We start from the raw sequence: 84080 nt of genomic DNA, 5'->3' as shown, positions 1-84080 counted from the left end.
TGTCTTTGAGTGCCCATCAAGACCGGAAGGCTCGAAGGGGTTTGTAGTAGAAGCCAAGCGGTGGGTAGTCGAAAGAAGCTTCGCCTGGATGAATTTCTATCGCAGAATCACCAAGGACCTGGAACGAACGATAGAAAATTCGGCTTCATTCATTTTGATGGCCAACATTCAGATGGTTCTATCGTCAATACAGAGAAATCTTGACTCGAATTTTTAGACACGCTCTTAACGAATACTTGCGTTCATAGACGAATAACATCTCCGTCTCCCTACCTTTTAAGGCCGGAGGAGCCACCCCAAAACCCTCTTTGCACCTGCGTCCCCGCCCCTGAAAGTCGGGCCGGTAAATAGTCGAAAAATTACGCAGCTGCCTTTTCCGTTTTAACACCCCATCATTAGACTGCCTGACTACTTGCGGGTTTACCTATATTTGCCCCTCGCAATCCAAGCCATATGACCGCAAAATCTGAACCAATCACCCAACGCTGGACCCTCGACGCTCTCCGTGAGCTGCACGCCAGCCCATTGATGGACCTCGTCTTCCGTGCCGCAGGCGTACACCGCCAGCACCACGACCCTAATGAAGTACAGATGGCCAGCCTGCTGAGCATCAAAACCGGTGGATGCCCCGAAGACTGTGGCTACTGCCCCCAGGCTGCACGTTACCATACTGACATCGAGGAAAATGCCCTCATGACTGTAGAGCAAGTAAAAACCGCCGCCACCCGTGCCAAAGGCCTTGGCTCCAGCCGTCTTTGTATGGGCGCTGCATGGCGCAATGTGAAAGACGACGCCGAATTTGAACAGGTGCTCGACCTTGTACGTACGGTCAACGGCCTCGACATGGAAGTCTGTGCCACCCTGGGTATGCTGACCCCCAATCAAGCCGAACGCCTGGCCGCTGCCGGTCTTTACGCCTACAACCATAACCTGGACAGTTCCGAAGAATACTACAAGGAAGTGATTTCCACCCGTGGCTACGAAGACCGCATCGAAACGATCGGCAACGCGCGGAAGGCCGGCCTCACGGTTTGCTCCGGGGGCATCATCGGCATGGGAGAAAGTATCGACGATCGCCTGAAGATGCTCATGACCCTCGCCAGCCTCTCGCCACAACCGGAATCTGTCCCGATCAACGCCCTCGTTGCAGTGGAGGGGACACCGCTGGAAGAGCAAAAACCAGTCGACATTTTCGAGATGGTCCGCATGATCGCCGTCACCCGCATCATGATGCCCACCACTACAGTTCGCCTGAGTGCGGGCCGCACCAGCATGACCCCCGAAGGACAAGCGCTTTGCTTCCTGGCCGGAGCAGGCTCTATCTTTGCCGGCGACAAACTGCTCACCACTCCTAACCCCGAAGCCTTCGAAGACCTCGAAATGTTCGACTCTCTGGGGCTGAAACCTGCAACTGCATACGCCAAAGGCTGCAAACCCGAAGTGAAAGCCGACCCGGGCGCTCCCGGAGAGAAAACCCGCATCAAGTGGAGCCGGCCCGGGCACAAGATTGAGCGTAACGAAGCCAAGAGAAAGTAGACTTTCATAATTCAGCAGGATTGATACCAGAGAAAAAGGAACTAATTCTTTACTTATCAGTTCTCTGGTTTTCAACAGACCCCAAAACAAATCCCCCCGGATTATTTAAACCCACAAATTTATGTCTACCCACTCCCGTACAATGGCCGCTGGCAATTGGAAAATGAATACTACCCCCTCCGAAGGCCAGGCACTGGCCGAAGGAATAATTACTGCTGCCGGCCCCCCGGCAACTAAGGTAGTATTCGGTGTACCCGCTATCCAGCTGATGCAGATCAAGGAAATTACAGCAAAGCACGAAGGTTACTACGTAGCGGCTCAGAATATGCACCACGAAGATAAAGGTGCTTACACCGGTGAACTCAGCGCAGCAATGCTCGCTGATGCCGGTATAGACTATGTGATTCTTGGCCACTCAGAACGCCGTGATTACTTCGGTGAAGACGATCACCTGATCAATACTAAAATCAATAAGGCCCTTGCAGCAGGTATACTTCCCATTTACTGCTGTGGTGAGAAGCTCGACATCCGGGAGGCCGGGAGCCACGAGATGATCGTTGGCAAGCAGATCGAGCAGGCACTTTTCAGCCTCGCACCGGAGCAGATGGAGCAGGTCGTTATCGCTTACGAACCCGTATGGGCCATCGGGACCGGTGTTACCGCAAGCCCCCAACAGGCGCAGGATATGCACCAATTCATCCGCACTCAGATTGCCAACCAATTCGGCCAGTCGGTCGCCGATGGTACCACCATTCTTTACGGCGGTTCCGTTAAACCCGCTAACGCGGAGGAGCTCTTCAGCATGCCGGACGTCGACGGCGGTCTCGTTGGTGGCGCCAGCCTCAGCGCTGAGAACTTCGTGCCTATCATTAAGGCGTTGTAAAATGACGGGATGGGCTCAGTTTCGAACAACTGAGCCCACCATTACGGTTTATCAGGAAAAATCTGATTCATGAAATCCAGCAACTTCCTGAAAGGTGCACTCTGCGGCTTCGCAGCCGGCGTGGCAGCTACCATCGCAAAAACAGTATGGGAAGAATATTTCCCCGTACGCGACGAAGAAACCTCAACTCCGCCGGTCAAACTCGCTGAGCGAATCAGTGGTAAAGACTTCTCAGGTAAAGATGCAGAAAGTACATCACTAGCTATTCACGGATCGTTTGGTGTTGGCACCGGCATCATTTACGGTGCGGCAGCAGAAGTAGCTCCGGTTGTAACCTCAGGCCTTGGACTTCCTTTTGGCCTTGCGTTCTACGGAGGTACGCATGGCTCGGTAGTCCCACTATTAGACCTGGAACCCTGGCCAACCCAGACAAAACGCGAGTACGCAGTAAACGAGTTTGTCGGACATCTTGTCTACGCCGCAACCCTCGAAATCGTCCGCCGCGGAATGCGGCAGTATGTATTGAACGATCATGATTTCATTGGTCATGAAATGACAGAGGATGATTTTTATGCTGTAGAATAGGGACCTGTTCCCGAAAATGCTCCGGAGCATTGAGAAAACAATAACTCAGGAGCGCACCAACCAAATTGTCGCTTATACCTGAAACGAAGTGGTTTAGGGCAAACAGCGCGAAGCTGCCAAGGAAAGTAAAACTTCCTGACCTTACGCCCTACCCTTCAATATGGAAACTGATGGTGAACGTCCGGCTAAGTACTTTCTCCAGTGCGGTACTTTCCGGCAGGTTCGGGTTGAATAGCAATGTATTACCTATGCCCTGGCTGACCTTGAATTCCGGAGAGAAAATGAAGTAGTCGAAGAAGAACTGAATTCCGGCTCCGTATTCTATATGAAAATCATGCGGACTGATCCTCAGCAGATTCCCGTCCGCCTGTTTGGCGCGGCTTTCGCTGGCAACATCAAAACTGTACTTCACCCCCCCAATGAGGAACAAGCGCTTATCCCTGTAGGGTGCAGATTTGTACCGGAACAGGAAAGGCATCTCGACGAATACCGACTGAACAGACTTTTCGATTTCGCGGATGGTGTTTGCGTTCTGGGTATAGTTCAACTTTCGCTCGGCGAAACTGAACCCGGGGGTAAACCGAAAATCGAAGTACTGACCGATTTTCAGGTTCGCGATCATGTTGAGGTTGAAGCCCGGTCCATTGAGGCTCTTCACCCCGATGATGGAATCTGAGTAGATGAACTCCTCGCTTCGGTAAGGCGTGTACCGGCTGGAGTTGAAACCAAGCGTCAGGCCGAAATAGAATGGCTTGTTCTGGAAGTCGTAAAAATTATAGTTGTTGCCGCCGGTGAACTGGGCCGAGGCTACCGCAGGTAAGAGAGAAAGACAAAGAAAGAGCCCCAGCACCCTTGCGGTGAAGGACAATCTCTTACTAATCTTACCAGGGTAAGTGAATTCCGGCCTACGATTTTTTACTTCACGGCGGTGTAGATGGAGGCTATTCCGAAAGTTAACGCTTTGCATTCAGTTTGTTTGTAGCCTACTTCATCGAGAATGCTCGTGAAGGTCTTACCGCTGGGAAAGGCCTGTACGCTCTCGAACAGGTAGGCATAAGCTCTGGGATCTTTGGACTGTAAACGACCAATCAGCGGCATAATTTTACCGAAGTAGAAATTAAACCCCCAACGAATCGGCGCAAAGGTAATCCGACTGAACTCCAGAATCACTAATTTCCCTCCCGGCCGGAGGACGCGGCGCATTTCTGACAAGCCTTTTTCGAGGTTTTCGAAGTTGCGCACGCCGAAGGAAACCGTTACGGCATCAAATGAATCGTCAGCATAGGGCAGGTTCTCACTGTCGCCCTGTACCAGGGTGATGCGTTCGTCCAGGCCGGCAGCAGTTACTTTTTTGCGGCCGTAGCTGAGCATCCCCTCGCTAAGGTCGAGGCCCGTCACGTGGTCTACGTTGGCCCGCTTAACGGTTTGGATGGCCACGTCTGCCGTCCCGGTAGCAACGTCAAGTATTTTCTTGTGTACCGAAGCATCAAGCTGGCGAATCATCTTTGCCCGCCAGAGCGTATCCACCCCGAGGGAGGTGCCGCGGTTCAGGAGATCATAAGTTGGGGCAATGCTGTCAAACATTTCGCCTACTTCGGCTTTCTTGGAACTGGCGTGGCCGTATGGCTTTACGGTATCGTGATCGTGCGTCATACCCTAAGGAACCAGCGGCACCACAGAAGGTTTCAGAAAAAAGTGAAAGCTTATCGACTAATTCTTCCCCTCCTGCGGAGAAGCACGCCAAAGAGCCTGAAATTAACGACTGATGAGTTCCATTCTTTCATCCCCGGAAATCCGATTTGCTGCTTTTCGGACATAGATTGTTTTAGCGGACACTTCCCTTGCCAGCGAGGAATTCTAAGAATTCCTCCTCTTCGTACCCTTCTATTACCTCCTCTACGATGCCGGACTCGTCCACAGTTATAAAGGTCGGATAGCTGTAAACGCCGAACTTTGCGGAAAAATCATAATCGGTGGCGGCTAATTTGAAGGGCCAGGGTTTGTTCAGGTGGTAGTTGGCAATCTGTTCAGCGGTATTCATTGGGTTCACGTACAGGGCAACATAGTCGTCTGAAAATTGAAAACCGGATTTCGCCAAATCCTTGCGCGCCAACTCACAGCCACCACAGCCGATGAAGGAGAAGACGAAAACCGCCTTTTTCCCCTCAAGTGTCTTTTCGGAGTAGGTATTGCCATCCACATCTGTGAGGTCAAACTCAGGTAGGTGATCGCCCACCTTTATCAATTCATTTTCTCTTTGTTGTTCCAGGTCGGCATAAGCGATGGTTTGGAAGCCTTCCGGATAGGCATAGGTAAGGTCATCAACCTCGTTGTATGCGAAGTTCGAGAAAATACGTTGAATGTGCTGTACCGGTTTCCCATCACGGGTGGACATCTGCTCACGCATTACGACTTGAGAAGAAAGCGAATCGATGTGCAGGCGGGCAAAAAAATAATGGTGCCCGTACTCATCTACGGTGTCTGTCATTACTTTATCATAGTACACGATATTCTCCTCGGCTCCGGCACGTGACCAGGCTGTGTCTTTCACCAGCATCATAGGCGTCAGCATGCTGTAATAGTTACCTTCATAAGCTAAGTCCTCGATGGCCTCTTCAGGAGAAAAGGTGATGATTCGGCCCTTTTGCAACTCGACTTTTCTCAGTTGTCCGTTGAGATTGACACTTGTAACATTCTCGCCCTCATAGATAAAATCGTAGGGAAAATCTGCCTGATCAGTGCGTAGAAAAATGCCCTTGCGGATGGGGTCCACAAGCGTGTCGTTCAGGTAGGTATTATTCCATACCTGGCTCATCTCAAAGGAGACCGATGTCGCCAGTTCCAGCTTTTGGCGGGCAGCTACCAGTGGGTCCATAGCAGGGTCCTGACCACAGGAAAACATGAAAAAAAGAAGACAGAAAAGAGGTAAAATGCGCTTCATGGTTGCGTTGAGTTTGTTAACAGGGTGAGGGTTGATAAAATCCAGGTTTCCGGAGGGGTTTTAGGGCCGTAAAAATAGGTAAACGGCGGGAAAATTTGTACCTTCGCGAACAGTCCTGAACGGACTTGCAGAGCGTGTTTTACGGGCGCTGACGCAGGTGCAAAAAAGGTTGAAGAGCATGGTAGTCTCCGCCAGTTTAACGCTGGCTCTTTCTACCCTGGCTTTCAACGATCCCTGTACCAGCGGCCGCGCCAAAATACTGCAAAAGATTTAGATACCAGATAAAAAAATATGCCAGATAAACAGCGAATCATCCCGGTCAACATTGAAGACCAGATGAAATCGGCTTACATCGACTATTCGATGTCGGTGATCGTGAGCCGGGCTCTGCCCGATGTACGCGACGGACTGAAACCAGTGCACCGCCGCGTACTTTTCGGTATGGAACAGCTCGGACTGAGCTTCCGCAACAGCCACAAAAAATCGGCCCGTATTGTTGGTGAGGTGCTTGGTAAATACCACCCTCACGGAGACACTTCTGTTTACGACACCATGGTGCGGATGGCCCAGGACTGGAGCCTCCGCTACCCTCTTGTAGACGGGCAGGGTAACTTCGGCTCCATGGATGGCGACTCTCCCGCTGCAATGCGATATACCGAGGCCCGGATGCGTCGCATCAGCGAAAGCATCCTTGGTGATCTCGATAAAGACACCGTAGACCATCAGCTCAACTTCGACGACACGCTGAAGGAACCTACTGTTCTACCTACAAAAATACCGAACCTCCTCGTGAACGGTGCCTCTGGTATCGCTGTAGGTATGGCAACCAACATGATGCCCCACAACCTCAATGAGGTGGTCGATGGAATCATTGCGACTGTTGACAATCCGGAAATCACCATCGACGAACTCATGGAGTTCGTTAAAGCCCCCGACTTTCCAACCGGTGGTATCATCTACGGTATCGAAGGAGTAAAAGAAGCTTTCCGTACCGGCCGTGGCCGCGTAGTACTGCGCGCACGTACCGAGATCGTTGTTGATTCCGATGACCGCGAGACGATCGTGATTACCGAGATCCCTTATCAGGTAAACAAATCTGTCCTCGTCCAGAAAATTGCCGAACTGGCGAACGAAGGCAAAGTAGAAGGAATCCGTAACGTAGCCGATCTTTCGGACCGTGACGGACTGCGGGTTGAGGTAGAAGTGAAGCGCGACGCGATGGCCTCTATCGTTCTCAGCTACCTCTTTAAGTACACGCCGCTCCAGAGCAGCTACGGTGTCAACAACGTCTGCCTCGTCAACGGTCGCCCGATGACACTGAACCTCAAAGAGCAGATGGAAGAGTTCATCCTCTTCCGCATCGAAGTCATCCAACGCCGGACCCAGTTCGAGCTCAACAAAGCCCTTGCCCGGGCCCACATCCTGATCGGTCTGCTGATCGCACTGGATTATCTGGACGAAGTGATCGCCCTGATCCGCGCCAGCGCCAACCCGGAAGAAGCGAAGCAGGGACTGATGAAAGGCGATTTCATCGACGACAAAAAAGCCTTCTGGGCCAAGTTCCGTGATCTCGTCGAAGAAGTTCAAACCGGAGAATTCATCGTTGAAGGAGACAATGTACTCTCGGAGTGGCAAGCTAAGGCCATCCTCGATATGCGCCTCCAGAAACTGACCGGTCTTGAAATCGATAAGATCCGCGAAGAATACGCTGAGATCAAAGGCATCATTGATGACCTTAAGGACATCCTGGCCAGCGAAGCACGCCAACGCACCATCGTAAAAGAAGAACTAACGGAAGTAAAAACCCGCTTCGGAGACGAGCGCCGTTCGGAAATCAGCTTCGACACTTCGGAGATTTCGATCACCGATATGATCCCCGATGAGGACGTTGTGGTCACCATCTCTAAACTCGGTTACATCAAGCGTACGCCCGTTGCCGAATACCGCTCGCAAAGCAGAGGTGGCCGCGGCAGCCGCGGCTCCAAAACACGGGACAAGGATTTCCTTGAGCACATGTTTATCGCCAGTAACCACAACTACCTGATGCTCTTCACCGAGCAGGGACGTTGCTTCTGGTTGCGCATCTACGAGATCCCCGAAGCCGGCAAACAATCTGCAGGTCGCGTCATCCAGAACATCCTCGCGATGCCGAAAGACGACAACGTGAAGGCTTACATCAGCGTTGCAGACCTCACGGACGAGGAGTTCCTGAACTCTCATTCCATCATTTTTGCCACCAAACGTGGCCAGGTCAAGAAAACCAGCCTGGAGGCGTACAGCCGTCCGCGGACCAATGGAATCAACGCCATCACCATCAACGAAGGTGATCAGTTGCTGGAAGTTAAGCTTACCAACGGCAGCAGTGCGGTCTTCCTGGCAACCAAGAAAGGCCAGGCGATCCACTTCGAGGAAGCTAAAGTCCGGAACATGGGCCGCAATGCGGCAGGTGTACGGGGTATCTCGCTCGACGGCCCCGACGACGAAGTCGTAGGCATGGTCACGCTGGATCACGAACAGGATGCGGACAAGACCATCCTCGTGGTGAGCTCCCAGGGAATGGGTAAGCGAACCGACTGGAAAGAATACCGCGTTACAAACCGGGGTGGTAAAGGTGTAAAAACCATGAACATCACCGATAAAACCGGTGAGCTGGTAACCATCAAGGGAGTCACAGAAGACAATGACCTGATGATCACCAACCGCTCGGGTATTCTCATCCGGACCAAAATGGCTGACCTGCGGGTAATGGGCCGTTCTACTCAGGGTGTTAAGCTCATCCGCCTCGAAAAAGGAGACTCTATTGCTGACGTCGCCGTGGTTCCTGCAGGGGAAGACGACGAGGAAGAATAGACCAGGCTCTCTTCAGCAGCGGTGACCCGCTGCCGACACAACGTAATGCCCGCCCAGCCGAACAAAATGGTGGGGCGGGCATTTTAAGTAGAGGAGGCTCAATTTGCACTGCCTCTCCGGAATCTTTCTTTTTTAAGCTTCCATTAACGACATTTGCGCCCGCGCTTAACGTTTTCATGTTGTTCCCTTTGGGATAGGAAACGTCATACAGGGCGTCAACAATTACGAAAAACCAACAAACAACCAACCATGCGTAAATTATTCTTCAGCATGCTCGTTCTCTTTTTGTCCGTTACATCAGTAATGGCTCAAACTGCAGAGGAGGCACTCAAAAGCGCTAAAAAAGCGTTCGATTCTTATACTCTCAACCAGGATGCCACTAAGCTCACCGAAGCTGTTGACATGATCAACAAAGTAATGGCAGACGGCTCTATGAAGTCCAACTCCAAGGCATTGGTTGAAGCCGGTGACATCTACTCCGGCGCGGTTAACTCTTACGTACTGGCCCGCTCTACCGGTCTCGGAGAAGTAACCAACCTTGTTGAAAGCCCCGCTGTAAAAGCAGCCGAAGCTTACATGATGGCGTTTAAAAACGCTGACCCGAAGAAAGGTAAGAAAGATAAAAAGGCAGCCCTCAAAGGACTCGCTGCACTTCAGGCTAACCTTTCCAACGAAGGCATCTACGCCATCAAAGACCAGGACTACAAAGCATCTCTGGACGCTTTCCAGACCAGCGTGATGGTTCACGAATTCCTCGGTGCAAACGGAGGAGAATCCAGCCTTGACGACACTAAAGTGATGGATGAGAAGTACTACGGTGGCCTTTCTGCCATCCTGATGGAAGACTTCGAGACTGCCGAGCCACTGTTCGTAAGCCTCTACGAAGCCAAGTACGACGACGCTTCTGTTTACGATGGCCTCTACAAGGTCTACGACGCCAAGGGTGACAAAGAGAACGCCTTCAAGGTTCTTCAGGAAGGCCGTGCTGCTTTCCCTGACGAAAGCTCGCTCCTCTTTACTGAGATCAACTACTACCTCGCTGAAAAGCAACTGGACGTGCTCACTGCTAAACTTGACGAAGCGATTGCAAGAGAACCTGACAACATCAGCCTCTACGCTACCCTCGGCCAGGTGTACGAGCAGCTCTACAACAGCAACAAAGAGGAAGGCAACACTGAAGCTGCCGATGAGTACTTCATGAAGGCTCAGAGCAAGTACGAAGAAGGTCTTACCAAAGACCCCGAAGCTGCCCGCCTGATCTACAGCCTCGGTGCTATGATCTACAACCGCGGTGCAAGCATGTCTCAGCAGCTCGTTGAGCTCGACAGCGACTTCAGCAAAGAAGGCCAGAAAAAGTACGCAGAACTGAAAGAAAAAGTAGACGCTGAGTTCAACAAAGCGCTTCCTTACTTCCAGAAAGCAGAAATGGCTGACCCAAGCGACTTGAACACCCTTATCGCCCTTAAGGAAATGTACGCCCGTAACAGCGAGTACGAAATTTCCGGCGAGTTCAAGACACGGATCGAGACCATCCAGGCCGGTGGAACAGTTGAGAAGTCTTACTTCAAGGAGAAAGGCATGTAAGAGATTCCCACCGGAACTCTTATTTCCAAAGCAGAATGGGCTGGTTGCTGTGCAACCAGCCCATTTTATTTAATGGCGGTCCGGCCGGCTTTTATGGCTTTACACCCACTCGACAATCTGGCTTGCGCCCGATGACAATATACCTTGTTGTTGAAACCGCAGCTAAAGAAAACGAAGACCTCACGGTCCTGCCTGGTCAAACTTTCCGGAGGCAATCACAGCCATTTCCTTTTGCTCAACTGACCTGATTTGTGGGCGCGGTCGCAGGTGCAAGGGCAGTTTTTTGAGCAAACAATGGCCCGTAGCTTCGCACAGTTACTGTGTTACGAAAAGAAGTTTACAGTCTGAAAGAAGACCTTATATTCACACCATGAAAAGTAGTATGAAAACCCTTTTACTCCTCGCGCTGGCGATTGGAGCGTTGAATTGTTTTGCCCAGGACCCTGCTGTTTACAACGATGACCCGATGCAGCAGCGGGCGCTTGGTCAGCCGGAGTCGGAATACTTCCTGCGTGAGCCAACCGGACTTGAAAATCCCGACAACACGGGTGTATTCCCGCCCAACTGGTGGACCAACATGGAGGAGCCCGCGCTCGAAATAATGGTTCACGAAAAAGATATAGCTGCGTATACCAGCGTTGCGGTACAGCAACCAGGTGTTTCGGTAGAGTATGTAAGCAGAGAGGCCAACCCGAACTATCTGTTCATAGGTCTTCGGATCAGTCCCGGCACAAAACCATGCTCCTTAAAACTGGAGCTTGCATCCCGCGGCCGCGCCCCAAAAACCATAACTTATGAGTTACTGCCCCACCCCCGTAAGGACTGGGTAGACCGGGATCAACTGGGGCCCCAGGACATGATTTACCTTGTCATGCCCGACCGGTTTGCCAACGGCGATCCTTCTAATGATGTCGTTGCCGGCACGCATGACACCTTGCTGAACCGTCAGAAATTTTTCTTCCGGCACGGTGGCGATCTGCAGGGGATCATCAATAAACTGGACTACCTGCATAAGCTCGGAGTCACGGCTCTCTGGCTCAATCCTGTCCTGGAAAACAACCAGGCCTACGCCAGTTATCACGGTTACGCCGTTACTGATCACTACAGCATCGATCCCCGCCTGGGCGACAACGAAAAGTACAAAGAGCTGGTCGCTAAAGCCCACGAAAAAGGCATCAAGGTAATTATGGATGTAATCTTCAACCACGTTGGTGACCAGCACTACCTCATGCGGGACCTCCCCGGAACAGATTGGATTCACCAGTGGCCGGAATATACCAAAACAACTTATCGGGCCCCTACACTCCTCGATCCCAACGCAAGCGAATACGACCGCAAGCTGATGACCGACGGCTGGTTCGACAAGCACATGCCGGACCTCAACCAGCAGAATAAACACGTGGCCAACTACCTTATTCAGAACAGCATCTGGTGGACCCTGTGGTCGAATCAGGACGCCTACCGGATCGATACCTACGCCTACGCAGACGGAGACTTCGCCGCAGAATGGAACCGTCGGTTACTTCAGGAAATTCCGCACCTGGGTATCTACGGAGAAACCTGGATGAACGGGATAGGAATTCAGGCCTGGTTTGCGGGCGGCCGGAAGCTGCACGAAGCATTCGACACCAACCTGCCGGGTGTCACAGATTTCCAGCTCTACCACGCAATCCACGAAGCACTGGGGCGCGACCCCGGCTGGGCAGAAGGCGTAAACAGGTTGTACTATACGCTCGCCCAGGATTACCTGTATGAAGACCCGTCCAGAAACGTAATCTTTCTCGATAACCACGACGTTGCCCGCGTTTTCACCTCGCTGGGCGAAGACGTAACCAAGATGAAAAGTGCCTTCGCGCTGCTGTTGACAATGCGCGGCATACCGATGCTCTACTACGGCGCGGAGGTGGGCCTTACCGGAGCCGGCGGATCATTCGGCGAAGGCGGCCGTGTCGATTTCCCCGGCGGATGGCCGGGGGACAAAACCGACCTTTTCACCTCCGACGGGCGTAATGCTACGCAGGCTGCTCTGCATGAATTCGTTTCGTCGCTGGCAACTTACCGTCGTGCCAGCAAAGCGCTTTCCACCGGAAAGCTCACCCAGTTCGTGCCCAGAGACGGAGTATACGTGTACTTCCGCCACCAGGGAGACGAAACGGTGATGGTGGTTTTTAACGGGAACAACGAAGCTGTTTCGCTCGACGATCTCTCCCCTTACCAAGAGATGGTTGGCGGCTACAAAACCGGCCTTGACCTCACCAGAGGCAAGGAATCGGTTTCACTGCAAAAGATAGGTCTGGCGGGCAAGGAAGCCCGCGTGCTGTTGTTGCAATAATTGGTTGAGAATCGTTACTGTACCTTGAAGGTATAAGTGATTCTTCCGCACTGCGAAGGTGGAGCGGTAGCATCGGAAGAGAACTTCCAGGTCTTAGCATTGTCGACGGCTGCCTTCACCAGTGTGGGGTCAGCGGTAGTACTGCCCGACTGGGTAAACTTGGCGGTAGTAACCTTTCCATCCGCTCCTACACATACCTCAACGATAACCGTACCCGACTTTTGGGAGCTTTCCCTCACGGCAGGGCTGGAAACCAGCCCACGACCACCAAGTCCACCGGAAACACGGCCGGAGCCGGCAACGATTCCGCTTCCGTCGTTCACACCGTCGGGGCGTCCCTGGGTACCGGGTTTACCGGTATCGCCCGAGCCGCTGCCGCTGCCGGAGAGCCCTCCGGAGAGTTGGTCTCGCAGTGCCTGCGCGCGCGCTTCGCGGGCCTGGCGCTCGGCCTCCGCCTTAGCATTGGCTTCGCGGATAGCCTGTTCCCGGGCTTCCTGTTCACGGCGCTCTTTGGCTGCCTGATCGCGGGCCGCCTGAGCTGCGGCCTCCTCACGGCGGCGAACTTCCTCTTCCTGGCGCTTACGGGCTTCTTCCTGAGCCTTCTGCTTACGAATAGCGATATCCTGAGCCGTTTCTTCCTGAATTACATCACGCTGCTCCACTACCGGCTTAGGCGTAGAAGATGGTTTAGGAGGTTCAGGCACAGGTTCAGGTTTGACCTCCGGCGCGGGCGGCGGCGGTTCTACGGGCTGAGGCTCGGTTACCGGCTCCGAAGGAGACGATGGCCCGGCGGGATTGTCTCCCGATCCCTGATCATCGAAAGCAAGCAACACCGCGATACCTGGCTGGCCCGGAGGTGGGTTGAGCTTAAAGAAAATGGGGATCAGCAGTACGATCACGAATAAGATAAAACCGATGCCTGCGGCTACCTTTCCGTTGCGGTCGCCGTTCTGTTCGGCTTCAGATTGAACTTGGATTTCCATAATACTTAATTTTCAGTTTCTGGTGTGTTGATGTAAAACTAACGGAGAATGCATAATAGTATGCTCAGCTAACATCACAGAGGGGCAATATATGGCGATTTTCACGGTATCTTAACGTTACTTCGCCGAAGCCTCCCACCAAAGCCACCAGATCAGTAAGAACTGCAGCAGCAAGCGAATAGTTGCCACCCAATGCGGCCCGATCGCTGGCCTGGGCTTCAGGAGGTCCCAGATGTGGAGTGGCAAAAAGACGACCATCAGCGCGCAGGCTGCGTAGAGCCCGTAGGTTTTCCAGGAAGGAACCAGCAGTGCAATACCGATGATTACCTCCGCGATGCCGCCAGCGACGTTGGCCAACTCCCGCGGAAACCACCTGGGCATCATCGGGTTGTAAAAAGCAGGGTTTACGAAGTGGTACACTCCCGCAGCTATAAGCAGCACTCCAAAGGCAATGACTAGAAACGGCATTAGTTCTTTTTTTTGTGAGCAGCGGAGTGTTGCAGCCGGCAGGTCACCCTTAGCTCGACGGTGAAGTTGTCGAAGCGGGTATCCAGGTTCTCGGTGATATCCAGCCCGGGGAAGTAAAGAGTATTGAGTGAGACCGCAGTTTTGTCTCCGTTCCAGCCGATAGCCAGATAGCCCCGCAAACGTGGACTTATCCTCAGGTTATCCGTTTTTCGTTTGCCGCTTACGTTATCGGTATTGATGAAGCGAAATTCCGGCCCGACGATCGCAAAGGGCGTTATGAACACCCGCTTGCCGAGGATGAAAGTGTGGGCGTAGCCCACCCCAAGCCCAATCTTGGTTTGGGCAAGACGCGTAAGCCATTCCTCTTCGCCGTTTTCAAGCGGGACCAACAATCCGTCCGAAGTCAGTAGCCGGCGATCGAAGAGCGCTCCGCCAAGAAATGAGCCGTAACTCTTTAGTTGGCGGTCTCTTTGCTTGAAGCTTGAGCGCAGGCTGAAGCGTTTGTGGTTGAAAACGTGAAAGCCATACAGCGTAGCCGAAAAGAGATCGACGTCTTCTCTGAAGGTTCGCTCTCCGTCCGGAGCAATCGAACTGAAGCCCTTCGTGCTTCTGAAGCTGCCGGAAAGCAGGTGCTGTCGCAGAAAGAGCGTCAGCCCCAGACCGAGGTTTTTGCCTTTTTCCTCGTTCGCGCCTGCCGACAGGTCGGCAACAGGAATCGAGAACGTGTAACTGGCAAACTTGTACCGTCCGCCGATCCTGAAGGCCAGCACCTCGTTCTCTAATTTTAGTTCCTCCCCCGAAGAAGTGACGAACTCCAGCGAACGATCCCGGTAACGAAACCCTGTGTTGATCCGGGCCTGGTTACTGAAGTGCTCGATGAAGCTGGAATCCCGCTGAGCGAAAAGCTGAGTGCTCCCGAAAAAGTAAACCAAAACAAAAATGAACAGAAAACGCATGCAAAAAATTCAAGATCCATGAATCAAAAAAAAGGGCCAGAAACCAGCATTTGCTGGTTTTATCGGTGTGTTCTGATCCCTTCCGGTCACCTTAACGTGCTTTACCCCCCAAATAGTCCAGCGCTACGTTAGTATAAATTTCCACGCCTAGTTTTAGTCCCCGGTCATCTACCCGGAAGTTCGGAGTATGATGCCCGGGGGCATCTGCCCGGTTCATTTCGGGATCCATACCACCGAGGAAGATAAAGAGGCTGGGCACCTTCTCGGCGTAGAAACTGAAGTCTTCCGCTCCGGTGATCGGCCGGATCAGGTGGACATTGTCTTCTCCCGCCGTAGCGACCACGGTCGGCATGAGGCGGCGGGTGATTTCGGGATCGTTGAAAGTGATGAGGGTTCCGTCCTGGATTTCTACTTCAGCGCTCGCTCCGCTCGCCTCGGCGATGCTGGTTGCCGTTTTGTGAATACGTTCGAACACATCTTTCTTCATTGCCCGGTCGAGGGTACGAATGGTACCGATGAGGGTTACCTCATCGGGGATGATATTATTCCGGACTCCACCTTCGATCTTACCTACCGAGATCACCACGGGCTCTTTGGTCAGGTCCATCTGGCGGGAAACGATGGTTTGCAGGCCGATGATGATCTGAGCGGCAGCTACAACGGGATCCACGCTGGCCCAGGGAGCCGAACCGTGCGCCTGCTTACCCTTCACCACTATTTTGAACGGGTTACTGGCCGCCATCGCGCCGCCGGGCTTGTAATTTACGTGCCCTACCGGAGTCTGGGAATTGATGTGGATACCAAAGGCGGTTTCTACGTTGTAGTCGGACAAAACACCTTCCTCCACCATCATTCTGGCTCCCCCTCCTTCTTCCTTCGGAGCGCCCTCTTCAGCTGGCTGAAAAATAAAGATGACGGTACCTTCAATCTCCGCTTTTCGTTTGCTGAGCAGTTCGGCGGCTCCCATCAGCATTGCTACGTGGGTATCGTGGCCACATGCGTGCATCACCCCTACGTCTTTACCCAGGTAGGTCGTCTTCACTTTACTGGCGTACGGCAGGTCAACGATTTCCGTTACCGGCAATGCGTCCATATCAGCACGCAACGCGATAACGCCGCCCGGCTTGTCTCCCTTCAGGATACCCACCACGCCGGTGTAAGCAATGCCGGTTTTCACCTCCAGGCCAAGGCCACGGAGATGTTTCTCGACGTACCTGGCGGTCTCGAACTCGCGGTTGCTCAGTTCGGGGTTCTCATGGAGGTGATGCCGCCACCCGATCACCTTAGACTCGATCTCGGCCGCGGCCCGTGCGGTTTTAGCGTCGGGCTGCGCCTGGGCAAACAAAGTGGCAGAAAGCAGACAGAATACAAGAAGAAGGTTACGCATAGTAGTTGATTTAGAACGAGCGAATATACGGATATTGAATTTATAGATTACCAAATACGTTGCACCGCATGAATAACAGAACAGAGCATCTGGGTTCGCACGCCGCTCCCCCCGGTACCTTTTGCCGAAAGAGAAGAGCAGACTCAGGAGAGCAAAAGGTTTTTGAAAGCTTCCCCGGCACCTGCGTCCGCGCATAAAAAAAGCGGGTCAGTACCATTTCTGGCACTGACCCGCTATTATCGGGTTCGGGAGGTTCTTACTTGAACATCATCAGGCTTTCGTCGCGCTTAGCAACTTTCTTTTTCTTACCCTTGGTACGCTCAGCGAGCTTAACGGCAGTATAAGCGTTGGCAAGACCACCGGTAGCAGACAGTTCAGCGAAGCTGACCTTTTCGTCGGAGCCAGGCTTAACGACGTCAAGGTTAACGGGCAGCGCAGACTCGAGAATGATCTCTTTTACCTGCTTGGCTTTCAGATCGGGGAAGTAGCTGCGCAGCATTGCGGCAATACCAGCCACCATGGGTGCGGCCATCGAAGTACCACTGATGGCGCTGTAGTTATCGTCCGGGAAAGTCGCGTAGATGCGGTGACCGGGAGCGAATACGTCTACCATTTTCTTGTTGTAGTTAGAGAAAGGAGCGGCCAGCGTTTCGCCGTAATCCGAGCTGGAGGCACCAACAGTGATCCAGGTTTTGCTTGTTTTCTTCTTACCCTCGTAAGTATCGTTAGGGAAGTTATTGGTCAGGGTAAGCATCTTACCGTCGTTACCTGCGGCGTGTACGAGGAGAACATCGTTTTTCTCGGCGTACTTCATCGCAGCATCCACCGCTTTCTTGTAAGGGCTTGCACCTTTACCGAAGCTCATATTGATCACAGATGCACCGTTGTCTACGGCATAACGGATCGCGTTTGCAACGTCTTTGTCACGTTCGTCTCCGTTAGGAACCGCACGCACAGACATGATGCGCACATTGGGGCCGGCTACACCGTCGACACCGATACCGTTGCCACGAACGGCAGCGATGATACCGGATACGTGAGTTCCGTGCATTGCATCAGGACCTTCTACGTCGTTGTTTCCGTAGTTCCGATCGTCGAGGTCTCCGGGGTTATCGCCTACGATATCGCGGGCGTCGAAATCAGGGTTGTAGTTGTAGTTGTAAGACTGATCGAGGTAGTCAGCGTAGCCCTTGATCTGTCCGTAGGTGTCAGAGAAGGTTGCTCCCTGAGCGGAAGCGCGCGCGGCCATGCCCTGAACGATACCGGTGAAGGCATCTTTCGTTTTGAGGGCTTCAACGTCTTCCCAGGTTACTTCCATGGGCTTTTTGCCGATATTCATTGCAACCTTATCCATTGCTTCCTTGATCGGCATGATTTGCATTACCGTTGGTTCGAGGTCAGCACGTTCGGCTTCGATCTTCTCCTTGTATTCGATGTACGTGTCGTACTCGACTTTCTCCTTTTTGCTCAGGCCCTCGCGGTTGCGGTTGTTGTACTTACTCTTCAGGGTGTTGTAAACCCGTACGATTTCCAGGTTCTCCTTGTCGATGTTACGTCCGTCTTTTCCGCCGATGAAGTTCCAGCCGTGGATGTCGTCCACGTAGCCATTGTTATCATCATCGATGCCGTTGCCGGCAATCTCACCTGGGTTGGTCCAGATGATGTCTTTGAGGTCTTCGTGCTCAATGTCGACTCCGGAGTCGATAACCGCCACTACGACGGTCTGTCCGGTTTTACCTTCGAGGTACTTGAGGGCCTTATTGGCACTCACACCTGGGTAAGAGTTGTCGGTACGGTCCAGGTCCCACCAATCATTGGGGGCATCCTGTGCAAAGGTGATGGCCGTGCTGAGCAGGAGGGCCAGGGTGAATAGTTTTTTCATATTTGGTTGCTAATTTGCTGCAAAGAAAGCAATGTTTTTTCTGAAAGGTCTACTAACACTGACTTTCTCGCATGATCTTGTCTAAGGAACGACCTAAAATCGTTTCTTTCTCGTTAACGATCTGTTCTTACCTGTGGTTCTTAATGTAGGCTTAAAGTTTGGGCGCGGCACGCAGGTGCCAGGAAGGTTGGATGAGCAAAGACGCTACGAGCACATAAAGCCAGACCCGGATGTCTTCCGGTAGAGTGATATTACTCTTAAAACGGTAAGCCGACCACGTCTACGTTTCCTCCGGTCAGGATGATGCCCACATTTTTGCCTGCAAACAACTCCGGATAACGCAGCACCGCAGCAAATGGCACCGCGCAGCTTGGTTCAACGATAATCTTCATTCGTTCCCAGATGAGGCGCATTGCGGCCACAATTTCGTCTTCATCGACGATCAGAATCCGGGGAACGCGCTTATAAATAATGTCAAAGGTCTTTTCACCCAGGTTAGTCCGCAGGCCATCGGCGACGGTCTCATTGGTTTCGTTTATCTGAACCGACCCCTGCACCAGCGATCGCGCCGCATCATCTACATTGTGTGGCTCTGCTCCCCAGGCCTCTGCCTGGACGCTGAAGTAGCGGGAGGCCAGCGCAGTTCCGGCCATCAGCCCACCGCCCCCAACGGGGGCGAGGATAAGGTCGAGCACGATCCCCGGTGTATCCTCGATCAGTTCCATCGCCGCCGTTGCCTGCCCGGCAATGACGCCGTAATCATCGAACGGATGAATAAACGCAGCCCCGGTTTTTTCAACCACTTTATCCAATGCCTCCTGACGGTCTTTGGGCGTGTTTACGCAGTAGCTGATCTGAGCACCGTAACCTTCCACCGCAGCGATCTTGACCTTCGGCGCATCGTGGGGCATCACGATGTAGGCCGGCACCCCAAGTTTTTTTGCCGCCATGGCTACTGCCTGTGCGTGGTTCCCACTGCTGTGCGTAGCTAAACCACGTTCCCGCTCGGCGGCAGAAAGCCGCAGCGCCGCAGAAGCAGCCCCTCTCATTTTGAAGGCTCCTATTTTCTGAAAATTCTCACACTTGAACAGCAGTTTGCACCCACTCATCCGGTCGAGGCTGGCGTTGGTCATCACCGGCGTCCGGTGTATGAACGGCTGAATTGCTTCGTGGGTAAGCAGCAGATCGGCCTGATTTGGTGGCTGACTTAATGGGTTGAGTTCTATCATGGAGCGTAAGTAAGTGTGATCGACGATCAGCCTGACGGGACTGATAGATTAAAGGTCGTAAAATTATAGCTTCCACCGGTAAGCTAGCGCACAAAGCCGTGGCCCCGCAACCAGTTCAACATTTCTTCAATCCATCCACGAACCGGCAGATCCGTTTGGAATGCACTCCCGAATCCGTGCCCGCCCTGCGCATAGATGTGCAATTCGGCGGGCACTCCGGCCCGCTGCAACGCCGAGTAATACCGCAGCGAATTTTCTACCGGGACCGCTTTATCGTCACCGGCGTGCACAAGAAAGGTAGGCGGAACCAGCGCGTGCACCTGCCCCGGCAGGTTGTAGTGCTCCAGCAGGTCGGGATCCCACGGTTTGGGGCCTAGCAGATTATTGATCGAGCCCCGGTGAGCTGCTTCAGAATCCTCCATGATCGTAACGGGATAAACGGGAATGCTCAGGTTGGGACGGCTCGAAAAAGCCCTGGCAGCAGGGTAAGCTATGCTGTCGGGCTCAAGTGTATGAATCGCCGCCGAAGCCGCAAGGTGACCTCCGGCAGAAAAACCCAAAACCGCTACCTTTTCCCGATCCACCCCCAAAGAGTCAGCCAGTAACCGGATGATTTGTATTCCCCGCTGTGCATCGTCGAGGGCAACGTGGCTCCGGCATTCAGGACGTTCATTTTTAGGAAGACGGTGCCTGAGTATAAACACGTGCAACCCCTCCACCGACAGGTGCCGGGCGATATCGTGCCCCTCGTGCCCCCAGGCCATGATGGAATATCCCCCGCCGGGTATGACCATAACTGCTCCTCCGGTAGCAATTTGAGGCACCGGTGAGTAGTGCTCCAGCAGCGGTGCGTGGACGCTGGTGATGAAGCGCCCCATGTGCTCTTCCATATGTTCCTCTTCGGTCAATTCGTTGGCACAGGGAATGCCTTCCGGATACAAAGGGATGATGGATTGCGCCCCAACAGCTACGCTGAGCCAAAGGAAGGTTACCAGTGCAAAGTATTTCATAGCGCTAAATATAGACCTAAGTCATCGTTCCGAACATTTTTCAAAAAAGCTAACTTTTAGAAGAAAAACCAAATAAAATGATCAGGAAAGGAACCGAAGTAAAATGGAAATGGGGCAACGGCCACGCAAGTGGCAAAGTAAACGAGACCTATACCGGGTCTGTCACCAAAACAATCAAAGGATCGGAAGTGACCCGCAACGGGTCAGACGAAGATAAAGCGCTCTACATCGAACAGGAAGACGGCGGTAAAGTCCTGAAGCTGGAAAGCGAGGTTGAACGGGCTGATGGATAAAAACTTACAGCCTCAACTAAAACAAAAAAAGCGTACAGCTCCCGGAAGAAATTCAACTCACCGTTAAATGGTTAAATGAATTTCTTCCGGATGCAGTACGCCAACATCAGGTAGCGATATTATCCGGTGCAAAACGCTCACGCAAAGAGCCCCGGATGCTTTGCTGATGATTAGTTAGGCACCTTAGTAAGTACTCCGTTGATGCTTTCCAGTACGAATGCACCGGTGTAACCCGCCGCCTGTGCGTTGGCTTGAACGTTACGCGCTTCGGTCAACGAGTTGAGATTGCCGATCATGAACAGCGTAAGGTTACCACGCATGGTGGTTTCGAGCGTACCGAGTTGCTGAGCTTTGCTGCGGACGAAGTTTTGCGGCTTGCCGTAGGCTCCCAACTGTACTTTGAAGCGGCCGAAGCTGCTCGGGTTCGATGGCTGAGTTGTAATTGTGGTCGGGTTGCTGGGCGGAACGTAAGTAGAACCACCAGATGAGAACGCAGCCGTACCACTGTCTGCCACTACAAATGCACCGGGGTAATCAGCTTTTGCCTCGGCAGCTGCACGAGCGGCTTCGGCGCGGGTTGCGAATACACCGATCCGGACTTTGTAAGAACTACCGTCGTTCACGTCGTACACCCGACCGAGATCGCTCACATTGTTGAATTTGTTCAGGTCCGGCGATTTGGCAAGGCTGGCAACCTGAACGGAATATCCTTGTACCTGGGTGTAAGACGTCGCTCCCGTGCTGCTGCCTCCGGAACTTCCTCCTCCGCTTGAAACAGAAGCGTCGGGAAGCATCGTCATATTACCGAGTACGTTGGGGTCGCTGCCATCATTGTTGGTTACCGGGAAACGAACCGTTTCATAGCCGTAAGCGGTAATCTGTACGTCGTAAGTGTTGTAGGGAGCGAGTTCCATCAGGTAAGTTCCGTCCGACCCGGTGTTGAGGTTAGCCGTCTGGCCGGTGGTACGTTGTACAATCTGGATGTTAGCTCCGGGAATACCGTAACCGGTCTGTGCGTCGGTAACGTAACCGCGGTAAGTTCCCGGAGGAGTTGGGCCACCACCAGGAGGGACAGTTCCGATGCTTCCGCCAACGGAAGAAGCAGGATTCAGTGACACACGCACGATGTTCTGCGCGTCGGGCTGGAGACTTTGCAGCGGTACCCGAACGGCCTGGAAGCCGTTTGCGCCAATCACGATATCACAGTTCAGCCCTTCAATTGGTTGCAGAACGTAACGACCACCAGCGTCTGTAGCGTAAACCTGACCTCCACAGCTACTGAAATCAACCGCTGCATTTGGAATAACCGAGCCATCCTGTGCAGACATCACCATCAGTACCTTGTTAACGTTGGCCCGTCCTACGCGGTAAATATCTTCTTGTCCGGAGCCGCCGATGCGGTTGGAAACAACGTAACCACTGCTGGTCACAGCATCGTAGGTGAACCCGATATCGTCCCGCTCCGAGTTAATTCCTTTACCCATGTGGTAAAGCGTGGATGGGCGGCCGTTCACGACCTCAGCGCGGAAAACATCGTAAGACCCCAGGCCGTGGTGCCAGTTCGAGGAGAAGAATAAGCTCTGACCATCAAAGAAAGGCGTGATTTCGTCTCCGACTGAGTTGACGACTGTTCCGAGGTTTTCCGGAACAGCTTCCCAGCTTTGTCCCTGACGATTGACGCGGTAGATATCGTAGCCACCGTATCCTTCGGGGCGGTTACTGGCAAAGTAGATCGTATTACCATCGGCCGAAAAAGTACCGTAACCGGAGCTGATGTCGGTGCCATTGAAGGGAAGCGGACGCGCATTTACCCATTGCTGTTCAGCGTTAATTTCAGCGATCATCAGGTTCATGCTGATGCCTGCTTCGGGAACCATTCTGGTGCCTGCGGTAAAGTTGTTCCGGGTGAAGATTACCTGGCGGCCGTCCGGGCTGTAACTCACCGGGCCAACGTTCCCGGCGGCATCGGTGTAGCCGGTGCGCAGTTCGAAAGCCTGCTGGAGCGTGCCGTCAGGGCCGATGGCCGCAACGAAAGGCTTGTTGCGTGCTTCGCCATCAAAGCTTCCGGCGGCAGTGCGGGAAGAGTTGAACACCAACTCTGTTGGTGTCACCATGCTGGGCCCAAAGTCGGATACCGGAGAGTTGGCACTGATGGCCTGTACGGTAAATCCACCATCGGCATTTGCCTGAGCAATGGCAAAATCGCAACTTTGAGCAAAGTGGTTACCCTCCACGCTATCGTGGTCACGAGCGTACAAAAGGTACCACTGCTTTGCTTCCTGGTAACGACCAAGGCTCTTGAGCACATGCGCGTGTTCCAGGATAGTGTGAGGCTCTACCCTCTTTTCCAAAACAGCCTGCTGGTAATAGCCATGGGCTGTCTGCATCTGGTTGAGCATCCGGTAAGAGTCGGCAATTCGGCTCAGAGCTTCCACGTCGGAAGGCCGGCGGGCGAGGGCACGTTTGTACGATTCAACCGCCAGGTTGTACGCTTTGAGTTCGTATTCTTTGTTAGCCGTCCGCATTTCGCTACGGAATTGGGCCTGAACGGGAAGAGCTACGGCTAACAGTAGCAGAACGAGGCATGATTGAAGAAGACTTTTCATCTTGAGTGTTTAGGTAATCAGTAGTGGTGAAAGCTCTTAAAGAGGGATGATTGCTTGTTTGATCCCGACGGTGCCAGGGGAACCATCCGGAAACGAAACATAACAAATTTAACTATGTTCGCGGTATTTTTGGTCTATTACCCCCTAATTAGTGCTAATTCGGGAGTTCACCGCCATTTTGCTTACCGAATTAAGACGTTAATAAGCGGCTCAAAGGTCACATTCGGTTTACCTTCGCGGGGCAAATATTTGCTTTTCTTTAGTCTATCAGCCCAAAAATGGGGGCAGGATGAAAATATAGGTTCATATTCTCCATCCCCTCTTCGGAAAACGCCCGAAACAATACCCGACATGCCCAAACTCATTCTCCTCTTCCTCCTTACGCTTGGCTGCAGCTGGGCGCACACGCAGGTGCAAAGCAAGGTTCCCGATACACAGCCCCTATCGGTAATGAGCTACAACATCCGTCTGAACGTTGCCAGCGACGGCGAAAATGCCTGGCCCGAACGACGAACGTTCCTTGCCAGCCAGATCAATTACCACCAACCGGACGTGATCGGTACTCAGGAAGGATTGCCAGAGCAGGTTAAGTGGCTCAACGAGCATCTATCCGCTTACAGCTTCGTCGGCCAGGGGCGCGACGGCGGTGACCGCGGCGAGTATTCCGCCGTATTCTACAACCGCCATAAATTCAGCGTAACCGATTCCGGAACTTTCTGGCTCAGCGAAACACCCGCTGAGATTTCTAAAGGATGGGACGCAGCCCTGAACCGGATATGTACCTGGGTACGGCTGCAACCCCGCAGCAACGGTGATGAGTTCATAGTCTTCAATACCCACTTCGACCACGTGGGCGAACTGGCCCGCTCCCAAAGCGCAGACCTGATTCTACGCATGGTCGACTCGCTGAACAAGGACCAGGTCCCCTACTTCGTAACCGGAGATTTTAACCTCGAGCCCGATTCCGAACCCATCCAAAAATTCCGGGCCAAAATGACGGATACCCACGACGCCGCTTCGGTCAGGCTCGGGCCATCGGGCACCTTCACCGGTTTCCGGTACGGTCAACCGGCGACCAGACGGATAGACTATGTTTTTGCCTCATCGACTCCCCGGACCGAAGTGCTTCGCTACGCGACCCTCACCGACGCAATCGACGGACGCTTCGCCAGCGACCACTTCCCCGTAATCGCCACTGTGCACCCGCGCCCGCGCCCGGTTATTGTTGCCCACCGGGGAGCCAGTGGTTACGCCCTCGAGAATTCCCTCGCGGCCTTCCGTAAAGCCGTCGAACTCGATGCCGACATGATCGAGCTCGACGTCTTCGCTCTGAAGGACGGCAATGTTGTCTGCTTTCATGACAGTGACCTGAAAAGGCTCACCGGTGTAAACGGCAAAATTGCGGACTACACCCTTTCCGAACTCAATCAGTTAACTTTAGCCGACGGATCCCGCATTCCACTGCTGAGTGATGCGATGAAGGTCATGGATAAGCAACTGCGCCTCAACATTGAACTCAAAGGACCAGGCACCGCGGAGCCAACCTACCGCATCATCCGGGATTTCATTGATAACCGCGGCTGGAAAATCGAGGACTTCCATATTTCAAGCTTTCGGCACGACCAGCTTAAAACGATGCGTCAGCTAAACGACCAGGTCGAAATAGGAATTCTCCCCCATGGTTCGCCCCTTGCTGCGCTTGAGCTGGCGAAGGAAATCAAGGCATTCTCCATCAATGCCTATAAGGGTAGTCTCAACCCAGAATCCGTCAAAACAATGCACGATGCCAACCTGAAAATCTACGCCTGGACGGTGAACACACACCAGGATATCCGCAACCTGCTCGACCTGGGAATCGACGGTTTCATCACCAACTACCCGGACCGGGTAAGCGAAATTGCGGCTGAATAAACCAATCAACGCAGTCGATAAAACATGAGACCCGGTATTTCCTTCGGAAATACCGGGTCTCAAATCTCGCAACCGGAGGCTCGCCCACGGAGTATGCCGCGACCAGATTAAAGGTCTACGATCGTAACCCCGTCTCCCCCGGCCTCCCGCGGCGGCGTGGTGAGCTTGAAGTTGTGGTTATACTCCGATAGTTTCTGGCGAACGGCCCGCTTCAATGTTCCGGTTCCTTTGCCGTGGACGATTCGCAACTGACTTGCGTTGGCGATCAGCGCGTTGTCCACGAAGAGTTCCATAGTGGCTAACACCTCTTCGTAGCGCATACCCCGCACGTCGAGCTTATTCGAGAAGGTCGCCGTGGCGGCAATGTTACTGCTCACACTCTTCTGGTTCCGGATAGTCAGCGGAGCATTGGCCTGTTCGAGGTCGCGGAGCTTGACTTCAAGACGAAGATCACCCACAATGATAGTAGCCCGTTTCTTATTGATGGATTCCACTTCGCCCGTCGCGCCTCCGGCGCGCAACCGAACGTGGTCTCCGACCTTGATGTCGTCGTCTCCACCCTTCACGGGAGCGTAGTAGATATCCTCTACCAAATCGGTTACCTGTTCAGCGATTTCGGTGCGCTTGCTGCGCAGTTCCTTCGCTTTCTCTTTTGCCTCTTCCAGTTTTTTTCCCTCCCGCAGATCGCGGATGAGGTTCTCCATTTCCTTATTGTACTTTGCGGTTTCCTGAAGAGAGGATTCCTTAGCTTCGAGCTTCAGGCGCTTACGGCGGACTTCCAGTTCCTTCCGGAGTTCCTCGTAGGTACGGGTCAGCGCATCGAGCGTTTTCTGCTTCTGGTCGAGTTCGCGGAGCTTATCGTCCGCCTCCGCTTTTTCGCGCTGCAAGTCGACGAGGAGCTGGTCTACAGCCCGTTCGTTTTTGCCCGCGCGACGCCGGGCGTATTCCATCACGCGGTTGGGCAGGCCGGTTTTGGTGGCGATCTCGAAGGCATAGCTTGAGCCGGGCTTACCTACCTTAAGCTCGTAGGTGGGGTCCAGGGTTTCGGTGTCGAAGTGCATCCCTCCGTTGATGATTCCCTTCGTTTTATAGGCGTAAATCTTCAGGTTGGAATAGTGGGTGGTAATGAGCCCGAAAACCTTCCGGTAGTTCAGTCCGTCAAGAATCCCTTCAGCAATTGCTCCTCCGGAAGCGGGGTCGGTGCCCGAGCCAAACTCATCGATCAGGACGAGCGTTGCGTCGTCGGCTGCTTTAAGGAATGCTTTCGCATTTTTGAGCCGCGAGCTGTAGGTCGAGAGGTCATCCTCAATGCTCTGCTGATCGCCGATGTCAGCGAAAAGCTGCTTGAATACGCCCATTTTAGATTCGGCTTCGACCGTCACCAGCATTCCGGATTGCAGCATCAGCTGCAACAGGCCGACGGTTTTCATGGTAATCGACTTACCACCGGCGTTAGGCCCTGAAAGCATCAGGATACGGTTTTTGCCCGTCAGGTTCAAGTCAAAAGGAACCGTCTTGCGGCCGTACGGCTTGTTCTTCAGGTAGAGTAAAGGATGGTAGCCCTGCAAAATACCGATGGTTGGGCGGTGATGTACTTTGGGTCGGGAGGCCTTCAACTGGCGCGCGAGGTTTGCCTTTGCCTGTACCACGTCGAGATAACCGATCAGATCGGCGTAGTCGCGCATGTGATCTACGTAAGGGCGTAGTTTATCCGACAGCTCCCGCAGGATACGGTAGATTTCGCGTTTTTCTTCCTGTTGAAAATCGAAGATATCATTGTTGATACTGATTACTGCATCGGGCTCGATGAAGGCCGTTTTTCCCGTGGCGGATTCGTCGTGGATGATACCACGAATCTTGCGCTTGTGCTCGCTGGGCACGGAGAGTACCCGGCGGCCGTTGCGCATACTTTCGACGGTATCGGACAGGAAGCCAGCGCGGCGGTACTTCTCGATCACCTGGCGGAAGACCTTCTCCACTTCGCGCTGTTTAGACCCGATGAGCCGGCGTATGCGGGAGAGTTCGTCTGAAGCATCTGAACGGATGACGCCCTCGGCGTCGATTACGCTTTCAATTTCAGCAGAGAGCTGGGGCTCGAAGTCGATCTTGCGGATAAGTCCGAAGAGTGCTTCGTACTTTTCTTTCCGCTCAGGTGAATTGAAAAAGGCAAAGATGCCTTTGGTTTGCAGCAACAGAACGTTGAGTTTGGCGAGGCCCGATTCTGAAAGGACGTACCCTTCGATCATGAGCATCTTCAATTCTTCCGAAATATCATCGTAAGCACCGATGGAAAAGAGCTGCTTTTCTTCGGTTCCCTGCTTGAATTCGGCGACCTCATCCAGCATCCGGTTGATGTGGGTAACTTTGACGGAAGGCTGGGTTTCTCGGATGAGCATCCGGCCCATTTCGCCGTTGCACTGTTCCTCCAAAATATGAAGAATCTTGTCGAATTCCAGTTTCTCGTAGGTGTCCCTTGGTTGTAAATTCATGGTATCTTCTCGTAAAGGGTACTAACGTACTTTCGGCCGTGATAGTTCCGGAATTTCGCTTTTTTTGGCGCAGTCGCAGGTGCAAAATCAGCGTTTCGAAGCAAAGACCGAAGCTAGCTGGCGGTCTTTTTTGCTGCAGATTCCAGACGATTTCATCCAACAAACCCTGCACCTGCGACCCCGCCAAAGTGAACCATTGACCCAAAAGATGCTTTAAACCACGGGCTTAAAGCCCAACTGACCAAAAAACTAGTATGTACGACGTAATAATTATCGGCTCCGGAGCGGGAGGCGGTACCATGGCTTACACCCTTGCCGACACCGGGAAAAAGATTCTTATTCTGGAACAGGGAACCTTCCTGCCCCGCGAGAAACGCAACTGGGATCCTCATTTCATCTTCGGAGAAGATGGTTACAAAGCTAAGGTGGAATGGATCGGCCCCGATGAAAAACAGCCCGTCGTAAAGCCCATCGTTTACCACCGCGTAGGCGGAAACACCAAAATGTACGGCGCGCTGCTGCACCGGCAGCGTCCCGAAGATTTTACCGAAGTGCAACATAAAGAAGGTATCAGCCCCGGATGGTGCGTCGGCTACGACGAATTCGAACCGTACTACATGATGGCTGAGCACGTTATGAAAATTCATGGCAACGCCGGCGAAGACAAAACCTCCGGGTTTCGTAGTGGTCCCTTCCCCTTCAAGGCTTTCCCGCACGAGGGAAGAATCGCTGAAGTCGCCCAGGACCTGAGCAACCTCGGCCTGAACATCCACCATTCTAACCTTGCGCTGAATCGTGACATCGATGAGCCGTGGCGGCGCCCCTGTATTGCCTGTAACACCTGCGACCCTTTCCCGTGTATGGTTCACGCAAAATCAGATGCTGAAACTTCACTGATCCGCCCCGCCCTGAAACACAAAAATGTATCTCTCTGGACCAATTCCAAAGTCAACCGGTTGGTAGAGGAAAACGGAAAGATCACCCGCATCGAACTGGAAAAAGATGGCGTCCCCATGGAATTGAGCGCTGACATCATCATCGTTTCCTGCGGAGCTATCAATTCTGCAGCACTGCTCCTGAAGAGTGGCGTAGCCAACTCATCCGATCAGGTAGGCCGCAATTTCACCAAACACAACCAGAGTGGCATATCCGCTATCAACCCGGACAAAGAGAATGACGTCATATTCCAGAAAACCTTGGGTTGCCATGATTTTTACCACGGCTCACCGGAGCACCCCTACCCGCTCGGGACGATTCAACTGACCGGTAAAGCTCACTATACCCGCATCCTTGGTGATTACAGCCATCTTGACCTCAGTATCGAGGACGCAAAACGAATGCAACGCCTGGCCGTAGATTTCTGGTTCACCTCCGAAGACCTGCCCGACCGCAAAAACCGGATCGAATGGACGGACAAAGGTATTAAGTTCAACTACCGGCCCAACAACCGCAAAAGTCATTTTGAGTTTCTGGACATGTTCCAGAATAAGTACCTCCGTAAGGCCGGTTTCAGTGAGTTCTACCGTTCTACGAAAGAGTTAGAATTCACTTGGCATCAGGCGGGAACTGCACAATTCGGCACCGATCCCAAAACATCCGTGCTCGACCCCAACTGTAAAGCCTGGGATCTCGACAATCTCTACGTGGTCGACGCAAGTTTCCAACCTTCGCAGGGCGCCACCAACCCGACGCTGACGATCATCGCCAACGCCATCCGGGTAGCCGAACACATTAAAACAGCCTGGTTCGCAGGCGATAAACTCACCACAAAGGACTTCCCGCTATCCGACGGATACATGGCGGATAACGCCACCGCCAATATCGAAGTAACCGCCCGGGTGGCCGGAGACGACGACTCCTGGGGGGCGTAATGAGTCGGGAGTTGGGAGTCTGGAGTCTGGAGTTGGGAGTCGGGAGTCTTGAGTCGGGAGTCGCTGCCGCAGGTGCTCTCGTTTCGCGGGAATGGGGCGGGAGTAATGAGTCGGGAGTAATGAGTTGGGAGTCTGGAGTCGCTGTCATACGCGCGACTCCCGACTCCAGACTCCAGACTCATTACTCCCGACTCTCAACTCACTATCTTCCTCCCTGGGCGGACCCGGATCGTCCGATTCGGTGCCAGTTGACGCCATTGGCGAGGCTGCCTTCTTTGATGGAGAACCATACAAAAAGAGGCTTACCGAGGATGTGGTCTTCAGGGACAAAGCCCCAGATCCGGCTGTCTTCCGAATTGTGGCGGTTGTCGCCCATCATCCAGTAGTAATCCTGCTGGAAGGTGTATTCGGTGATTTCCTTACCGTCGAGGTAAAATTTACCGCCTTTGGCTTCGTAACTCGGGTTTTCGTCGTACACCCGGATGGCACGCCAGTAGAGGCGGTGGGTGGCGTCGTCGAGCTTGATCGTCATTCCCTTGGCGGGGATGGTCACCGGCCCGTAGTTATCGACAGACCAGTTACCGTAGTACTTGGTATCATGGGGGTACATCCGGATTCCGCCTTCGGCGGATTTATCGGTATGGGTGATACTGATGGCCGGGTTTTCCGCTTTCATCTTGTCGATCTGATCCTGATTAAGGAAGAAAACCATATTCCCCTCCCGGTCCTGATAGTAGTCCTCGGCACTGATTCCCCAGTCAGACCATTCATCGGAGATGGCCGTTGGAGCAGGGCTGACAATGTAGCTGAACTGTACGTTTTCGGGATCGGGAACGGCTTCGCCGTTGATAATCACCTGACGGTCTCTGATTTCGAGACGTTCGCCTGGCAGGCCAACAGCCCGCTTAACGTAGTGATCACGCTTATCCCGCGGGCGGGTGGTCAGTTTGTAATAACCGTTAGCGATGGCCCGCTCCGTCTGTTGCGGGATCATGCCTCCGGCACGAAGTTCAAAGGGATAATGGTTACGACCAGGCGTAATGTAAACACTGTCTCCTGCCGGAACATTGAATACTACCGGATCGTAGCGGTCTATCGCTTCGAGCGCAGGAAGGCGGCGGTAAGGAAGCTCTGCACCTTCAATGTAGGATTCTCCCCCCGTGAACGGGGCCCGGTTGTGCGCCAAAGGAATCATCAGAATGGTTTCCGGGAGGCGAAGCCCGTAATGAATCTTGGAAACGAAGAGGAAGTCGCCCACGTTCAGGTTGCCCTCCATGGAGGGTGTGGGAATGATGTACGATTCGATGAGCAGCAAACGGATCATTGCCGCAGCGAAGATGGCGAAGATGGCTGCTTCGGCCCATTCACGGTAAAAGGGTTTCTCAAAGTCACGGTATCTGCCGTACACCCGATTTATCTCGCGCTTATCCCGCGTTTTTTCGGCAACGGCCAGTTCTTTGCGGAAGGCACGCTCCTTTACCAGAATCGGACCTTCGTACTTAACGTCATCTTGTTTACCCAACCAGCCAAAATAGCCCCAGGAGACAATGACCGATAAAACGTGCTCTCCGAAATTGAACCGACCGAAGGAACGACACAGGTCGACCATCAAACCCGCAAAGATGAACACGTTGAAATAGGGAATCAGCAGCAGTAAGGCGTGCCATGGCTTGCGCCCTACCAGTTCGGCCACCACCATCATATTCTTAACGGGGATGAGGGCCTGATTGGCAGGTTTTCCCGCTTTAGGGAAAAGTTTATAGAGCGCGGCGCTGAGGCCGATGTAGCCGAGTAGAAGTACCCAGGTAAGCCAAGTCATTGGTTAGTCTTTTAGACCTTTAGTCTGTTTGTCTTTTAGTAGCGACCGCGAAGGTAACAATTTGCCCCGCCTCGTGGCTCACCTTCGGATGATCCTTGGTCAATTCTCGACGAATCCCTCCAGCCACAGCTTATGCCCACCGCGGTGTCCGTAGAAGAAAACCTTGACGTACTTCCGGAAATAACCGGCGTTCATCGCGTCATACCTGACGTTGATCGATCCTACCTCGCCGGGCGCGACGGGAACATTGTTCCAGTCGGTAGCCGTGCACCCGCACCCTACCCGGACGTTCTCGACCAGAATAGGAGCGTCGGTCAGGTTCCTGAACTTAAAAATGTGGACGTGATCTTCACCCCGCAGGATGTCTCCCATATCAAAGGTTGTTTCGCCGAGCCATTCTACCGGTTCATCAGGCGGAGCAACGGTCATATTCAAACTCAACAGTAAGGAGATAAGATAAATCATCGGGGGAAAGAATAATTTTGGAAAGAGTTCAGGAAACAAGATAGCGTACTACTGCTCCTGCACGAAGTAAACGTTTTCAGTCTTGCTTAATTTCGTTAAGAAAATCCTATACTTGAAAGCCAGGTCAATCAAACGAACCCAAAAGCGGTTAACCATATAAACCAACAATACAATACCAATGAAAAAGCTACTTTTTGCCCTTCTGTTATTCGCGGGGGCTACCACTGCCGCTTCTGCCCAAGTCGTGGTAGACGGCGTCAACATCAACAACCTCGAGGAGGTTTCTATGATCCGGATGATTGCGCAGGAGCGTTTCCTCTCCAGCAAAGTGACCATCTTTATCGACTACGGCCAGAGCGTACAGGGCGGCAGCCGTCAACGAATGGAGGTGATCAACCCCAACGACGGTGACCGCATCAAATTCAACTCCGTAATGCACGCCGTAAACTACCTCATCAGCAACGGATGGGTATACCAGGAAGCTATGGTCCTGCCCAGCGAAGGCAATGCTTCCACCACCGGCGGAAGTACCCAGTACCTCTTCACCAGAGGCAGGTAAAGGAGTTACTCCATGTCCAATATCCGGGCATCACCTGCACTGGTATAAACTCTGTCCGTAGAACAGGGCAGTACAGCGTTCAGTATTCAGGTAGCCGAATGGCAACTGAATGCTGAACGCTTTTTTGTTTTCAGTATCCGGCGCGGACGCAGGATGCAGGGAAAGTTGACGGGCAGACTCCGCAAAACGCAAGCCGGCACAGCAGTCACCTGGCCGCATTTCTTGCTTCCGAAACCCTTACAATGCACCCCGCGCACCGCCGCCCCATTTGCTCTTCGTTGACTAGCACGATGCAGCTGGCGCTTACACCGAAAGGATGCCGGAAAACACCTTTCCTTTTCCTCCTGCGGGTAGTACATTGCACCCACAAATCGTTCGGTAAACGCTGACTGCAATGAATATACGCTTCGCAAAACCAGCTGATGCTCAAGCTATTGCTGATATTTTCAACCAATACCTCGGCATTGCAACCATGATGCTGGAGCCGCTCTCCGCTACGGATTACCAGCCCATTATCGAAGCCGTAAACTCACCGTGTGTCGTTATGTGCAACGATGCGGAAATTGTCATCGGTTTTGCCTACGTGAAACCCTACAGCAACCGTGGAGGATACATCCTTGCGGGAGAGATCACCATTTTTATGGCGCCTGAAACCGTCGGTAAGCGCCTGGGAGGACACCTTTACGATGAACTGCTACCGGAAGCTTACGCGCTTGGCTACCGCCACCTTACGGCTAAAATATGGGCCAATAATGGTAGCAGCATCCGTTTTCACGAAGGCTTCGGGTTTCGTATGGTAGGCACGCAGGTAGCCATAGGCCTTGTGGGAGGCAAGCGGATCGACACAGTAATAATGGAACGGGTCTGGTAGGGTAACAGGGGCGCAAACCAGCAAAAAGCCTGACCTGAATCAGCCGATTCTGGTTCCGTTCTCTACCGGTGTATCCGGGGCGAGAAGGGTGATAACTTTGCCTTCCATACCGCCCAGAACGAGGCATTCACTCATGATATTTGCAATCTGTTTGGGTGGGAAGTTGACCACCGCAACAACCTGCCGCCCCACCAGCCCTTCGGGCTGGTACAGGTCGGTAATCTGGGCCGAAGTCTTACGTTGGCCCAACGGGCCAAAATCGATTTCGAGGATATAGCTCGGGTTACGGGCCTCGGGGAAGTGGCGCGCAGCAATTACGGTTCCTACGCGCATTTCCACGCGGGTAAACTCAGACCAGGTGAGGGGAGTATCGTTATTCATGACGTAAATTTAACCAAGGAAGACTACTTTCTTGCGAAAAGCATCGGGAGGAGGTACAAGCCGAAACAGCCGACCAGTTCCACGAGCGTAACTCCCAGCAAGTCAGCGTATTTACCGGTAGAAACCGTCAGGTATTCCGGCCAGGAGCCAAAGATGAGCAGAAAACCACAGAGTAAGCCAAAACCGATAGAGAGCCAGAAGCTGAGCGGTGGTGCTTTAACCCACCACAAACAAAATACGGGAGCAAGGCCGGCCACCATTGCACCTGAAATCGTGGTCGCCGAGAGTATCGCCGGATTGAGGAACACGGGAATAGTACCGAAAACGGTGATGGTGACCATCGCCAGCCTCCCGGCAGTAACCGTTTTTTTGGACCCGCCACTAAAGTGCGGAGCGGATTTTTCGTCGGTGCCGTTCTCTTCCGAAACCGGGTGTTGCACCTGCGGCAGCGCCTCCGTTTTACCCACGCCAAGATCCATCACCGCAAGCTTGGAAAAACTGGTGAAGGTAGAATCGAGCGTACTGGCAGCTGAAGTGACCATAATGAAATTCATCACCAACAGAATAGGCCCGCCCAGTAGTTTAGCGACTTCTACCGGTGCCTGACCCTGCACGCCTTCAATTTGACCATAAATGCCAACGACGCTGAAAAGAATGATGCAAACAAAACCAATCGGCGCAGCCCATAAGAAGGCCTTGAGTGTTGTTTTGGGATCGCTCAGAAACCCCCGGTCAGTCATCACCGGATCGTGAAACGGATAGCTGAAACTCTGGAGGATAGCCACCAGTAAGAGGTTGCCTCCCGTCGCTAACGTCCACTCTCCCGAAGTCAGGATGGGAGCTACGTCATAATCCACCCGCGGCATGATGGCCAATAAGATAACCGTAATGAGAATACCGAAGAAGACCATCTGAATCACATCGGTGAGGATCGAAGAAGACATGCCTCCCTTCAGGCTGTAGGCCAACGTCAGCCCGGTAAACACCAGGATCGCGGCGTAGTAGGCCGTGTCCCCTACCCCGCCAAAATAACTACCGATCACCATCGTGTTCGACCAAATCTCGTTAAACAAACGAAAACAGATCAGCAGCGAGAAGACGACCATCGCCGATTTCCCGAAACGGGTCTCAAGAAAATGATGAATACTCCGGAAGCCGCCCTTGGTCCGCATTCTGTAAATCACCCAGCCCGCAACCGCAAAACCGAAATAGTAAGCAGCGTACGCTACACCACCAACCAGGCCGAAGGCCAGGCCAAGGTTTGCGCCGTTGGTGATCGACTTGGCAAACAACCAACTGATTACGAGGCTGCTGATAAGAGCAATGGTAGATGGTGCCCGGTCTTTTTTAGCGCCGCCGAAAAACTGAGCAGTGGTACGGGCAAAAGGTGCAACCACAAATAGTAAAAGGCTGGAAGCGATGACCAGCAGCCATTGAATGAATGTGATATTTTCGATGATAAAGAGGTTTAATTTTCAACAACAGTTTAAGACAAAATATCCAGTACCGTGGACAAAAGCAATAAAAAACGGGAGCTGATGCATACTGCTCAGCTCCCGTATCATTCCGCTAGTTTACGTCCCACCATACCGGGACGTTGATCGAATTATCCTGAGTTGCTGCGGCAGCAGACTGGTAGTTCTCGAAATTGAGGGCCTGCTCATCGCTGGGGTAAGGCATCCGAACGGGATAGAGACCATCGTTGAGGCTCGCCTCTACTGGCTTCAGTTCCGGGAAACCGGTCCGTCTCCATTCGGCCCAGCTTTCGTAGGCATTGCTGATGTTGGCAATCCACTTTTGGGTAATAATCTGCTCCAGCGCGCGGTCTTCATCGAAAGCCGTAGGCGCAACCGAGAGGTAAGACTCCGCAGGAAGGCGGTTGTAGTATTCGAAGGCCTGGTTGACACCCAGATCATAATAGGTCTTTGCGTCTCCTTCGAGGTATCCCTTTACCACCGCTTCCGCCAGCAGCAGGTTAGTCTCCCATGCGGTTAGGAAATTGAAGTCGAGATCACCGGTGTTTTCCCGGAAGATGGTTCCCGGGCGGGCATAGTTGTCGGGTACGATAGCGCTGCTGGCATCGATTCCGTTAATGATTCCGTTGAAATCATTGTTGGCGGTACTTGGCCGGTAAATGACATCGAGCCGGCGGTCATTCAAAGGTGCAAGGATTTCCTCGGCGGTTTCCGACATCAGGAAGACGTTGAAAATACCAACCCGTGCCGTAGCGAAGGGATAACTGTTTGGAGGTCCGGAAGCAAAATCGAAGGTAGCGTTCTGTGCGTTGGTTTGCAGGTAACGGCCCCCATCAACGATCTCTTGGATCTCATCTCCGGGGTCTTGCCGTGCTGAAATCCGGATGAGTGCCTTGATCCGAAGACTGTTCGCAAAACGAATCCAACCGTCCAGATCGCCGTCGAAAACGATGTCGCCGCTCAGCGGCACCGCTCCCTGGTAAGCATCCATTGCCTGAACTGCTTTTTCGAGGTTATCCAGGATTCCGTTTTCTGCATTGTAGATGTCTTCCTGCTTATCGTATTTCGGGGCAGTAACTCCCGTGGAGCGGCCCGCGAAAGCTTCGAAGTAAGGGACATCGCCGAACAGATCGGTCAGCGTCATTGCCAGGTAGGCTTTCATCACCAGAGCGGGGCCTTCGTACACCTGACGGGCCGGATTCTGACGGCTCAGTTCAAGGATCGTTTCGTTGTCGCGCAGGTTCGTATATAAAATTGGCCAGGGGTTGCCGCCCTCCTGCGGAGAGCTTAGCGCATGACGATCAAACAGGTTAAAATCGATCATGGAAAAGTGCTGACTCAGCAAGTTACCGGCTACGAAACCTTCGTAACTCATTGCATCACCGTATCCGTACAGAACCTGCCGCAGAAGCAGCTCCGGCTGGACCTCGCTCGGGGCGTTCTGGTTGGTATTTATTGCCTCGAAATCATCGGTACAGGCGAAAAAAAGAAGAAAAGGAGTTAAAAATATAAGGAGGGTTAGCTTTTTCATTTTAATTTTTTTTGGCGCGAACGCGGGTGCAGAGTAAGTTGCCGGTTCGGGTTGAGGTCACGGCCCGGAGCATGGCTCCGGGCCAACACAGTGCCCTCAGAGCACCGTAAACCGGCCGATGAAAGCCACGGACTAATACCTGTGGGCATTCAATCGTGGGCTTCTGGTCAGCCACTAGAACTCTACCCCGAGGTTGATACCGAAGGATCTCGCTGAAGGGTAAGAGATGTCTTCTACTCCACCGACAATGCTCTGCCCCTGAATGGCAAATTGCTCCGGATCAAAGTGAGGAATCTCCGTAAAAGCATAAAGGTTACGGCCGGTCAGGCTGATGCTCAGGCTGCCGAGTCCGTCCAGAAAGGTGTCATCGAGTTGCTGCTGCCCCAAACGATAGGTAAGGGAAACTTCACGAATTTTGAGGTAGCTCGCGTCGTAAACGTTGTTCTCTTCGTGATTCCGGTTGTAAAAGCTGCGGTAGAAGCTCTCGGCCGAGACCGCAGTTGTGTTCTGGGTGTAAACAGGATTGTCGCTTGTGCCCGTATTTTGGACGCCTTCGATTACAAAGCCATCATCCGGACGATTTTCCGTTTCTTCCAGTTGTCCCGCAACGCCGGCCAACGCCAGGGTACGTGAGACCAACTCTCCACCTTGACGCCAGTCCAGCAGCACGCCCAGGTCGAAATTGCCGAAGCGGACGTTGTTCTGGAAACCGAGGATGAAGTCGGGGTTCGAATTACCAAGCTTCTTCAGGTTATTGTCTTCGATGAAACCACCACTAGAGTTGAGGACCAGGTCGCCGTCATCGTTGCGGAGGTAACCCGTTCCCCAGATGTCGCCGATTTCACCGCCTTCTTCAACAATGAAGAACACCGTCTGATTGACCGAGTTATAAACCCGGCTGAAAGCCAGGGTGAAACGATCTGTCCCCTCCGGCAACTCATCTACCGTGGCTTTATTGGTGCTGAAGTTGAAGCGGCTCGTCCATTTGATCTTATTGTTCCAGACAGGACGCAGGCTCAGGACAGCCTCCAGGCCGTTGGCGCTCACTTTGCCGCCGTTCACGATTTGTTCGCTGTAACCGGAGGAAGAAGGAACGGGCAGGCTCAGGATCTGGTTCTCCGTAGTCTGGGTGTAGTACGTTACATCAAGGCCGATCCGGTCGTCGATGAAGCGGGCATCGAAGCCTGCTTCTGCACTTGTGGTTTTCTCCGGAACAAGACCGGGCGCCGCCAGTACAGCTTGTTCGGAGAACGTCGGTTCGCCGCCAAACGGTGTCTGAGCTACGAAAGTCGAACTTGTCCGGTAAGGGTCGGTGTCGTTGCCCACCTGAGCCCAGTTGGCCCGCAACTGAAGAAAGCTTACGTTATCCGGAAGGTCAAAGACGCGCTTGGGCAGGAAACTCAGACTTACGGAAGGATAAAAGAAACTCGTGTTGTCCGCATTGGTCGGCGTAGCGAGAGCCGAAGACCAGTCGTTACGCCCCGTCACGTCGAGAAAGAGAAAGTCTTTGTAGCCAAACTTCGCCAGCCCGTAAACGCTGTTGATTCGCTTGTCTGCTACCTGGTCGAAGATTTCTACGGGACTGGCAGCATTGCTGAGTCGGAAAATACCCGGCTGGGCCAGCGTGAGGGCCTGACTCTGGGTATTCTGAGCGGTTTGGTCGAAGCGGTTGCCACCCACAAGAAGGTTTACACTAATTTCACCTCCCACGTTGGGGCGGTAATCGAGCAAAAAGTCGGTATTGACTTCCCGGTAGAGTACGTCGTTTTCAGCGTAACCGCCCTGTGTAAAGCGGTTACTACTGAAGTTGCGGAGGAACTGGCGCTTCTCGTTGCTGTAGTCCATGCCCGTACGGATGGTAGCCTTTAGTGTAGAGGTGAATTCATAGCTCGCCGAAACATTCCCAAAGAGCCGGTCCCGGTTGAAGCTGTTGCGGTTTTCCTCGAGGATGAAGAAAGGATTGTCGAAGAAGGTATAGTTGAAACTGTACTGCTGTGTTCCTTCCAGACCGGGTTGCCAGTAATCACGCAGGCTCTCGGTATTCGTCTGGCGGCCGTACCAGGCCGTAAGACTGTAACCGATGTTTTCGGATCCGTAGCCCGCAGCCGGTCGGTTGTCGGAGTTGGTGTTTATATAGTTGATGTTGGCGTTCACCCGGAGTTTATCCGACGGGCGAAAGCTGAACTTTCCGGAGATATTTTTTCTTTTCAGATTTACCCCCGGGATGTAGCTGGTGGAACGAAGATCTGACGCGGAGAGTCTGAAATCGCCAAAATCACCACCACCACTGATGGCGAGGCTGTTGATGGCTGTGGTTCCCGTTTCGTAAAAATCTTTCAGGTTGTCGGGGTTGCTCACCCACGGGGTTGGGGTAATGGGCAAACCACCGTGGACGGCCACGTCGCCCCCCCGGACAACGCTGCCGTCGGGCAGCGTAACCGGGCTGTCGAACTGAGCGATGTTCAGGCCTGCGTCGAGCTCAGGGCCGTAGCTGTAGGTGATGTTATCGGAAATTCCGGCGCCGAGGCCGTCAACGAATTCGAACTGACCACCCTGCCCCTGGCCGTAGGTGTTCTGGAGTTGTGGCAACTGAAAAGGATTGTCGACCGTGAAACTGGAATTGAAGCTAACGCCCAACCCTTGTTTCCGTCCGCCGGATTTGGTCGTGATCTGAACAACTCCGTTGGCCGCTCTGGTGCCGTAAAGTGCCGCTGCCGAAGCTCCCTTCAGTACACTTACGGATTCGATGTCAGCGGGGTTAACGTCCATAGCACCGTTTCCGAAATCTACTTCCTGGAAGCCGGAAGCATCCTCGTTGGTCAGGTTGATGATAGTATTATTGTTGATGGGCGTACCGTCGACAACGAAAAGCGGATTGTTGTTGGTAAACGAAGTTTGCCCCCGGATGACGATCTGGCTGGTAGAACCAACCCCGGTCGCGCCGGAAGTAACCTGCAGCCCAGCCACCTGACCGGAGAGGTTATCGAGGAAGTTGACGGCCTGAACGTCGGTCAGTGCCTCACCGTCGATTTGCTGGACGGCGTAGCCGAGTTCGCGGTTGTCCCGCTCAAGGCCAAGGGCCGTAACCACCACTTCGCCGAGCGAAGTTCCCGGTTGGAGAGCGATCACCAAACCTTCCTTTGCACCTGCGGCCGCGCCCAGATTATACTTACGGCTCTTGTAACCGATATAACTGATCCGGAGATGGTTGGAGCCTTCCGGAATTTCAAGCGAGAAGTTACCGTCAATATCGGTAATGGATCCAACGTCGGCCCCTTCGGGCGCCAACACGGAAGCCCCAATTAGCGGTTCCTGAGTAATAGCATCAATGACGGTACCAGACACAGTGGTTTGCGCCGGTAAAACGACGGAAAAAAGCAGGCCAATAAAGGTGGCCAGCATACGAATGCGAAGCATATAACAGACTTGTAAAGTTGATGAACTAGGTTGGGATAAACTACGAACTACATATTAAATGGGAGGAGCACGCCCCAGACGCCGCATAACAGTAACTGGTTCAACAGTTTCAGGCACAACGCCAAATGCTGCATCGGCAAGTAACATCAGGTCAAACAATTCCGATAATTGCTTGCGCAACAGGAACCAATGCTGACTAAGGTCCTCAAAACAGTTCAGATCCCCCAGGCGAATTGCCTCGGAATGGCGAGGCAGTATCTGCACCAGCTCATTAAGCAAATTTTCGGTTTGCCAGCCGATACCGGCGAATAGCTCAGCGTCGAAATCGGAACGCTGCAGGCCAATGAGCCATACGCCACCACGCCGGTCGGGGCCGATTACGTTTTCGCCAGCGGCCAGCTTAAGGGCGGCGGAGCGCAGGTGCGATGTGGAGATTTGAGGGCAATCATTGCCTACCACTAAAAGGCGCTCAGCGCCTTTTTCAAAGACTTCTTTCATGGCGAGCGCCAGGCGCTCGCCGAAGGTTTCTCCCCGCTGGGATGCTTCGTCGGAGCGATAAACTCTCAGGCCAGTTCGCGCAATTGTTTCTTCGGTGCGTGAGATGAGAGCCTCGGTAATGCGCTTATCTGCTTTGCCCCCACCAAAACTTTTGTTCTCCGCCTCGGCTGAAGCCGAACGGGAAAAAAGAAGAATGGCAGTATGGAACTGGGGCATGCGGCAAAGGTGCTAAAAAAAACAGTTACGGCAAGCGGTGCGGCTTTGGTTTTGTCGGCAGGGGACGGATAGGAAGCAATTGGGTTTTGTAACCCATCATTTATAAAGTAATAAAAGCGTCTAACTCATTTGTGACAAATTTTGCTATTTTTGTCACTTATCAAGGTGAACTGACTTAATATTTTAGTTTGCCATAGTTACCACCTAAATCTTATAACTACAATCTCATCTATGTATTTACGTTATCTTCTTTTGCTGTCCGTAGTGACGGCCCTCACCGGTATGCTCTCAGGACAAGAGACCGTGACTAAAATCTCCGATTTCAACTACGGAGGTACCGGTGAAAACATCATCAGCTCTGTGCATTCCGTAAATGGTCAGCTCTACGCCAACCTGAGTCAAATTTTCGGCGACGACGCAGCCGGGCTTCTCTCCAGAATTGACGGTACAACCGGCACTCCTACTCCGCTACTGGACCCTAATCAAACGCATTGGTTCGGGGGAGGTTCTTTCATCGACGAACCCGCAGTGTTCGAAGCTGGCGGCATGTTGTTTGGTCTCCAGAGAGATCTTGCGTCCGGCAACAACCTTTATCGCCTGGATGGCTCCGAACCCGAGCTGCTACTTAGTTCCGGATCCCTGAGTTTCACGCAGCCCGTTGTTTTTGGCGATAGCTTATACTTTATCACCGGGATGCTGCCGATTCGACAAAACCCAGCCGGATTCGGCGACCTGCTTGCTGAACTATGGCGGACGGACGGCACTGCCGCTGGCACGCAACGGGTAAGTACACTGCTTTCGTTCTCCACCGCTGATTTTATCCGGATAGTACCGGGTACCGACAAGCTTTTGATTGGCATCGCCGATAACGGTTCACAAATATTCTACGTTTACGAACCAGAAGGAGCAGGATTATCGCTGGTCGGAGAAGGATTTGGTCAATTCATCATCCCCTCTCTTTCCCGCCCGGTCTATAACCCGATTGCCTATCACAATGAAGCTTTCTACTTATACGGAGTTTCTCGCTTTAGCATTGATCCCGCAACGGTTTACAGGTTGGATGAGGAGAACCTGAATATTCAGGAAGTTCCCCTTCCGGTTTTACCGAGTATGTTTGCGCTTCCAAATAATTACCGTCAGATAGAGTTCCAGGTTTTCAACGACAGTCTGTATCTCTTTGCCGGAAGGACAGATGGTGACAACGGCAACGACCTCTATCGCATTAGTGGACAGGATGGGCTCACCCTGACGCCTATACTTGCCGCCGCGAATTCGGCCATGCGCCTTTATGAGGACTATTCCAATGCCGCGATCGTAGCGGATACCATGTATTATCTATCCCGTAACCGGGAAGACAGCCTGTTTATATATGCTTATACAGCAGAAGCCGATGCTCCTGAGGAACTCGGCAGTTTTTTCGCCGACGACTTAGGTAGCTACTACCTTTCCGCAGACGATCGTTTTGTTTACGTTACGAACCTTTTCAATAGAATACTGATCCGGTACGACAAAAGAAATGGTAGCCTCATTCAACCCAGCGTCAATTTATACCGTTCTGGTATTTCTTCCTTGGCCAATGTCAACCCGCTGGCTGTCACTCCCAGAGGTGCTTATCTGATTGAGACCGGAGAACAAACCGGCTTAAAGTTTCTTGCTGCTGATGCGGATACCCTAATCACGATTGGGAATTACATCGACCCGTCGCAACGCAGAAACCCATTTATTTACGGCGTAGACCCTACAAAAAATGAAGTATTCCTGTTTAACGGAAGTCGGGTAATCTACAAAGGAGCAACCGATGAATTCAGCGAAGTAGTACATCCCCCCAATTACAACGACAACTTTTTTATCAGATTTTTCGGCAAAGTCGATGGAGAAACGTTCTATTACGTCAGGGACACTACAGGTTACGGAAGAGTACTGGAACTCAGCAACGGGGTATTGAGTGAACTCCCTCTGGCTGATGCCGGTGATTTTGACCCCAATATGTATTCTGTCTCTTTAGGAGAGGTTTTAAATGATAATACCCGACAGACTACTTTTTCTCCGGGTAACGGCTCACCCTCCCGCAGGTTACTGGCCCGTATTGACGGTGACTCCCTGCGGCTAATCCCTTTTATGCCCCCTGGTTTTGAAGATGAGCTCAGAACTGAGTTTTCGGACACTGAGTTTTTTGCCCTTGCCATTGCCGACGGTGAAGAAAAAGACGTGTCCGTGTTCAACTATAGTGGTGGAGGCCGTTATGACTTCACGGTATCTACTGGTGCAGTCATCAGGTCTATCACCAGCGCAGGTACTTTTGTTGAAACGGTCAACAGTTTTACCTTCGAACCAACGATGATCTTTTTCCCTTCCGATGCCAGTCCTGCCCGGGTTATGCTGTTTGACACCGTGGTAAATGCTTACGCTAACCGGTCTTTTTATCCCTTGAACGGTCGCCTTTTGTTCGTAGGAGATAGCCCGGATCTGGGCCGGGAATGGGTGGTTGCAGACCCCGCAACCGAAAGTATTAGCCTACTGAAAGACATCAACCCTGGCAGAGGATTCGGTACTCAATCAACGCAACAATTGTTTAGCACGTCTACCGGTTTTTTCTTCGCTGCCAACGACGGTACGAATGGTAATGAGCTATGGTTTACCGACGGTACCGAGGAAGGAACGTTTATGCTCCCCGAAATTAATCCGGGTGCCGGTTCCTCCAACCCTGGTAATTTCTCCCTGATCGACAGTACTCTGTTTTTCTCAGCTAACGGACCTTCCGGGTACGAACTCTACCGTCTGCACCTACGTGATAATGTTCCGGAACTTATCGTCGACCTGCACGCTGGGGCGGGTGACGCTCATCCGTTTAACATGGTAAGTGCTGGTGAAGATTTCTATTTCATTGGCCGCGAAGCGGTAGGCTCCACCGATGAGCTTTACCGTATTGCTTACGAGCTGGTCCCGACGGATGCCGAACCCACTCAATTAGCCGCCAAGGTGTTCCCAAACCCTGTAGGGGAGTTTCCCCTGACTATCCTTGCCCCAGAAGGGGAACAACTGGATCAGCTGCAACTCTTCAGCCAACAAGGTCAATTATTGCGTGAGGTAGCCGCGCGTGGTTCGTCTGGTAGTTTCGACCTCAGCGAATTGCCTGCGGGTACCTACTGGCTGCGATCCTGGTACGCTTCCGGTCGTTTCAGTATCAATGCTGTGCAGCACATTCGATAGTCACGGTAGATAGTAAATTTCAGCCATTAACGGGCGACGTTTCATCGAAAGCGTCGCCCGTTATTTTTTGCAGATATATACGCTTACTTATTCATTGAACCAATTATTCCTTTTTCGAGAAGCCTTTCGGAAGTGTTCAAAAAAAAGTTTACGCTACCTTCCCGAAATGAAAATCATTCTCTTCCTCCCCTTTATGTTTTTCCTTGTCGCCTGTGGAAGCTCCGAACCACCGGCTATCACCCCTCCCGAAGGCCCAACACCCCAAACAGGCTGGCACGAAATAATCGCCACTGACTCCTCGGCCCCCACCGCCCGCCACGAAGCCGCTTTCATCGGCATCGACGATAAATACTACCTCCTCGGCGGCCGGGGCATAAAGCCGGTAGATATTTTTGACAACAAGACACAGGTCTGGAGTTCGGGAGCTAAGCCTCCGGTCGAGATCCATCACTTTCAGCCGGTGGTATGGAATAAGGAAATTCTTCTCCTCGGGGCCATGACGGGCGGCTACCCCGGCGAAACACCGCTACCGGACATCCACGTCTACTCCCCCGCCACCGATTCATGGAGTACCGGCCCTGAAATCCCCGCAGACCGCCGTCGCGGCGGTGCCGGAGCGGTAATCCACAACAATAAGCTCTACCTTGTCTGCGGCATCACCGATGGGCACCGCGGCGGCCACGTTGCCTGGTTCGACGAGTACGACCTGAAGACCGGAGCGTGGAGAAAACTACCCGACGCACCGCGTGCCCGTGACCACTTTCAAGCCGTTGTACACGGCAGTAAGCTGTACGCCCTCGCCGGGCGAACCACCACCGCTGCGACTAACCCGTTTGCCAACACCATCGGTGAAGTTGATGTGTACGACTTCAAAACAGGAGCATGGTCTACCCTCTCCGACACCTTGCCGACCCACCGGGCTGGCAACGCCGCCATCGTCCTAAACGATAGTATTCTTGTCGTGGGCGGAGAATCAAAAGACCAGCTGCTGGCGCACAGTGAAGTGGAAGCTTTATCGGTCGCCACCGGCAAATGGCACACGCTCGATTCTTTGAGCCGGGGACGGCACGGCACGGGGATCATCCATCACGACGGCAAACTCATTATGGCCAGTGGCTGCGGCCATCATGGCGGAGAACCCGAGCTTGACGATATGATCGTATACGAACTGGAATAAAATGACATATTGCACCTCCAGGCCATAAAGCAAAACAGAGCTTGTTTCCGTTTATGATGCTGTGTATTACAGAGCCCAAAAGGACAAATTGCGGCGCGCTTACTCGTATATCCTCTCGATGACCAAGTCGTCAAGTACCAGAGCTGGCTGTGTGCTTCCTCCGTTCCAAAAGCGGACGATTAGCTGGTCTGCGCCTTCATCCGGCACTTTCGAATCGATCTGAACCTCACGGCGCCATTCGTGATTGAGGAGGCGGTGCATACGGATGATCCGCTTTTTCACCTCTACCCCATCGCGGCGGAAAGTAAGGATCATCTGGGTGTGGTTGTCTTTATTGCCCCGGGGAGCATTGATTTTGGCCTGTACCCGGGCCCGCAGCCAGGTACGGGGCGGCAGGTCGATTTCCAATCTGAACTCCGGGCTATTTTCGTTTTTCCCGATCAGGCACAGGGAGCCGTTGCCGTTAATGGGGTCCAAACCACAATCTGCGGTAGAACGGTCTTCGAAATCATCGCTGAGCAGGGTTTCCGTTTTGGCGGGAACTGCCGTGAAGAATTCACGGGTATCGAGCCGGAGCTTATCCTCCGGGTCTCTTTCGAACTTGTAGAGCGTGCGCCAGAAGTAAGCGTTGTTCATCTGTTCGGTAATGTACAATCCGCCGCGGTGTGCCTGGTGCGTGTAGTAGAGATTGTGCCAGGTAAAAAGAGCGATAACTGCCGCTACAGCATACTTCCACCATTGCCACCTAACCGGCTTTTGCACCTGCGGCCGCGCCCGGAAAACCCAACTCAAGAAAGCAGCCAGAGGAAAAGAAAGAACGGCATATTCCTGCACCATCGTCCGCTGTCCCAAACTACCACCGTACCACCACACAGACCAACTGAAGGCCACGTAAATGAAGAACAACGCATGGATAAAGAGTGCCGGGAAAAGAGCCGGTTTGCGCCTATATAAAGGGATGAACCCAAGCAGGCCGAAGATCATCATCGGGGTATAAATCAGCCAGCCGGCTTTATAGCTGAAGAACCCTTTGTTGAGGTGTGGACTAAACCAATCGAAGCCCTGATCCTGATAACTGTACACGAGCCAATCACCACTCACGTATTTCCAGTATATAACCTGAATGCTACCAATCGCCAGGGTGACGGCGGCAGCCGCAAGAAGTTTCCCCCAGTGTGAGCCGAAGAACTCTATTCGTTTGCTGATCGCGCCTTTCTGCGTCAGGTCAAGTCCCCACAACAGTGGAATGATGGCTACGATAATTTCGGTGGGCCGGGTCAGGGCCATCAGACCGGTGCACAACCCGATCAATAACGCACGTGATAAGGTGGCGCGGACGTAGAAGCGATGTGAGGTTAATAAGAGCAAGGCCCCAAGGCTAAAAACATTGTTGTGCGTCATCGCACCGTCGATGGCCGAGTAGTTGAGGTAATTGGTTCCGAAAACAATGAGTAGCAACGTAAGCCCTACCATTTCTTCCCTGAAATAATGCCGCAAGACGGTCATCAACCAGAACAAACCCAGTAAACTGACCACCAGACTCCCCAGGGAAATCATGAACTGGTACGGAAAACTGAAACCATCAGCGGGGTAAGCATCGCTTGATGACGCCCACGCGTGCGCCACGGCGAAGAAGGGCGAGTACATGATCGCCTGACCAATACTGTACTTCATCACCTTATTGCCCGACTCATGGGTAAAAACCTGGTAGGGATCGGCAGTTGGGCGGTATTCCGCAATTATATCATCGAGGAATTTAACCTCTTTGAGATCTTTGTAGATGAAAGCCGCAGGGAGATACATGTAGTAGCCACTTACATCGTAACTGATGGTTGCCTCGGCACCTTCCTGGTTCCATTTAGGATAATATGCGAAGTGTACTACCGCAATGAAGAAGTAGCAGATCAGAAGGGCGTATTTGGCAGAGTGCTTGATTGGTGGCGGGGTTCGTTGGTGGCAAAGCTAGCATTTTCTACAGGTCGAATGTACCTTGGAGCGAATTTCCGGACCGGAGATGCCCCGCCCGGGTAAACCCGCCGGACCAAAGTATGTCTCCTCTTTAGAATCTATCGATCATGCAAAGACTGTTTTACCTACTTATTTTGTCCGCAGGCCTGTCGTCCTGTACCCCGAAAGCCGCCGTGTTCGGTACCGAGACCGGTCGCTTTGGCGCAAGCTTCGACCATTACGCCATCAACGTTGATGACGTAGACGAAAGCGTTGCCTTCTACCAGAAAGTACTGGCCCTGGAAGAGATATACGACGGAACCGAAAAAGACAATATCCGCTGGCTGAGCCTTGGCAACGGGATGAGCTTGCACGTGATTGAATCCGACCGCAGCGAAATTCGCCTGCAAAAAGGAGTACACTTATCGATCTCGGTTAAAGAGTTTGACCGCTTCGTGGAACACCTGCGGTCCATCAACCTGCAATTTTTCAGCTGGCAGGGTGTGCCGATGCAGTCCAACGGGAGGCCCGACGGAGCCGAGCAGGTATATTTCAAGGACCTGGATGGCTACTGGATCGAGGTTAACGACGCACGGAAGCTGTTCGGAGCAACGGAATAAAATCTTTCGCCTGAAGGCGGAAACATAGCTAAGCCATGCGCACGACCCTGGGGTGGAACTCCCCCAGCACCTCCACCAAATCTGTTTGGCCAGCCATTACTTCCCGGATGTCTTTGTAAGCGCCCGGCGCTTCGTCCAATCCCCCGCCGATGAGGAGTACTTTCCGTTCTTTCAGCAATGATTTGAGCGACGACCCCGATATGCTGTTTTTAGCCTCAGACCGGGAGAGTTGGCGGCCAGCACCGTGGCTGGCTGAATTCAGCGAAGCAGGATTTCCCAGCCCCCGAACGATGAATCCAGGGTCAGCCATCGAGCCGGGGATGATGCCGAGCTCACCTTTTGCCGCCGGGGTAGCACCCTTACGGTGAACCACCACGTCCGTTCCGTCGGGGAGCTTGTCTTTCCAGGCGAAATTGTGGTGGTTCTCGATGCGGACGATGGATTTTTCGCCGAGGGACGCCCCGATGCGGGCGTGGATATCGTCGTGGCAGGCGGAGGCGTAGTCTCCGGCCAGCGTCATTGCGGCCCAGTATTCGGCTCCGGCATCCTTCCGAAGGTCAAGCCAGGCGAGACTTTTAAGTTGCTTCGGCAGGCGACATTCCTTCATGGCCAGATCGGTGTAGTGCATCGCCAGGGCAGCTCCCATTCCGCGGGAGCCGGAATGAGAGAGAACAGCGAGGTAGCTCCCTGCCGGACGCTCAAAAGCATTGTCCGCCGGTAGTTCAACGTTGCCAAACTCAACAAAATGGTTGCCTCCGCCGCTGGAGCCAAGTTGTTTAGCCGCTTTACCCAGCAGCTTTTTTGCAGCGGGCAGATACCTGAAGGTCTCGTCTGCCAACACAGCGTGGTCATTGACCCGGGCGTGGGCGTTGAGACCAAAAGCCGTTTCCTTACGAAGAATTGTTGCCAGCCGCGACTGATCGGTATCGGCCAGGTTGCCGGGCAGGTCATAAACGGAAAGGCACATCCGACAGCCGATATCAACCCCGACACCATAGGGAATTACCGCCCCTACCGTGGCGAGGACTCCACCAATCGGCAGGCCATACCCGTGGTGCGCGTCGGGCATTAGTGCTCCGGCAGCAGCAACTGGCAACCGCATAGCATCGTAGAGTTGTTGTACGGCATTGGGAGCGATGCCCGCCTTGCTTTTGAAAATATTGAAAGCCAAGGGAGATTTACGCGGTTCAGGACGGATGATGGCAGCGATGCCATCCTGTTTCCGGCCTCCGAGTTCCGCAGCAACGTGCCCCCAGATATCGTCGCCGACGAAGTTGTCCGGATGAGCAAGTACATTAGCCAAAGTGGCGTCTCGCCAGGCATCGGTCTCCCGTTTGAACGATTTGTTCATGATGGTAACGGCGAGTCCGGCGGGGCGTTTGGGCCAACCGCGTTTAATCAGGTCTTTTGCTCTAAGTTTAGGCATAGCGGCCAAAGAACGCTCTCCCCTGCTGCAAAAGTTGCGCTGCAAAAAGCGGGGCTTCAAGCTTGATCCATACCACCGGGCTACAGCGCGTCCACAGCTCCGCTTAGCCAAACAGGGCCAGCTGACCAGTATCGACGTGGCGGCCGTTGGCTGAGCGTTCGTGCAGTACGCGCCGACGAATGATAGCAGGATCGAAACCGAGTTGCCTGAAATCGTTGTCGGACGTGATGATAAAGTACTGCGCCCGTTTCCAGACGATACCGATTTGTTTCAGATGCTCCCGTCGGATGGCGCGGAAGCGCCTGGTATTAACGATTTTGCGGGCAGACTTTACGCCGATGCCCGGCACCCGCAGGATCATTTCCAAGGGTGCCTTATTGATGTCTACCGGAAAGAGATGCGGATTGCGGAGGGCGTAGGCGAGCTTAGGGTCTACATCAGGGTCGAGCATCGGGTTCGCGTCATCGACGATTTCCTTCGCGTCGAAGCCGTAGAACCGCATCAGCCAGTCTGCCTGGTAGAGGCGGTTTTCACGTCGGAGCGGTGGTGCGGAGAGGCTCGGCAGGCGGGCGTCGTCGCTGATGGGAACGTAACCGCTGTAGTAAACGCGCTTGAGGGACTGTTCATCGTACAGCGATGTGGCCAAAGAGAGAATATCCTGATCGGTTTCGGGGCTGGCACCGATGACCATCTGGGTTGACTGGCCAGCGGGAACATAGCTGGGCAGGTGATGGCTTTTCACCAGAGCGGTGCTCTGGCTGCGGTGGTCATCGATGCTGTCCTTGAGGTAATTCATGGGCTGGAAGGCGTCCTTGAAGCTTTTCTCCGGAGCTACTTTTTTGAGGCTCGCTTCGCTGGGCATCTCCAGGTTAACGCTCAGCCGGTCGGCGTAGAGACCGGCCTGGTGAATCAGTTCGTCGCTCGCGCCGGGGATGGCCTTGAGGTGGATGTAGCCATTGAATTTGTGCTCGGTCCGCAGTTTTTTGGCGATCCGGACGAGGCGTTCCATGGTATAATCCGCACTTTTAAAAATACCGGAACTGAGGAAAAGGCCCTCAATATAGTTGCGCTTGTAAAAACTGATCGTCAGGTCTACCACTTCGTCAACCGTAAAAGCAGCACGTTTGATGTCGTTGCTTTTGCGGCTGACACAGTAAGCGCAGTCAAAAATACAGTGATTGGTGAGCAAAATCTTGAGCAGGGAGACACAGCGTCCATCCTGGGTATAAGTATGACAAATTCCCGTACCGGTAGCGTTACCCAATCCGTCCGGAGTGTTTTTCCGTTTGGAGCCGCTGCTGCTGCAACTGACGTCGTATTTGGCCGCGTCGGCGAGGATTTTTAGCTTTTCTCCGGTTTTGTGGTTCATAGCACAAATATACAACTTTTCAAACTTTAAAACTAAACACATCTTTAATTAAAACCACCCTATATATTGTTTTAACATTTCATTTTACCGTTCCCCTGCACCTGCGTTTGCGCCTATAAAGGGTTAGTCGACAAGGTGAAATGATTGGTTTCAGATCGCTTTATGCAGGCAAAACCAGCATTCCGGAATACCGTTCAGTACCTTTTGGTTGCTTAAAATAATCCGTGGTTAAAATTTGAAGCTGGGTTTTTCATACCTTTGCGGGCCGCAAAAGGGGGGAGCAGGTCAACTTGTTCACTTCAGCGGTCGTTAGTAGCAAGAAAGAATGTAATTCGTTTATGAACAAGATCGAGCTCCGGGTGATGGCCATTAATCGCAGTGTAACGAACACAGCTAACTACGCCCTTATTCTCGGTGAGGTAAGAGGTATGCGCCGGCTTCCCGTCATCATTGGCAACGCTGAGGCCCAGGCTATTGCTGTTGCGCTGGAAGGGCTGGTCGCTTCACGCCCCCTGACCCACGACCTGTTCAAGAATACGCTCGAAACCCTACGAACCGAGCTGCGTGAGATCATCATTACGGATTTACGCGAAGGTATTTTCTTCGCTCGCCTGGTGTTGGATCGTGACGGGGAGATCATTGAGGTTGACAGCCGGACAAGCGACGCCCTCGCACTGGCAACCCGTTTCGAATGCCCTATTTATACCTACAACGACATTCTGGAATCTGCCGGAATTGTACTCGAGGGCGACGACGAAGCCGACCATCAGGAAGAGCACGCTATGGAATCCGTTAGCGACAGTTCCGATCAAGGGCCCAGTCTCAGCCGGATGAACATCAAGGACCTCAACCTTCACCTCGAACAAATGCTTCAGGATGAGAACTACGAAGAGGCCGCTCGTATCCGGGATGAATTACAGCGCAGAGAGGCTTCCTGATCTCCTAACCGACTGGATTACCACCATTCAAACTTTTGTCAGCCATCCTATTCACTTACGATGCTACTTTCGAGGGGTTGCTATCCGTCATCTTTGAGCGCTACCGGCTCAAAGCAAAAGCAGCAGATATAATAGCGGAAGATGTTTTCCAGCAGCAACTCTTCAGTGAAGCAACCCACGTAGAGACCGAACCAGCACACGCTAAAAGAGTGATTGCAGGCCTGCAGAAACGAGCGGGAAATGACGTTGCCAAGTGGCTGAAAAAAGTATTCCTTACCGAACAACCCGGCACTGAGCGTCTGATTTTGCATTACGTCGAGCGGCAGATGGAAAGCACCTCTGATGTACGGAAGGATGCAGGAGACCCGAAAATCCGTAAGCTACTGCAGCTGCACCAGCAAATGGGCCGCGAGGTTCACCGGATGCACGCTTTTGTCCGCTTTCAGGAAACGCCCGACGGTATGTTCGTAGCGCTGATTAACCCGGACTTCAATTGTCTGCCACTTCTGGGAGAGCATTTTGCGGCAAGGTACCCAGCCATGGAGTGGCTCATTTACGATACGAAAAGGCATTACGGGTTGCACTGGAATTCCGACCTGAAAAAGGCAGACTTCATTACGCTCGATACGAGTAACGATGGAAACCTGCGCCAGCTGTCCTCAGAGATGCTTACCAGTACGGAGTCTGACTATCAGGACCTTTGGAACGTTTACTTCAAAGCGGTTGACATTCCTGAACGACGAAACATGAAGCTTCACCTGCAGCACGTACCAAAGCGTTACTGGAAATACCTGACCGAGAAATAAACGCAACAGGTTACGAACGCATCGGCACATATTTTTGGCCGAAATCCTGGCCTACTCCAGCACTGCAACATCTCCCCCGTCTGAGAAAGAAACCAATACATTATCTCCGATGGTAGTGGAAAGATCCATGCCACGGTAAGTAACATAAACAGGCCACGTTTTGTGGCGGCGATCAACCAGTACGGCAACTTCGATCTTACCCGGGAGAATTTCGGTCAGAGGTTTCAGGGCGTAAAACAGCGTACGGCCGGTATTGGCTACATCATCCACCAGAAGGACGGCTTTGCCGGTCATTTCTTCGAGTTGACCTTCAAGTTCCGGGCCGGGAGCCAGCGGAGATGCAGGGTCGATGGTGAGTTCCCGCAAGTGGAAAGGCGCGCTGGAAATAGTCTTCAGATCGGCCAGCAGACGGCGGGCCAATTCCATCCCCCTTTTGTTTACCCCGATGATGTAGAGCTCAGATTCTGTAGTATTCCGTTCCAGGATTTCCATTGCCAGACGGGTTACTTTACTGGCTATCTGTTGGTGGTTTAAGAGAATCATGGCGCAAATATAGATTGGCAAACGGTATAGTTGTGCACATTCACGGAGCTTCTTCAGTGTCGTAAATCTGTACGTTGCCTCCGCAAGCCCGGCTTGCGGGTAAGGGCATATTTAAGCCTCCCTTTCCCGCATTATAACTTTGCGGCCTACTCCTGAATCAGTTCCCATAGCCTGCGTACCTGATCCACGATGTTCACCCTGCGTTTACCGAAGTCCGTCAGGTTAGACTTCTGGTTCTTGAGGCGGAAAAGGGAAAGAGAGCGCGGAGCCAGAATGATTTCAGTGTCGGCAGGTTGCTCAGAACCTACAGGAATTGTTCCGGTATTGGTATCGATCAACTGTTCCCAATGAGTGAAGTCCCGTACGCCCGGGAGGGTGAAATTGACGCCTTCTTTCCAGGCATTCATCACGAGCAGGAAAATATCATCTTTGATTTGCCGGCCCCGTTCATCGAATTCGACCATGGCTTCGCCGTTCAGGATCATCCCCAGGCTGCGGGTAAGGGGGTCACTCCAGTCGCTGTTGGTCATTTCGTGGCCGCTGGCGTTGACCCAAAGGATATCTCCCAGGGCGCTGTCTTCCATTTTCCGCCCGTTGAAGAAGCGGCGGCGGTGGAAAATCGGGTTTTCTTTACGGAGCTGTATGAGCGCTTTGGTGAAACTGTGTAAAGTCCGTTGTTCTGCCGTCCATTCCCAGTTGAACCAACTGATTTCGTTGTCCTGACAGTAAGCGTTGTTGTTACCGTTTTGGGTTCGTCCGTATTCATCCCCCATGGTGAGCATGGGTACTCCCTGACTGAGGAAGAGCGTAGAGAGCATATTGCGCTGCATTTTTGCACGCAGGGTATTGATTTCCTTGTCTTCCGTAGGGCCTTCCACCCCACAGTTCCAACTGTGGTTATTGTTGTCGCCATCCCGGTTGCCTTCACCGTTGGCTTCATTGTGCTTTTCATTATAGCTCCAGAGGTCACGCAGGGTGAAACCGTCGTGCGCCGTAACGAAGTTAACACTCGCCGAGGGCTTACGGCCACTCAATTCGTAGAGGTCCGAAGAACCGGATAAACGGTAAGCCAGTTCGCCGACGCCCACGGCGTCGCCCCTCCAGAAGGAGCGGACGTTGTCTCTGTATTTACCGTTCCACTCACTCCAGAGTACCGGGAAGTTACCGACCTGATAACCTCCGGGGCCTACATCCCAGGGCTCAGCGATGAGTTTTACCTGACTAATAATCGGATCCTGGTGGATGGTATCAAGGAAAGTACTCAGTTTACCGACCTCAAACAGGCCACGGGCAAGAGCACTGGCCAGGTCGAACCGAAAGCCATCCACCTGCATATCGACGACCCAGTACCGCAGGCTATCCATAACCAGTTGGAGGGTGCGGGGGTGCAGCATATTCACGGTATTACCGGTTCCGGTATAATCCATGTAATACTGTTTATCGTCAGATTTCAGCCGGTAATAACTCCAGTTATCGAGGCCTTTCATGCTTAGCATCGGGCCGTAGTGGTTGCCTTCGGCGGTGTGGTTGTACACGACGTCCAGGATAACTTCAATCCCTGCCTTGTGGAACTTTTTGACCATGTCTTTAAACTCCCTCACCTGCTGACCGGCGTGGCCGCTGGCGGCGTAATCGGCATGAGGAGCGAAGAAGCTCAGGCTGTTGTACCCCCAGTAATTGCGCAGGCCCATGTTGACTAAGCGATCGTCTTGTACAAAATGGTGCACCGGCATCAGTTCAATTGCCGTGATGCCCAGGTTTTTAAGGTACTCGATGATGACGGGATGGGCCAGTCCGGCGTAGGTTCCCCGAAGGTTTTCCGGGATATCCGGGTGCTGCTGCGTCAGGCCCTTTACGTGTGCTTCGTAGATTATGGTTTCGTGCATCGGCAACTCCGGGCGGGTTACACCTTCCCAGTCGTAACTCGTATCGATGATGACGCCTTTGGTGAGAAAGGGCGCGGAATCGGACTCATCCTTTATCAGATAACGGTTCTCGTCCTGCTCCTCGATCGGATACGCAAAAACTGCGGGGTTCCAGTCTATGTTTCCGTCAATCGCTTTCGTGTAGGGATCGATCAGGAGTTTGTTGGGGTTAAAGACCATTCCCTGCTCTGGGTTCCATTCTCCGTGCGCCCTGAAACCGTACCGCCAACCTGGTTTCAGGTTAGGAATGTAACAGTGCCAGACCAGGTCTGTCTGTTCCATCATCTTGATACGGTACGCTTCGGTATCAGGATCACTCTCCGTGAACAGACAAAGGTCTATCCGGGTGGCGTGTTCGCTGAACACGGCAAAGTTGACTCCTTCCGGGCTCCAGGAGGCACCAAGGGGATAGGGCTTCCCTGGCCATACTTCGAGGTTACCAAATTTGCCGTAGGCCTGATTGTCTTGTTGGTCGCAAATGCGGGTTAATGCTGTCATCGGATGTTATAAACGGAGTTGAAACACTAAGGTTCGGGCTGTTAGAGATTTGCTTTTCTGCCGGCTTTCGATAAGGCGCGGGCGCAGGTGCAGTAAACGTTGGAAGGCAAACCGCCTACCGTAAAATGATCGCCTGAAAACTAATTTTAAGACCCCCAAAAAGACGTTTAGTCACATGCAGTACTAATTGCGTTGGCTTTATCCTTGCCTCCAACAGTGTCTACATCCTGCGTTCGCGCCAAAAAGAAGAGCGCCAGCGGCAACAAAATATGTGGCAGGCGCACCACCACTTCCGGAATCCACTGAGAAATCAGGGTGTGGGCTCCTACGTAGCCGCCGTAACTCCAGACGCGGGCAAAGGTTGTTAAAACCGCCCAGGGGATGATCCAAACCAGCGCCGTAAGCCAGGCTCTTCGTGAGGGCAGTACCAGTAAGGCCGCCGCTACGAAATCAAGAATTCCTACCACTTTCAGCAACTGCCGGGCCAAGTCCTCTCCTACCCCGAGACCAGATTGAGTCATAAACACAAAATTGGCCGGCACGGGATGAAAGCCTACCGCGTAAAGACCGTGTCCGATAAACGTACATGCGATGAGTAACCGGAGAACGATCGGAAACAAGTCTTTACTGCCTGCGGACCAGGCTGTTCGCGTCAGATAAATGATAGGAGCTCCCGTGAGAATGAACATCTCCAGGAGTTGGCCTATTTGCCAGAAGTGTTCTTTCCAAATGAGAAAATTCCGGAGTAGTAAAACCAAAACACTTCCAATTAACAGCATACGTATGGCCAGCCGGTACTTTTTAGTTCTGAAAACAAGTATCAAACCGCCAACGAGCAATAGGCCACCGAATAATTTGCCGAGCCAATCGATGGTTTGATCGACCGACAGGCTGGTAACCCATTCTGACCAGGTGAAGCCCAGCAACTGCGCCCACCAGGTAAACCAGCTTTGGTCCCACAGGAGAGCCCTCAGCGGAAAGTCTCCCAGCAGGGCCTGCAGTCCGGCACCAATGAAAGCTGTGATGGCCGCCAAGCGAATGAACTCTGCCCCCGGCCCGGTTTCGGGAAATTGTTTTGTTTGCTCCTCAGCTGAGCTATTCGGTGTATCTGGATGCTGGATGGTACTGTATTTAGGGTGGATCGTTTAATCAGCGGATGCCGGGGGCTTTATGCTGGCTTTCGGATCAGGAGCGATCAATAATGACCGCTGGAAAGCATCACCAAGGTACACCCGGTTTCAGTTTCGATACCGGCTTTATGTGCCAACATACTCAGTTCAGCGTTTTCGGTTCCTGGATTGAAGATGATCCGACGGGGCTTCACTTCGTTTATAAGCCAATCGTAATAGGGCTCCTGGTTTTTAGGTCCAACGTATAAGGTAACTGTGTCAACCTCTTCTTCCATAGCGGGAGTTCCGTTGAGAATAGGGGCGCCAGCCACTTCTCCCTGCTTGATGCCTACGTTGACGATTTCGTGACCGTGCTTTACTAATTTGTTAGCAGCAGCAAAAGCATAGCGTTGGGGATTGGGGGTAGCCCCCAGAACGAGCGTTTTCATATTTTGATTTTTGGTTGAAACGTATTGCCTGTCTTCTGAGTTGACACCACAGTGCTTCAGTCCATACTACTGGACATTTTTGATTTTCCGCCTCACCCTCCGCCCTCTCCGGCAAGGTTTGCTTCGCAGTACTTCGTGCTCGCCTAAGGCTCAGCGGAGAGGGAACCAAACCTCGAAGAAGCCGCGAAGCGAAATGCTCAGTAGTATGGCTTCAGTCATGATAGCCAATTCCGGGAGGATTTTGTGGTAATCCCTGTTTCTGAAACCGAACTCAAATTACCACACCGAGGCAATCGATGACTCCATTTAACTGTCCGCTAATGCCCTTTATGGAATGCAGCGGTCAATTCGTCGAATTTCCGGAAGACTTATGTGTACAAAGGTGTAATCCCTGAACATAAAGAACACTGCTTTGTAGTCGCTGTAAGAACATTGTTATACGCGTTTACCTGCACTAAAAAAAACTACTCACTATGAAGAAAGATTTATTCTCCCTGCTCAGGGAGCATGTCTCGGTTAATCAGAAGCACCAGGAATCAATACAGAACCACTCCTGTATAAAAATCTATCCGAAAGGGAGTTTGCTGCTAAAGGCACCTGAAATAAGTAATTGCGTCTGGTACCTGGAAGAAGGCATACTCCGCTATTTTTCGATTAATGAAGAAGGAGAAGCTAAAACCGAGATGTTTCTGGAGCCCGGCGACTTCTTTACTGACCTAACCAGTTTCTGGGAGCAGATATCCACCGAAGGCTTCGTTGAAGCACTGACAAAAACGAAGGTCCGCATCTTTGAGCGTTGCCAATATGAATCCCTGAAGCGCGAGATACCATTCTGGAACGAGGTGGTCAATCGCATCTGCAAGCGACACATGCAGGATCAGTTGTTGCTCTCGCGCAGACTGATCCATCTGAACGGAACTCAGGGGTACCAACTGATGACCGAGAAATATTCAAATATCGTTAACAATGTCCCTGCGGTTCATTTAGCCTCCTTTATTGGCATTTCACCTCACTCACTCAGCAGAATCAAAAGAAAACAAAGCCTGGACCGGTAGGAGTTGACATATGGCAACTTTAAAAACAGGTCTCCTCCGTAGCTTTGCTAGCGGAATTATCGTACGTAAGTATATAAACTATTTAAGTGTTGTTCAAGTGTCTCTCGGATAGCCGATCTTTTGATTGGCTATCCACCTTGATTCCTCAGTTAGAGGCTACCGTACTCCATTGAATTTACCGCTGTAACCCGTCCGCTATTTTGCGATCATTGCTGAGCCGTGGCACCTTGTTCTGCCCGCCAAGCTTCCCCTGACTTTTCATGTAATCGCGGAACGCACCGCTTCTGGTTGGGGAGACTACCAGCGGTTTGAGGATGGCCCCTTTAATCAGGTCCTGGTAGTAAATGTTCTGTCGGGTCATCGCAGCATCCAGGTCGCGGGAAAAAGCTTCTGCGTTTACCGGCGGACGGTCGAATTCTACGAACCACTCGTGGTAAGGCAGCCCACCCTCCGGAGGTGAAACCTGCGGAGCAACCGTAAACTCAGTAACCCGAACATTGTGTTTAGCAGCGGCTTCGGCCATAGCCAGTTCCACTTCTTTGCCAATAACATGCTCGCCGAAGGCAGAGATGAAGTGCTTGATCCTTCCGGTGACCACCAAACGGTAAGGTTCCACACTTACAAAGCGAACGGTATCCCCGATGTTGTAACCCCAAAGCCCGGCGTTGGTATTCAGGATAATGGCGTAGTTAACGCCTGTTTCGACCTGCCCCAGGCTGAGTCGGGTAGGGTTTTCATCGAAGATTTCTCCGGCAGGGATGAACTCAAAGAAGATGCCTGAATCTGCATTCAGCAATAAACCCTCCTCGTGCTGGCTGTCCTGAAAGGCGATGAAGCCTTCACTGGCAGGGTAAGTCTCAACACTGGGGATGCGGCCGCCGACCAGCTCCTCCAGCGCATCCCGGTAGGGTTCGAAGTTTACGCCTCCGTAGACGAACATTTCCAGGTTGGGAAAGAGCTCAAGGATGGTAGACTTTCCCGAGCGCTGCAGCAGGCGCTCGTAGTACATCTGTACCCAAGGTGGAATACCGGAGATAAGGCGCATATCGGCGTTGATGGTTTCATCGACGATTCTCTCCAGTTTGGTCTCCCAGTCTTCGATGCAGTTCGTTTCGTAGCTGGGCAGCTGGTTGGTCCTCAGCCAGGCCGGAACCTGATGGTTTACAATTCCGGATAGCCGGCCCGTGAGGATGCCGTTCGTTTCGTCCATTTCCGGACTACCACTAAGGAAAATCATTTTGCCATCCAGCCATTTACTCTTTCCCGTTTCGGCGATGTAGTTGAACAGCGCATTGCGGGCCGTCCCGAAGTGATTCGGAATACTCTCACGGGTGAGCGGGATGTATTTTACGCCGCTGGTAGTCCCGCTCGTTTTGGCGAAATATTTGGGTCGGCCAACCCAGCTGACGTCTCTTTCGCCAGCTTTAATGCGGTCGGCGTAGGGCTTAAAGTACTCGTAATCGCCGATGGGGACGCGCGCTTTGAAATCGTCGTAATTTCTGATCGAGGCAAAATCGTGGTCTTTACCAAAAGCGGTGTCGCGGGCGGTTCTGACCAGGTCTCCCATGGTTTCCTGCTGCGCAAGTACTGCGCGCTCACTAACGTTGCGAACCTGACGACGGACGAAATGCGCGTAAGGCTTGAGTAAGTATGACTTCATTATGCTGGTTAACTTAAAATATAAGGTAATAACGCGGCAGCGCTCACCTTGTTCCTCTACCCGTGCACTGCACCTGCGTGCGCGCCTTTGCAGGGTTTCCCCTCCGGGCTCGCTGAAGCACAGTTCCTCCGGAACTAAACCGGAATTTTAACTTCATAACTGTTCCCCGAAGACACTGTGAGTGAACCGCTGATCAACCAGGGATTGTAAACTTTAAGCATCCGGTAGGAGGTCCCCTGCTGCTTTGCAAAATCCGCCAGGTCCGGAATACTTTTGGTGATGGTTATGGACTTGTAGCTATCGAGAGGTGGATAATGTTCTTCGGGAGAAATTTCGTAACCAAAAGCCAGCGGATCCTTGAGAATGGTTTTGAGGGCGACGATGCGAAACAGGTAGGCCATGGTCTCGCTGTTTATGTCGAGTTCAAAAACTGTTTCGGCCTGTTGTCTGCTTTTCCACTTATTCACGTTAGGCCCGCCCATATTGTAAGCAGCAGCTACCCACCGCCAGTCTTTGTACGTTTCATAATACCCCTTCAGGTACTTACAGGCTGCTCTTGTTGCTTTTTCGAGGTGGTAACGCTCATCGACTTCACCGTTGATCTCCAATCCGAATCCTTTCCCTGTGGGCGTCATGAACTGCCAGACGCCTTTGGCTCCGGCTACACTGGTTGCGTTGGAAAGGCCGCTCTCCGCTACAGCAAGATATTTGAGGTCGTCGGGTACGCCTTCTTCCGCCAAAATGCGCTCAATCGTCGGGAAATACCGCTGCTGCCGTTTAAGGAGCATGATGGTATTGCGGTGAAAATAAGCGTTGCGGAGTAGCTCCTGATCGAGTCGTTCCCGTACGTCGAAGTTGTCTACCGGAATCGTCTCGCCCGCAAACGTGAAAGGGCCGTCCAGGTCTACTCCTCTTACTCTTTGTGGCAACTGAAGGTTGTCGGCAGAGCTCATTTCCTGCGCAAATGAAGGCCCGCCCGTTGTGTCGGCACGCTCGGAACTCAGTAAAACCAGCCAGCCAGTTAGAAATACGATGCCTATGCCCAGGCCAGTAAGTAAATGTTTCATAAGGATCTAACTTTAGGGGCGCGAAGTTACCTGCATTTTTTCGGTAGATTATTTAAAGAACGGAATTTAATCTGGGGTTTTTACCTATGTTTGTCGAACTTGCATCTCTTCTGTCACGCTCTGATACTATTAAAGAAGATGCCCGATTGTCAATGAAGCCCACTAAATCTAACGAAAGACAGGATATCGTTCTCCGTTTGCTACAGCAGCGAAACGAAGAGGGTATGCGTCAGCTCTTTCAATTTTATTCCGGAGCTTTGATGACGATCATTCAATCCGTGCTACCGCAAAAGGAGGTCGCGGAAGAGGTATTACACGATGTCCTCCTGAAGGTTTGGAACAATATAGACCGCTATGATGCCTCTAAAAGCAGGTTTTTTACCTGGATGGCAAGGATCGCACGTAATGCCGCCATCGACAAACTTCGCTCTAAAAACTATCGTAAGTCCAACAAAACCGATGAGATAGATGACATCGTAGGTAGACGCAAGGAAATGAGCCAAACGCCCTCCGTCGAGCACATCGGTGTGAGTTCTTTGCTAAAAAATCTGGATGAGGATCACCGTCCCATTATCAACCTGCTTTACCTACAGGACTACACCCAGTCTGAAGCAGCCAAGGAATTGAACGTCCCGTTGGGTACGATCAAGACCAGGGCGCGCCGTGCCATTTCTCAACTTCGCACTCTCCTGCAAAATGAAATGGTGTGGCTTACGTTGTTATCTCTTTTATCTAACCTATCTTTTTAAGTTTTGAATATTCAGCAATACATAACCTCCGGCATACTGGAACTATACGTTCTGGACCGCCTTGAACCTGCAGAGATGCGGGAGGTGGAGGCTATGGCTGCCCGGTTCCCGGAGGTTAAAGCCGAAATCGACCAGATTGAACTCTCGCTGGAAGGATTTGCCATGACCGATGCTCCGGAGGTTAACCCCGACATCCTGGATCGCCTTCTGGCCGAAACCCGCCTGTCTCCGGAATCCGAAAAACTTACGGATGAAGTTCCGAAGGTCCCCGCCGAGAAGGCCAGCCGCGGACTCATCGGCAGCATCCTCCCCTGGATCGTGGCGATCGTCGGTATCCTTGGCCTCGTTTATTTCTTCCTGCAAGCCGGAAACCAGGAAGAAAAACTGAATGTACTACAAGCCAGGTACGACAAGCTGGAAAAAGACTGCAACGAAAGTCAACAAACCCTCCGGTCTACCCAGCAGTTCCTCAACGATCTGACCAACCCGTCTACGCAGGAAATCATTCTTGCCGGCTCAGAGAATACTCCCGAAAAGAGTGCCATCGTTTTCTACAATCCGGCTACTGAAAAAACCCTTTTCAAGGCTACCAATCTGCCGCCACCGCCCACCGGCAAGCAGTACCAATTGTGGGCCATAGATGGCGACGGGCCAAAAGACCTGGGGGTTTTAGCGACCAACCTGGCCGGAGACGTAATTCTTGAAGTAAGTTATCTTACCGGGGTACAGGCATTTGCCATTACCCTCGAGGATGAAGGCGGTAAGCCCGCCCCCGATCTTAGCCAGCTGCAGGTTATCGGCAACGTAGGTTAACGAAGCCGAAAGCAGTAGTTACGTCAAGCAGACCACCCACAATCAAATTTCTTCTTTTCGCTCCAGAATATCCCAGGTGTGATCCCCGAGTAGTTTTACGGTAGCAATATACTCGTAAGGGATGCGTGGCCCCCACTCAGCCGGGCTGACCATACTGAGCAAGTGTTTTTTCTTTTTGTTCCGGTATAAAAAGTAAGTCCGCCCGATGATGGGATCGATGCCCATTTCGGCCTCGTAGATGCGCTCACTGATCGTCATCCGGTTCTGAATTTCATTGGCCTGGCGGGCAAGCAACTCGATCTGAGCCTTTATCTGGTCGAGCTGCATATCGGTTTGCTCGTACATCGAAGACATTGCCAGACCTTTCATCTTACCGGCATCCATGGGCTTGATGGTTGCTCCGCCACGTTCGTGCGCATAGGGAAGCAAACCGGGGTTTTCGGCAATCTTATCCGCATCGATCGGGTTAATGAAGTCATCAGCCGGAGTCGTTTTACGCTGGTTATCTGTATCCTTAGGTTGGTCTTTTTGCGCCATATTGCTGAGTAACGGCTATGCGCTGAAATTGTTGGGAATAAGACGCGGCAGACAATAAGTTACGAGGCGCGGCCGCAGGTGCATTAACCCGGTTAAAGCAGTAGTTCCTTCGGTATTCACGAAGGTGGTAAAACCTAAATCCACTTCTTACCCCGCGAAGCCTTTAGCTCTCCGCGTTTCTTTTTCCAGTCCAGACGTTTTCGTTTGTTGGCAACAAAAGCCTTCCCTTTATGTGGTTTGGGAATGGGCCGCGCTCCTCTTTCGAGCATTTCCTTCAGCCTCAGCAACGCACGCTTGCGGTTAGTGTGCTGACTGCGCCCCGACTGATCCACGATTGAAATACGACCGTTAGCGTCGAGCTGCTTCGCCAGGTGGTACCGGAGGTTTTTCAGTTCCCGCTCCGAGAAGGCCTCGCTGGCCAGGAGATCGAGGACCAGCTCTACCCTGCTTTCCGTTTTATTTACGTGCTGCCCTCCGGCACCACTACTGCGGGAAGTGCGGAGTTCAATTTCTTCACGGATTTTAGGCCAATTCATACGTTGTTACGGTTATTCTCTCTGCTCTTAAAAAGCAGCACACTCCCTAATGGTTTAGCTCGGTGAATAAGTTTCGGGCAAAACCGGATGAGCACCCTGCCCCTCCGCAACCGCCATTGCACCTGCGGTCGCGCCCCTGTCACCTGCAGCCTTCACAGCAGGAGCACAACGCGACAGGTGGATTGAGTCCCTGGCCCCCTGTCCTCACACCATTGGACGGATAACCCCACGGCCCCAACAAATTTTCGACCGGACACAGTCCGATAAGATTGCAGCGACTATCTTCGCCCCGCAAAACTGATATCGCCGGTGGCTAACAAGTATTTTGATCTTATTGATCAAACCTTCTATTTCCCCCAGAACGGATTCGATCTGGAGAACGGGTACCTTACCTTCAATAATATCCCCTTGATCCACCTGATCAAGAAATACGGGTCACCGCTGAAGCTTACCTATCTTCCCAGTATTGGCCGCAAGATCAAAGAAGCGAGAAACCTTTTTCGCAGGGCTATGCGCAGCCAGGGCTACTCCGGCAAGTACCACTACTGTTACTGTACCAAAAGCAGCCATTTCGCCCACGTTGTAGAGGAAGCACTGGACCATGGCGTTCAGCTGGAGATCAGCTCGGCGTACGACGTAGATTTGATCAGGCGGCTTCTTGAACGTGGGAAAATCACCAAAGACATCACCATTGTCTGCAATGGTTTCAAGCCCCTCAATTACCTGCAGGCCATCACCGGCCTGATTAACGATGGCTTTGAAAACCTCATTACCGTAGTCGACAACGCCCACGAACTCGACTACTACTCTAAGCACGTAAACGAAAAAGCCAAGATCGGAATCAGGGTAGCAACCGAGGAAGAACCGAATTTCGAGTTCTACACCAGCAGACTTGGGCTTCGGGGCGCGGATGTTATTCCGCTTTTCAACGAAAAAATTAAGGACAACCCTAAGCTGGAACTCCATATGCTTCACTTCTTCGTCGATACGGGCATCAAAGACAGCCTTTATTACTGGGGCGAACTGAAAAAGGCCGTCAGACTCTACGGCGCTCTGAAACAGGAGAGTGAACAACTGCACGCGCTCAACATCGGTGGTGGTATGCCCATCCGGAACAGCCTCGGTTTTGAGTTCGACTACAAGTATATGGTTCGGGAGATCGTTTCCAACATCCTTGAAGCCTGCGAAGAAATCGAAGTACCCGAACCTGACATTTACACCGAGTTCGGCAAGTATACCGTAGGTGAGTCTGGTGCGACCATCTTCTCCGTCCTGGAGCAGAAGCAACAGAACGACTCGGAGATGTGGTACATGATCGACAACTCCCTGATGACTACCCTACCCGATGCCTGGGGCATCGGTGAGCGTTTCATTTTACTGCCCATCAACAAATGGGACAACAACTACCACCGTGTCAACATCGGAGGACTAAGCTGCGACAACTCGGATTACTACAACTCTGAAATTCACGAAAGCCAGGTTTACCTGCCCGTAAACAAAGAAACCGACGAAGAGAAGCTCTACCTCGGCTTCTTCCATACCGGTGCTTACCAGGACAATATATCCGGCTACGGAGGCATCAAGCACTGTATGATCCCCAGTCCTCAGCACATCATCATCGACCTCGACGAAGAAGGAAACCTTGTAGACCGGGTTCTGCACCCCAAGCAGACCGCTGAGAGCATGCTGCAGATATTGGGCTACTAAAACCAGGGCGTGTAGTGCGATGCTAAAACAGACTGGCAGTTGCAACATAAAACGCGTAGCGTTTTTATCAACTCCCTCCTGTTACAACCCCTGCTTGCAAAACCCTGCCTGATACTATTCCTGTTGTAATTCCGATCCGCCGGATCTGAGAATTTTATATCCCTGTGCGGCAGCGCAGAGGGTGTCTCCGGCCTCAGAGCGGGCAAGTTGGGGAACAACTGATTCAGATTTACTGACTTTGGCACTGTAAAGCCGTAACCGACAATAAAAATGGCGTGCAGCGTCATCACGGCCAATTCGAACCTTTCTAAGGTAAAAGTCCCCATATTTGCAATTCACTGCTTTGAGTAAGGTAACAATGCAGAAAAATATCAGGACGGATTGGCCCGGAACTTGGCAGTTGGTCAAAACGAACGCATATTTGCGCAAGCCATCTGACTCCCGTTGGCATCCGGACTTGTTTCGGAGTGCCCAATCCTCATAAACAACGACTACCCGTAAAGCATTAAACAAAAACCAAAATGGCCCAATTAAGTGACGCCGAAATCAACGAAGCCGCTACCGCTATTCGCCGGGGAATGGAAGTCTACATCCACCGCGAACACGGACGGATGCTGATTGCCGATGACCCGGAGCGTAACGTTCGTGCCGATCCGGAAGTTTTCGAAGCTATAATGCAGGATATTTCCACCGATCCCGACGCTTATATTCACATCGAGAGAATGCCCACTCCAGACGCTATTCAGGTGATGAAAGACTTCACCGATCGCGTACGTAATCAGGAACTGTGGCAAGCCCTCACCTACGCCCTCAAACGTCCGCGTCCATTCCAGACCTTTAAGGGAGAGCTCAATAAGTTTCCTAAGAACTATGAGAAGTGGCGGGAATACCGGCAGGTACGCTACCGCGAGTATGTAAGTAAAGCCCTGGCTGCCGAATAGCTGCCAGTATTTCGCAGCGGGCCGGTGCTGCCCCGATCAATGTGACCGGCAGGGTTGCACCACTCCCTGGTCACTTAATCCCTGGAAGGCAAGGGACAAGGCTGCAACAGACATTGGTACCGCAGCTGGCGGAATACAGCATTACAGACCCCCAAGATGGTAAGCTACCTCAAGTATGGAGAAATAGACACCATACGCTGGAATAAAGCGGTGGCGGATGATCCGACCTATCTTCCGTATGGTTTTTCGTGGTGGCTCGATGCTGTTTGTCCGGGCAGATGGGACGGTTTGGTTTTTGATGACTACCGGGCCGTAATGGCCCTTCCCCGCGAGCCTTTTTCTTTGCGCCGCCCGTTCAGTAGCCAGGCGCGACCGCAGGTGCAAAGACCGCCGTTCACGCAACAATGCGGCCCCTTCGGGAACCTGCTCCCCGGAGATGTGCCCGATGTTTTTGGCAACTTACCCTCCGGATTGAATTCATTCGTCCTGCCACTTACCGAAAACGTGGTTGCGGCCGATGTTCCCCCTCCGTACACTACGAGCCTCAGGACTAACTTCGTACTCGATCTCAGCCCCGACTTCGACACCATCCGGACGGGCTACCACAAAAGCCTGCGCCGCAAAATCAGGAAGCACAGCCCGGCGGTTTTACTGCCAGCCGACGCGGAACTTGTGGTTGCCTGTTATCAGGACAAGATAGGCCCTAAAGCCGGGCTTAAAGCGAAACACTTCACCTGCGCCCGCGCCCTTATCCACGCCGCCATGAACCACAATGCCGGCCACTGCTACCAACTGCAAAGCGAAACGGGCGAACTGCTGGCTACGGGCTTCTTTCCAAACCACAACGGCCGCATCATTAACCTGATGCCAGTCTCCACCGCTCTCGGTTACGAACGCGAGGGAATGGCGCTCCTTATCGACGAAATCATAAAACGTCACCGTGGCCCGGGCAACTATCTCGATTTTGAGGGGTCTGACATTCCCGGAGTCGCCCGGTTCTTTAGCTACTTCGGTCCGGAAAGACGGCCATACCTTACCGTTCAATGAAACCTACTCTAGTAAAACTGCTCTCACGCAACGACCTCAACCTCCAACGGTGGGACCGGGCAGTTCGCAGCGCTCCCTACGGGCTCAGTTGGTGGCTGGATGCAGTTACCAACCAACGTTGGTCTGGCTTGGTACTCGATGATTACCGGGCCGTGATGCCCCTGCCGCACCGCAACAGCATCGGCCCTTTCAAACTAATCAACGGAGCGCCCTTTACCCAGCACCAGGGGGTCTTCGGGGATTTACAAGCCGGGGATCTCGATCTTCTACTCAATGCAATCCCGAAGTATTACCATGTGCGTAAGCTGGCTATCTATCCACCCTGGCCAGCAACCAGAGTACTTAAGAACTGGGTTTCTACTCCCCGGACAAATCATGAACTGGATCTAAATCCTCCTTACCCGATTATTGCCCGCGGTTACCGCAGAGACCTCCGCCGAAAACTAAGAGACTCCCCCGTTACAACGCTGGCGGAATGGCCCATTGCCGAATTCCTTTCCTTCTTTCAGGAACATACCGGAACCAAAGCCAACTTAAGCAGGACCGACTATAGCGCATTGAAACAACTTACCAGACATATTATCACCCAAAAAACCGGACAATGCTATCACCTAACCGATGATGAGGGAAAAACTATAGCAGCGCTGGTGCTGGTACATCACGGCAACCGGATCTTTAACCTATTGGCGGCCAGCAGCCATGCTGGATTTGGCCTGCACGGCATGCCCCGCCTCCTGGACGGCATCATCCGGGCTTATGCTGGTACTGACACCATCCTCGATTTCGAAGGATCAGACCTGCCGGGGGTAGCCTTGTTTTTTCAGGGATTTGGGGCTAAGCCCATCGAATATCTCCGTATCAGCCGTAGCTGAACGGCGGTCAACCTTTACTCCACCTTGAGTACCCCGCGCATTTGCTGATAGTGGCCCGGCACGGTACATACGAACTCATAAATACCCGGTTTGTCCGGAGCTTCGAAGAAAATCACTTCCTCGGTTTCCGGTTCTACCAGGCTGGTGTGAACCAGGACCTCGGGCATGTCGGGGATGTGGCCCTTAGCAATGCCTTTAAGGCCCATACCTCCTGCTTTCTGACCGACCTTATCTCCTTTTTTACCGCTGGTCAGTACGAAATTGTGCTGCATATCGTCGGGATTACGGAAAGTGAAGCGCACTTTACTTCCGGCTTTCACCGTCAGGTAGTTTTGCTTGTACTTCATCCCGTGCTCTGTTTCGAGCAAGATGTCTACGTCGAACTCTCCGTTCCAGGCAGCGGGCATTTCCACGGGGCGCTTCGGCGATGCCTTAAGGTCTTTTTTTGCACCTTCGGCAGCCATTGCACCTGCGCCCGCGCCGCCGGGAATTGCATTGAGCGTGTAATAGCCAAAGTCGTGTAGCAGGTTTGTGCCATCGGCAGACCGAAGGCCTTTCACTTTAACCTCGTAAATGTATCCTGGCCGGTACCCTCCGAGGACCAGACGTACCGTCTTACCGTCGGGCAGCAACGTGGCTGAAGTAACTTCGTTTTCTTCCAGATCAATGACCGGGCTACCGTAACTCTTGTGGTATTTATAGGTAAAATTCTGCAGGCTGAAAGCACCGGGTTTTACGCCTACGGGATTTACGCGCTTCGTGAAGGTCACATCCAGACCTTCCTTCGTAGCCCTGATCGCATGCATCTCGAACGGTACTTTGCCCGTCCACTTCAGCCCTTCGAGGGCAAATTCCTTCCCGCCGGTCGCGGCCCATCCCCGGGCGGTTTGCCCGGCCCAAAGTGTGTTGTTTGCGTCGAAGTCAAGGCGCAACAGTCCTGAGCTATATCCTTCCCGAAAGGGGAATACTGCTCCCTGGTACTCGCCCTCGACCTTCTCCAGCGCCACGCGCATGATCTTACTCTGGCCCTGATCGCTAACAAAAAGCTGACCGGCAAACGGCCCGAATCCACCTTCCGTTCTGTCGGCGATGATCGCTGCGGTCGAGATACCCAGAATACCGTGCGGAAACCAGACTGCGGGCTGTTTCAGGCCCGGTACTTTCTGATGTGCGGCGTACATGGTTCCATAGTCATCGTGAATATCTTCGGGTCTGACGGTTACCTTCGAGTCAGGTTGGTCGGCCCAGTTCAGGCTGGCCTTATGCCCGGCAAAATCACCTTCCACGAGGTGGGTAATGCGCCCGGATCCGATCCAGTCTCCCTGATTTTCGGCTACGAAAACATCGCCTTCGGGGTTGGTCCCGAAGCCGGCCGGAGAACGGAGGCCAGCTGCGTAGGGCTTTAGTTTTTTAGCTGCCGGGTCGTAGCGCATCATCCAGCCACGCCACGGAACCCTGCTTACACCACCGCCTTCCCAGCCCACATTCAGGGTAGCCAGCATGGAGCCATCGGACAGAAAGAGCGGGCCATAGTGGTATTCGTGGTAATTGCCGGTTAGGGGAAGCTCGTAGACGGTTTCGAATACGTCGGCCCGATCATCGCCATTAGTATCCGTGAGTTTAGTAACCTCTCCCCGCTGAGAAACATAGATAGCGCCGTCGTTGACGGTAAGCCCCAGGGGTTCGTGCAGTCCGCGGGTAAAAAGTTGCCACGTAGTTTGGTCTTCCAGATCAGCGGCCAGCCAGACCTCGCCACGGCGGGTACAAATAGCCAGGCGGCCGTCGGGCATAAAATCCATCCCACCTACCTCCAGTTTGATACTTTCGGGTATCGATATTTTGCTGATCGTGTAGTAATCAGCTTCTTTTTGGGCGGCGAGGACGCAGGTGCAAAAAATGGTAAAAATCAGGGTAAGCGAACGCATTGTTATTTTCATTTTGGTTGGTGATCGACTAAAGAACCGGGATTAAGGATTACCATTCGATCAGGTAAGTGAGGTGCCCTTTGGCTGGCAGTTCGGCCAGCAGCCGGTCTTTACCCTCGGCGTGTTGCAGTACCAGGCGTGTACCATCGTAGCTCTCGATTTTCAGCTTCAGGCCGGGGCCGAGCATGGTGTATTCACCCGGGGCGACCTCGGTAATTTCGCGTCCGGCAGCAATCTGGGTGTATATCGTAGTGCTCCCTCCCGCGCTGTGGGTTAATTCCCGAAGCAGGCCCTTGTCCGTAGGAGTAAGTTTATCGGTCATAGAATGCCCGCCTTTCATTGTGTATTCGAATGTGGGCCGGCCGGCCGCATCCAGGGTATGCCGGGCGTGCCGGAAGTCAGCGTCATCAGCGATCGCATCCGGCCAGGAATCGCCGTCACGGGAGATAGCGGCCCACTGTGGTGTGCCGTCGAGCGAAATTGCCGGACCAAGAGGTCGCATCACCTGGGGTTCTCCCCGGCTCACCCACATATCATGGGTATCGGCAAAGTCTCCGCGCCACATTTGTAGTAATGCCCCGTTCTGCAGGTCAATGGAGTAATGCGGTCCGTCGGCTTCGCCGACTGAGATCACGTGGGTCCGCTTCGTAGCGGCTTCGTACACTTTCGGAGCCGGAAAGAACAGAAAACTCCGCAGGAGATAAGGATACTCATCCGTTTCCAGTTTCTGAGGATTGGGCGTACCGGGAGTTGCGATGACCTTCTCGCCCCCCATGGTATTGAGAAACTTCTCCCCTTTTTCTCCCGGGGCTTTATACTTTACGTTAACGAAGCCCCAGCCTCCGGGCTGGACGTATTCGAAGCGGAAGTCGTGTACGCCCTCCGTAAGTTCAATCATGCCCTCTGCTCTGCGTGCTCCTTTTTTGGGGCCAAAATCATTGATGATTTCCTTACCGTCAATGAAAACACTCAAATAGGAAGGAGTGAAGGTGGAGATCATGTATTCCCCCGCCTTCGGAATTTGCAGCTTACCGGTAAAACGAATTGCATACCCATTGCCTCTTTCGCGGATGGCTGGCAGGTCGAACCGGTTGATGTAGCCCGTTTTCAGAACGGGAGTCTCTTTCCAGTCGGTCAGCCTGTCGGGGCTGTCTGAGAGTTCAAAGTATTCGTAGCGCAGCAGAGGTATGTTCAGATTTACCCCATTTGCGTCGATTTTTGAGCTTACGCCTCCTTCATCCGATTTGCGAACATCTTTGATCTCCAATTCTCCGTTTTCGACGGTGAGCGTCAGCGGGCCTTGCGGAGCATCATCTGCGGAAAACTCCTGCTGGTAGTATACGAGGGTTCCGTTCAGGTAGACCGCAGGCAGGATGGCGGGAGAGCCTTCTTCAGGAGCAATAAAAACGATCTCGGCGTCCTGCCAGATACCAGGCGTCGCGGAAGGCACGATGCGGGGCTCTCCGCCCTTGACGGACAGATCAGGAAGTCCGATCGCGTATTTGTTTTGCAACAGCAAGGTTGCACTGGTTCCTTCTTTGATCCGGTAAGAGAACTTCAGGTTGAGGTCTTCGTGCGCTGGCAACAGTTCGGTGGAGCCTGGCGTCAATGCTCCTTCGGGAGAAGCGACCGGCGTGAGTACGTCGTCATCCCCTGACCAGTCAACATCCGCAACGTGTAGTTCCAGAGGGTCGCTGGCGCAAGCAGTAAATAATAACAACAAGAGAGGAAGAAATCTGTGCATGATCTGTTTGATAAGTTCGGATTCCAAGTAACAACATAATCTCCCGGACTCCTAATGATTACTGCCTTTGAACACCTGTTTTACCCATTCGTGGCAAGGATGAAAGTGATTGATATAGTAGCAGCCGGGGCACAGCAAAAACCTCCGTAAAATGGCTTTTTGGCTGCAATCGATTGCCGTCGAATACCATTTTTCCGAGGATGATTTGTACCATCATTCGAATACCCGGCAGGCCCTCAGGCCCTGTCTGTGTATTCCGCTGTACTCTTTGCTGCCTAAAAGGGTGAAAAGAATAAAAACAAGAAAAATATTTCAAAAAAACAGAAACGAGACGAAATTTGACAGTTAACTGACAACCAGCAAACTAAGCCGTATTTATACGTATAAAAACGTTTACATACGCATATAAACGTAAGTATACGTATAAATGACGACTAGCACTTCTACTCCGCCCCACCTTTGCATCGTCACCGAATGAAAGGGATATCACTTACAGATACCTGCTTATGGTTGTGGCGCTCTTACCCAACCGGGCCGCGTTTTCAACAACTATACCAACGCGGTTCATAAACATACTTTCTTATGGCTTCTATGCAAGTTCGTAACTCCCTTACCCTTATTGGCAACCTTGGCTCCGCTCCTGAAGTGCGTACCACCGAAGCTGGCCTCACCGTCACGACCTTCTCCCTGGCAACCAACGAGACCTACCGCGATAAAAACGGAGACCGTCAAACCAGAACCGACTGGCACAAAGTGGTTGCCTTCGGCAAACTTGCCGATGTATTCGGCAAATACCTCGACCAGGGCAGCCAGGTCTGCATCGCCGGTTCCCTGCGCTACAACAAGTGGATCGATAAGCACGATCAGGTCCGCAATACCGCTGAAGTTCACGCCCACAGCTTCACCTTCCTGAGTGGAGGTAAGCAACAGGAAGCTGAAGCCGAGTTGGAGGAGCAGCCACAGAAAGCTGCCAAGCCAGCTCCGGCCCGCCGCAAAAAAAAGACCGAAAAGGTTCCGTTTTAAGCCTGGTCCGGTTGTAGACACCCGGAGACAAAACCCTTAACAGCAGATTACAATTTCATCCAATTTCAAACGTGTTTTGCGATACGTACGGGGCGTAGCTTGCTGGCTACGCCCCTTTTGTATTTACATCCCCGGAACCACCATGACTGCATTCTGCATCATCCGGCTCGGTCCCCGCCAGAACATCCGGTAGTGGGGGTTGTCGATAAAGTAAACGATGCGGCCCCGGCCGTAAGGACGGACACCCGCCCATGTTTTGCCCGCTAAAGAATCCAGGTTAGGCCGGGAGGCATAACCGGCAGCCAGAAGTTCGTTCCCTTCCGGCACGTAGCGACCAACACTCTGAAGGCTGGCATCCGGAACCAGCGCCGTATTGCCAAACTTGAGTGTGTACACATCAGACTTCACCCCGAAGGCCAACGGGTGACTTACATCGACTGTAGCGTTCAGCGCCGATCCCGGAATCCGTTTCTTACCAAAGTAATCCGTTCTTTCGTTGTAGTTGAGAGCAGCGGCTCCTTCTTTGTCCTCGTCTTCAGGTCTGCTGAGTTCCTGCGGTTTCAGAAAGCCGGATTCTTTGGTGAAGAACTCCGCACTGGAACCTACGGCGACGATGGTGCCTCCGCCCGAGAGCCAGTCTTTCAGTTTCCGCTGCTCATCTTGCCCGAATACATCATCGAGGTTTCGTGCTTCAGGGAGGATGAGGACATCGTAGTCGTTCAGGTCGGCGAGGCCGTAGCGCGAGCCGAATTTCGGTATCGCCGTCTGCATCAGCGTCGACGCACGAATCCTGTCTACGGGCAGTTCTGTTTCCCAGTCGAAGAGGAAATATATCTGACCGCTGGTGTACACATTGAAGGGAGGCTCAACGAGAAGTGCGACTTTAGGCTGTTTTACCGGAAAGTTCCGGGTGCTGGCCAGGTCCATTCCTTCCTTCATCCTTCCGGTGGCGAGGCGGTGAATGTCTACGTCGAAGGCTTGTGCAAGCTGACGCATGTCAGCATCGATGTTGGTTTTATCCGGATTACGCCCCGCCAGAACAATTAAGCTTCCCGCCGGGAAGGCGGTGCCGTCGTCGGCGGTGAAAGGCTCGTGCGCAGCGCGCACGCGGTAATCCATCTTCCAGATTTTCGCGAGCGCCTTAGGCGCTGTCCGTTGGTTCCAGCGGATCACATAGGCGTAGGCCCGGTCGGAAGCATCACCGATGGTGATAACCTTCCCGATTTTATCTTCCCAAACCACCGGTTCGGTATCTACGCTAATGGGAGAAGCAACGCTGTAGGCCTCCAGGTTGTACGCCAGGGGAGCAGACCAGGTCGACATGTCGTACATAACGCTGTCTTCGATCTGGAGGTCGCGGCTGAGAATTGAATTGACGAAGAGGTGGCGTGGTTGCTCCGTTCCGATGATCAGGCTACCGGCGGGGAAAGAGCGGTTGCTCTGTTTTCCGTCCCTGAAGTTTATCGCAGAAGACGATACAGTCTCCTTCGTCCGGAGTACTTCGACGCCGTTGAGCAGCAACATTTTCAGTACATCTTCAAAGAATTCCGAGCCGTCGTTTTCGATCACGTAGGCGTTCACATCGGATTTGGAATTGAGGGGATCCCAGGCTTCCAGGCTGTAGTCAATCAGTTCGCGGCGGTTGCGCGCGGCGGCTTTCACCTGAGCGATGCTAGTGGTGTAATGATCGTAGACGCGCTGGCGGAACGTCAGTACGTAACCGTCTTCGGTTTCGACGGCACGGTGTCCGCCAATCCCGCCCTGTTCGGTCAGCATCCCGATGGCCCCCATTACGGAAGGATAGCTGGACCCGTAGCTGGGATAGTAGAAATCGAAACGGTCGCGGGTAAAGTAGCTGAGGCCTTTCTTGTTGAATTCGGTGATGTTGGCACGGCCAAAGGTATCGGCCCAAACTTCGTAGGCATCTGGCAGTAACAGATTGCGCGGTGTAGTGCCGGGCACGGTGAAGTAATTGGCGTCATAGCCTTGCTCGTGGTAGTCGGTGTGTACCTGTGGCATCCATTCCTGGTAGGCTGTAGTGTGCCCGCGGCTCTCGGGGTGGACACCCCATACCCAATCCCGGTTAAGATCGAACCAGTAGTGATTGGTTCGGCCATTCGGCCATGGAGCATAATGCTCCAGATCACGGGGTTCCTCGCCGCCGGTCTGGCGGGCAACAGAATTGGCCCAGTAAACGTAACGGTCGCGGCCATCGGGGTTGATGCAAACAAACAGAAGATTGACTGTTTTCCGGAGGGCATCCAGCATTACGGGGTCATTGGTAGTAGCAAGCTCCCAGGCGACTTGCATAGCAGCTTCGGTACTGCTCGCTTCGTTACCGTGAATGTTGTAACTGTAGCTATTGATGACCGGATGGCGATCCAGGTTTATCTCTTCTTTATCCTTGCCCTGCACCTGCGTGCGCGCCACCAAAGTCTTCTGATTTGCTTTGATTTCGTCAATCCTGGCCATGTTTTCCAGCGAGCTGATCGTCAGGAGCAATAATGGTCGTTGCTCGTAAGTTGCGCCGTACTTTTCGATGTTTATGCGGTCGCTCTTCTCCGCCAACATCCGGAAGTATTCAACTGAGCGGGCGTATTCCGTAAACCGTTGTCCCAGTTCGTAACCCAGAAATTCAGCCGGAGAAGGTAGGTCTGCTCTCGAACCGGTCGTTAACGGCAGCCGTTCGTACACGTCGGACTGCGCCGACAACACAGACAAAACAAGAAAAAGCTGGAGGAGTAATAATTTAAATTTCATTCAGTGGGTGTATTTGAGCGTAATGTAGGAAAGAGTAAGCGATTATGAGACGATACGGGCGTGGGCGCAGGTGCAATACGCGGCTGATACTGCGCGGTTACATCAGTTAAAGGCCAGTAGAATGATGCTTATTATCAGCAGCACCAAAACCAACCAAGCACCACCGAGGACAATCCCCGCAATGGCGTAGCCTTTGCCGGTTCGGTAACCGTATGATTTTTTGATCCGGCCCAGGCCGACAATTCCCAGCACAAGTGCACCGAGGGCAAATAACAGTGTGAACCCACCGAAGGCAACCCCTACAAACGCGAGAATACCAAGGATCATGCTCGTGAGTGCGAGACCGTCAACCACAGTACCGTCGGAGCCTTGCCTGCGCTGTTTACGGGCTTGTTTGCGGGCTTTCCCCCGAACGATGCCGAGTGCAACTCGTTCCCTGAATCTGAGCTTCCGCCCCAACTGATTTTCGACCGCCTCGCGGCTCAGGTCGTTGGCGACAACGGCCGGTTGAACCGGCCGGGCAAGTGCCCCTTCGAGCGAAGATGACGTAACGAAAAGGATACCGATCAAAAAAAGCAGATAGCGCATAAATGAAGGAATAGGTCGCGGGGGCCCTCCGCTGCCCTCCCCCACAGGGGTTGACCTCTGGTGAGTCGGCGACGGTAAATGTGTGTTCTCACTCCGTACTACTGGACATTTTTGATTTTCCACCTTACCCTACGCCCTCTCCGGCAAGCTTTGCCTGAGGCTCAGCGGAGAGGGAACCAAAAATTTACAGTAGTATGGTTTCAACCCCAAATCTAAGCAACAGCGGCTTATGCTGGCACCCGGTTATCCGTAAAGGAAGTCGATCGCAGAGGGTGTATTCTCAAACTAAAACTCCGTTTGGAGGCGTGCAGAAGGGTTCCGGCATTGATTTTCAGGTGGATTACGCCCGTTGTGCCCCCTGGCGATAGTACCTTTATTGGACGCTAATCATTGGAAAGCCTATGCGTCTTCTACCTTTTTTGCTCTTCCTTTTGCCGGTTGTCCTGGTTGGCCAGCCTTCTCTTTTTGATGTCCTCCATGCTGATAATGACACCGTCGTTTTCCGGATAGAGACAGACTGGAACGGTCTTGTCCGCAGAAAAATGGACAAAGCTTATCAACCCGCGACGGTTCATCTCACGCTTGGCGACTCAACGCTCACCTTTGAAGCCAAACTCCGCAGCCGGGGGAATATCCGCCTGGAGGTGTGCCAGAACCCCTCGCTTAAGTTGAAACTGCGAAAAGACGAATTACTCGCTGCGGGGTTCAGCGACCTGAACGAGTTCAAGTTCGTACTCCAGTGTACCAATAACAGTTTGGGCGAAAGCTACCTCACCCGGGAGAAACTGGTTTACGACCTCCACGCCGTTTATAGCAACTATACCCACCGGACACTCGCCGTCGGGCTGGACCTCGGAAAAGGCGACACAACCAAAGCATTTCTGGTAGAGCACGACGAGCAGATGGAGGCCCGCTTCAACGCGAAAGTCCTTGAGGTAAATAAGATGAGTACCAGAGGACTGCACCGCGAAGCTTACGTCAACATGTGTTTGTTCAATTACCTCATCCTGAACACCGACTGGCACGTGTTCAATCTCCACAACCTCAAGTTTGTCTGCCCGGAAGGGACGAACGACTTCATTCCTGTGCCCTACGACTTCGACTATTCGGGTTTCGTGGGGGCCCACTACGCTGTTCCGCGGGAAGAGTTAGGCATTTCAACGATCTACGTGCCGAAGTGGCTCGGTAAAAGAGTAACCGAAGATGAGATTTCCAGCGCTGCAGCGCACTTTCTGGCGCAGAGAGAGAAAACGGAAGCGCTCATCAATGAGCACCCCTGCCTCCATAAACGGGACCAGAAACGTCTGCTCAGACGGGTCAGCGATTTTTACAAATTACTCGAAAACGAAAAGCATCTGCTGAAACTTGTAGAGTAGTTTTGAGACAAAGCAGAGAGAGGACCAACTACGTATTAGGTACAACTGTCTACCAAATTATGGTGAGTTCAGCCCCGAAATGGCCTATCTTGGCGCGAGATTTTGTTCCCATATTCCCATAGACTACTACCGATGTATTTGCTCAGACTTTTGCTGACGCTTATTGCCGTCCAACCTTCCCATGCACCTGCGTTTGCGCCAAGTGAACCGCCCTCCGCTACGGAGGAAGTGATGAACTGCAGCACAGACCACGTCCATGATGCGCTCCGAAAAACCGCGCCGTCCTATGGCAAAAAAATGGACGCCCTGGAAGCAGAATGGGCCAAAAGTCAGCAAGAAGGCCGTACTAAATCTGCCGCGGCCCCACCCTACGTTCTCCCGATCGTCTTTCACATTGTGCACGAAAACGGCGCTGAAAACATCCCCGATTCCGACGTTCTCCGCAGCGTGGATTATCTGAACCAGGCGCTTGAAAACGTCAACTACTTCGATCCTGCAACGGGCATAAACACCGAAATCCAGGTCTGTCTGGCCCGTCGCACGCCAGACAATCAGCCTACGAACGGCATCAACCGCATTGAATCGTCGCTGACCAATCTCAATTCAGACGACGACCGTGACCTGAAAGACCTTAGCCGTTGGGCTCCCCGCGATTACATCAACGTCTGGGTGGTAAAAGAAATCTGCGGCCTGGGCCTCGGTTGCGGGGTTGCCGGCTACGCCTACTACCCCGGCGCGCACGGATCCAGCATCGACGGTATCGTAATGGAAGCCCGTTGGCTGGCCGACGATGAGGCCGACATGACCGTCCTGGTCCATGAACTCGGTCATTACCTCGGTGTGCGGCACACCTTCGACGGAGGCTGCGACAACGACGATTGCACCATCAGCGGCGACCGCGTTTGCGATACTCCGCCCGATCAGTCGACCGCGGCGGTGCCCTGCACCGGCTCGGCCAATAGCTGCGATACCGACACCGATTCCGGCCCCTTTGCCACCGACCAGAATGATATGCACATCAACTACATGGACTACGGTTACTTCCGTTGTTACTCCGCCTTCACGGCGGGGCAACGGGACCGGATGCATTTCTTTCTGGAAGGCACCCGACGCAGTTTGCTGGAGAGCAGAGGCTGCGAAGAGCCTTGTCCGGCGGTCGTTACGGCAGGCTTCACCGGAGGCGACGTGACCATCGTCGCGGGTGAAACCATCAACTTTACCAATACCTCCACCAACGGTGATCGTTACGAATGGCGCGTGGGCGGCAACCTGCTCGGCACCAACGAAGACTTCAGCCATCTCTTCGACACCGAAGGCTTTTTCCAGGTGCAGCTGCTCGTCATTCCTTCAGACACTGTACTCTGCGCGTCCGTTGAAATCACGCAGCAAGTACGGGTAGTTTGCGAAGTAGACGCCGGTTTCGATCCGCCTTCACCGGGCGCTCAGGTTGATTCTATGGTTGTTTTCACGAACACTTCTTCGGGCGGGGACGAAAGCGAATGGACGGTAGACGGCACAGTGGTAAGCACGGCTACTGACCTGAACTACGTCTTCACCGCTGCCGGTCGTTACCGGATATGCCTCACCGAAACAACCGGATTATGCGAAAATGAACGGTGTATTACCATCTTCGTCCGCGAGGCGGTTATGGACCCTGACCCACCAACAGACACTATTGGCTGCGACGGACGGTTTTCTTATAGTTACTCGCTGCCCGACAATCCATTTGATGGCAGCTTTAGTGCAACCGTAGTCAGCGGAGATACAGTTTTCGCATTGGCGACTCAGGAATGGCGCTCCTTTGCTCTCGCACTGGACGCCGACGGTTCCATCATTTGGCAAACTGAGTTCTACCCTTCTTCCTCCCGGGGGAATACGCAGCGGCTGATTTTAGATAGTGAAGGAATGCTGGCTGGCACCGCCCGGGGGTTCGGCGACGAGGGCGACCGCGGAATAGCCTTCCGGATTGATCCCTCAAGCGGCGCCGTAGCCTGGTCGAAAGAGTTTGTAGCCGGAGAAGGGATGGTGTTTCAGGACATCACCGACCACAGCAGCGGCAACGAATACCTTTTAATAGCTGTATCCTCAGGCGACCAGTCCGCCGGGAGAAGCATTCTGCTCCAGCTCGACCGAACGTCGGGCAACATCGCTAACCTGCCCCGACAAATAGGTAACGGTACGTTCCTCGCCCGGGAAATCCTCGTCGATGATACCGGTGTAACAACCAACTTTCTTATCTCTGGCGAGCAGATAGCCAACGCAACCGGAGGAATTGTATTGGCCCGAACGAACGACACGGGAGAAGTTCTGGCTTCCACAAGGGTTATGTCTGAAATCGCCGGCGGTACGTTCATACGCTTCGAAAACACCTTCACCATAAAAGACGGAGACTCACTGATTGTCGCGACTTATTTTGATTCAGATCCTACGCTCGGGGAATCAACCCTCAGGGTTTGCAAAACCGACCTGAACGGCAACCCCGCCTGGACAAAAGATTATCCCCTGCCCGACCCCGCCGGCGATTTACTCGGCATTTCACTCACCGAAGCAGGTTACCTTTTCCATTGCAGTTTAGGCCTTAATTCTGCGCTGTTACAAACTGACTTCAACGGCGATGTACTTTGGTCTAACCGGTACGACGGCCTACTCCAACTGTACACCAGCCCCGATGCGGTGGCCATCACCTCTGATCATATTCTTGTGCCCGGAGGGCAATCGGTCGATGCTCAAGTCCTGCCCACCGTCGTTCGCCTGAGTAAAGATGGCAGTGTAACGAGTTCCTGTACTCCTTACGTTCCGCTCGACATCTTTTTGGTTTCTGTCGCAAACTCTCCGGGAAACTTCCAGATGACGGATACCGGTTTTGAGGTACTAAACCTTAACTTCGGCACCGAGCCCTCCAACTTCACGCTTGTAGAAGAACTGGTTTGCCGTGAGGATTGTCCGGAAGAGGAAGACTGCCTCCGCCCCTACCTACGCACCTACGGTCCCCGTTCCATCGCCCCCAACCCTCCTCCTTACGAGGTAAACCACCATGTTCGGAACGGCGAGAACGTGATCATAGCCGGTCGGAACCAGAGTCAGCAGCCTTACGTTGCCGGCCTGGGATCAAACGGCGCAGTGCTATGGGCCAGAAGTATCTTTCTCAGCCAGTCAGGAACTGCCGGCCAGGCCGGCACGGTCAGTGATATGATCATTGACCATGAAGGAATGGTCTGCGGTGTCGGTACCGCAGGCGCATCGGCCAACGGCGGGTTAGGCACTTACGCCTTTCGCTTCAACCCTGACAACGGAGATATGCTATGGCTCAGGTACTATCGCAAGGAAGCCCGTTCCTTTGTTTTCAGTAACATTCATCACACCCCGGGAGATACTTTCCTGCGGGCAGCCGGCTACCGTGAGGACGATGCCCTAACTGCTATCAGTAATGGTATGACTGCCCGGATCGACCTCGCTTCGGGGGATATCGTTGGTGTTCCGCTCACCTACACTGATCCTGGCGAAACCAGTTTCCGGGCTTTCGACAAGCACCCCGGGAGCGACACCTATTTTGCTCTAGGCAGCATTCAGCAGTCGGCCGCAGGGACGCCCCAGTTGGCAAGGCTTAACGCCAACGGAACGGTCATCTTCAACAAACAGTACGATGAGTCGCAGATTGGCCAGGCCCGGGGGATGGTCGTAAAAGATACCAGCGTCACCATGTTATGCGAACGTAACGGAGGGGATGGATTTGTTCTGGTTCAAACGGACCCCGACGGAAACCTTCGTTGGCAGAAAAACTACGACAACGGATCAATTATTCAAGGTATAACTGACCTTCCAGGTGGTTTTATAGTTTGGCTTTACAGTTCAACGTCGCAACTCAACTCCTTCATCAGGCTCGACGAATCGGGTAATATAATTTGGGCTAACACTATTTTTCCAGGTATTGGATTTGAGGGAATTGAGGATGCCTTTCACTTAACATCTTCCACAACGTCCTTTACATTTTCGACCGTAGATGGATTCAGCTCGCTTGCAACCTCCTTTGGAATCGTCCGGGTGAATTTATCCCAGGATTTCATTTTTGGGTGTACTCCGTTCGTTGTCGAGCATCTCCCGGTAGACTTTACAGAAGCCCAGACCATTGTTGCCAACGTTCCCCTGGAGTTGGGAGAAACCTCTTTTTTCACCCAGAACCTCGACCTGGGAGAAGCAGACCTGGAAGCGAAAGAAACCTGCGAAGGCGATTGTATCGAAGAAGAGATTGTTGAAATCTGTAGCAATGACATCGACGACGACGGGGATGGCCTGATCGATTGCGACGACCCCGACCTGAGTGAAAACTGCTGCTGCCTTGACCCGCCAAATCCGGATTTCGGCTATGAAGACCGGTTCTGCGGCCCCTCGCTTGTCTGGGTTTACCTGCCCCTCAACTGGGATAGTCTGAAGGTGAGCAGTAACAGCCTTACGGGCGAACTCAACTTAGAACCGGGAGATAGTATTCCTTTCGTTTTGCCGGAGGCAGACACCTATTATTTTGAAGTAATCGACACCTGCGGAAGGTCCGGGTTCGACACCATCATCCTGAGGCCCTCTCCACCGCTCACGCTTGATCTCGGCCCCGATACCACCGTCTGCCAAAACGCAACCATCCCGCTGCACGCCCAGCCTGGTTTTGCCAGCTACGAATGGGTCGATGGCAGTACGGAAGAGAACTTCACCGCCTTCGGCGAGGGTGATTTTTGGGTAGTAGCTACCGACTCCTGCGGTAACCAGCAATCCGATACGGTTACGGTTACGGTAGACCCGGCAACGGCAATAGAGCTGGGGCTGGACACCCTCATTTGCCCGGGAGACACCCTGACCTTCAAGCTCGAAGGTTACACCAACATCCAGTGGAGCCAAAGCAGTTTCATCGACTGTTTCGACTGTGAAGAAGTACGTTTTGCGCCTACGATGGACACTCTCCTACTGGTGGCGGCACAGCAGGGTCCGGGATGCTTCAGCGCAGACAGTGTGCGGGTTCGCGTAAAGGCCATGGCAGGGCTGCGTGATACGGCCTACCTGTGCCCGGGCGACAGTCTTTCTTTTGCTGGCCAAACGATTACCAGCCCCGGACAGTACTACGACGCGACCGACGAAAGCCGATGCCCCGCCCTCGATACGCTCGACGTTTTGGGGCTGCGCGACACCCTCATAACGGAGGAGTTCACCATCTGTACGGGGGACTCCGTGCTGGTATTCGGCAGCTTCGAAACGGAGGCCAATACCTACACGCAAACGCTTATGCGCAGTAACGGCTGCGACAGCACCAATCAGATCACAATTGTGGTAAATCAGCCCGTAGTGACAACGGAGACCATCAGCATTTATGCGGGTGATTCAGCCTTGATCTTTGGCGTTTACGAACAGGTTGCTGACGTGTATTCCAGTGTGGACATTGGCAGTAACAATTGCGACAGCACGCATCAGGTCTTCCTGGAGGTAAACGATGTTTCGGCAACGGCCGCACAGATTAGACCAAGTTGTGATGGCGCGGGCGCAGGTGCAGCGGAAGTGTTCTTCGAGAGCAACGGCCAGCCGGTCACCATCCTCTGGAGCGACGGCTCCGCGTCGGCCCTGAACGAGGCCCTGGCTGCCGGAGCGTACACCGTTACCGTTACGACGGCGACCGGTTGCGCAGCAACCGCCGAAGTGACAATATCCAACGCCCCAACAACTCCCATTGCACCTGCGGCCGCGCCCGAATCCTGCCCCGGCGAAAACGACGGAACCATCACGATCCCCGATGCGCCGGCCGGCTTCACCTACCGCCTCAACGACGGGCCGGAGCAAACCGCCCCCTTCTTTGCGAACCTCGCTCCGGGGCCTTACCGCCTGACTGCAGAAGACTCATCAGGATGCCTTCAGGTATTCGACCTTTCCGTCAATTCTGCCAGTAATCTTCTGTTCATTTTACCCACCGACCTCACCGTCGACTTCGGTGATTCAGTAGTTTTGGCTCCTTCGGTACTTTCGCCCCCCGACGCAGCCATCAACTGGCTCACCAACGACGAATCAGGGTGCCCCGCCTGCCCGACCTTCACGGTGCGGCCGGAGCGGAACATGAGGGTAACGGCAGTCGCTATCGATTCCAACGGCTGCGAAGCCACCCAAACCGTACAGATAACGTTGAATAACGACGACCTTTTCTACGTCCCCAACGCCTTCAGCCCCAACGGGGATGGCGTTAACGATGTGTTCCGGATTTTCCCAGGCCCTGCGGTAGAAAGCATCCTGTCCTTCGCAGTTTACGACCGTTGGGGCGGAGAGGTTTTCCGGCGCGAAAACGTGGACCCCGAGGATGCCCTCGGGCACTGGGACGGGCGTTCTGCCACCGGTCAGGACCCTTCGATTGGCGTTTACGTCTACACCGTAGAGGTACGCCTTTTCGACGGGAAGGTAGTCACCAAAGCGGGGGAAATTCTGGTGATGCGTTAAGGCTGTGGACTTCGCTCAGACCTGCGTTCTTACCAGTTTCAGGACGTCGTAATCGTAGGCCCCCTTGAAGTGATTCCGGAAGTCGCTCAACGACAGCTCCGGGTGCTCCTTCATGTAAGGCAGGATGGCATCCACGGTCTCCTGGTCTACTAGTTCTGCGAGGGGTAATTCTC

General features: G+C 52.9%; 61 protein-coding genes and 1 pseudogene (1 of these 62 running past the window's edge). 27 read left to right on the top strand and 35 right to left on the bottom strand.

Annotated elements, in window-relative coordinates; genetic code table 11:
* The 4 genes and pseudogenes from FUA23_RS23020 to FUA23_RS01195 form a co-directional block, all read left to right on the top strand.
* A pseudogene (locus FUA23_RS23020) lies at window positions 1-131 on the top strand (IS5 family transposase); the annotation flags it as partial.
* Window positions 132-453: 322 nt separating this feature from the next.
* Window positions 454-1536: a biotin synthase BioB gene (gene bioB / locus FUA23_RS01205; RefSeq protein ID WP_147928873.1), complete on the top strand. Its 1083-nt coding sequence runs from the start codon at window positions 454-456 to the stop codon at window positions 1534-1536.
* A 121-nt stretch (window positions 1537-1657) separates the two neighbouring features.
* Window positions 1658-2419 carry a triose-phosphate isomerase gene (tpiA, locus tag FUA23_RS01200; RefSeq protein ID WP_246143970.1) on the top strand — a complete coding sequence of 254 codons (762 nt, stop codon included), beginning with the start codon at window positions 1658-1660 and terminating at the stop codon, window positions 2417-2419.
* A gap of 69 nt (window positions 2420-2488) precedes the next feature.
* Window positions 2489-3004 (top strand): DUF1440 domain-containing protein, encoded by a 516-nt coding sequence (locus FUA23_RS01195; protein WP_147928872.1) that lies wholly within the window; start codon window positions 2489-2491, stop codon window positions 3002-3004.
* 148 nt (window positions 3005-3152) lie between these two features.
* Here FUA23_RS01195 and porT read toward each other — a convergent pair whose 3' ends face one another.
* The 3 genes from porT to FUA23_RS01180 all read right to left on the bottom strand — a co-directional run bounded on the left by porT (window position 3153) and on the right by FUA23_RS01180 (window position 5945).
* The gene (gene porT / locus FUA23_RS01190; RefSeq protein ID WP_246143969.1) at window positions 3153-3872 is read right to left on the bottom strand and encodes a type IX secretion/gliding motility protein PorT/SprT; all 720 of its coding nucleotides are present in this window, start codon (window positions 3870-3872) and stop codon (window positions 3153-3155) included.
* A gap of 47 nt (window positions 3873-3919) precedes the next feature.
* A complete protein-coding gene (ubiE, locus tag FUA23_RS01185) occupies window positions 3920-4657 on the bottom strand; it encodes a bifunctional demethylmenaquinone methyltransferase/2-methoxy-6-polyprenyl-1,4-benzoquinol methylase UbiE (RefSeq protein WP_147928870.1) in 738 nt (245 codons plus the stop codon).
* Window positions 4658-4829: 172 nt separating this feature from the next.
* The gene (locus FUA23_RS01180) at window positions 4830-5945 is read right to left on the bottom strand and encodes a TlpA family protein disulfide reductase (protein ID WP_147928869.1); all 1116 of its coding nucleotides are present in this window, start codon (window positions 5943-5945) and stop codon (window positions 4830-4832) included.
* 291 nt (window positions 5946-6236) lie between these two features.
* Between FUA23_RS01180 and gyrA the strand changes: the two genes are divergently transcribed.
* From gyrA to FUA23_RS01165, 3 genes are all read left to right on the top strand, one after another.
* Window positions 6237-8795 carry a DNA gyrase subunit A gene (gene gyrA / locus FUA23_RS01175; protein ID WP_147928868.1) on the top strand — a complete coding sequence of 853 codons (2559 nt, stop codon included), beginning with the start codon at window positions 6237-6239 and terminating at the stop codon, window positions 8793-8795.
* A 249-nt stretch (window positions 8796-9044) separates the two neighbouring features.
* Window positions 9045-10379 carry a hypothetical protein gene (locus FUA23_RS01170; protein WP_147928867.1) on the top strand — a complete coding sequence of 445 codons (1335 nt, stop codon included), beginning with the start codon at window positions 9045-9047 and terminating at the stop codon, window positions 10377-10379.
* Window positions 10380-10761: 382 nt separating this feature from the next.
* Window positions 10762-12711 carry a glycoside hydrolase family 13 protein gene (locus FUA23_RS01165; protein ID WP_147928866.1) on the top strand — a complete coding sequence of 650 codons (1950 nt, stop codon included), beginning with the start codon at window positions 10762-10764 and terminating at the stop codon, window positions 12709-12711.
* 14 nt (window positions 12712-12725) lie between these two features.
* Here FUA23_RS01165 and FUA23_RS01160 read toward each other — a convergent pair whose 3' ends face one another.
* The 7 genes from FUA23_RS01160 to FUA23_RS01130 all read right to left on the bottom strand — a co-directional run bounded on the left by FUA23_RS01160 (window position 12726) and on the right by FUA23_RS01130 (window position 20626).
* Window positions 12726-13694, bottom strand: a complete 969-nt coding sequence (locus FUA23_RS01160) for a TonB family protein (RefSeq protein WP_147928865.1) — start codon at window positions 13692-13694, stop codon at window positions 12726-12728.
* A 117-nt stretch (window positions 13695-13811) separates the two neighbouring features.
* Window positions 13812-14162, bottom strand: a complete 351-nt coding sequence (locus FUA23_RS01155) for a DoxX family protein (protein WP_147928864.1) — start codon at window positions 14160-14162, stop codon at window positions 13812-13814.
* Window positions 14162-15118: a DUF4421 family protein gene (locus FUA23_RS01150; protein WP_147928863.1), complete on the bottom strand. Its 957-nt coding sequence runs from the start codon at window positions 15116-15118 to the stop codon at window positions 14162-14164. The genes FUA23_RS01155 and FUA23_RS01150 overlap by 1 nt, the downstream gene beginning before the upstream one ends.
* A gap of 91 nt (window positions 15119-15209) precedes the next feature.
* Window positions 15210-16505, bottom strand: coding sequence for an amidohydrolase (locus tag FUA23_RS01145; protein WP_147928862.1), 1296 nt, complete (start codon window positions 16503-16505; stop codon window positions 15210-15212).
* A gap of 256 nt (window positions 16506-16761) precedes the next feature.
* Window positions 16762-18387, bottom strand: coding sequence for a S8 family peptidase (locus FUA23_RS01140; protein ID WP_147928861.1), 1626 nt, complete (start codon window positions 18385-18387; stop codon window positions 16762-16764).
* Between the two features lie 257 nt (window positions 18388-18644).
* On the bottom strand, window positions 18645-19616 hold the full coding sequence (locus FUA23_RS01135) for a threonine/serine dehydratase (RefSeq protein WP_147928860.1): 972 nt from the start codon (window positions 19614-19616) through the stop codon (window positions 18645-18647).
* Window positions 19617-19699: 83 nt separating this feature from the next.
* A complete protein-coding gene (locus FUA23_RS01130) occupies window positions 19700-20626 on the bottom strand; it encodes an alpha/beta hydrolase (protein WP_147928859.1) in 927 nt (308 codons plus the stop codon).
* A 77-nt stretch (window positions 20627-20703) separates the two neighbouring features.
* Here FUA23_RS01130 and FUA23_RS01125 point away from each other — a divergent pair, with 77 nt between their 5' ends.
* The gene (locus tag FUA23_RS01125; protein WP_147928858.1) at window positions 20704-20919 is read left to right on the top strand and encodes a hypervirulence associated TUDOR domain-containing protein; all 216 of its coding nucleotides are present in this window, start codon (window positions 20704-20706) and stop codon (window positions 20917-20919) included.
* A 170-nt stretch (window positions 20920-21089) separates the two neighbouring features.
* Here FUA23_RS01125 and FUA23_RS01120 read toward each other — a convergent pair whose 3' ends face one another.
* Window positions 21090-23525, bottom strand: a complete 2436-nt coding sequence (locus tag FUA23_RS01120) for a carboxypeptidase regulatory-like domain-containing protein (RefSeq protein ID WP_147928857.1) — start codon at window positions 23523-23525, stop codon at window positions 21090-21092.
* A gap of 351 nt (window positions 23526-23876) precedes the next feature.
* Here FUA23_RS01120 and FUA23_RS01115 point away from each other — a divergent pair, with 351 nt between their 5' ends.
* Window positions 23877-25436 carry a glycerophosphodiester phosphodiesterase family protein gene (locus tag FUA23_RS01115; RefSeq protein ID WP_147928856.1) on the top strand — a complete coding sequence of 520 codons (1560 nt, stop codon included), beginning with the start codon at window positions 23877-23879 and terminating at the stop codon, window positions 25434-25436.
* Window positions 25437-25543: 107 nt separating this feature from the next.
* Here the strand turns inward: FUA23_RS01115 and FUA23_RS01110 are convergent, their stop codons facing one another.
* Window positions 25544-27925: an endonuclease MutS2 gene (locus tag FUA23_RS01110; RefSeq protein WP_147928855.1), complete on the bottom strand. Its 2382-nt coding sequence runs from the start codon at window positions 27923-27925 to the stop codon at window positions 25544-25546.
* Window positions 27926-28179: 254 nt separating this feature from the next.
* Here FUA23_RS01110 and FUA23_RS01105 point away from each other — a divergent pair, with 254 nt between their 5' ends.
* On the top strand, window positions 28180-29796 hold the full coding sequence (locus tag FUA23_RS01105; RefSeq protein WP_147928854.1) for a GMC oxidoreductase: 1617 nt from the start codon (window positions 28180-28182) through the stop codon (window positions 29794-29796).
* Window positions 29797-29998: 202 nt separating this feature from the next.
* Here the strand turns inward: FUA23_RS01105 and FUA23_RS01100 are convergent, their stop codons facing one another.
* Together FUA23_RS01100 and FUA23_RS01095 are read right to left on the bottom strand one after the other, a co-directional pair.
* On the bottom strand, window positions 29999-31615 hold the full coding sequence (locus FUA23_RS01100; protein WP_147928853.1) for a S26 family signal peptidase: 1617 nt from the start codon (window positions 31613-31615) through the stop codon (window positions 29999-30001).
* Between the two features lie 99 nt (window positions 31616-31714).
* Window positions 31715-32080, bottom strand: coding sequence for a DUF1573 domain-containing protein (locus FUA23_RS01095; protein ID WP_147928852.1), 366 nt, complete (start codon window positions 32078-32080; stop codon window positions 31715-31717).
* Between the two features lie 178 nt (window positions 32081-32258).
* Here FUA23_RS01095 and FUA23_RS01090 point away from each other — a divergent pair, with 178 nt between their 5' ends.
* Window positions 32259-32639, top strand: coding sequence for a hypothetical protein (locus tag FUA23_RS01090; protein WP_147928851.1), 381 nt, complete (start codon window positions 32259-32261; stop codon window positions 32637-32639).
* Between the two features lie 394 nt (window positions 32640-33033).
* Window positions 33034-33510, top strand: a complete 477-nt coding sequence (locus tag FUA23_RS01085; protein WP_147928850.1) for a GNAT family N-acetyltransferase — start codon at window positions 33034-33036, stop codon at window positions 33508-33510.
* Between the two features lie 39 nt (window positions 33511-33549).
* Here the strand turns inward: FUA23_RS01085 and FUA23_RS01080 are convergent, their stop codons facing one another.
* The 5 genes from FUA23_RS01080 to FUA23_RS01060 all read right to left on the bottom strand — a co-directional run bounded on the left by FUA23_RS01080 (window position 33550) and on the right by FUA23_RS01060 (window position 41028).
* The gene (locus FUA23_RS01080) at window positions 33550-33891 is read right to left on the bottom strand and encodes a tRNA-binding protein (RefSeq protein WP_147928849.1); all 342 of its coding nucleotides are present in this window, start codon (window positions 33889-33891) and stop codon (window positions 33550-33552) included.
* 23 nt (window positions 33892-33914) lie between these two features.
* On the bottom strand, window positions 33915-35288 hold the full coding sequence (locus FUA23_RS01075; RefSeq protein WP_246143967.1) for a sodium:solute symporter family transporter: 1374 nt from the start codon (window positions 35286-35288) through the stop codon (window positions 33915-33917).
* Between the two features lie 172 nt (window positions 35289-35460).
* Window positions 35461-36897, bottom strand: coding sequence for a SusD/RagB family nutrient-binding outer membrane lipoprotein (locus tag FUA23_RS01070; protein WP_147928847.1), 1437 nt, complete (start codon window positions 36895-36897; stop codon window positions 35461-35463).
* A gap of 174 nt (window positions 36898-37071) precedes the next feature.
* The gene (locus FUA23_RS01065) at window positions 37072-40314 is read right to left on the bottom strand and encodes a SusC/RagA family TonB-linked outer membrane protein (RefSeq protein WP_147928846.1); all 3243 of its coding nucleotides are present in this window, start codon (window positions 40312-40314) and stop codon (window positions 37072-37074) included.
* 54 nt (window positions 40315-40368) lie between these two features.
* Window positions 40369-41028 carry a TIGR04282 family arsenosugar biosynthesis glycosyltransferase gene (locus tag FUA23_RS01060; protein ID WP_147928845.1) on the bottom strand — a complete coding sequence of 220 codons (660 nt, stop codon included), beginning with the start codon at window positions 41026-41028 and terminating at the stop codon, window positions 40369-40371.
* 231 nt (window positions 41029-41259) lie between these two features.
* Between FUA23_RS01060 and FUA23_RS01055 the strand changes: the two genes are divergently transcribed.
* Together FUA23_RS01055 and FUA23_RS01050 are read left to right on the top strand one after the other, a co-directional pair.
* Window positions 41260-44238 (top strand): ELWxxDGT repeat protein, encoded by a 2979-nt coding sequence (locus FUA23_RS01055; protein WP_147928844.1) that lies wholly within the window; start codon window positions 41260-41262, stop codon window positions 44236-44238.
* Between the two features lie 166 nt (window positions 44239-44404).
* Window positions 44405-45415: a Kelch repeat-containing protein gene (locus tag FUA23_RS01050; RefSeq protein WP_246143965.1), complete on the top strand. Its 1011-nt coding sequence runs from the start codon at window positions 44405-44407 to the stop codon at window positions 45413-45415.
* A 99-nt stretch (window positions 45416-45514) separates the two neighbouring features.
* Here the strand turns inward: FUA23_RS01050 and FUA23_RS01045 are convergent, their stop codons facing one another.
* Complete coding sequence (locus FUA23_RS01045; RefSeq protein ID WP_147928843.1) at window positions 45515-47218, bottom strand: hypothetical protein; 1704 nt, start codon at window positions 47216-47218, stop codon at window positions 45515-45517.
* 272 nt (window positions 47219-47490) lie between these two features.
* Here FUA23_RS01045 and FUA23_RS01040 point away from each other — a divergent pair, with 272 nt between their 5' ends.
* Window positions 47491-47982, top strand: a complete 492-nt coding sequence (locus FUA23_RS01040) for a VOC family protein (RefSeq protein ID WP_147928842.1) — start codon at window positions 47491-47493, stop codon at window positions 47980-47982.
* A 28-nt stretch (window positions 47983-48010) separates the two neighbouring features.
* Here FUA23_RS01040 and FUA23_RS01035 read toward each other — a convergent pair whose 3' ends face one another.
* Both FUA23_RS01035 and FUA23_RS01030 read right to left on the bottom strand, forming a co-directional pair.
* Window positions 48011-49408, bottom strand: a complete 1398-nt coding sequence (locus FUA23_RS01035; protein WP_147928841.1) for an RtcB family protein — start codon at window positions 49406-49408, stop codon at window positions 48011-48013.
* Window positions 49409-49511: 103 nt separating this feature from the next.
* Window positions 49512-50777 carry a putative DNA modification/repair radical SAM protein gene (locus FUA23_RS01030; protein WP_147928840.1) on the bottom strand — a complete coding sequence of 422 codons (1266 nt, stop codon included), beginning with the start codon at window positions 50775-50777 and terminating at the stop codon, window positions 49512-49514.
* A gap of 338 nt (window positions 50778-51115) precedes the next feature.
* On the opposite strand from FUA23_RS01030, the gene FUA23_RS01025 reads away from it, so the two are divergent.
* Together FUA23_RS01025 and FUA23_RS01020 are read left to right on the top strand one after the other, a co-directional pair.
* Window positions 51116-51715, top strand: coding sequence for a bifunctional nuclease family protein (locus tag FUA23_RS01025; protein WP_147928839.1), 600 nt, complete (start codon window positions 51116-51118; stop codon window positions 51713-51715).
* Window positions 51716-51750: 35 nt separating this feature from the next.
* The gene (locus FUA23_RS01020) at window positions 51751-52521 is read left to right on the top strand and encodes a TIGR03915 family putative DNA repair protein (RefSeq protein ID WP_246143963.1); all 771 of its coding nucleotides are present in this window, start codon (window positions 51751-51753) and stop codon (window positions 52519-52521) included.
* A 51-nt stretch (window positions 52522-52572) separates the two neighbouring features.
* Here the strand turns inward: FUA23_RS01020 and FUA23_RS01015 are convergent, their stop codons facing one another.
* From FUA23_RS01015 to FUA23_RS01000, 4 genes are all read right to left on the bottom strand, one after another.
* A complete protein-coding gene (locus tag FUA23_RS01015; protein WP_147928838.1) occupies window positions 52573-53064 on the bottom strand; it encodes a phosphoribosyltransferase family protein in 492 nt (163 codons plus the stop codon).
* A gap of 146 nt (window positions 53065-53210) precedes the next feature.
* A complete protein-coding gene (glgX, locus tag FUA23_RS01010) occupies window positions 53211-55487 on the bottom strand; it encodes a glycogen debranching protein GlgX (RefSeq protein ID WP_147928837.1) in 2277 nt (758 codons plus the stop codon).
* Window positions 55488-55654: 167 nt separating this feature from the next.
* Window positions 55655-56521 (bottom strand): hypothetical protein, encoded by an 867-nt coding sequence (locus tag FUA23_RS01005; protein WP_147928836.1) that lies wholly within the window; start codon window positions 56519-56521, stop codon window positions 55655-55657.
* A gap of 161 nt (window positions 56522-56682) precedes the next feature.
* Window positions 56683-57045 (bottom strand): CoA-binding protein, encoded by a 363-nt coding sequence (locus tag FUA23_RS01000; protein WP_147928835.1) that lies wholly within the window; start codon window positions 57043-57045, stop codon window positions 56683-56685.
* 473 nt (window positions 57046-57518) lie between these two features.
* On the opposite strand from FUA23_RS01000, the gene FUA23_RS00995 reads away from it, so the two are divergent.
* The gene (locus FUA23_RS00995) at window positions 57519-58100 is read left to right on the top strand and encodes a Crp/Fnr family transcriptional regulator (RefSeq protein WP_147928834.1); all 582 of its coding nucleotides are present in this window, start codon (window positions 57519-57521) and stop codon (window positions 58098-58100) included.
* A gap of 175 nt (window positions 58101-58275) precedes the next feature.
* Here FUA23_RS00995 and FUA23_RS00990 read toward each other — a convergent pair whose 3' ends face one another.
* Together FUA23_RS00990 and FUA23_RS00985 are read right to left on the bottom strand one after the other, a co-directional pair.
* Window positions 58276-59760, bottom strand: coding sequence for a GH3 auxin-responsive promoter family protein (locus tag FUA23_RS00990; protein ID WP_147928833.1), 1485 nt, complete (start codon window positions 59758-59760; stop codon window positions 58276-58278).
* 134 nt (window positions 59761-59894) lie between these two features.
* Window positions 59895-60827: a lytic transglycosylase domain-containing protein gene (locus FUA23_RS00985; protein ID WP_147928832.1), complete on the bottom strand. Its 933-nt coding sequence runs from the start codon at window positions 60825-60827 to the stop codon at window positions 59895-59897.
* A gap of 86 nt (window positions 60828-60913) precedes the next feature.
* Between FUA23_RS00985 and FUA23_RS00980 the strand changes: the two genes are divergently transcribed.
* Together FUA23_RS00980 and FUA23_RS00975 are read left to right on the top strand one after the other, a co-directional pair.
* On the top strand, window positions 60914-61576 hold the full coding sequence (locus FUA23_RS00980) for an RNA polymerase sigma factor (RefSeq protein WP_147928831.1): 663 nt from the start codon (window positions 60914-60916) through the stop codon (window positions 61574-61576).
* Window positions 61577-61579: 3 nt separating this feature from the next.
* Window positions 61580-62389 (top strand): anti-sigma factor, encoded by an 810-nt coding sequence (locus FUA23_RS00975; protein WP_147928830.1) that lies wholly within the window; start codon window positions 61580-61582, stop codon window positions 62387-62389.
* A gap of 42 nt (window positions 62390-62431) precedes the next feature.
* Here FUA23_RS00975 and FUA23_RS00970 read toward each other — a convergent pair whose 3' ends face one another.
* Entirely contained in the window at window positions 62432-62926 is a 495-nt protein-coding gene (locus FUA23_RS00970) for a DUF2452 domain-containing protein (protein WP_147928829.1), read from the bottom strand.
* A gap of 134 nt (window positions 62927-63060) precedes the next feature.
* A complete protein-coding gene (gene arfB / locus FUA23_RS00965) occupies window positions 63061-63462 on the bottom strand; it encodes an alternative ribosome rescue aminoacyl-tRNA hydrolase ArfB (RefSeq protein WP_147928828.1) in 402 nt (133 codons plus the stop codon).
* A 309-nt stretch (window positions 63463-63771) separates the two neighbouring features.
* Here arfB and FUA23_RS00960 point away from each other — a divergent pair, with 309 nt between their 5' ends.
* The 4 genes from FUA23_RS00960 to FUA23_RS00945 all read left to right on the top strand — a co-directional run bounded on the left by FUA23_RS00960 (window position 63772) and on the right by FUA23_RS00945 (window position 68029).
* Window positions 63772-65169, top strand: coding sequence for a type III PLP-dependent enzyme domain-containing protein (locus tag FUA23_RS00960; protein WP_147928827.1), 1398 nt, complete (start codon window positions 63772-63774; stop codon window positions 65167-65169).
* Window positions 65170-65690: 521 nt separating this feature from the next.
* The gene (locus FUA23_RS00955) at window positions 65691-66110 is read left to right on the top strand and encodes a UPF0158 family protein (RefSeq protein WP_147928826.1); all 420 of its coding nucleotides are present in this window, start codon (window positions 65691-65693) and stop codon (window positions 66108-66110) included.
* Between the two features lie 156 nt (window positions 66111-66266).
* Window positions 66267-67157, top strand: coding sequence for a hypothetical protein (locus tag FUA23_RS00950; protein WP_147928825.1), 891 nt, complete (start codon window positions 66267-66269; stop codon window positions 67155-67157).
* Window positions 67154-68029, top strand: a complete 876-nt coding sequence (locus FUA23_RS00945; RefSeq protein WP_147928824.1) for a hypothetical protein — start codon at window positions 67154-67156, stop codon at window positions 68027-68029. The genes FUA23_RS00950 and FUA23_RS00945 overlap by 4 nt, the downstream gene beginning before the upstream one ends.
* Before the next feature lie 14 nt (window positions 68030-68043).
* Here FUA23_RS00945 and FUA23_RS00940 read toward each other — a convergent pair whose 3' ends face one another.
* Together FUA23_RS00940 and FUA23_RS00935 are read right to left on the bottom strand one after the other, a co-directional pair.
* Window positions 68044-69954, bottom strand: a complete 1911-nt coding sequence (locus FUA23_RS00940; protein WP_147928823.1) for a plastocyanin/azurin family copper-binding protein — start codon at window positions 69952-69954, stop codon at window positions 68044-68046.
* A gap of 49 nt (window positions 69955-70003) precedes the next feature.
* Entirely contained in the window at window positions 70004-71698 is a 1695-nt protein-coding gene (locus FUA23_RS00935; protein ID WP_147928822.1) for a PA14 domain-containing protein, read from the bottom strand.
* Between the two features lie 582 nt (window positions 71699-72280).
* Between FUA23_RS00935 and FUA23_RS00930 the strand changes: the two genes are divergently transcribed.
* Entirely contained in the window at window positions 72281-72721 is a 441-nt protein-coding gene (locus FUA23_RS00930) for a single-stranded DNA-binding protein (protein WP_246143960.1), read from the top strand.
* A gap of 123 nt (window positions 72722-72844) precedes the next feature.
* On the opposite strand, the gene FUA23_RS00925 is transcribed toward FUA23_RS00930, so the two are convergent.
* Window positions 72845-75481, bottom strand: coding sequence for a M14 family zinc carboxypeptidase (locus tag FUA23_RS00925; protein ID WP_147928821.1), 2637 nt, complete (start codon window positions 75479-75481; stop codon window positions 72845-72847).
* 102 nt (window positions 75482-75583) lie between these two features.
* A complete protein-coding gene (locus tag FUA23_RS00920) occupies window positions 75584-76069 on the bottom strand; it encodes a DUF4190 domain-containing protein (protein WP_147928820.1) in 486 nt (161 codons plus the stop codon).
* A gap of 401 nt (window positions 76070-76470) precedes the next feature.
* Here FUA23_RS00920 and FUA23_RS00915 point away from each other — a divergent pair, with 401 nt between their 5' ends.
* Window positions 76471-77445 carry a CotH family protein gene (locus tag FUA23_RS00915; RefSeq protein ID WP_147928819.1) on the top strand — a complete coding sequence of 325 codons (975 nt, stop codon included), beginning with the start codon at window positions 76471-76473 and terminating at the stop codon, window positions 77443-77445.
* A 132-nt stretch (window positions 77446-77577) separates the two neighbouring features.
* Window positions 77578-83907, top strand: a complete 6330-nt coding sequence (locus FUA23_RS00910; protein ID WP_147928818.1) for a M43 family zinc metalloprotease — start codon at window positions 77578-77580, stop codon at window positions 83905-83907.
* A 15-nt stretch (window positions 83908-83922) separates the two neighbouring features.
* Here the strand turns inward: FUA23_RS00910 and FUA23_RS00905 are convergent, their stop codons facing one another.
* Window positions 83923-84080, bottom strand: partial view of a helix-turn-helix domain-containing protein gene (locus FUA23_RS00905; protein ID WP_147928817.1) — the 3' end only. It continues 2260 nt past the right edge of the window; the window shows 158 of its 2418 coding nt (coding positions 2261-2418); its start codon lies beyond the right edge, outside the window; its stop codon occupies window positions 83923-83925.

Source organism: Neolewinella aurantiaca (assembly GCF_008014675.1).
GTDB lineage: Bacteria > Bacteroidota > Bacteroidia > Chitinophagales > Saprospiraceae > Neolewinella > Neolewinella aurantiaca.
This window is presented reverse-complemented; position numbering and strand designations above follow the sequence as displayed.

Excerpts from the sequence above, each read along its gene's own strand:
- FUA23_RS00915 (WP_147928819.1), top strand. The coding sequence starts at position 76,471 with ATGCGTCTTCTACCTTTTTTGCTCTTCCTTTTGCCGGTTGTCCTGGTT.
- FUA23_RS01040 (WP_147928842.1), top strand. The coding sequence starts at position 47,491 with ATGCAAAGACTGTTTTACCTACTTATTTTGTCCGCAGGCCTGTCGTCC.
- FUA23_RS00995 (WP_147928834.1), top strand. The coding sequence starts at position 57,519 with ATGAAGAAAGATTTATTCTCCCTGCTCAGGGAGCATGTCTCGGTTAAT.
- FUA23_RS01085 (WP_147928850.1), top strand. The coding sequence starts at position 33,034 with ATGAATATACGCTTCGCAAAACCAGCTGATGCTCAAGCTATTGCTGAT.
- FUA23_RS00950 (WP_147928825.1), top strand. The coding sequence starts at position 66,267 with ATGGTAAGCTACCTCAAGTATGGAGAAATAGACACCATACGCTGGAAT.
- FUA23_RS01145 (WP_147928862.1), bottom strand. The coding sequence starts at position 16,505 with ATGCGTAACCTTCTTCTTGTATTCTGTCTGCTTTCTGCCACTTTGTTT.
- FUA23_RS00970 (WP_147928829.1), bottom strand. The coding sequence starts at position 62,926 with ATGGCGCAAAAAGACCAACCTAAGGATACAGATAACCAGCGTAAAACG.
- FUA23_RS01165 (WP_147928866.1), top strand. The coding sequence starts at position 10,762 with ATGAAAACCCTTTTACTCCTCGCGCTGGCGATTGGAGCGTTGAATTGT.
- gyrA (WP_147928868.1), top strand. The coding sequence starts at position 6,237 with ATGCCAGATAAACAGCGAATCATCCCGGTCAACATTGAAGACCAGATG.
- FUA23_RS01195 (WP_147928872.1), top strand. The coding sequence starts at position 2,489 with ATGAAATCCAGCAACTTCCTGAAAGGTGCACTCTGCGGCTTCGCAGCC.
- FUA23_RS00920 (WP_147928820.1), bottom strand. The coding sequence starts at position 76,069 with ATGCGCTATCTGCTTTTTTTGATCGGTATCCTTTTCGTTACGTCATCT.
- FUA23_RS01110 (WP_147928855.1), bottom strand. The coding sequence starts at position 27,925 with ATGAATTTACAACCAAGGGACACCTACGAGAAACTGGAATTCGACAAG.
- FUA23_RS01070 (WP_147928847.1), bottom strand. The coding sequence starts at position 36,897 with ATGAAAAAGCTAACCCTCCTTATATTTTTAACTCCTTTTCTTCTTTTT.
- FUA23_RS01160 (WP_147928865.1), bottom strand. The coding sequence starts at position 13,694 with ATGGAAATCCAAGTTCAATCTGAAGCCGAACAGAACGGCGACCGCAAC.
- FUA23_RS01100 (WP_147928853.1), bottom strand. The coding sequence starts at position 31,615 with ATGACTTGGCTTACCTGGGTACTTCTACTCGGCTACATCGGCCTCAGC.
- tpiA (WP_246143970.1), top strand. The coding sequence starts at position 1,658 with ATGTCTACCCACTCCCGTACAATGGCCGCTGGCAATTGGAAAATGAAT.
- FUA23_RS01055 (WP_147928844.1), top strand. The coding sequence starts at position 41,260 with ATGTATTTACGTTATCTTCTTTTGCTGTCCGTAGTGACGGCCCTCACC.
- arfB (WP_147928828.1), bottom strand. The coding sequence starts at position 63,462 with ATGAATTGGCCTAAAATCCGTGAAGAAATTGAACTCCGCACTTCCCGC.
- FUA23_RS00925 (WP_147928821.1), bottom strand. The coding sequence starts at position 75,481 with ATGAAATTTAAATTATTACTCCTCCAGCTTTTTCTTGTTTTGTCTGTG.
- FUA23_RS01120 (WP_147928857.1), bottom strand. The coding sequence starts at position 23,525 with ATGAAAAGTCTTCTTCAATCATGCCTCGTTCTGCTACTGTTAGCCGTA.
- FUA23_RS01045 (WP_147928843.1), bottom strand. The coding sequence starts at position 47,218 with ATGTATCTCCCTGCGGCTTTCATCTACAAAGATCTCAAAGAGGTTAAA.
- FUA23_RS00990 (WP_147928833.1), bottom strand. The coding sequence starts at position 59,760 with ATGAAGTCATACTTACTCAAGCCTTACGCGCATTTCGTCCGTCGTCAG.
- FUA23_RS01135 (WP_147928860.1), bottom strand. The coding sequence starts at position 19,616 with ATGATAGAACTCAACCCATTAAGTCAGCCACCAAATCAGGCCGATCTG.
- FUA23_RS01140 (WP_147928861.1), bottom strand. The coding sequence starts at position 18,387 with ATGAAAAAACTATTCACCCTGGCCCTCCTGCTCAGCACGGCCATCACC.
- FUA23_RS01030 (WP_147928840.1), bottom strand. The coding sequence starts at position 50,777 with ATGAACCACAAAACCGGAGAAAAGCTAAAAATCCTCGCCGACGCGGCC.
- FUA23_RS01035 (WP_147928841.1), bottom strand. The coding sequence starts at position 49,408 with ATGCCTAAACTTAGAGCAAAAGACCTGATTAAACGCGGTTGGCCCAAA.
- FUA23_RS01180 (WP_147928869.1), bottom strand. The coding sequence starts at position 5,945 with ATGAAGCGCATTTTACCTCTTTTCTGTCTTCTTTTTTTCATGTTTTCC.
- FUA23_RS00980 (WP_147928831.1), top strand. The coding sequence starts at position 60,914 with ATGTTTGTCGAACTTGCATCTCTTCTGTCACGCTCTGATACTATTAAA.
- FUA23_RS00940 (WP_147928823.1), bottom strand. The coding sequence starts at position 69,954 with ATGCGTTCGCTTACCCTGATTTTTACCATTTTTTGCACCTGCGTCCTC.
- FUA23_RS01050 (WP_246143965.1), top strand. The coding sequence starts at position 44,405 with ATGAAAATCATTCTCTTCCTCCCCTTTATGTTTTTCCTTGTCGCCTGT.
- FUA23_RS01080 (WP_147928849.1), bottom strand. The coding sequence starts at position 33,891 with ATGAATAACGATACTCCCCTCACCTGGTCTGAGTTTACCCGCGTGGAA.
- glgX (WP_147928837.1), bottom strand. The coding sequence starts at position 55,487 with ATGACAGCATTAACCCGCATTTGCGACCAACAAGACAATCAGGCCTAC.
- FUA23_RS00930 (WP_246143960.1), top strand. The coding sequence starts at position 72,281 with ATGGCTTCTATGCAAGTTCGTAACTCCCTTACCCTTATTGGCAACCTT.
- FUA23_RS00945 (WP_147928824.1), top strand. The coding sequence starts at position 67,154 with ATGAAACCTACTCTAGTAAAACTGCTCTCACGCAACGACCTCAACCTC.
- FUA23_RS00935 (WP_147928822.1), bottom strand. The coding sequence starts at position 71,698 with ATGCACAGATTTCTTCCTCTCTTGTTGTTATTATTTACTGCTTGCGCC.
- FUA23_RS01170 (WP_147928867.1), top strand. The coding sequence starts at position 9,045 with ATGCGTAAATTATTCTTCAGCATGCTCGTTCTCTTTTTGTCCGTTACA.
- FUA23_RS01150 (WP_147928863.1), bottom strand. The coding sequence starts at position 15,118 with ATGCGTTTTCTGTTCATTTTTGTTTTGGTTTACTTTTTCGGGAGCACT.
- FUA23_RS00985 (WP_147928832.1), bottom strand. The coding sequence starts at position 60,827 with ATGAAACATTTACTTACTGGCCTGGGCATAGGCATCGTATTTCTAACT.
- FUA23_RS01095 (WP_147928852.1), bottom strand. The coding sequence starts at position 32,080 with ATGATTTATCTTATCTCCTTACTGTTGAGTTTGAATATGACCGTTGCT.
- FUA23_RS00955 (WP_147928826.1), top strand. The coding sequence starts at position 65,691 with ATGGCCCAATTAAGTGACGCCGAAATCAACGAAGCCGCTACCGCTATT.
- FUA23_RS01130 (WP_147928859.1), bottom strand. The coding sequence starts at position 20,626 with ATGAAATACTTTGCACTGGTAACCTTCCTTTGGCTCAGCGTAGCTGTT.
- FUA23_RS01025 (WP_147928839.1), top strand. The coding sequence starts at position 51,116 with ATGAACAAGATCGAGCTCCGGGTGATGGCCATTAATCGCAGTGTAACG.
- FUA23_RS01015 (WP_147928838.1), bottom strand. The coding sequence starts at position 53,064 with ATGATTCTCTTAAACCACCAACAGATAGCCAGTAAAGTAACCCGTCTG.
- bioB (WP_147928873.1), top strand. The coding sequence starts at position 454 with ATGACCGCAAAATCTGAACCAATCACCCAACGCTGGACCCTCGACGCT.
- ubiE (WP_147928870.1), bottom strand. The coding sequence starts at position 4,657 with ATGACGCACGATCACGATACCGTAAAGCCATACGGCCACGCCAGTTCC.
- FUA23_RS00910 (WP_147928818.1), top strand. The coding sequence starts at position 77,578 with ATGTATTTGCTCAGACTTTTGCTGACGCTTATTGCCGTCCAACCTTCC.
- FUA23_RS01125 (WP_147928858.1), top strand. The coding sequence starts at position 20,704 with ATGATCAGGAAAGGAACCGAAGTAAAATGGAAATGGGGCAACGGCCAC.
- FUA23_RS01065 (WP_147928846.1), bottom strand. The coding sequence starts at position 40,314 with ATGCTTCGCATTCGTATGCTGGCCACCTTTATTGGCCTGCTTTTTTCC.
- FUA23_RS01115 (WP_147928856.1), top strand. The coding sequence starts at position 23,877 with ATGCCCAAACTCATTCTCCTCTTCCTCCTTACGCTTGGCTGCAGCTGG.
- FUA23_RS01060 (WP_147928845.1), bottom strand. The coding sequence starts at position 41,028 with ATGCCCCAGTTCCATACTGCCATTCTTCTTTTTTCCCGTTCGGCTTCA.
- FUA23_RS01155 (WP_147928864.1), bottom strand. The coding sequence starts at position 14,162 with ATGCCGTTTCTAGTCATTGCCTTTGGAGTGCTGCTTATAGCTGCGGGA.
- FUA23_RS01090 (WP_147928851.1), top strand. The coding sequence starts at position 32,259 with ATGAAAAAGCTACTTTTTGCCCTTCTGTTATTCGCGGGGGCTACCACT.
- FUA23_RS01105 (WP_147928854.1), top strand. The coding sequence starts at position 28,180 with ATGTACGACGTAATAATTATCGGCTCCGGAGCGGGAGGCGGTACCATG.
- FUA23_RS01000 (WP_147928835.1), bottom strand. The coding sequence starts at position 57,045 with ATGAAAACGCTCGTTCTGGGGGCTACCCCCAATCCCCAACGCTATGCT.